The sequence below is a fragment of the Klebsiella sp. V115_8 genome (genome assembly GCF_029967715.1).
Taxonomy (GTDB): Bacteria; Pseudomonadota; Gammaproteobacteria; order Enterobacterales; family Enterobacteriaceae; genus Klebsiella; species Klebsiella quasipneumoniae.
In genome coordinates, this window is the sequence record NZ_JASCAR010000032.1 from 56,395 (window position 1) to 169,045 (window position 112,651).

Annotated in this window: 108 protein-coding genes, 1 tRNA gene, 1 other RNA gene, 2 pseudogenes and 1 riboswitch (2 of these 113 running past the window's edge); of the genes and pseudogenes, 55 read left to right on the forward strand and 57 right to left on the reverse strand. The window is 58.4% G+C overall.

Going from position 1 to position 112,651, the window contains the following annotated elements:
• Both folB and bacA read left to right on the forward strand, forming a co-directional pair.
• Positions 1-16, forward strand: partial view of a bifunctional dihydroneopterin aldolase/7,8-dihydroneopterin epimerase gene (gene folB, locus QLG03_RS14530; protein WP_004150923.1) — the final stretch only. It extends 368 nt beyond the left edge of the window; only the last 16 of its 384 coding nucleotides appear in the window; its start codon lies beyond the left edge, outside the window; the stop codon is at positions 14-16.
• Between the two features lie 198 nt (positions 17-214).
• Positions 215-1,036, forward strand: a complete 822-nt coding sequence (bacA, locus tag QLG03_RS14535) for an undecaprenyl-diphosphate phosphatase (protein ID WP_023291038.1) — start codon at positions 215-217, stop codon at positions 1,034-1,036.
• 11 nt (positions 1,037-1,047) lie between these two features.
• Here the strand turns inward: bacA and QLG03_RS14540 are convergent, their stop codons facing one another.
• Both QLG03_RS14540 and QLG03_RS14545 read right to left on the reverse strand, forming a co-directional pair.
• Complete coding sequence (locus tag QLG03_RS14540; protein ID WP_023291037.1) at positions 1,048-2,289, reverse strand: multifunctional CCA addition/repair protein; 1,242 nt, start codon at positions 2,287-2,289, stop codon at positions 1,048-1,050.
• 61 nt (positions 2,290-2,350) lie between these two features.
• Positions 2,351-2,971 carry a TIGR04211 family SH3 domain-containing protein gene (locus tag QLG03_RS14545; protein WP_023291036.1) on the reverse strand — a complete coding sequence of 207 codons (621 nt, stop codon included), beginning with the start codon at positions 2,969-2,971 and terminating at the stop codon, positions 2,351-2,353.
• A 214-nt stretch (positions 2,972-3,185) separates the two neighbouring features.
• On the opposite strand from QLG03_RS14545, the gene QLG03_RS14550 reads away from it, so the two are divergent.
• Genes QLG03_RS14550 through hldE form a run of 3 tightly spaced genes read left to right on the forward strand, consistent with a single transcriptional unit; the run spans position 3,186 to position 8,834 of the window.
• Positions 3,186-4,484: an inorganic triphosphatase gene (locus QLG03_RS14550; RefSeq protein ID WP_255988820.1), complete on the forward strand. Its 1,299-nt coding sequence runs from the start codon at positions 3,186-3,188 to the stop codon at positions 4,482-4,484.
• Between the two features lie 20 nt (positions 4,485-4,504).
• Complete coding sequence (gene glnE / locus QLG03_RS14555; protein ID WP_172969373.1) at positions 4,505-7,342, forward strand: bifunctional [glutamate--ammonia ligase]-adenylyl-L-tyrosine phosphorylase/[glutamate--ammonia-ligase] adenylyltransferase; 2,838 nt, start codon at positions 4,505-4,507, stop codon at positions 7,340-7,342.
• A gap of 58 nt (positions 7,343-7,400) precedes the next feature.
• Positions 7,401-8,834: a bifunctional D-glycero-beta-D-manno-heptose-7-phosphate kinase/D-glycero-beta-D-manno-heptose 1-phosphate adenylyltransferase HldE gene (gene hldE / locus QLG03_RS14560; RefSeq protein WP_023291033.1), complete on the forward strand. Its 1,434-nt coding sequence runs from the start codon at positions 7,401-7,403 to the stop codon at positions 8,832-8,834.
• Positions 8,835-8,914: 80 nt separating this feature from the next.
• On the opposite strand, the pseudogene QLG03_RS14565 reads toward hldE, so the two are convergent.
• A pseudogene (locus QLG03_RS14565) lies at positions 8,915-9,061 on the reverse strand (hypothetical protein); the annotation flags it as partial.
• Here QLG03_RS14565 and glgS point away from each other — a divergent pair.
• Positions 9,053-9,250: a cell surface composition regulator GlgS gene (gene glgS, locus QLG03_RS14570; protein ID WP_004205248.1), complete on the forward strand. Its 198-nt coding sequence runs from the start codon at positions 9,053-9,055 to the stop codon at positions 9,248-9,250. The pseudogene QLG03_RS14565 and the gene glgS sit on opposite strands and share 9 nt — an antisense overlap.
• 34 nt (positions 9,251-9,284) lie before the next feature.
• Here the strand turns inward: glgS and QLG03_RS14575 are convergent, their stop codons facing one another.
• On the reverse strand, positions 9,285-9,557 hold the full coding sequence (locus tag QLG03_RS14575; RefSeq protein ID WP_004174355.1) for an accessory factor UbiK family protein: 273 nt from the start codon (positions 9,555-9,557) through the stop codon (positions 9,285-9,287).
• 120 nt (positions 9,558-9,677) lie between these two features.
• Positions 9,678-9,829: riboswitch (FMN riboswitch) on the forward strand.
• A 105-nt stretch (positions 9,830-9,934) separates the two neighbouring features.
• On the opposite strand from QLG03_RS14575, the gene ribB reads away from it, so the two are divergent.
• The gene (ribB, locus tag QLG03_RS14580) at positions 9,935-10,588 is read left to right on the forward strand and encodes a 3,4-dihydroxy-2-butanone-4-phosphate synthase (RefSeq protein WP_023159075.1); all 654 of its coding nucleotides are present in this window, start codon (positions 9,935-9,937) and stop codon (positions 10,586-10,588) included.
• A gap of 63 nt (positions 10,589-10,651) precedes the next feature.
• Here the strand turns inward: ribB and zupT are convergent, their stop codons facing one another.
• Positions 10,652-11,422, reverse strand: coding sequence for a zinc transporter ZupT (gene zupT, locus QLG03_RS14585; RefSeq protein WP_064155330.1), 771 nt, complete (start codon positions 11,420-11,422; stop codon positions 10,652-10,654).
• Positions 11,423-11,608: 186 nt separating this feature from the next.
• Here zupT and ygiD point away from each other — a divergent pair, with 186 nt between their 5' ends.
• Positions 11,609-12,400 carry a 4,5-DOPA dioxygenase extradiol gene (gene ygiD / locus QLG03_RS14590; RefSeq protein WP_255988817.1) on the forward strand — a complete coding sequence of 264 codons (792 nt, stop codon included), beginning with the start codon at positions 11,609-11,611 and terminating at the stop codon, positions 12,398-12,400.
• Positions 12,401-12,442: 42 nt separating this feature from the next.
• On the opposite strand, the gene QLG03_RS14595 is transcribed toward ygiD, so the two are convergent.
• The 3 genes from QLG03_RS14595 to tolC form a co-directional block, all read right to left on the reverse strand.
• Entirely contained in the window at positions 12,443-13,603 is a 1,161-nt protein-coding gene (locus QLG03_RS14595; RefSeq protein WP_072420622.1) for a glutathionylspermidine synthase family protein, read from the reverse strand.
• Between the two features lie 5 nt (positions 13,604-13,608).
• Positions 13,609-14,280 (reverse strand): DUF1190 family protein, encoded by a 672-nt coding sequence (locus QLG03_RS14600; protein ID WP_002916849.1) that lies wholly within the window; start codon positions 14,278-14,280, stop codon positions 13,609-13,611.
• Between the two features lie 167 nt (positions 14,281-14,447).
• Positions 14,448-15,908 carry an outer membrane channel protein TolC gene (gene tolC, locus QLG03_RS14605; protein ID WP_032454074.1) on the reverse strand — a complete coding sequence of 487 codons (1,461 nt, stop codon included), beginning with the start codon at positions 15,906-15,908 and terminating at the stop codon, positions 14,448-14,450.
• A 196-nt stretch (positions 15,909-16,104) separates the two neighbouring features.
• Here tolC and nudF point away from each other — a divergent pair, with 196 nt between their 5' ends.
• The 5 genes from nudF to parE are packed head-to-tail and all read left to right on the forward strand — an operon-like array spanning position 16,105 to position 20,509.
• Entirely contained in the window at positions 16,105-16,737 is a 633-nt protein-coding gene (gene nudF, locus QLG03_RS14610; protein ID WP_004205241.1) for an ADP-ribose diphosphatase, read from the forward strand.
• Entirely contained in the window at positions 16,734-17,156 is a 423-nt protein-coding gene (locus QLG03_RS14615) for a DUF1249 family protein (RefSeq protein ID WP_004205239.1), read from the forward strand. The genes nudF and QLG03_RS14615 overlap by 4 nt, the downstream gene beginning before the upstream one ends.
• A gap of 24 nt (positions 17,157-17,180) precedes the next feature.
• Positions 17,181-18,008: a 3',5'-cyclic-AMP phosphodiesterase gene (gene cpdA / locus QLG03_RS14620; RefSeq protein WP_004205237.1), complete on the forward strand. Its 828-nt coding sequence runs from the start codon at positions 17,181-17,183 to the stop codon at positions 18,006-18,008.
• Entirely contained in the window at positions 18,008-18,583 is a 576-nt protein-coding gene (gene yqiA / locus QLG03_RS14625) for an esterase YqiA (RefSeq protein ID WP_004205236.1), read from the forward strand. The genes cpdA and yqiA overlap by 1 nt, the downstream gene beginning before the upstream one ends.
• Positions 18,584-18,613: 30 nt before the next feature.
• Entirely contained in the window at positions 18,614-20,509 is a 1,896-nt protein-coding gene (parE, locus tag QLG03_RS14630) for a DNA topoisomerase IV subunit B (protein WP_004205235.1), read from the forward strand.
• 73 nt (positions 20,510-20,582) lie between these two features.
• Here the strand turns inward: parE and QLG03_RS14635 are convergent, their stop codons facing one another.
• The 4 genes from QLG03_RS14635 to qseB form a co-directional block, all read right to left on the reverse strand.
• Positions 20,583-20,897 (reverse strand): putative quinol monooxygenase, encoded by a 315-nt coding sequence (locus QLG03_RS14635; RefSeq protein ID WP_023291029.1) that lies wholly within the window; start codon positions 20,895-20,897, stop codon positions 20,583-20,585.
• Positions 20,898-20,978: 81 nt separating this feature from the next.
• Entirely contained in the window at positions 20,979-21,560 is a 582-nt protein-coding gene (locus QLG03_RS14640; RefSeq protein ID WP_023291028.1) for an NAD(P)H-dependent oxidoreductase, read from the reverse strand.
• 106 nt (positions 21,561-21,666) lie between these two features.
• Positions 21,667-23,016 carry a quorum sensing histidine kinase QseC gene (gene qseC, locus QLG03_RS14645; RefSeq protein ID WP_110237915.1) on the reverse strand — a complete coding sequence of 450 codons (1,350 nt, stop codon included), beginning with the start codon at positions 23,014-23,016 and terminating at the stop codon, positions 21,667-21,669.
• Entirely contained in the window at positions 23,013-23,672 is a 660-nt protein-coding gene (qseB, locus tag QLG03_RS14650) for a quorum sensing response regulator transcription factor QseB (protein WP_032454072.1), read from the reverse strand. Before qseB ends, qseC begins: the two co-directional genes overlap by 4 nt.
• A 149-nt stretch (positions 23,673-23,821) precedes the next feature.
• Between qseB and QLG03_RS14655 the strand changes: the two genes are divergently transcribed.
• The 6 genes and pseudogenes from QLG03_RS14655 to QLG03_RS14680 form a co-directional block, all read left to right on the forward strand.
• On the forward strand, positions 23,822-24,229 hold the full coding sequence (locus tag QLG03_RS14655; RefSeq protein WP_023291025.1) for a YgiW/YdeI family stress tolerance OB fold protein: 408 nt from the start codon (positions 23,822-23,824) through the stop codon (positions 24,227-24,229).
• A gap of 77 nt (positions 24,230-24,306) precedes the next feature.
• Positions 24,307-25,176 carry an AraC family transcriptional regulator gene (locus QLG03_RS14660; RefSeq protein WP_050533736.1) on the forward strand — a complete coding sequence of 290 codons (870 nt, stop codon included), beginning with the start codon at positions 24,307-24,309 and terminating at the stop codon, positions 25,174-25,176.
• Between the two features lie 120 nt (positions 25,177-25,296).
• Positions 25,297-27,555: a DNA topoisomerase IV subunit A gene (gene parC / locus QLG03_RS14665; RefSeq protein ID WP_004205224.1), complete on the forward strand. Its 2,259-nt coding sequence runs from the start codon at positions 25,297-25,299 to the stop codon at positions 27,553-27,555.
• A 191-nt stretch (positions 27,556-27,746) separates the two neighbouring features.
• Complete coding sequence (plsC, locus tag QLG03_RS14670) at positions 27,747-28,484, forward strand: 1-acylglycerol-3-phosphate O-acyltransferase (RefSeq protein WP_065805145.1); 738 nt, start codon at positions 27,747-27,749, stop codon at positions 28,482-28,484.
• 83 nt (positions 28,485-28,567) lie between these two features.
• Complete coding sequence (gene ftsP, locus QLG03_RS14675) at positions 28,568-29,980, forward strand: cell division protein FtsP (protein ID WP_023291023.1); 1,413 nt, start codon at positions 28,568-28,570, stop codon at positions 29,978-29,980.
• Between the two features lie 33 nt (positions 29,981-30,013).
• Positions 30,014-32,226: pseudogene (locus QLG03_RS14680) on the forward strand (YgiQ family radical SAM protein); the annotation flags it as partial.
• A 146-nt stretch (positions 32,227-32,372) separates the two neighbouring features.
• Here the strand turns inward: QLG03_RS14680 and dkgA are convergent.
• Positions 32,373-33,200, reverse strand: coding sequence for a 2,5-didehydrogluconate reductase DkgA (gene dkgA / locus QLG03_RS14685; protein WP_023291021.1), 828 nt, complete (start codon positions 33,198-33,200; stop codon positions 32,373-32,375).
• 144 nt (positions 33,201-33,344) lie between these two features.
• The gene (gene yqhD, locus QLG03_RS14690; protein WP_255988812.1) at positions 33,345-34,508 is read right to left on the reverse strand and encodes an alcohol dehydrogenase; all 1,164 of its coding nucleotides are present in this window, start codon (positions 34,506-34,508) and stop codon (positions 33,345-33,347) included.
• A 196-nt stretch (positions 34,509-34,704) separates the two neighbouring features.
• Here yqhD and QLG03_RS14695 point away from each other — a divergent pair, with 196 nt between their 5' ends.
• Positions 34,705-35,604 (forward strand): AraC family transcriptional regulator, encoded by a 900-nt coding sequence (locus tag QLG03_RS14695; protein ID WP_032454066.1) that lies wholly within the window; start codon positions 34,705-34,707, stop codon positions 35,602-35,604.
• Between the two features lie 49 nt (positions 35,605-35,653).
• On the opposite strand, the gene yghB is transcribed toward QLG03_RS14695, so the two are convergent.
• Both yghB and metC read right to left on the reverse strand, forming a co-directional pair.
• A complete protein-coding gene (gene yghB, locus QLG03_RS14700; RefSeq protein ID WP_004205217.1) occupies positions 35,654-36,313 on the reverse strand; it encodes a DedA family general envelope maintenance protein YghB in 660 nt (219 codons plus the stop codon).
• 131 nt (positions 36,314-36,444) lie between these two features.
• Positions 36,445-37,632, reverse strand: a complete 1,188-nt coding sequence (gene metC, locus QLG03_RS14705; RefSeq protein ID WP_032454065.1) for a cystathionine beta-lyase — start codon at positions 37,630-37,632, stop codon at positions 36,445-36,447.
• A 250-nt stretch (positions 37,633-37,882) separates the two neighbouring features.
• Between metC and exbB the strand changes: the two genes are divergently transcribed.
• From exbB to yghX, 4 genes are all read left to right on the forward strand, one after another.
• Positions 37,883-38,614 carry a tol-pal system-associated acyl-CoA thioesterase gene (gene exbB, locus QLG03_RS14710; protein WP_004174395.1) on the forward strand — a complete coding sequence of 244 codons (732 nt, stop codon included), beginning with the start codon at positions 37,883-37,885 and terminating at the stop codon, positions 38,612-38,614.
• A 6-nt stretch (positions 38,615-38,620) separates the two neighbouring features.
• The gene (gene exbD / locus QLG03_RS14715; RefSeq protein WP_002916785.1) at positions 38,621-39,046 is read left to right on the forward strand and encodes a TonB system transport protein ExbD; all 426 of its coding nucleotides are present in this window, start codon (positions 38,621-38,623) and stop codon (positions 39,044-39,046) included.
• 140 nt (positions 39,047-39,186) lie between these two features.
• A complete protein-coding gene (locus QLG03_RS14720) occupies positions 39,187-39,681 on the forward strand; it encodes a TIGR00645 family protein (protein ID WP_004105804.1) in 495 nt (164 codons plus the stop codon).
• Positions 39,682-39,802: 121 nt separating this feature from the next.
• Positions 39,803-40,690: a YghX family hydrolase gene (gene yghX / locus QLG03_RS14725; protein WP_255988809.1), complete on the forward strand. Its 888-nt coding sequence runs from the start codon at positions 39,803-39,805 to the stop codon at positions 40,688-40,690.
• 95 nt (positions 40,691-40,785) lie between these two features.
• Here yghX and yghU read toward each other — a convergent pair whose 3' ends face one another.
• Entirely contained in the window at positions 40,786-41,652 is an 867-nt protein-coding gene (yghU, locus tag QLG03_RS14730) for a glutathione-dependent disulfide-bond oxidoreductase (protein WP_032454062.1), read from the reverse strand.
• A 47-nt stretch (positions 41,653-41,699) separates the two neighbouring features.
• Positions 41,700-42,260 carry a thioredoxin domain-containing protein gene (locus QLG03_RS14735; protein WP_004150918.1) on the reverse strand — a complete coding sequence of 187 codons (561 nt, stop codon included), beginning with the start codon at positions 42,258-42,260 and terminating at the stop codon, positions 41,700-41,702.
• A gap of 20 nt (positions 42,261-42,280) precedes the next feature.
• On the opposite strand from QLG03_RS14735, the gene QLG03_RS14740 reads away from it, so the two are divergent.
• The 3 genes from QLG03_RS14740 to QLG03_RS14750 all read left to right on the forward strand — a co-directional run bounded on the left by QLG03_RS14740 (position 42,281) and on the right by QLG03_RS14750 (position 45,677).
• Entirely contained in the window at positions 42,281-42,403 is a 123-nt protein-coding gene (locus tag QLG03_RS14740; RefSeq protein WP_032454061.1) for a hypothetical protein, read from the forward strand.
• Positions 42,404-42,479: 76 nt separating this feature from the next.
• Positions 42,480-44,345, forward strand: coding sequence for a bifunctional glutathionylspermidine amidase/synthase (gss, locus tag QLG03_RS14745; RefSeq protein ID WP_032454060.1), 1,866 nt, complete (start codon positions 42,480-42,482; stop codon positions 44,343-44,345).
• Between the two features lie 150 nt (positions 44,346-44,495).
• Entirely contained in the window at positions 44,496-45,677 is a 1,182-nt protein-coding gene (locus QLG03_RS14750) for a PLP-dependent aminotransferase family protein (RefSeq protein WP_032454059.1), read from the forward strand.
• A gap of 195 nt (positions 45,678-45,872) precedes the next feature.
• On the opposite strand, the gene QLG03_RS14755 is transcribed toward QLG03_RS14750, so the two are convergent.
• The 3 genes from QLG03_RS14755 to QLG03_RS14765 all read right to left on the reverse strand — a co-directional run bounded on the left by QLG03_RS14755 (position 45,873) and on the right by QLG03_RS14765 (position 47,294).
• Positions 45,873-46,061: a hypothetical protein gene (locus tag QLG03_RS14755; RefSeq protein WP_004205204.1), complete on the reverse strand. Its 189-nt coding sequence runs from the start codon at positions 46,059-46,061 to the stop codon at positions 45,873-45,875.
• Positions 46,062-46,266: 205 nt separating this feature from the next.
• Positions 46,267-46,605, reverse strand: a complete 339-nt coding sequence (locus tag QLG03_RS14760; RefSeq protein WP_132133765.1) for a hypothetical protein — start codon at positions 46,603-46,605, stop codon at positions 46,267-46,269.
• Between the two features lie 86 nt (positions 46,606-46,691).
• Positions 46,692-47,294 (reverse strand): short chain dehydrogenase, encoded by a 603-nt coding sequence (locus QLG03_RS14765; RefSeq protein ID WP_048335284.1) that lies wholly within the window; start codon positions 47,292-47,294, stop codon positions 46,692-46,694.
• Between the two features lie 97 nt (positions 47,295-47,391).
• Here QLG03_RS14765 and QLG03_RS14770 point away from each other — a divergent pair, with 97 nt between their 5' ends.
• A complete protein-coding gene (locus QLG03_RS14770) occupies positions 47,392-48,303 on the forward strand; it encodes a LysR family transcriptional regulator (RefSeq protein ID WP_087824488.1) in 912 nt (303 codons plus the stop codon).
• Here QLG03_RS14770 and QLG03_RS14775 read toward each other — a convergent pair whose 3' ends face one another.
• The 4 genes from QLG03_RS14775 to QLG03_RS14790 all read right to left on the reverse strand — a co-directional run bounded on the left by QLG03_RS14775 (position 48,304) and on the right by QLG03_RS14790 (position 52,129).
• The gene (locus tag QLG03_RS14775; protein ID WP_109546941.1) at positions 48,304-49,452 is read right to left on the reverse strand and encodes a PLP-dependent aspartate aminotransferase family protein; all 1,149 of its coding nucleotides are present in this window, start codon (positions 49,450-49,452) and stop codon (positions 48,304-48,306) included.
• Between the two features lie 10 nt (positions 49,453-49,462).
• The gene (locus tag QLG03_RS14780; protein WP_255988802.1) at positions 49,463-50,839 is read right to left on the reverse strand and encodes a cystathionine beta-synthase; all 1,377 of its coding nucleotides are present in this window, start codon (positions 50,837-50,839) and stop codon (positions 49,463-49,465) included.
• 395 nt (positions 50,840-51,234) lie between these two features.
• Positions 51,235-51,310 (reverse strand) — tRNA-Phe (locus QLG03_RS14785).
• 105 nt (positions 51,311-51,415) lie between these two features.
• Positions 51,416-52,129 (reverse strand): DUF554 domain-containing protein, encoded by a 714-nt coding sequence (locus QLG03_RS14790; RefSeq protein ID WP_023291007.1) that lies wholly within the window; start codon positions 52,127-52,129, stop codon positions 51,416-51,418.
• A 419-nt stretch (positions 52,130-52,548) separates the two neighbouring features.
• On the opposite strand from QLG03_RS14790, the gene QLG03_RS14795 reads away from it, so the two are divergent.
• The gene (locus QLG03_RS14795; RefSeq protein WP_023291006.1) at positions 52,549-54,687 is read left to right on the forward strand and encodes an ornithine decarboxylase; all 2,139 of its coding nucleotides are present in this window, start codon (positions 52,549-52,551) and stop codon (positions 54,685-54,687) included.
• Between the two features lie 43 nt (positions 54,688-54,730).
• Here the strand turns inward: QLG03_RS14795 and QLG03_RS14800 are convergent, their stop codons facing one another.
• The 4 genes from QLG03_RS14800 to mutY all read right to left on the reverse strand — a co-directional run bounded on the left by QLG03_RS14800 (position 54,731) and on the right by mutY (position 58,667).
• Entirely contained in the window at positions 54,731-55,984 is a 1,254-nt protein-coding gene (locus QLG03_RS14800) for a nucleoside permease (protein ID WP_023291005.1), read from the reverse strand.
• Positions 55,985-56,174: 190 nt separating this feature from the next.
• Positions 56,175-57,257, reverse strand: coding sequence for a membrane-bound lytic murein transglycosylase MltC (mltC, locus tag QLG03_RS14805; protein ID WP_002916629.1), 1,083 nt, complete (start codon positions 57,255-57,257; stop codon positions 56,175-56,177).
• 48 nt (positions 57,258-57,305) lie between these two features.
• Positions 57,306-57,581, reverse strand: a complete 276-nt coding sequence (locus tag QLG03_RS14810) for an oxidative damage protection protein (RefSeq protein WP_004105744.1) — start codon at positions 57,579-57,581, stop codon at positions 57,306-57,308.
• A 27-nt stretch (positions 57,582-57,608) separates the two neighbouring features.
• The gene (gene mutY / locus QLG03_RS14815; protein ID WP_072420613.1) at positions 57,609-58,667 is read right to left on the reverse strand and encodes an A/G-specific adenine glycosylase; all 1,059 of its coding nucleotides are present in this window, start codon (positions 58,665-58,667) and stop codon (positions 57,609-57,611) included.
• 136 nt (positions 58,668-58,803) lie between these two features.
• Here mutY and trmB point away from each other — a divergent pair, with 136 nt between their 5' ends.
• The 4 genes from trmB (at position 58,804) to QLG03_RS14835 (ending at position 61,737) form a co-directional block, all read left to right on the forward strand.
• Positions 58,804-59,523: a tRNA (guanosine(46)-N7)-methyltransferase TrmB gene (gene trmB / locus QLG03_RS14820; protein WP_004205192.1), complete on the forward strand. Its 720-nt coding sequence runs from the start codon at positions 58,804-58,806 to the stop codon at positions 59,521-59,523.
• Positions 59,523-59,849 carry a YggL family protein gene (locus QLG03_RS14825; protein ID WP_023291003.1) on the forward strand — a complete coding sequence of 109 codons (327 nt, stop codon included), beginning with the start codon at positions 59,523-59,525 and terminating at the stop codon, positions 59,847-59,849. Before trmB ends, QLG03_RS14825 begins: the two co-directional genes overlap by 1 nt.
• Positions 59,850-59,899: 50 nt before the next feature.
• Positions 59,900-60,619, forward strand: coding sequence for a DUF2884 domain-containing protein (locus tag QLG03_RS14830; RefSeq protein WP_032428990.1), 720 nt, complete (start codon positions 59,900-59,902; stop codon positions 60,617-60,619).
• Between the two features lie 110 nt (positions 60,620-60,729).
• Positions 60,730-61,737, forward strand: coding sequence for a DUF1202 family protein (locus tag QLG03_RS14835; protein WP_255988797.1), 1,008 nt, complete (start codon positions 60,730-60,732; stop codon positions 61,735-61,737).
• A gap of 188 nt (positions 61,738-61,925) precedes the next feature.
• Here QLG03_RS14835 and QLG03_RS14840 read toward each other — a convergent pair whose 3' ends face one another.
• From QLG03_RS14840 to QLG03_RS14875, 8 genes are all read right to left on the reverse strand, one after another.
• Positions 61,926-63,227 (reverse strand): TRAP transporter large permease subunit, encoded by a 1,302-nt coding sequence (locus QLG03_RS14840; RefSeq protein WP_050533744.1) that lies wholly within the window; start codon positions 63,225-63,227, stop codon positions 61,926-61,928.
• A gap of 10 nt (positions 63,228-63,237) precedes the next feature.
• The gene (locus tag QLG03_RS14845; RefSeq protein ID WP_255988795.1) at positions 63,238-63,729 is read right to left on the reverse strand and encodes a TRAP transporter small permease; all 492 of its coding nucleotides are present in this window, start codon (positions 63,727-63,729) and stop codon (positions 63,238-63,240) included.
• A gap of 46 nt (positions 63,730-63,775) precedes the next feature.
• Positions 63,776-64,762, reverse strand: a complete 987-nt coding sequence (locus QLG03_RS14850) for a TRAP transporter substrate-binding protein (protein ID WP_048298270.1) — start codon at positions 64,760-64,762, stop codon at positions 63,776-63,778.
• A gap of 304 nt (positions 64,763-65,066) precedes the next feature.
• On the reverse strand, positions 65,067-66,203 hold the full coding sequence (gene hemW / locus QLG03_RS14855; protein WP_023319135.1) for a radical SAM family heme chaperone HemW: 1,137 nt from the start codon (positions 66,201-66,203) through the stop codon (positions 65,067-65,069).
• A complete protein-coding gene (locus tag QLG03_RS14860; protein WP_023290995.1) occupies positions 66,196-66,789 on the reverse strand; it encodes an XTP/dITP diphosphatase in 594 nt (197 codons plus the stop codon). Before QLG03_RS14860 ends, hemW begins: the two co-directional genes overlap by 8 nt.
• 12 nt (positions 66,790-66,801) lie before the next feature.
• Positions 66,802-67,092, reverse strand: coding sequence for a DUF167 family protein YggU (yggU, locus tag QLG03_RS14865; protein WP_004205183.1), 291 nt, complete (start codon positions 67,090-67,092; stop codon positions 66,802-66,804).
• On the reverse strand, positions 67,089-67,655 hold the full coding sequence (locus tag QLG03_RS14870; protein ID WP_002916613.1) for a YggT family protein: 567 nt from the start codon (positions 67,653-67,655) through the stop codon (positions 67,089-67,091). Before QLG03_RS14870 ends, yggU begins: the two co-directional genes overlap by 4 nt.
• 20 nt (positions 67,656-67,675) lie before the next feature.
• On the reverse strand, positions 67,676-68,377 hold the full coding sequence (locus QLG03_RS14875; RefSeq protein ID WP_004205181.1) for a YggS family pyridoxal phosphate-dependent enzyme: 702 nt from the start codon (positions 68,375-68,377) through the stop codon (positions 67,676-67,678).
• Between the two features lie 16 nt (positions 68,378-68,393).
• On the opposite strand from QLG03_RS14875, the gene QLG03_RS14880 reads away from it, so the two are divergent.
• Together QLG03_RS14880 and QLG03_RS14885 are read left to right on the forward strand one after the other, a co-directional pair.
• Positions 68,394-69,374 (forward strand): type IV pilus twitching motility protein PilT, encoded by a 981-nt coding sequence (locus QLG03_RS14880; protein WP_032454049.1) that lies wholly within the window; start codon positions 68,394-68,396, stop codon positions 69,372-69,374.
• A 348-nt stretch (positions 69,375-69,722) separates the two neighbouring features.
• Positions 69,723-70,376, forward strand: a complete 654-nt coding sequence (locus QLG03_RS14885; RefSeq protein ID WP_048335272.1) for a LuxR C-terminal-related transcriptional regulator — start codon at positions 69,723-69,725, stop codon at positions 70,374-70,376.
• A gap of 51 nt (positions 70,377-70,427) precedes the next feature.
• Here the strand turns inward: QLG03_RS14885 and ruvX are convergent, their stop codons facing one another.
• The 9 genes from ruvX to QLG03_RS14930 form a co-directional block, all read right to left on the reverse strand.
• Positions 70,428-70,844 (reverse strand): Holliday junction resolvase RuvX, encoded by a 417-nt coding sequence (ruvX, locus tag QLG03_RS14890; RefSeq protein ID WP_004205178.1) that lies wholly within the window; start codon positions 70,842-70,844, stop codon positions 70,428-70,430.
• Positions 70,844-71,407: a YqgE/AlgH family protein gene (locus QLG03_RS14895; RefSeq protein WP_002916603.1), complete on the reverse strand. Its 564-nt coding sequence runs from the start codon at positions 71,405-71,407 to the stop codon at positions 70,844-70,846. Before QLG03_RS14895 ends, ruvX begins: the two co-directional genes overlap by 1 nt.
• A 174-nt stretch (positions 71,408-71,581) precedes the next feature.
• Positions 71,582-72,532, reverse strand: coding sequence for a glutathione synthase (gene gshB, locus QLG03_RS14900; protein WP_004205176.1), 951 nt, complete (start codon positions 72,530-72,532; stop codon positions 71,582-71,584).
• Positions 72,533-72,552: 20 nt separating this feature from the next.
• A complete protein-coding gene (gene rsmE, locus QLG03_RS14905; RefSeq protein WP_023290991.1) occupies positions 72,553-73,284 on the reverse strand; it encodes a 16S rRNA (uracil(1498)-N(3))-methyltransferase in 732 nt (243 codons plus the stop codon).
• A gap of 91 nt (positions 73,285-73,375) precedes the next feature.
• Positions 73,376-74,083, reverse strand: coding sequence for a deoxyribonuclease I (endA, locus tag QLG03_RS14910; RefSeq protein WP_032454045.1), 708 nt, complete (start codon positions 74,081-74,083; stop codon positions 73,376-73,378).
• 94 nt (positions 74,084-74,177) lie between these two features.
• The gene (locus QLG03_RS14915; RefSeq protein WP_032428989.1) at positions 74,178-74,678 is read right to left on the reverse strand and encodes a SprT family zinc-dependent metalloprotease; all 501 of its coding nucleotides are present in this window, start codon (positions 74,676-74,678) and stop codon (positions 74,178-74,180) included.
• Positions 74,679-74,755: 77 nt separating this feature from the next.
• Entirely contained in the window at positions 74,756-76,150 is a 1,395-nt protein-coding gene (locus tag QLG03_RS14920) for a sugar porter family MFS transporter (RefSeq protein WP_004205171.1), read from the reverse strand.
• Between the two features lie 382 nt (positions 76,151-76,532).
• On the reverse strand, positions 76,533-77,687 hold the full coding sequence (metK, locus tag QLG03_RS14925; protein WP_004205170.1) for a methionine adenosyltransferase: 1,155 nt from the start codon (positions 77,685-77,687) through the stop codon (positions 76,533-76,535).
• Positions 77,688-77,846: 159 nt separating this feature from the next.
• A complete protein-coding gene (locus QLG03_RS14930) occupies positions 77,847-78,005 on the reverse strand; it encodes a hypothetical protein (protein WP_032428987.1) in 159 nt (52 codons plus the stop codon).
• Positions 78,006-78,387: 382 nt separating this feature from the next.
• Between QLG03_RS14930 and yqgB the strand changes: the two genes are divergently transcribed.
• From yqgB to speB, 3 genes are all read left to right on the forward strand, one after another.
• Positions 78,388-78,519 carry an acid stress response protein YqgB gene (gene yqgB / locus QLG03_RS14935; RefSeq protein ID WP_002916578.1) on the forward strand — a complete coding sequence of 44 codons (132 nt, stop codon included), beginning with the start codon at positions 78,388-78,390 and terminating at the stop codon, positions 78,517-78,519.
• A gap of 8 nt (positions 78,520-78,527) precedes the next feature.
• Positions 78,528-80,504 (forward strand): biosynthetic arginine decarboxylase, encoded by a 1,977-nt coding sequence (gene speA, locus QLG03_RS14940; protein WP_004205167.1) that lies wholly within the window; start codon positions 78,528-78,530, stop codon positions 80,502-80,504.
• 233 nt (positions 80,505-80,737) lie between these two features.
• Positions 80,738-81,658, forward strand: a complete 921-nt coding sequence (gene speB, locus QLG03_RS14945) for an agmatinase (protein WP_004205166.1) — start codon at positions 80,738-80,740, stop codon at positions 81,656-81,658.
• 132 nt (positions 81,659-81,790) lie between these two features.
• On the opposite strand, the gene QLG03_RS14950 is transcribed toward speB, so the two are convergent.
• On the reverse strand, positions 81,791-83,059 hold the full coding sequence (locus tag QLG03_RS14950) for an OprD family outer membrane porin (protein WP_023290988.1): 1,269 nt from the start codon (positions 83,057-83,059) through the stop codon (positions 81,791-81,793).
• Between the two features lie 377 nt (positions 83,060-83,436).
• Positions 83,437-84,195, reverse strand: a complete 759-nt coding sequence (locus tag QLG03_RS14955; protein ID WP_017899781.1) for a M48 family metallopeptidase — start codon at positions 84,193-84,195, stop codon at positions 83,437-83,439.
• A gap of 279 nt (positions 84,196-84,474) precedes the next feature.
• On the opposite strand from QLG03_RS14955, the gene tkt reads away from it, so the two are divergent.
• From tkt to QLG03_RS14990, 7 genes are all read left to right on the forward strand, one after another.
• Positions 84,475-86,466, forward strand: a complete 1,992-nt coding sequence (gene tkt, locus QLG03_RS14960; RefSeq protein ID WP_044524697.1) for a transketolase — start codon at positions 84,475-84,477, stop codon at positions 86,464-86,466.
• 385 nt (positions 86,467-86,851) lie between these two features.
• Positions 86,852-87,880 (forward strand): erythrose-4-phosphate dehydrogenase, encoded by a 1,029-nt coding sequence (epd, locus tag QLG03_RS14965; RefSeq protein ID WP_072413556.1) that lies wholly within the window; start codon positions 86,852-86,854, stop codon positions 87,878-87,880.
• Between the two features lie 39 nt (positions 87,881-87,919).
• Positions 87,920-89,083 (forward strand): phosphoglycerate kinase, encoded by a 1,164-nt coding sequence (pgk, locus tag QLG03_RS14970; protein WP_023290986.1) that lies wholly within the window; start codon positions 87,920-87,922, stop codon positions 89,081-89,083.
• Positions 89,084-89,180: 97 nt separating this feature from the next.
• The gene (gene fbaA, locus QLG03_RS14975; RefSeq protein WP_008806452.1) at positions 89,181-90,260 is read left to right on the forward strand and encodes a class II fructose-bisphosphate aldolase; all 1,080 of its coding nucleotides are present in this window, start codon (positions 89,181-89,183) and stop codon (positions 90,258-90,260) included.
• A gap of 190 nt (positions 90,261-90,450) precedes the next feature.
• Entirely contained in the window at positions 90,451-91,308 is an 858-nt protein-coding gene (locus QLG03_RS14980) for a small-conductance mechanosensitive channel MscS (RefSeq protein WP_023290985.1), read from the forward strand.
• A 151-nt stretch (positions 91,309-91,459) separates the two neighbouring features.
• Complete coding sequence (gene argO / locus QLG03_RS14985; RefSeq protein WP_048298259.1) at positions 91,460-92,095, forward strand: arginine exporter ArgO; 636 nt, start codon at positions 91,460-91,462, stop codon at positions 92,093-92,095.
• An 89-nt stretch (positions 92,096-92,184) separates the two neighbouring features.
• The gene (locus QLG03_RS14990; protein WP_023290983.1) at positions 92,185-92,943 is read left to right on the forward strand and encodes an oxidative stress defense protein; all 759 of its coding nucleotides are present in this window, start codon (positions 92,185-92,187) and stop codon (positions 92,941-92,943) included.
• A 54-nt stretch (positions 92,944-92,997) separates the two neighbouring features.
• Here QLG03_RS14990 and argP read toward each other — a convergent pair whose 3' ends face one another.
• Positions 92,998-93,891 (reverse strand): DNA-binding transcriptional regulator ArgP, encoded by an 894-nt coding sequence (argP, locus tag QLG03_RS14995; RefSeq protein ID WP_002916497.1) that lies wholly within the window; start codon positions 93,889-93,891, stop codon positions 92,998-93,000.
• 167 nt (positions 93,892-94,058) lie between these two features.
• On the opposite strand from argP, the gene rpiA reads away from it, so the two are divergent.
• Both rpiA and serA read left to right on the forward strand, forming a co-directional pair.
• Positions 94,059-94,718 (forward strand): ribose-5-phosphate isomerase RpiA, encoded by a 660-nt coding sequence (gene rpiA, locus QLG03_RS15000; RefSeq protein ID WP_002916495.1) that lies wholly within the window; start codon positions 94,059-94,061, stop codon positions 94,716-94,718.
• 269 nt (positions 94,719-94,987) lie between these two features.
• Entirely contained in the window at positions 94,988-96,220 is a 1,233-nt protein-coding gene (gene serA, locus QLG03_RS15005; protein ID WP_008806446.1) for a phosphoglycerate dehydrogenase, read from the forward strand.
• 83 nt (positions 96,221-96,303) lie between these two features.
• Here serA and QLG03_RS15010 read toward each other — a convergent pair whose 3' ends face one another.
• The 3 genes from QLG03_RS15010 to zapA all read right to left on the reverse strand — a co-directional run bounded on the left by QLG03_RS15010 (position 96,304) and on the right by zapA (position 97,554).
• On the reverse strand, positions 96,304-96,900 hold the full coding sequence (locus QLG03_RS15010) for a 5-formyltetrahydrofolate cyclo-ligase (RefSeq protein WP_255988787.1): 597 nt from the start codon (positions 96,898-96,900) through the stop codon (positions 96,304-96,306).
• A gap of 99 nt (positions 96,901-96,999) precedes the next feature.
• Positions 97,000-97,183: non-coding RNA, 6S RNA (gene ssrS / locus QLG03_RS15015), on the reverse strand.
• A gap of 41 nt (positions 97,184-97,224) precedes the next feature.
• Positions 97,225-97,554, reverse strand: a complete 330-nt coding sequence (zapA, locus tag QLG03_RS15020; RefSeq protein WP_004205298.1) for a cell division protein ZapA — start codon at positions 97,552-97,554, stop codon at positions 97,225-97,227.
• 166 nt (positions 97,555-97,720) lie between these two features.
• Here zapA and QLG03_RS15025 point away from each other — a divergent pair, with 166 nt between their 5' ends.
• From QLG03_RS15025 to QLG03_RS15060, 8 genes are all read left to right on the forward strand, one after another.
• A complete protein-coding gene (locus QLG03_RS15025) occupies positions 97,721-98,299 on the forward strand; it encodes a YecA family protein (RefSeq protein ID WP_002916486.1) in 579 nt (192 codons plus the stop codon).
• Between the two features lie 23 nt (positions 98,300-98,322).
• Entirely contained in the window at positions 98,323-99,639 is a 1,317-nt protein-coding gene (gene pepP / locus QLG03_RS15030) for a Xaa-Pro aminopeptidase (RefSeq protein ID WP_004205299.1), read from the forward strand.
• Positions 99,636-100,814 (forward strand): 2-octaprenyl-6-methoxyphenyl hydroxylase, encoded by a 1,179-nt coding sequence (gene ubiH / locus QLG03_RS15035; RefSeq protein ID WP_023290982.1) that lies wholly within the window; start codon positions 99,636-99,638, stop codon positions 100,812-100,814. The genes pepP and ubiH overlap by 4 nt, the downstream gene beginning before the upstream one ends.
• A 10-nt stretch (positions 100,815-100,824) precedes the next feature.
• A complete protein-coding gene (gene ubiI / locus QLG03_RS15040) occupies positions 100,825-102,027 on the forward strand; it encodes an FAD-dependent 2-octaprenylphenol hydroxylase (protein ID WP_032454040.1) in 1,203 nt (400 codons plus the stop codon).
• A 422-nt stretch (positions 102,028-102,449) separates the two neighbouring features.
• Positions 102,450-103,544: a glycine cleavage system aminomethyltransferase GcvT gene (gcvT, locus tag QLG03_RS15045; RefSeq protein ID WP_023290980.1), complete on the forward strand. Its 1,095-nt coding sequence runs from the start codon at positions 102,450-102,452 to the stop codon at positions 103,542-103,544.
• 24 nt (positions 103,545-103,568) lie between these two features.
• Positions 103,569-103,958 (forward strand): glycine cleavage system protein GcvH, encoded by a 390-nt coding sequence (gene gcvH, locus QLG03_RS15050; protein WP_023290979.1) that lies wholly within the window; start codon positions 103,569-103,571, stop codon positions 103,956-103,958.
• Positions 103,959-104,103: 145 nt separating this feature from the next.
• Entirely contained in the window at positions 104,104-106,977 is a 2,874-nt protein-coding gene (gene gcvP, locus QLG03_RS15055) for an aminomethyl-transferring glycine dehydrogenase (protein ID WP_050533754.1), read from the forward strand.
• A gap of 61 nt (positions 106,978-107,038) precedes the next feature.
• Positions 107,039-107,782 (forward strand): SDR family oxidoreductase, encoded by a 744-nt coding sequence (locus QLG03_RS15060; protein WP_023290977.1) that lies wholly within the window; start codon positions 107,039-107,041, stop codon positions 107,780-107,782.
• Between the two features lie 116 nt (positions 107,783-107,898).
• Here QLG03_RS15060 and QLG03_RS15065 read toward each other — a convergent pair whose 3' ends face one another.
• From QLG03_RS15065 to bglA, 5 genes are all read right to left on the reverse strand, one after another.
• Complete coding sequence (locus tag QLG03_RS15065; protein WP_255988783.1) at positions 107,899-108,402, reverse strand: protein disulfide oxidoreductase; 504 nt, start codon at positions 108,400-108,402, stop codon at positions 107,899-107,901.
• Entirely contained in the window at positions 108,392-109,003 is a 612-nt protein-coding gene (locus QLG03_RS15070; RefSeq protein ID WP_282473653.1) for a thioredoxin domain-containing protein, read from the reverse strand. Before QLG03_RS15070 ends, QLG03_RS15065 begins: the two co-directional genes overlap by 11 nt.
• Position 109,004: 1 nt before the next feature.
• Complete coding sequence (locus tag QLG03_RS15075) at positions 109,005-111,014, reverse strand: protein-disulfide reductase DsbD domain-containing protein (protein WP_255988781.1); 2,010 nt, start codon at positions 111,012-111,014, stop codon at positions 109,005-109,007.
• 49 nt (positions 111,015-111,063) lie between these two features.
• Entirely contained in the window at positions 111,064-111,423 is a 360-nt protein-coding gene (locus tag QLG03_RS15080; protein WP_048335259.1) for a hypothetical protein, read from the reverse strand.
• 124 nt (positions 111,424-111,547) lie between these two features.
• On the reverse strand, positions 111,548-112,651 hold the 3' portion of the coding sequence (gene bglA / locus QLG03_RS15085) for a 6-phospho-beta-glucosidase BglA (protein WP_023290972.1). It continues 330 nt past the right edge of the window; 1,104 of the gene's 1,434 nt are visible here — the last part of the coding sequence; its start codon lies beyond the right edge, outside the window; it ends in the stop codon at positions 111,548-111,550.

A 112,651-nucleotide genomic window follows, 5' to 3' on the forward strand; every position in this document is an offset into this window, starting at 1 on the left:
AGGTCATACTTGTTAAACAAATTGCGTTTATACCGGTCATAGCATCCGGTCATCAGGCAATTTTACTGGCGATCTCCTACCAGAACGGCAGGTGAATCCTTGTGTACGCCGTGTATGCTGCGGATTGCGCGCCCTCTGGCAGCCGGGTTATGCCTGTTGAACGATACCGTGTTCCTGGTTTTTTTCATTTTACTTTTTTAAAGGGTTTAATTGGATGAGCGATATACACTCGCTGCTGGTGGCGGCAATATTGGGTGTGGTTGAGGGGTTGACAGAATTTTTACCTGTTTCTAGTACCGGTCATATGATTATTGTTGGTCACCTGCTGGGGTTTGAAGGTGATACGGCAAATACCTTTGAAGTGGTTATTCAGCTAGGCTCGATACTCGCCGTGGTGGTGATGTTCTGGCGTCGCCTGTTCGGCCTGATCGGCATCCATTTCGGCAAGCCGCCGGCGCATGAAGGCAAGGGCAGCGGTCGCTTATCGCTTATCCATATCCTTCTCGGTATGATCCCCGCGGTGGTGATGGGGCTTATTTTCCACGACACCATTAAGTCCTTGTTTAACCCGGTAAATGTGATGTACGCCCTGATTGTCGGCGGTGTGCTGTTAATTGCGGCGGAAGTGCTGAAGCCGAAACAGCCGCGCGCGGTCGGGATTGACGATATGACCTATCGTCAGGCATTCGTTATCGGCTGCTTCCAGTGCCTGGCGCTGTGGCCGGGCTTTTCCCGCTCAGGGGCGACCATCTCCGGCGGCATGCTGATGGGCGTCAGCCGCTACGCGGCGTCGGAGTTCTCATTCCTGCTGGCGGTACCGATGATGATGGGCGCCACGGTGCTGGACGTCTACAAGAGCATCGGCTTCCTCAACATGGGCGATGTTCCGATGTTTGCCGTCGGCTTCGTGATGGCGTTTATCGTGGCGCTGATTGCGATTAAAACCTTCCTGCAGCTGATCAAACGGATCTCGTTCATTCCGTTCGCTATCTACCGCTTTATCGTCGCGGCAGCGGTTTACGTGGTCTTTTTCTAAGGCCTGCGCCCTCAGCCTTGCGGCTGGGGGCAACGCTGTTCCTTCCACTGCGCCACCGCCGCAATTCTCCGCCGCGTCAGCTCCTCGCGAATTTCCGCCCCTTTAAAGCCCGCCGCTACCACCTCTTTGGTGGAGACCGACTGCGCCACTTCCCAGGCCTCCAGCAGCAGGCGCCCCTGCGGATAATCGCTGGCCTCAAAGCCGGTGCGCCCGCGGACGTCGGCTTCGCTGGTGAGGGCGATCTGTTGCACGCGCTGCGGTTTACGCCAGGCGTCAATGCTGTCGAAAAGTTTGACGAGGGTTTTTGGCTGCAGGATCGGCAGGGTGTGGATCAGATCATGGTACTCCGCCACCAGTTTCGCGAGATCGCGGATATCGTTCGGCACCCGCAGACGCGCGCAGAGCTGCTCCACCAGCTTGACCCCCGCCGGGCCATGGCCGTGGTGACGCGGCCAGAGCGCTTTCGGCGTCAGCCCTTTGCCGAGGTCATGGCACAGGGTGGCGAAGCGCACCTCGACGTCCGGCGATAGCATCGCGGCCATCGTGACGGTCATCAGGGTGTGCAGGCCGGTATCGATTTCCGGGTGCCATTTGGCCGGGGCCGGCACGCCGTACAGGGCGTCAATCTCCGGGAACAGCACCTTGAGGGCCTGGCAGTCGCGCAGCGTCTGGAAAAAGACCTGCGGGTTGCGGGTGGTCAACGCGCTTTCCGTCTCTTTCCACACCCGCTCCGGCGTTAAATGGGCCAGTTCGCCAGCCTCAACCATGGCGGCCATCAGGGTCTGGGTCTCTTCGGCGATGCGAAAACCGAGATGGGCATAGCGGGCGGCAAAGCGCGCCACGCGCAGCACGCGCAGCGGGTCTTCGCTAAAGGCGGGAGAGACATGGCGCAGCAGGCGCTGGCGGAGATCGTTTTGTCCGCCGTAGGGGTCGATAATCGTGCCGTCGGCATCCTGGGCGAGGGCGTTGACCGTCAGGTCGCGGCGCAGCAGATCCGCCTCAAGAGTGACGTCCGGGGCGGCATAGCAGGTAAAACCGGTATAGCCTGCGCCGGATTTGCGCTCGGTGCGGGCCAGGGCATACTCTTCCCGGCTTTGCGGATGAAGGAACACGGGAAAGTCGCGGCCTACCTGCTGATAGCCCGCGTCAAGCATCTGTTGCGGGGTGGCGCCCACCACCACCCAGTCTCGGTCTTTGACCGGCAGTCCTAACAGCGCGTCGCGCACCGCACCACCGACCAGATAACTCTTCACGCCTGATTCTCCCGTATCTGTTTTTCGCAAGATGATACGTAAGTCTGGCAGAGAAGACGAATTAGTTCATCCACCGGTCTTTACGTTTGCGGCTTGGCACCAGATGCGGCAGCACCAGACCCAGCAGCAAACCGACGCCCAGCACGCCGCCGCCGTACATAAACCACTGCATGATAATGGTGCGCTGTTTATCATCAAGCTGCAGATTCGCCGCATTCACCTTCTTCTGCGCGACAACCAGCTCGTTTTTCAACTTTTGGTTCTCGTCTTTCAACGCGTTGATCACGCTGTCGCTGCCGGCGACTTTCTTCTGCATATCCGCCGTGCGCTGGTTCCAGGTGGCGTCGATATTATTCAGCTTATCGGTCAGCGTTTTGACCTGGTTTTCCAGATCCGGGACGCGGGTGCGCAGGCTGGGCTCGTTGCTCAGCTCTTTCAGCGGGATCCAGGCGGTACGCCCATTCGCGTCGCGGATCTGCGCGTAACTGGTGCTGTCGTTGGTTTGCAGCACCGACACTTCTTCCCCGGCGTTGATGGTGCCGACCAGACGATAATTATCGCCCGGGCCGCTGCGAACCCAGGTGTTCAGCTCATCGGAAACGTAGCGCTTTTCTTCTGCGTGAACCGCCGTGGCGGCGCTAAGCGCGAGCAAAGTAAAAGTAATCAGGCGTAATTTTGGCATCAGGTCATCGTTTGGTCATAAAAAGTGGAACGATAGTAGAGGCATCGCCAGAGCGACGCAAAGTTTTCCACCACAATCGGAATCATCCAGGAGGTGGCCCGGCAAAAAGCGCGTTGCATGGCGATTCGCCGCAAAATACTATCTACTGACAAAAAATATCGTCGTAAGTTCGCCGCAATTTGTCGGCGCAGCACAGAAGCGGAAGAATTCAGTCATGGCTCAAGAAATCGAACTTAAGTTTATCGTCGCTCAGGATGGGGTAGAGACGCTGCGCGAGCAGCTCAATGCGCTCGAGGCGAAACATACGCCCGCGGGCCAGTTGCTGAACATTTACTATGAAACCGCCGATAACTGGCTGCGTCGTCACGACATGGGGCTGCGCATTCGCGGCGACCAGGGGCGTTATGAGATGACGCTGAAAATCGCCGGTCGGGCGGTGGGCGGCCTGCACCAGCGTCCGGAATACAATATTCCACTGGATAAACCGGAACTGGCGCTTGAGCGCCTGCCGGCGGAGGTCTGGCCGCAAGGGGAACTTCCAGCCGCGCTGGCGGAGCATGTGCAACCGCTGTTCAGCACCGACTTTGCCCGTGAGCGCTGGGTGATCCAGGAAGGAAAGAGTGAAATTGAGATTGCCCTCGATCGCGGCGAAGTGAAGGCGGGCGAGCATCAGGAGCCGATCTGCGAGCTGGAGCTGGAGCTGCTCGCCGGGGAGACCGCCGATCTGCTGCGCCTCGCGCAGCGTTTGCTGGAGAGCGGCGTCCTGCGTCAGGGGAGCCTGAGCAAAGCCGCGCGTGGGTATCATCTGGCGCAAGGCAACGACGAGCGCCCGGTAACCCGGCTGGCGGTGCTGCCGGTGGCGGCGAAGGCCAGCGTGGAGCAGGGGCTGGAGGCGGCGCTGGAGAGCGCCCTGGCGCACTGGCTGTATCACGATGAGGTCTGGCTGCGCGGCAACGCGAAAGCCAAAGCGGAAATCCTGCTGGCGATAGCCCGCGTGCGCCATGCGCTGGTGCTGTTCGGCGGCATCGTGCCGCGGAAGGCGACCACCCACCTCCGCGCGTTGCTGAACGATGCCGAAGCGGCGCTGCTGGCCGCGGACACCGCCAATGAGGCGTTATTCCGCACCGAGGTCGTCGCCGCCAAACTGGCGCTGACCGAATGGCTGGTCCAGCGCGGCTGGCGTCCGTTCCTCAACGAGGCGGGAGAGAAAAAAATAGCCGGATCGTTCAAACGGTTTGCCGATATTCACCTTTCCCGGGCGGCGGCTGAGCTGCGCGGCGCCGTGCAGCACCTGGCGGTGGAGGATGCCGCCGACCAGCTGCCGAAGCTGGCGCGCGACATCGACAGCGTCCAGTTGCTGGCGGGCGCCTATGGCGACGCCGTCGCGCCGTGGCTGGAGAACTGGCAGGAACTACAGCGTGCGATAGAGCATGACGACCGCAGCGTCTTTGAATATTTCCGTCGCCAGGCGCTGGCTGCCGAGCCGTTCTGGCTGCATAGTGGAAAACGATAATTACAGGCCAGGGAGCCCCTATGATGCCGCTTTCTTCGCAGTTACAGCAGCACTGGCAGACGGTCGCTGACCGCCTGCCAGCGGATTTCCCCGTCGCCGAACTGAGCCCGCAGGCCAGGTCGGTGATGGCGTTCAGTGATTTTGTCGAACAGAGTGTGATCGCCCAGCCAGGCTGGCTGAACGAGCTTGCCCAGTCTTCACCGGAGGCGGAAGAGTGGCGGCATTATGAGACCTGGCTGCAGGAACGCCTGCAGGCGGTGGCTGACGAAGCGGGGTTGATGCGAGAGCTGCGTCTTTTCCGCCGTCATATGATGGTCCGCATCGCCTGGGCGCAGGCGCTGTCGCTGGTAAGCGAAGAAGAGACGCTGCAGCAGTTGAGCGTCCTGGCGGAGACCCTGATTGTCGCCGCCCGCGACTGGCTGTACGCCGCCTGCTGTAAAGAGTGGGGAACGCCCTGCAATGCCGAGGGCCAGCCGCAGCCGCTGCTGATCCTCGGGATGGGAAAGCTGGGCGGCGGCGAGCTGAACTTCTCTTCCGATATCGATCTGATTTTTGCCTGGCCTGAGCATGGCGCCACCCGCGGCGGCCGCCGCGAGCTGGATAACGCCCAGTTCTTTACCCGCCTGGGGCAGCGGCTTATCAAGGCGCTCGACCAGCCGACGCAGGACGGCTTTGTTTATCGGGTGGACATGCGCCTGCGGCCGTTTGGCGACAGCGGGCCGCTGGTGCTCAGCTTTGCGGCGCTGGAGGATTATTACCAGGAGCAGGGCCGGGACTGGGAACGCTACGCGATGGTGAAAGCGCGGATCATGGGCGATAACGACGACGCCTACGCCAGCGAGCTGCGCGCGATGCTTCGCCCCTTCGTCTTCCGCCGCTATATCGACTTCAGCGTGATCCAGTCGCTGCGTAACATGAAAGGCATGATCGCTCGCGAAGTGCGGCGTCGCGGGCTGAAAGACAACATCAAGCTCGGCGCCGGCGGGATCCGTGAAATTGAGTTTATCGTGCAGGTCTTTCAGCTGATCCGCGGCGGTCGCGAACCTGCGCTGCAGCAGCGGGCGCTGCTGCCGACGCTGGCGGCGATTGATGAGCTGCATCTGCTGCCGGAAGGCGACGCGACGCTGCTGCGCGCGGCCTATCTGTTCCTGCGCCGGCTGGAAAATCTGCTGCAGAGCATCAACGATGAGCAGACTCAGACTCTGCCGCAGGATGAACTGAACCGCGCCAGGCTGGCGTGGGGGATGCATACCGACGACTGGGAGACGCTGAGCGCGCAGCTGGCGAGCCATATGGCCAGCGTGCGGCGGGTGTTTAATGAGCTGATCGGCGATGATGAGGCCCAGTCGCCGGATGAGCAGCTGGCTGAGTACTGGCGCGAACTGTGGCAGGATGCGCTGGAAGAAGATGACGCCAGCCCGGCGCTGGCGCATTTAAACGACGCCGACCGCCGCAGCGTGCTGGCGCTGATTGCTGATTTCCGTAAAGAGCTGGATCGGCGCACCATCGGCCCGCGAGGCCGCCAGGTGCTGGATCAACTGATGCCGCATCTGCTGAGCGAAATCTGCTCGCGCGCCGATGCGCCTCTGCCTCTGGCGCGGATCACGCCGCTGTTGACCGGGATCGTCACTCGCACCACCTATCTTGAGCTACTGAGCGAATTCCCCGGCGCGCTGAAGCACCTGATTACGCTCTGCGCGGCGTCGCCGATGGTCGCCAGCCAGCTGGCGCGCCACCCGCTGCTGCTTGATGAACTGCTGGATCCCAACACCCTCTATCAGCCGACGGCGACCGATGCCTATCGCGACGAGCTGCGCCAGTATCTGCTGCGCGTGCCGGAAGAGGATGAAGAGCAGCAGCTGGAGGCATTGCGCCAGTTCAAGCAGGCGCAGCAGCTGCATATCGCCGCGGCGGATATCGCCGGCACGCTGCCGGTGATGAAGGTCAGCGATCACTTAACCTGGCTTGCCGAAGCGATCCTCGACGCGGTGGTGCAGCAGGCATGGGGACAGATGGTGGCCCGCTACGGCCAGCCGACCCACCTGCACGATCGCCAGGGGCGCGGCTTCGCCGTCGTCGGCTACGGCAAGCTCGGCGGCTGGGAGCTGGGCTACAGTTCCGATCTCGACCTGGTGTTCCTCCATGACTGCCCGGCGGAGGTGATGACCGACGGCGAGCGGGAGATCGACGGCCGTCAGTTCTACCTGCGGCTGGCTCAGCGGATCATGCATCTGTTCAGCACCCGCACCTCGTCCGGTATTCTCTACGAAGTTGACGCCCGGCTGCGCCCTTCCGGCGCGGCGGGGATGCTGGTCACCACCGCCGACGCGTTTGCCGACTATCAGCAGAACGAAGCCTGGACATGGGAGCATCAGGCGCTGGTGCGCGCTCGCGTGGTCTATGGCGACCCGGCGCTGCAGGCGCGATTTGACGCCATTCGTCGCGATATCCTGACCACCGAGCGGGATGGCGCGACCCTGCAGACCGAAGTTCGCGAGATGCGTGAGAAGATGCGCGCCCACCTCGGCAATAAACATGCCGATCGTTTTGATATCAAAGCCGATGCCGGTGGGATCACGGATATTGAATTTATTACCCAGTATCTGGTCCTACGCTATGCCAGCGACAAGCCGAAGTTGACCCGCTGGTCTGATAACGTGCGTATTCTCGAGCTGCTGGCGCAGAACGACATCATGGACGAGGAGGAAGCGCGAGCCTTAACGCACGCGTACACCACCTTGCGTGATGCGCTCCATCACCTGGCCCTGCAGGAGCTGCCGGGACACGTGGCGCCGGAGGCATTCAGCCGGGAGCGTGAGCAGGTCAGCGCCAGCTGGCAGAAGTGGCTGATGGCTTAACTATAAAATCGGGTGTGCTATTATCGCGCGCAAAGTTTGCGTCTCGCAGGAGAGAGTCATGAAAGTAACGCTGCCGGAGTTTGAACGTGCAGGAGTGTTGGTGGTGGGTGATGTGATGCTGGACCGCTACTGGTACGGCCCCACCAGTCGTATTTCCCCGGAAGCCCCGGTGCCGGTGGTGAAGGTGGAAAATATCGAAGAACGTCCCGGCGGCGCGGCAAACGTAGCGATGAACATCGCCTCCCTGGGGGCGACGTCGCGCCTGGTGGGATTGACCGGGATTGATGACGCCGCCCGCGCGCTGAGCCAGGCGCTGGCCAACGTCAATGTGAAGTGCGACTTTGTCTCCGTCCCGACTCACCCGACCATCACCAAGCTGCGGGTGCTGTCGCGCAACCAGCAGCTGATCCGCCTCGACTTTGAAGAGGGCTTTTCCGGCGTTGATCCGCAGCCGATGCACGAGCGCATTCAGCAGGCGCTGGGCTCCATTGGCGCGCTGGTTCTCTCGGACTACGCGAAAGGGGCGCTGACCAGCGTCCAGACGATGATCAAGCTCGCCCGTGAAGCAGGCGTGCCGGTGCTGATCGATCCGAAAGGTACCGATTTCGAACGCTATCGCGGCGCAACGCTGCTCACGCCGAACCTCTCTGAGTTTGAAGCGGTGGTGGGCAAGTGCCAGAATGAAGCGGAGATCGTTGAGCGCGGCATGAAGCTCATCGCCGAATTCGAACTGTCAGCGCTGCTGGTGACGCGCTCTGAGCAGGGGATGACGCTGCTGCAGCCGGGGCGTCCGCCGCTGCATATGCCGACCCAGGCCCAGGAAGTGTACGATGTCACCGGCGCCGGCGACACGGTGATTGGCGTGTTGGCGGCGACCCTGGCCTCCGGCAATACCCTGGAAGAGGCCTGCTATTTCGCCAACGCCGCGGCGGGCGTGGTGGTTGGCAAGCTGGGGACCTCCACCGTTTCTCCTGTCGAGCTGGAAAATGCGGTTCGCGGCCGGGCTGAGACTGGCTTCGGCGTGATGAGCGAAGAGGAACTCAAACAGGCGGTTGCGGCAGCGCGCAAGCGCGGCGAGAAAGTGGTTATGACCAACGGCGTCTTCGACATTCTGCACGCCGGCCATGTCTCCTATCTGGCGAATGCGCGCAAACTGGGCGACCGTCTGATCGTGGCGGTCAACAGCGATGCCTCCACCAAACGTCTGAAAGGCGAAACCCGCCCGGTGAACCCGCTGGAGCAGCGGATGATCGTGCTGGGGGCGCTGGAGGCGGTCGACTGGGTGGTCTCCTTCGAAGAAGATACACCGCAGCGCCTGATTGCCGGGATCCTGCCGGATCTGCTGGTCAAAGGCGGCGACTACAAACCGGAACAGATCGCCGGCAGTGAAGAGGTCTGGGCGAACGGTGGCGAAGTGCTGGTGCTCAACTTTGAAGATGGGTGCTCAACCACCAACATTATTAAGAAAATACAGAAAGATAGCGAAAAATAACCGTTTCGCTATTCACCCACCAGAACGGTGCGGCATCACGGCCTGCGATAGCGATATCGCGGGCCGTTTTTATTTAATGATGTGGAAAATGATTTGGCGCAATAAATAATCACATTAAGCGCATTTTTCGTACAAATGGCGTTAAGGTAAGCGTAAATACTGAAGTGAGTAAAAGGCATATGACTGATCAGAACATCCACCGCTGAAGGAGTATGCGCATGAACCATAACGATATGTATTCAATGAAGAATTTTGATTTTTTGGCGCGGAGTTTCGCCAGAATGCACGCCCAGGGCCAGCCAGTTGATCTTCAGGCCATCGTCGGCAATATGGATGAAGAACATCGTGAATGGTTTTGCCAGCGCTATGAACTGTACTGTCGTCAGGTGAACAGCCCGGCGGAAGCCGCACACTAAGCCAACGCAAACGGGCCCCTGAGGGCCCGTTTTTTTACTGCTGCTCTTCGCTGCCAGGCGTCGTCGCCGGGCGGTTTTCAAGGTCATTCAGGCGCTGTTCCAGCAGCGCCAGTTTTTCGCGGGTCCGCAGCAGAACCTGAGTCTGCACGTCAAACTCTTCGCGGCTAACCAGATCCAGGCGGGTCAGCTGCGACTGCAGCGCCTGGCGGATTTTCTTCTCAACATCCTCACCCAGATCGCGAAGTCCTTTTGGCATCGACTCATGGACCTGGCGGGCGATTTGTTCAATTTTTTTCGGGTCAATCATGGTGGTTTCCTGCTCGGGTCGGATGATTGATCATTGTAGTGCGAACCAGGCCGCCTATAAACCAGAAATGTTTGAAGCTTATGCATTGCCGAGGATAGTCAATAGCGTTATAGTTATCTCGCTTATTCTCAGGGCGGGGCGAAATTCCCCACCGGCGGTAAATCAACCATGGCGTTGAAAGCCCGCGAGCGCTTCCCGTGACTACGGGAAGGTCAGCAGATCCGGTGTAATTCCGGGGCCGACGGTTAAAGTCCGGATGGGAGAGAGTAACGGCACAGTCGGGCCCAGGCCCGCTCGCGTTGACTTTTGCCGCTAAACCGGCGCTCCTAAGACTGCCCTGATTCTGGTAACCATAATTTTAATGAGGTTTTTTTACCATGAATCAGACGCTCCTTTCTTCTTTTGGTACCGCTTTTGAACGTGTGGAACACGCTTTAAACGCCCTGCGCGAAGGCCGCGGCGTGATGGTGCTTGACGATGAAGACCGTGAAAACGAAGGCGATATGATTTTCGCCGCCGAAACCATGACCGTAGAGCAGATGGCGCTGACCATTCGTCACGGCAGCGGCATTGTGTGCCTGTGCCTGACCGAAGATCGCCGTAAACAGCTGGATCTGCCGATGATGGTGGAGAACAACACCAGCGCCTACGGCACCGGCTTTACCGTCACCATCGAAGCGGCCGAAGGCGTGACCACCGGCGTTTCCGCTGCCGACCGCGTGACCACCGTCCGCGCGGCGATTGCCGACGGCGCGAAACCTTCCGATCTCAACCGTCCTGGCCACGTTTTCCCGCTGCGGGCGCAGCCGGGCGGCGTACTGACCCGCGGCGGCCACACCGAAGCCACTATCGACCTTGTGACCCTCGCCGGCTTCAAACCGGCAGGCGTGCTGTGCGAGCTGACCAATGACGATGGCACTATGGCCCGCGCGCCGGAGTGCATCAAGTTCGCTCAGCAGCATAATATGGCAGTGGTCACGATTGAAGATCTGGTGGCCTATCGTCGCGAACATGAGCGTAAAGCCAGCTAATCAGCGGCTGACAACGCCAGTGAAAACAGCCCACTTTTTAGTGGGCTGTATTGTTTCTGCGCCTTAACCGATGCCCATCGTCTGGAGCACCACCAGGCTCAGCCCCATCACCGACATCCCGCACAGGACGCCATAGCTCGGGTTGCTTTGCGGATCGATCTCTTTTGCCAGCGGCATCAGTTCATCGACCGACAGCGCCACCATAATCCCGGCGACGGCGGCCATGATCGCGCCCATGACCAGCGGCGAGACCAGGCTGCCCAGAATCAGCCACGCCAGCACGCCGCCTAAAATCTCCGCCATGCCGGAAAGACCGGCCCAGAGCACCGCCTTGCTGCGCGATCCGGTAGCGGCATATACCGGCCCGGCAACCGCCAGACCTTCAGGAATATTGTGCAGGGCGACGGCAAGCGCCACTCCCATGCCAAGCTCGAGGTTGTTGCTGGCCGTGACATAGGTGGCGATGCCTTCCGGAAAATTATGCAGGCTGATACCCAGCGTCAGCAAAATGGCGGTGCGGCGTAAATTGCGCGGCCGCGGCGCGGCGGGCGGCATCAGATCCTGCGGGTGGGCGTGCGGCAGCAGGCGATCGAGACCAAAGTAGCCCAGCAGGCCGACAACAAACATTCCGTAGCCGAGCAGCGGCGACATGCCCTCGGCGGCCAGCGCGGCAGGCAGCATTTCCATCAACGAAATCAACAGCATGATCCCGGCGGCAAAGCCGAGGGAGAAGCCAAGCAGGCGGTTAGAGGGTTTCTGGCCAATCACGCCGAATATGGCGCCAATAAAGGTTGCGCTACCGGCTAACAGCGTCAATATTAAGGGTGATGACATCGCTTCTCTCCCTGCGAAAATAAGTGCATACGAGTATATTGCCTGAGGATGCGCGTACGGGACAGCTCCCTTTACCGCGAATTACATTCAAATTTTCTGACGATCATCATCATGGTTATCTGAGTTTATCCTGGCGCAAAAGCGCGTAATGTGAGCACATCACATTGACACCCTAAGGATATCATCATGTCCCGTACCCGAATGCCCGCGTTGTTCCTCGGCCATGGCAGCCCAATGAACGTGCTGGAAGACAATCGCTATACCCGCGCCTGGGCTCACCTGGGCGAAACCCTGCCGCGTCCGAAAGCGATCGTGGTGGTCTCTGCGCACTGGTTCACGCGCGGTACGGGCGTGACGGCGATGGAGGCCCCGAAGACCATTCACGACTTCGGCGGCTTCCCGCAGGCGCTGTATGACACCCATTACCCGGCTCCGGGTTCCCCGGCGCTGGTGCAACGACTGGTGGAGTTGCTCTCGCCGGTGCCGGTTACCCTCGATAAAGAAGCCTGGGGATTTGACCATGGTTCATGGGGCGTGCTGATTAAGATGTATCCGCAGGCGGATATCCCGATGGTTCAGCTGAGCATCGACAGCACCAAACCGCCGGCCTGGCATCTCGAAATGGGGCGGAAGCTGGCCTCGCTGCGTGATGAAGGCATTATGCTGGTGGCCAGCGGCAACGTGGTGCATAACCTGCGTACCGCCCGCTGGCATGGCGAGAACACGCCGTATCCGTGGGCGGAGTCCTTCAACAACTACGTGAAGGCGAATCTGCAGTGGCAGGGCCCGGACGATCAGCACCCGCTGGTTAACTACCTGGCACATGAAGGGGGCTCGCTCTCCAACCCAACGGCGGAGCATTTCCTGCCGCTGTTATATGTCCTGGGGGCGTGGGACGGCGTTGAGGCGATTTCGACCCCGGTCGATGGCATCGAGATGGGCTCGTTGAGTATGCTGTCGGTGGTGGTTGGCGCCTGATAGATTGTGCTCCGGCGGCGGTATCGTCGCCGGAGCGCGACATTATTCGACGAAAATGTGCGGATAGAAGCGCGACAGATCCTGGGTAATCAGCGCCCGGTCTTCACGAATGCCGATCCCGGCGGGCTGATCGTTGATGAGCCAGCTGCCAATCAGCGTGTAGCTGTCACCAAACTTCGGCAGCGGATAAAATTCCTGCACGATTGTGCCTTCTTCTCCGTACGGGCCTTCCACGGCTTCCAAAACTTTGCCATTCTCAACGATCGACACGTTGGCGCCTTCGCGGGAGAAAATTGGCTTAATGACGTACTTCTCCATCTCCGGATGGGCATCTTCGCTGAAGTAAGCCGCCAGCAGATTCGGATGATTAGGGAACATTTCCCACAGCATCGGCAGCAGCGCTTTGTTGGAGATGATGCTCTTCCACGCCGGCTCCAGCCAGCGGACGCCGGCGTCTTCCAGCTTGGTGGAAAACATCTCCCGCAGCATAAACTCCCACGGATAGAGCTTGAACAGGTTGCCAATCACCTGATCCTGGAGATCGGTAAACTGGCCTTTTTCACCCAGACCAATATCTTCGATGTAGAGGAATTCCGTCGCCAGCCCCGCCTCGGCGGCGCAGTCCTGCAGATATTGCACGGTGCCGCGATCTTCAACGGTATCGCGGCAGCAGGCCATATGCAGCAGCTGGAAGCCAAACTGCTCGCGCAGCTCACCGAAGCGATCGATTAGCTTTTCCTGCAGGCTGTTGAACTGATCGCTGCCCGCCGGCAGCTTGCCGGCGTTGAGCTGGTCTTCCAGCCAGATCCACTGGAAGAAGGCCGCTTCATACAGCGAGGTCGGCGTGTCGGCATTGTTCTCCAGCAGCTTCGGCTCGCCGACGCCATCCCAGGCCAGGTCGAGACGTGAGTAGAGTGACGGCTGGTTGGTTTTCCACGACTGGCGCACAAAGCCCCAGGTGTGTTTAGGGATGCGGAATTTGGCCATCAGCTCATCGCTGGCGATCACTTTTTCCACCACCTGAAGACACATCTGATGCAGCTCGGCGGTGACCTCCTCCAGCTTTTCCACCTGGGCGAGGCTCAGCTTGTAATAAGCCTCTTCGCTCCAGTAGGGCTCGCCGTACATGGTGTGGAAGTTGAAGCCGTATTCGGTCGCTTTCTCGCGCCAGTCCGGGCGCTCGGTAATGCTGACTCTTTCCATGTTGCTTAGCCGCCCATTGAGCGAGAAGAGGAGGTGGAGCCTGCGGCGCTACGCTGCATGGTCGACTGCTTCGCCACCGACTCGCCGAAGCCCCCGCGGGTGACGGTGGTGGTGGTCGCTGGCTTCGGCGCCATCGCGGTTTTCGGCACGTTCATGGTGCGGCCCGGCTGGGCGGCGCCATAGCTCTTGCCGCTGGCGTCAGTGTACTGACCGTAGGCCGGGCTGGCCGGGTTTTTGGAGCTGAACAGCGGCTGCTGTTGCGCCATGCCGCCGCCCATCAGGCGGCCCATCATGTAGCCGGCCATCAGCGGCATCCAGAAGCTGCCGCTGCTTTGCGCCTGCGCCTGGTTTTCCGGGGCGACGCCCGCCTGGGCAGGCGTTTGCTGGCACTGGCCTTCGCCAAACTCGGCGACGCAGTCTTCGCGGGTGGCATATTTCGGCGCGGTGCGCTCTGCCTCTTTCACCGCGTTGGTGTAGGCCGTGGTACATTCGGCTGCTTTGCCCGGGTTGGCGGCGGAGCAGTCATCGGCGTTCTGGTACAGCGAGACCGTTTCGTCGCTTTTTTCACAACCGGCAAGCATAAAGACCGCGGTGACGGCCAGGGCGACCGGCGTCAGGTGGCGTGCGCTCCAGCTTTTGCGGAACGACGAATGATTAATATTTTTTGTCCGTTTCATATTTGTCTTCCAGGACCCAGTGGTATGGCGTGTGTTAACGCTCAGGATAGAGGATGAGTGGTGGAAAATGAAGCGAAGAGGGGCGCTAAGCGGGGGATCTTTACGTTGCCTTACGTTTAACGCATCGCCTGTCCGGCGGACAGGCGATGCGCGTCACAGTATGAGAATTACTGACGGAACGGATTGCTGCCGCTGCTTTGGGTCGTCGTCCGTGCAGACGCCGGCTTCACGGCCGCGGTCGTGTTGCCGTAACCGTCGGCAGTGGCATCCTGCTGCGGATTTTCCGGCGCGACGCTGTCCGCGGAGGTGGAGATCGGTTTGCCCAGGGTGTTGTTCAGGGCGACCAGATCCTGCTCGTTCAGCGTACCTAACGCCGACTTGATGTTCAGCTCGTTGATCAGGTAGTTGTAGCGCGCATTCGAGAGCTGCTGTTTGGCGTTGTACAGCGTGGTGGTGGCGTCGAGGACGTCAACGATAGTACGGGTACCCACCGAGTAGCCTGCTTCCATCGCATCCAGGGAGCTTTGCGCAGAGACCACCGCCTGTTTGTAGGCGTTGATGCTGCTGATAGAGGCATTCACGTTGTTAAACGAAGAACGCACGGTCTGGACCACGCTGCGGTGAGCGCTTTCCAGCTGCTCGCTGGCGCCGACGAAATTGTACTGCGCCTGTTTAACCTGCGAGTTAACCATCCCGCCCTGATACAGCGGCATGGAGAAGCTCAGGCCGATTTTGTTCTGACCGATATCAGCATCTTGCGCGATGCTGTTTGAGCCGCTGTAGCGGTTGTTGGAAACGCCCGACGAGGCGTTCAAATCCAGGGTCGGCAAATGGCCGTCCTGCGCCTGGCGAATCTGCTCGCGGGCCAGATCCTGGCTCAGACGCGCCTGCAGCAGCGACAGGTTGCGGTTCTCCGCTTCCTTCAGCAGGGCGTTCACCGCCTGCGGTTTGCTGGTTTTGAAGCCGTCTACGTTCAGGGAGGCCAGCTCCGGGTAGTAGTTGCCGGTAACCTGGCGTAGCTCTTCCACGGCGTTGTCGAGATCGTTACGCGCGGTCACTTCGTTCGCCAGCACGGCGTCGTATTGTGAACGGGCGTTCTGCACGTCGGTGATCGCCACCAGACCGACGTTAAAGCGCTGGGTGGTTTGATCCAACTGGCGGTAAATAGCCTGTTTCTGCGCTTCGGTATAAGAGAGCGTGTCGATGGCGGCCAGCACTTTGAAGTAGGCCGTCGCGGTATTCAGAATCAGCGTTTGCTGATCGGTCTGATACGTGACATCCTGAATGCCTGCCGTTTTTTCCTGCAGCGTCAGGGCGCGCCATTTCGACATATCAAACAGAACCTGCGTTAACTGCAGCGAGCCGCTGGTGACGTTAGAATTCTGGTCTTTATAATCACGGAAGCCGCTGGTATAGGTATAATCCGCTCCCAGCCCGAGCTGAGGCAGTAATGGACTGCGCGCTTCGTTGATCTTTTCGAACGCGGCGTCACGATCGGCTGCCGATTTACGCAGATCGGGGTTGCTGATGCGCGCCTGCTGGTAAACCTGAAGCAGGTTTTCCGCCTGGCTCATGGCGCTGAACCCGGTCAGGCTCAGGCCGATAAGAATGGGGAGCAATTTCTTCATTTGCATTCCTTGTTGTGAAGCATTTAGCGCTGGTCTAATTCTAAGAAAAATTCCGCTGATTGTATCGATTCTGCCGCCGTAAAAAGTTGGCGTTACGTGCCATCCGGCGGTAATTTGCACCAATCTAACATACGGACCGTAAAACGGTAGCCAAACGGTCTGGAAATCCCTCATTTCGGATTAGCAGGACATGACAATGAGCAAACCCATTCACCAGGGAATTACCTTCTCCAAAAATGATGTAGAAATTATTGCACGCGAAACGCTGTATCGTGGTTTTTTTTCGCTCGATTTATACCGTTTTCGCCACCGTCTGTTTAACGGCGGCATGAGCGGCGAAGTCACCCGTGAAATTTTTGAGCGCGGGCATGCCGCCGTCTTGCTACCCTTTGACCCGGTGCGGGACGAAGTGGTGCTGGTCGAACAAATCCGTATCGCCGCCTATGATACCAGCGAGAGCCCTTGGCTGCTGGAAATGGTCGCCGGCATGATCGAGGCGGGTGAGACGGTAGAAGATGTCGCCCGTCGGGAAGCGCTGGAGGAGGCCGGCCTTGAAGTTGGGCGGACGAAACCAATATTAAGCTATCTGGCCAGTCCTGGCGGCACCAGCGAACGGTTATCGATCCTGGTGGGCGAAGTTGATGCATCGACGGCAAAAGGCATTCACGGCCTGGCCGAGGAGAATGAGGATATTCGGGTGCATGTGGTGAGCCGGGAGCAGGCTTACCAGTGGGTAGAAGAGGGGAAAATCGACAACGCAGCCTCTGTCATCGCCTTGCAATGGCTGCAATTGCATTATCACAATTTACGAAACGAGTGGACAAAATGAAGCGTTATACACCTGACTTCCCTGAGATGATGCGCCTGTGCGAGACCAATTTCGCCCAGTTGCGCCGCCTGTTGCCGCGAACGGATGCAGCGGGTGAGAAGGTGAGCTATCAGGTGGGAAGCGCGCAATATCGGTTAACGATAACGGAATCAACCCGCTACACTACTCTGGTGGCGATAGAGCAGACTCTGCCAGCGGTGAGCTACTGGAGTCTGCCGTCGATGACCGTTCGCCTCTACCATGACGCCATGGTGGCCGAAGTGTGTTCGAGTCAGCAGATCTTTCGCTTCAAAGCGCGATATGATTATCCTAATAAAAAGTTGCATCAACGCGACGAAAAGCATCAAATTAACCAGTTTCTGGCCGACTGGCTGCGTTACTGTTTAGCACATGGAGCGATGGCGATTCCGGTTTGTTAGCGTCGTTAAACCTAAGGACACCATTTGGAAAGCCTGTTAAACCTACCTCTGGCTGGTGAGGCCAGAGTCAGGATCTTACAAATTACTGATACTCACCTGTTTGCTGAAAAACATGAAACGTTGTTAGGCATCAATACCTGGGAAAGCTATCAGGCCGTACTGTCGGCCATTCATGCCTCACAGCGTCCATGCGATTTGATTGTCGCAACAGGCGATTTGGCGCAGGATCACTCCTCCGCGGCCTACCAGCATTTTGCTGAGGGCATCGCGAGTTTCGCTGCACCCTGCGTCTGGCTACCGGGCAACCATGATTTCCAGCCGGCGATGTACAGCACCCTGCAGGAGTCGGGCATTTCCCCCGCCAAGCGCGTGTTTCTCGGCGACCACTGGCAGATCCTGCTGCTGGACAGCCAGGTGTTTGGCGTTCCCCATGGCGAGCTGAGCGACTTCCAGCTGGAATGGCTCGAACATAAGCTGGCGGAGGCGCCGGAGCGTTATACCTTACTCCTGCTGCATCATCATCCGCTGCCGGCCGGCTGCAGCTGGCTGGATCAACACAGTCTGCGCAACGCCGGCGCGCTGGACAGCGCGCTGAGCGCCTGGCCGCGGGTGAAGCATCTGCTGTGCGGCCATATTCATCAGGAGCTGGATCTCGACTGGAATGGCCGACGTATGATGGCGACGCCGTCGACCTGCGTTCAGTTCAAACCGCACTGCGCCAATTTCACCCTCGATACGGTGTCGCCGGGCTGGCGCTGGCTGGAGCTTCACCCTGACGGAACGCTGACCACCGAAGTGTGCCGCCTGGAAGGCGCGGCGTTTCATCCGGATATTGCTTCAGAAGGCTACTGATGGCGACGCTCCTTTATCTGCACGGCTTTAACAGTTCTCCACGCTCGGCGAAGGCGACGGCGTTAAAGACCTGGCTGGCGCAGCACTATCCTGAGATCGCCATGGTGGTGCCGGAGCTGCCGCCTTACCCGGCGGAAACGGCGGAGCTGCTGGAGTCCATCGTGCTGGAGCACGGCGGCGAGCCGCTGGGGGTCGTAGGGTCGTCGCTGGGCGGCTACTACGCCACCTGGCTGTCGCAGTGCTTTATGCTGCCAGCGGTAGTGGTTAACCCGGCGGTGCGGCCGTTTGAGCTGCTGAACAATTTTCTCGGCCACAATGAGAATCCGTACACCGGGCAGCAATATGTGCTAGAGTCTCGCCATATTTACGATCTCAAAGTCATGCAAATCGACCCGCTCGAAGCGCCGGATTTACTCTGGCTGCTGCAGCAGACCGGGGATGAAGTGCTTGATTACCGCCAGGCCGTTCATTACTACGCCTCCTGCCGGCAGACGGTGGAGGAGGGCGGTAATCACGCATTTGTCGGCTTTGACGATCATTTCACTCAGATTATCGAATTTCTCGGCCTGCGCTAAACGGCCCTGAACGACCTACGAATACACACCATGACGCAATCTTCATATAACGCTGATGCCATTGAGGTACTCACCGGGCTAGAGCCGGTGCGCCGCCGTCCGGGCATGTATACCGACACCACCCGTCCTAACCATCTTGGTCAGGAAGTGATTGATAACAGTGTGGACGAAGCGCTGGCAGGCCATGCCAAACGCGTGGAAGTGATCCTGCACGCCGACCAGTCCCTCGAGGTGATTGACGACGGGCGCGGGATGCCGGTCGACATTCACCCGGAAGAGGGGGTGCCGGCGGTTGAACTGATCCTCTGCCGGCTGCACGCGGGCGGTAAGTTTTCCAACAAAAATTACCAGTTTTCCGGCGGTCTGCACGGGGTGGGGATTTCGGTGGTCAACGCCCTGTCAAAACGCGTGGAGGTCAACGTGCGTCGCGACGGTCAGGTCTACAGCATCGCCTTTGAGAATGGTGAGAAAGTAGAGGACCTGCACGTCACCGGCACCTGCGGTAAACGCAACACCGGGACCAGCGTCCATTTCTGGCCGGACGAAAGCTTCTTCGATAGCCCGCGCTTCTCCGTTTCGCGTTTGACCCACTTGTTAAAAGCGAAAGCGGTGCTGTGCCCGGGCGTGGAAATTGTTTTCCGCGACCAGGTCAACAACAGCGAGCAGAGCTGGTGCTATGCCGATGGCCTTAACGACTACCTGAGCGAAGCGGTGAACGGCCTGCCGCTGCTGCCGGAAAAACCCTTCGTCGGCACCTTCTCCGGTGAGACGGAAGCGGTGGACTGGGCGCTGCTGTGGCTGCCGGAAGGCGGCGAGCTGCTGACCGAGAGCTACGTCAACCTGATCCCGACCATGCAGGGCGGGACGCACGTCAACGGCCTGCGTCAGGGGCTGCTGGACGCGATGCGTGAGTTCTGCGAGTACCGTAATATCCTGCCGCGCGGTGTGAAACTGTCGGCGGAAGATATCTGGGATCGCTGCGCCTACGTGCTGTCGGTGAAGATGCAGGATCCGCAGTTCGCCGGGCAAACCAAAGAGCGCCTGTCGTCGCGCCAGTGCGCGGCGTTCGTCTCCGGCGTGGTGAAAGACGCCTTCAGCCTGTGGCTGAACCAGAACGTGCAGGCCGCGGAGCTGCTGGCGGAGATGGCCATTTCCAGCGCCCAGCGCCGTCTGCGCGCCGCCAAGAAAGTGGTGCGCAAAAAGCTGACCAGCGGTCCGGCGCTGCCGGGTAAGCTGGCCGACTGCACCGCCCAGGATCTGAACCGTACCGAGCTGTTCCTCGTCGAAGGGGATTCGGCGGGCGGTTCAGCCAAGCAGGCGCGCGATCGTGAATATCAGGCGATCATGCCGCTGAAAGGCAAGATCCTGAATACCTGGGAAGTCTCTTCCGATGAAGTGTTAGCTTCGCAAGAAGTACACGACATTTCGGTGGCGATTGGGATTGACCCGGATAGCGATGATTTAAGCCAGCTGCGCTACGGAAAAATTTGTATTCTGGCGGATGCGGACTCCGATGGCCTGCACATCGCCACGCTGCTGTGCGCGCTGTTTGTGAGACATTTCCGTACCCTGGTGAAAGAGGGGCACGTCTACGTGGCGCTGCCGCCGCTGTACCGTATCGACCTCGGCAAAGAGGTCTACTACGCGCTGACGGAAGAAGAAAAAACCGGTGTGCTGGAGCAGCTGAAGCGTAAGAAGGGCAAGCCAAACGTCCAGCGCTTTAAAGGTCTCGGCGAGATGAACCCGATGCAGCTGCGGGAAACCACCCTCGACCCGAATACCCGCCGCCTGGTGCAGCTGGTGATCAGCGATGAGGATGAGCAGCAGACCACGGCGATGATGGATATGCTGCTGGCCAAGAAGCGTTCCGAAGATCGTCGCAACTGGCTGCAGGAGAAGGGCGATATGGCGGACCTGGAAGTGTAAGACCGCGCGCTGCGCCAGACGTAAAAGGGAGCCTCAGGCTCCCTTTTCTTATTTCGTTTCTGCGTCAGCGGGCTTAGACGCCGGCCTGCAGGATACGGATGTTGGTCTCCAGCACATCGCCTTTGACCGCTTCCGACCAGGCTTTCATGTGCGGGGTCTGCAGGTGCGCTTCAAGATGCGCGACGCTTTCCCACTGCTCCACCATGACGATAGAGTCAGGAGCGGTGGTCTGGAAGCTGACGCCAGCGGCATGATCCACCATGGGCGCATAGCCGTGGCAGCCGGCTTCCTGCAAAACGGTCGGAATAATTTTCGCGAACTGATCGAGAACCGCCTGGCGGTGGTGCTGGCCCGGGCGGGTACGGATTTCTGCAATCACTGTTAACATGGTTAACTCAACTCCTTCTGTGTGGATCTTGTCATACTCCAGGTTCGAATAACTCGAAATATGTAGAGCATAGACCCCTAGTTAACCAAAAATTTCCGCCAGATGCTTGCGATATTCTGCGATATACCGTGGGACATCAGGCATTTTAATCACGTCGTTGGCGATAAAGGTTGGCAGCGCCTCCATACCCAGGAACTGGTTGGCTTTATGGAACGGCAGGTAAACGCCGTCAACGCCGACGCCGTGGAAGAACTGTTCTTCGTCGGTGAAGGCTTCCATCGGCGCGTTCCAGGTCAGGGAGAGCATATATTTTTTCCCTTGCACCAGGCCGCCGGAGCCATATTTTTTGCTGGCGTCGGAGCGGGTACGGCCATCGCTGGCGTACAGCGAGCCGTGGCCTTCGGTAAAGACGTCATCCATATATTTTTTCACCGTCCACGGGGCGCCCATCCACCAGCCCGGCATCTGCCAGATCACCACATCGGCCCAGAGGAAATTCTGCACTTCGGCTTTTACGTCATACTCGCTGTCGGCGCGAACGCTTTTAACATCGTGTCCGGCGTCGCGCAGATAACTCTCCGCGACCTCGGTCAGGGTGTCGTTCAGCTGGCCATTCGAGTGCGCGAATTTTTTTGCGCCATTGATAATCAGGATGTTGCTCATCATTTGTCCTCAATCTTGAAAATTTGCCGACGATCTTACCCCGCGAAGCGGGGCAGTAAAATGAGCAAAATGTGCAAAGTCTTTTGCTAAATGAGCAATAATATCCTTACCAGTCAACGCGGGCTTCGAAGCCGCCGTCGCGGGCATTGGCAAACTCGACGCGCATGCCGTGCAGCGAGGCGATGCGCCGGACGATCGACAAGCCCAGGCCGCTGCCCGTAGCGTCCTGACCCGGCGGGCGGTAGAAACGCTCGCCGATGCGCGCCAGCGCCTGCGGGCTGATGCCGGGGCCGTTATCGCGTACCCGAAACTCTCGGGCGTTGAGGGTGATATCGACCTGGCTGCCGCGCGGGCTGTAGCGTACCGCGTTATCCAGCAGATTGCGCACCAGCAGGCTGAGGAGCAGCGGCTGGCCGGTGCGGGAGATGCCAGAGACATTAAGATGCAGGCGCAGCTCAATCCCGGCCTGCTGCGCCGGGTGGTACATCTCCATTACCGCCGACTGCAGCAGATCGTCGATGGCGACCGGCTGCACGTCGTCCAGCTGGGCGAGCGAGTCCAGCCGCGACAGCGTCAGCAGCTGATCCACCAGACGGGTGGCGCGATCGATCCCGTGATGGAGCTGAGCCAGGGCTTTCTCACGCCCTTGTGGATCGTCCAGAGAGAGCTGGGCGACTTCAGTCTGCACCTTCAGCGCCGCCAGCGGGCTGCGCAGCTCGTGGGCGGCATCAGAGGTAAACCGACGCTCGCGCAGCATGACGTCGTGGGTGCGCTGGAACAGCTGATTCAGCGCCTCGACCAGCGGGCGGACTTCAGTGGGGATCTTCTCCACGCTGAGCGATTCCGCCGAGTCCGGCGCGCGCAGGCGCAGCGTGCGCGCCAGATGTTTCAACGGCGCCAGTTCGCGGCTTAACAGCACGATGAGCAGCACGAACATCAGCGGCAGGGCGATCATCCACGGCGTTAGCTGCGAGGTAACAATGTCCATCGCCATTTCGCGGCGATAATCCCACTCCTGGCCGACGGCGATACGGTGGCGGCCATCGGCGGTGGTTAACCACAGGAAGCGCCACTCGTCATCATCGCCGCGCAGGTAGCCATCGCTGAAACCCTCGCGCTGCGAGTGCCATTGAATATCCTCCCCGTTTTCGCCGTCGTTAAGCACCATTTTGCCGTCGCGGGTGAAGATGGCGAATGCCAGCGCATCGTCGTCGATATGCCCGTGGCGCACCTTTTTCTTTTCCCCGAGCGATGCCGGCGGGGCGCGGAGCTCTTCGAAATTCATGACGCTCAGGCGGCGGGCGAACAGCAGCTGCTGGGTATCAAACAGCTTATCCAGCTTTTTACTGGTCTGCTGCCAGGCGATCACGCTGGCCACCCCCCAGGCGGCGGCGGTCAGCACGGCAAACAGCAGCGTCAGACGCAGGCGCAGGCTCAGGCGGGCAAGTCGTTTCATGCGTCACCCAGGGTATAGCCGATGCCGTGGACGGTGCGGATAAATTCACTGCCGAGTTTGCGGCGCAGATGATGGACGTGAACTTCCACGGCGTTGCTGGAGACCTCGTCGTCCCAGGTGTAGAGCTTTTCTTCAATAAGCTTACGCGGCAGTACGCGCCCGGCGTTACGCAGCAGCAGTTCCAGCAGGGCGAACTCCTTCGGCTTCAGCGTCAGGCTTTCGCCGTCGAGGCTGGCGGTTAAGCGGTTCGGGTCAAGGCTCACCTTGCCGTGGCGCAGCTCGCTGCTGCTCTGGCCGTGGGCGCGGCGGATCAATGCTTCGAGGCGGGCCGCTACCTCAATCAGGGCGAAAGGTTTGCACAGATAATCATCGGCGCCCAGGCGCAGTCCCTCCACCCGCTGGCTGAGCGCATCGCGGGCGGTGAGGATCAGCACCGGCTCATGGCGGCCTTTGTCGCGCCACTCGCGCAGAATATCGAGGCCATCGATGCCGGGAAGGGTGAGATCAAGAATTGCCGCGTCGTAGGGGGCGCTGTATAAGGCGTTTTTGCCCTCCAGCCCGGCGGTAAACCAGTCGATGCTGAAGCCCATTTTGCTCAGCCCGGCCTTGACGCCATCGCCGATTAACTTGTCATCTTCCACCAATAATATGCGCATTTTCCCTCCTGCCAACCCGGCTGCTCTGCGCAGTAAACCGCGTTGCGACCGGGGTTGTACAGCATTAAAATTTCTTTTTTCCCCTTAAGAAGTCGTTAAGTTTTGTCGGGCGTAATAGGAGCCATATCAACACGAAGGGAGAACACATCATGAAGAAAATTGCTGCGATGACCGCGATCGTTGCCCTGGTTTCCATGCCGGTGCTGGCTGCCGGACAGGGCGGGTATACCGGTCCTTCTGCGACCACGCCGGCAAGTTCGACCACCCAGGGCGGCGGATTTACCGGCCCGAGCGGCGCGGTCACCACCGTCACCAATGTCAAATCGCTGCGGGACGATACCTGGGTGACCCTGCGGGGCAAAATTACCGAGCGCGTGTCCGACGATCTGTATAAGTTCCAGGATGCTACCGGGGTGATCAATGTCGATATCGACCACAAACGCTGGAACGGCGTCACCGTCGGCCCGCAGGACACGGTAGAAATTCAGGGGGAAGTCGATAAGGACTGGAACTCGGTGGAGATCGACGTTAAACAGATCCGTAAAATCACGCCATAAGTCTCCGGCGGATAAGCGCAAGATCGGTCAGGAATCGCTATCCTCGCTCTGTCAGAGTATGTCGCGAGGAGGAGACGATGAACGATATTAAGGCCAGCCCGGCGTATGCCGGGCGCTTCCAGCGCGTCTGTAGATACATTGCGCGTCATCTTGATGAGCCGCTGTCGCTGGAGGCGCTGAGCGCGATAGCGCACAGTTCGCCTTACCATTTTCACCGGCAATTTAGCGCGTATACCGGCATTCCCTTGTACCGGTATATTCAGTGGTTACGTCTGCGACGCGCCTGTTGGCGCCTGGCGTTCAACCCCCGCGATAAAATCATCGACATTGCCCTTGATGCCGGATTTCAGAATGCGGAGTCGTTCAGCCGTGCCTTCCGTACCGCGTTTGACCAAAGCCCGACCCAGTTCCGTCAGCAACCGGACTGGGCCGAGTGGCATCGACGCGTACCGAAACATACGCTACAGGAGCAAACGTCGATGGACGTCAATATCATTTCGTTCCCCACCACCCGGGTAGCCGTCCTGCAACATCGTGGCAGCCCGGACCTTGTCAACGCCACCGCCGCGCGTTTTATCGCCTGGCGTAAGACGAGCGGATTATCGCCCGTTGCCACCAGCGAAACCTGGGGGATCGCCTGGGACGATCCGCAGACTACCCCGCAGGAGGCATTTCGTTTTGATCTCTGCGGTACGGTCGAACGGCCGGTTGGTGAAAACGCCTTTGGCGTGATTAACGGCGAAATCCCCGGCGGACGCTGCGCCGTCGTGCGCCATCACGGCTCGCTGGACACCCTGGCGAACAGCGTTTGGTATCTCTATCGCGACTGGTTACCCGCTTCAGGCGAGACGTTACGGGATTTTCCGGTCTACTTCCGTTACCACAATTTTGTCCACCAGGTGGCTGAGCATGAGCTGCAAACCGATATTTATCTGCCGCTGGCCTGATTAAGGTGACGGAATCCTCAACCGATCTCACGGCCTGTGACTCAGGGCGTGAGATCGGGTATTATCGCGGGTAGTTTTGCCGTCCGAACGGTCGGTACCCAGATTGAGGATCCACGATTAATGAGCGATATGGCAGAGCGCCTTGCGCTGCATGAATTTACGGAAAATGCTTACCTGAACTACTCCATGTACGTGATCATGGACAGGGCATTACCGTTTATTGGCGATGGCTTAAAACCGGTCCAGCGTCGCATCGTCTATGCGATGTCCGAACTGGGGTTGAACGCCAGCGCCAAATTCAAAAAGTCCGCCCGCACCGTCGGCGACGTGCTGGGTAAATATCACCCACACGGCGACAGCGCCTGCTATGAAGCGATGGTGCTGATGGCGCAACCCTTCTCCTATCGCTATCCGCTGGTGGATGGCCAGGGGAACTGGGGGGCGCCGGACGATCCGAAATCCTTCGCCGCCATGCGTTACACCGAATCCCGCCTGTCGAAGTATGCCGAGCTGCTGCTCAGCGAGCTGGGGCAGGGGACGGTCGACTGGGTGCCAAACTTTGACGGTACGCTGCAGGAGCCGAAAATGCTGCCGGCGCGCCTGCCAAACATCCTGCTCAACGGCACCACCGGCATCGCGGTGGGCATGGCGACCGATATTCCGCCTCACAACCTGCGTGAAGTGGCGAAAGCGGCGATTACGCTGATTGAGCAGCCGAAAACGACCCTCGACGAACTGCTGGATATCGTGCAGGGACCGGATTTCCCGACCGAGGCGGAGATCATCACTTCGCGGGCGGAAATTCGCAAAATCTACCAGAACGGACGCGGCTCGGTGCGCATGCGCGCGGTATGGAGCAAAGAGGACGGCGCGGTAGTGATCAGCGCGCTGCCGCACCAGGTCTCCGGCGCCAAAGTACTGGAGCAGATTGCCGCGCAGATGCGCAATAAAAAGCTGCCGATGGTGGACGACCTGCGCGACGAATCGGACCACGAAAATCCGACCCGCCTGGTGATCGTCCCGCGCTCCAACCGGGTGGATATGGAGCAGGTGATGAACCACCTGTTCGCCACTACCGATCTGGAGAAGAGCTACCGCATCAACCTCAATATGATCGGTCTCGACGGCCGCCCGGCGGTAAAAAACCTGCTGGAGATCCTCAGCGAATGGCTGGTGTTCCGTCGCGATACCGTACGTCGCCGTCTGAACCACCGGTTAGAGAAGGTCCTTAAGCGCCTGCATATCCTTGAAGGTTTGCTGGTGGCGTTCCTCAATATTGATGAAGTCATCGAGATCATCCGCACGGAAGATGAGCCGAAGCCAGCCCTGATGTCGCGCTTTGCCATCAGCGAAACCCAGGCGGAAGCGATTCTGGAACTGAAACTGCGCCATCTCGCCAAACTGGAAGAGATGAAGATCCGCGGCGAGCAGAACGAGCTGGAAAAAGAGCGCGATCAGCTGCAGGCGATTCTGGCCTCTGAACGTAAGATGAACAACCTGCTGAAGAAAGAGCTGCAGGCCGATGCCGATGCTTTCGGCGACGATCGCCGCTCGCCGCTTCACGAGCGTGAAGAAGCGAAAGCGATGAGCGAGCATGATATGCTGCCGTCTGAGCCGGTCACCATCGTTCTGTCGCAGATGGGCTGGGTGCGCAGCGCCAAAGGGCACGACATCGACGCCCAGGGGCTGAGCTATAAAGCGGGCGACAGCTGGAAAGCCTCGGCGAAGGGCAAGAGCAACCAGCCGGTGGTGTTTATCGATACCACCGGGCGCAGCTATGCCATCGATCCGATTACCCTGCCCTCGGCGCGTGGCCAGGGTGAGCCGCTGACTGGCAAGCTGACGCTGCCTCCGGGCGCGACCGTGGAACATATGCTGATGGAAGGCGACGATCAGAAACTGCTGATGGCCTCCGACGCCGGCTACGGTTTTGTCTGCACCTTCAACGATCTGGTGGCGCGCAACCGCGCCGGAAAAGCGTTGATCACCCTGCCTGACAACGCGCATGTGATGCCGCCGCTGGTCATTGAGGACGAGTCCGATATGCTGCTGGCCATCACCGCCGCCGGGCGGATGCTGATGTTCCCGGTCAGCGATCTGCCGCAGCTGTCGAAAGGCAAGGGCAACAAAATCATCAACATTCCTGCGGCGGAAGCCGCCGCCGGCCAGGACGGTCTCGCACATCTGTTTGTCCTGCCGCCGCAGAGTACGCTGACCATTCATGTCGGCAAACGGAAGATCAAACTGCGTCCGGAAGAGCTGCAAAAAGTCACCGGCGAGCGCGGCCGCCGCGGTTCGCTGATGCGCGGTCTGCAGAAGATTGACCGTGTTGAAATTGACTCGCCGCGCCGCGCCGCGGCAGGCGATAGCGAAGAGTAAGCGCTTCTCCTCCCGTCTTTGACGGGAGGAGGCGAAAAAAAGCCGCAAAATCGTTGTTTATTCAGGCGTTGCGATTAACAATGTCCATCATCAGGGGCCCAGGAAGAACGGTCCCGGCCTGCGCAGAACTTGTGAGCCTGCCTTCTGCCAGCAGCGAATAATTCTAAGCGGTTTGGGTTTTAGAGGTAGCTATGCTATTCATTTTTCGAGTAATTTTCGTGGTCATTTATTGCATCGTAGTGTGCGTACTTGGCTGTCTGTACTGCTTGTTCAGCCCACGTAATCCAAAACACGTTGCCACTTTCGGCCATCTGTTTGGCCGTTTATCTCCGGTATTTGGCCTCAAGGTAGAGCTACGCAAACCCGCCGACGCGGAAAGCTATGGCAACGCGATCTACATCGCTAACCACCAAAACAACTATGATATGGTGACGGCATCTAACATCGTGCAGGCCCCGACGGTCACCGTGGGGAAAAAGAGCCTGTTGTGGATCCCGTTCTTTGGCCAGCTGTACTGGCTGACCGGTAATCTGCTGATTGACCGCAATAACCGAACCAAAGCGCACGGCACCATTGCCGAGGTCGTCAACGCCTTTAAAAAGCGTAAAATTTCGTTCTGGATGTTCCCGGAAGGGACCCGCAGCCGCGGTCGCGGTCTGCTGCCGTTTAAAACCGGCGCCTTCCACGCGGCTATTGCCGCCGGCGTGCCGATTATTCCGGTGTGTGTCTCGAATACATCGAATAAAATAAAGCTCAATCGCTGGAACAACGGTCTGGTGATTGTGGAAATGCTGCCGCCGGTGGATACCAGCCAGTTCGGTAAAGACAACGTGCGCGCGCTGGCGACGCATTGCCGCGAGCTGATGGCCGCCAAAATCGCTGAGCTGGACAACGAAGTGGCCGAGCGCGAAGCGGCCGGTAAGCAATAAGACAGGAAACGCCGCCAACGCGCGCGTATTGCTGGCGGGAAACGAATTCCCTTTTTCATTTGTCAGTATGTCATGGAGTTAATATGTCACTCAGTCGGCGTCAGTTTATTAAGGCTTCCGGCGTAGCGCTGTGCGCTGGCGCCGCGCCGCTGAAGGCCCATGCCGCCGGCCAGCAGCCTGCGCTGCCGGTTCCGCCGCTGCTGGAGTCCCGTCGCGGTCAGCCGCTGTTTCTGACGCTGCAGCGTTCACACTGGTCGTTTACGCCAGGCACCCGCGCCCCCGTCTGGGGGATCAATGGCCGCTATATGGGGCCGACGATCCGCGTCTGGAGCGGGGACGACGTCAAGCTTATCTACAGCAACCGTCTGACGGAGAACGTCGCGATGACCATCCGCGGGCTGCAGGTGCCTGGCCCGCTGATCGGCGGCGCGGCGCGCATGATGTCGCCGAACGCCGACTGGGCGCCGGTGCTGCCGATCCGGCAGAGTGCGGCGACGCTGTGGTACCAGGCCAATACGCCGAACCGGATGGCGAAGCAGGTCTATAACGGTCTGGCCGGCATGTGGCTGGTGGAGGATGAGGTGAGCAAGAACCTGCCGATCCCTAACCACTATGGTGTCGATGACTTCCCGGTGATAATTCAGGACAAACGGCTGGATAACTTCGGCACGCCGGAATATAGCGAACCGGGCAGCGGCGGCTTCGTCGGCGATACGCTGCTGGTCAATGGCGTGCAGAGCCCCTATGTCGAAGTGTCCCGCGGCTGGGTGCGTCTGCGCCTGCTGAACGCTTCCAACTCCCGGCGCTATCAGCTACAGATGAGCGATGGCCGACTGCTGCATGTCATTTCCGGCGACCAGGGGTTCCTGCCGGCGCCGGTTTCGCTCAAGCAGCTGTCGCTGGCGCCGGGGGAACGGCGTGAAATTCTGGTCGATATGACCAACGGCGATGAAGTGTCCATTACCTGCGGTGAAGCGGCGAGCATCGTCGACCGTATCCGCGGCTTTTTTGAACCGTCCAGCATTCTGGTCTCCACGCTGGTGCTGACCCTGCGCCCGACCGGGCTGCTGCCGCTGGTCACCGACAGCCTGCCGGCGCGTCTGCTGCCGACTGAGCTACTCTCCGGCACGCCGATCCGCAGCCGGGATATCACGCTCGGCGACGATCCGGGGATTAATGGCCAGCTGTGGGATCCGCAGCGTATCGATATCACGGCGCAGCAGGGGACCTGGGAGCGCTGGACGGTGCGCGCCGACCGCCCGCAGTCGTTCCATATTGAAGGGGTGATGTTCCAGATCCGTAACGTCAACGGCTCGACCCCTTTCCCGGAAGACCGCGGCTGGAAGGACACCGTGTGGGTCGACGGGCAGGTCGAACTGCTGGTCTACTACGCCCAGCCGTCGTGGCCGCACTTCCCGTTCCAGTATCTGAGCCAGACGCTGGAGCTGGCCGACCGCGGTTCGATTGGCCAGATGCTGGTGAATCCCGCACCGTAAACTGTTCGACCCTGGCCGGCATACGGTCAGGGTTTGAGAAAATCCTCCTTCATTTCCACTATCATTCCGGCTTATAATCCACGCCCTTTTGGTTATTTTTTTATCATTTCCCCGGAAGCAATATGAGCGCAATATCCCTGATCCAACCGGATCGTGACCTTTTTTCCTGGCCGCAATACTGGGCTGCCTGTTTTGGCCCTGCGCCATTTTTACCGATGTCGCGTGAAGAGATGGATCAACTTGGCTGGGATAGCTGCGACATTATTCTGGTCACCGGCGACGCCTACGTCGACCACCCGAGCTTCGGGATGGCTATCTGCGGCCGCATGCTGGAAGCGCAGGGGTTCCGCGTGGGGATCATCTCCCAGCCGGACTGGAACACCAAAGACGACTTCATGCGTCTGGGCAAACCGAACCTGTTCTTCGGGGTGACCGCCGGCAACATGGACTCGATGATCAACCGCTACACCGCCGACCGTAAGCTGCGCCATGACGACGCTTACACCGCCGGCAACGTGGCGGGCAAGCGCCCGGACCGCGCCACCCTGGTGTATACCCAGCGCTGTAAAGAGGCGTGGAAAGACGTGCCCGTGATCCTCGGCGGCATCGAGGCCAGCCTGCGCCGTACCGCACATTATGATTATTGGTCCGATACCGTGCGCCGCTCGGTGCTGGTGGACTCCAAGGCCGATATGCTGATGTTCGGCAACGGCGAGCGTCCGCTGGTGGAAGTGGCTCATCGCCTGGCGATGGGCGAAACCATCGACCAGATCCGCGATGTGCGTAATACCGCCATCATGGTGAAAGAGGCTCTCCCGGGCTGGAGCGGTGTAGACTCCACCCGTCTGGATACCCCGGGCAAAATCGACCCCATCCCGCACCCGTATGGTGAAGATCTGCCGTGCGCCGATAACAAACCGGTCGCGCCGAAGAAACAGGAAGCGAAAAGCATCACTGTGCAGCCGCCGCGGCCAAAACCGTGGGAAAAAACCTATGTGCTGCTGCCTTCTTTCGAGAAGGTGAAAGGCGATAAGGTCCTGTACGCTCACGCCTCGCGCATTCTGCACCATGAAACCAACCCCGGCTGCGCCCGGGCGCTGATGCAAAAGCACGGCGAGCGCTACATCTGGATCAACCCGCCGGCAATCCCGCTCTCCACTGAAGAGATGGACAGCGTCTTCGCCCTGCCTTACAAGCGCGTGCCGCATCCTTCCTATGGCGATGCGCGCATCCCGGCGTATGAGATGATCCGTTTCTCGATCAACATCATGCGCGGCTGCTTCGGCGGGTGTTCGTTCTGCTCGATCACCGAGCACGAAGGACGCATTATCCAGAGCCGTTCAGAGGATTCGATCATCAATGAGATCGAAGCCATTCGCGACACGGTGCCGGGCTTTACCGGCGTGATCTCCGATCTCGGCGGACCCACCGCCAACATGTATATGCTGCGCTGCAAATCGCCACGCGCCGAGCAGACCTGCCGCCGACTCTCCTGCGTCTACCCGGATATCTGCCCGCACATGGATACCAACCATGAGCCGACGATCAACCTTTACCGTCGCGCCCGCGAGCTGAAGGGCATCAAGAAGATCCTTATCGCCTCCGGGGTACGCTATGACATCGCGGTCGAAGATCCGCGCTATATCAAAGAGCTGGCGACCCACCACGTCGGCGGCTATCTGAAGATCGCGCCGGAGCATACCGAAGAGGGCCCGCTGTCGAAGATGATGAAGCCGGGAATGGGCAGCTACGACCGCTTTAAAGAGCTGTTCGACACCTATTCGAAGCAGGCGGGTAAAGAGCAGTATCTGATCCCGTACTTTATCTCCGCCCACCCGGGGACCCGTGATGAAGACATGGTGAACCTGGCGCTGTGGCTGAAGAAGCACCGCTTCCGTCTCGACCAGGTGCAGAACTTCTATCCGTCGCCGCTGGCGAACTCGACCACCATGTATTACACCGGCAAAAACCCGCTGGGCAAGATCGGCTATAAGAGTGAAGAGGTGGTGGTGCCGAAGGGCGATAAACAGCGCCGTCTGCACAAAGCGCTGCTGCGCTATCACGATCCGGCCAACTGGCCGCTGATCCGTCAGGCGCTGGAGGCGATGGGCAAGAAACACCTGATTGGCTCACGTCGCGACTGCCTGGTGCCGGCGCCGACTCTCGATGAGATGCGCGAAGCGCGTCGCCAGAACCGTCATACCCGCCCGGCGCTGACCAAGCACACGCCGATTGTGCATCAGCGTTCTAACGGTGGCGCAACGGCGAAAAAGCCCGTTAAACGGGGTAAAGTCGCCGGGCGTTAAGCCTGACTTTGCGCCCGGCAGCGTTTCGCTGGCCGGGCGGTTTCTTAAGCCGGACACGCGTCAGCGCTGCCCGGCTTTTTTACCTGTTATCCGCCGAACTGATCCGGGTCGGGCCCCAGACGCTTGCCCTGATCCAGTTTGGCAATCTCCCCCAATTCTTCTTTATCCAGGCGGAAATCCCAGACGTTAAAGTTTTCGGCGATGCGCGACGGCGTGACGGATTTGGGGATCACTACCAGACCGCTGTCGAGATGCCAGCGGATGACAATCTGCGCCGGCGTTTTGCCATATTTATCAGCCAGCTGATGGATAACTTTCTGATCGAAGACGCCCTTACCGCCCTGGGCCAGCGGGCTCCAGGATTCGGTCTGGATCTTGTGGGTGGCGTTCCAGGCGTGCAGCTGCCGCTGCTGCAGCAGCGGATGCAGCTCTATCTGGTTGATCACCGGCGCGACGCCGGTTTCATCAATCAGCTTCTGCAGATGCGGCACCTGGAAATTACACACGCCGATGCTCTTCGCCAGCCCCTGCTGCTGCAGCTCAATCAGCGCCTGCCAGGCCTCGACGTAATGGCCGATAGTCGGCACCGGCCAGTGGATTAAATAGAGATCCACATAGTCCAGCTTCAGCTTGCTGAGACTCTCTTTCAGCGCCTCGTGCGGCCGTTTTTGATCGTCGTTCCACAGCTTGGTGGTGATGAATAGCTCATCGCGATTGACGCCAGCGCTTTGCAGGGCGTTGCCGACGCCAGCCTCATTTTGGTACGCGGCGGCGGTGTCAAAAGAGCGATAACCGACTTCCAGCGCCTTATGAATGGCGGAGACGACTTCCTCGTTGCCAGCTTTCCACACGCCGAGACCCAGCTGCGGCATCAGGTTGCCGTCGTGTAGTTTTATAACGGTTGGATGTGTCATGCCTTCCTCCTGTTAATGAACTCGGCGAAGCAGGATCCGCCGAGGGGTAGCATTAAGTCTGGACGAAATAGCTAAAAACGGTAGTAAAAACACCTCTCCCCGACGTTTGTTTAACGTAAGGGGAGGTGAATCAGGCGGGGTAACTTAGCGGGCAGCCTCGTAGATACGACGGCTGACGTCCAGGGTGATATCCTGGCGCTCGCCCAGCTTGGTCATGCCGTGCTCTTCCAGTTTCGCCAGCAGCGCCGGGATGGAGCTACCGTCGAGACCGTAATCGGAGAGGCGGGTCGGCACGCCCATCTGCTCGAAGAACTGGCGCGTCGCGGCGATGGCGGCATCGATGCGCTGGTCGTCTGAGCCCTCGGTGATATGCCACACGCGCTCCGCATATTGCAGCAGCTTCTCGCGCTTGGTATCACGCTTCTCATTCCACAGCGCCGGCAGAACGATAGCCAGCGTCTGGGCGTGATCGAGACCATGCATCGCCGTCAGTTCGTGACCAAGCATATGCGTTGCCCAGTCCTGCGGCACGCCTGCGCCGATCAGGCCGTTCAGTGCCTGGGTCGCGGCCCACATAATGTTGGCGCGCGCGTTATAGTTTTCCGGCTCCTGCAGCGCTTTCGGGCCATCCTCGATCAGGGTCAGGAGAATGCCTTCGGCGAAGCGGTCCTGAATTTTGCCGTCAACCGGGTAGGTGACGTACTGTTCGACGGTATGGACGAAGGCGTCAACCACGCCGTTGGCGACCTGGCGCGGCGGCAGGGTATAGGTGTAGACCGGATCGAGGATCGCGAACTGCGGCTGAACGTGGGAAGACATAAACGCGCGTTTGTCGCCGGTGGTTTTCCGCGAAATCACCGCCCCTTTGTTTGATTCAGAACCGGTCGCCGGCAGGGTGAGAACCGAGCCCATTGGAATGGCGCTGGCGATCTTACTGCCATAGGTTTCCAGAATTTCCCACGGATCGATGTTGGCGTCATAGTGGGCTGCTGCCGCGATAAACTTGGTGCCATCCAGCACCGAACCGCCGCCGACCGCCAGCAGGAAGGTGACCTTCTCTTCGCGGGCGAGCTTCACCGCGTTCATCAGGGTTTCGTAAGACGGGTTCGGCTCGATGCCGCCAAATTCAAGGACGTCCAGGCCATTCAGGGCGGTCAGTACCTGATCCAGGACGCCCGTTTTTTTCACGCTGCCGCCGCCGTAGGTGATCAGTACGCGAGCTTCCGCCGGGATCTGTTCACGCAGTTTTTCAATCGCGCCTTTGCCAAACAGAATGCGGGTTGGGGTATGCAGGTCAAAATTATTCATTGCTTGAATCCTCAAAAGAGTAAAACCGCCGACAGGGACGATACCGCTGCCCGATGACGGTTATTGTGGTCCTGGCGCCGTTGCCCCTCAATGCACATTTCTGCCTATGTCTTGCCTATTTCTCCATATGGCTGGAGAATTCGCGGCGGCCTGCGCACAATGTACGGGTGAAGAAACATCGGGAGAGACGGTGGCAATGCAACACGCAGAGATATGTCAGACTCTGACAGAAAAGGTTAACCAGCTGAAAGATAAGCACGAAATGTTAAGTTCGCTACTACCCGACGTCCGCCTGCTGTACGGGACGCAGCCGGGACCGCGGATGCCGGTGATGTACCAGCCGGGGATCGTTTTTCTCTTTTCTGGCCATAAAATTGGTTATATCAATGAGCGGACGTTTCGCTACGATACAAACGAATATCTGCTGCTGACCGTACCGCTGCCTTTCGAATGCGAAACCTTTGCCACCCCGGAGGTGCCCCTGGCCGGCATGCGCCTGAACGTCGATATCCTGCAGCTGCAGGAGCTGCTGATGGATATTGGCGAGGATCCGCTGTTTCAGCCCGCCGTCGCCTCCAGCGGGATAAACTCCGCAGTGCTCTCGGAGGATATCTTGTGCGCTGCTGAACGGCTGCTCGACGTGATGGAGCGGCCGCTGGACGCGCGGATCCTTGGCAAGCAGATCGTCCGCGAAATTCTCTACTATGTGCTGACGGGACCCTGCGGCGGCGCGCTGCTGGCGCTGGTCAGCCGGCAGACCCACTTCAGCCTGATTAGCCGCGTACTCAAGCATATCGAGAGTCAATACACCGAAAACCTCAGCGTCGATCGGCTGGCGGCGGAAGCGAATATGAGCGTATCGGCGTTTCACCATAATTTTAAATCGGTGACTAGCACTTCGCCGCTGCAGTATCTGAAAACCTACCGTCTGCACAAGGCGCGCATGCTGATGATCCATGACGGGATGAAGGCCAGTGCGGCGGCGATACAGGTGGGCTATGAAAGCCCTTCCCAGTTCAGTCGCGAGTTTAAGCGCTACTTCGGGATGACGCCCGGGGAAGACGCCGCGCGTATTCGTACGATGCAGGGAATGTAATACCGGGGAGGGAGCAGGCCGGGCGGGCGCAGCCCCCCGGCAGTCGACGTCAGGCGCTGCAGTATTTCTTTTTGATCACCACGAACAGCGTGCCGAGCAGGCCAGCCAGCAGCAGGGCAATCGGCAGGATCATCAGGCAGGTCATCACCTGATCTTCATGACGCTTCACGAATGGGATCATGCTCAGCGCATAGCCGAGGCCCGTGACCACGCCGACCCACAGCAGGGCGCTCAGCCAGTTGAAGAACTGGAAGCGGCGGTTCGGCAGACCGGAAATCCCCGCCATGGTTGGCAGCAGGGTACGGACAAATGCCAGAAAGCGGCCCGCGAGCAGCGCCAGCAGACCGTGGCGGTCAAACATGCAGGTGGCGCGCTGATGGTACTTATGCGGCAGGTGCGCCAGCCAGCCTTTCACCGTTTGCGTATTGCCCAGCCAGCGCCCCTGTACATAGCTCAACCAGCAGCCGAGGCTGGCGGCGGCGGTCAGAATGGCGATAGTGGGCACAAAGTCCATGACGCCTTTAGCAATCAGCGCGCCGGCGAGCAGCAGCAGGCTGTCTCCAGGTAAAAAGGAGGCAGGCAGCAGCCCGTTTTCCAGAAACAGGGTCGCGAACATAACCAGATATACAACGCCCACAACATGAGGGTTCGCCAGTGCGGCAAAATCATGTTGCCACAGCGCGGCGACAATCTCTTGAATGACAACCATGGACTTTCCTAAGTGGTACCGTATTGTTGACTAGTGTACTCCTGAAGAGACCCGAGCACCTTGATCCCGGGCGCAACAAAAGCGGCCGCTCCGATAAAAAGCGTCCGCTATTGTTGCCACTGACTGTCACTTTACACGATACGCGCGAAGCCCGCTGCTAAATCCGCCTGCAGATCGTCAACATTTTCGAGTCCAATGTGCAAACGGATCAGCGTGCCGCTGAAGTCGACTTCCGCATCCGGTCGGATGTGAGCGATTTGCTCCGGCTGATTGGCCAGAATCAGCGATTCAAAGCCGCCCCACGAGTAGGCCATGCTGAACAGGCTGAAGTTGTCGAGATACGCTGCCAGCTCAGCGTCGTTGAGACGCTTGTTGAGCACAAAAGAGAACAGCCCGCTGCTGCCGGTAAAATCGCGCTTCCAGAACTCATGGCCTTTACTGCCGGGCAGAGCGGGGTGGTTGACCCGCGCCACCTGCGGATGCTGCGCCAGCCACTCGGCGATGCGCAGGCTGCTTTCATGATGCTGACGCAGGCGGACGCCCAGCGTGCGCAGGCCGCGGCTGGTCATATAGGCGGTATCGGCGTCCAGCATTTGCCCCATCAGATAGGCATTCTCACGCAGCTGCGGCCAGCAGCGCGCGTTCGCCACCGCGGTGCCGACCATGGCGTCGGAGTGGCCGATCAGGTATTTGGTGCCTGCCTGAATAGAAATATCAATGCCAAAATCCAGCGCTTTGAACAGGATCCCCGCCGCCCAGGTGTTATCGATCATGATAATCGCTTCCGGGGCGACCTGACGCACGGCGGCGACAATCGCCGGCACATCGTGCACTTCCATGGTGATGGAGCCGGGCGATTCCAGGAACACCACGCGGGTCTCAGGGCGAACCAGACGGGCAATATCGGCGCCGATTAAGGGATCGAACCAGCTGGTGGTCACGCCGAGTTTGGCGAGAATTTTGGTACAAAAATCCTGGCTTGGCTCATAGGCGGTATTGGTCATCAGCACATGGTCGCCCTGCTCGACAAACGCCAGGATAGTGTTGGCCACCGCGGCCGCGCCGCAGGGGAAGAGGGCGCAGCCGGCGCCGCCCTCCAGCTCGCACATCGCTTCCTGCAGCGAGAAGTGGGTCAGGGTGCCGCGACGCCCATAGAACAGCTCGCCGTTGGCCCGATTGCGGGTGGCGTGCTTTTTGGCCTCTACGGTGTCGAACACCAGCGATGACGCGCGCTGGATCACGCTGTTCACTGAGCCCTGGGTATATTTTTTGCTCCGCCCGGCGTTGACCAGCGCGGTATCAAGATGTTTATCAGCCATGTTGATGAACCTGTTTTTATACGTCTGGACGTCTAAACTAGCATGAATCTTCTTTTCTGTACCAGCGCGCTGCCGATACAGGCGAAAATTTTACCAGGCCCGCGGTTAGCCACTTTTTTACTGCGTAAGCGCAAGGAAAATAAACGTGATTTGCTGCACAGTGTAAATACTAATGAGAACCACTATCAATTCGATGTCGTTTTGATATTATTGTGGGCAGATTTTGTGATTATCGTCGTGGAGATAGAGCGTGGGTAATAATTTGATGCAGGCGGATCTCTCCGTTTGGGGTATGTATCATCATGCCGATATTGTCGTTAAGGTGGTGATGATAGGCCTGATTCTGGCGTCGGTCGTCACCTGGGCCATCTTCTTCGGTAAAGGGGCGGAAATCCTCGCCAGCAAGCGTCGCCTCAAACGTGAACAGCAGCAGCTGGCGGAAGCCCGCTCTCTCGATCAGGCCAGCGATATCGCCAGCGCCTTTGAGGCGAAAAGCCTCACCACCCAGCTTATCAATGAAGCGCAGAACGAACTCGAACTCTCCGCCGGTGCCGAAGACAATGAAGGCATCAAGGAACGAACCGGTTTCCGCCTTGAGCGCCGCGTCGCGGCCGTCGGTCGCCATATGGGGCGCGGCAACGGCTACCTGGCCACCATCGGCGCCATTTCGCCGTTCGTGGGCCTGTTCGGCACCGTCTGGGGCATCATGAACAGCTTTATCGGCATCGCCCAGACCCAGACCACCAACCTTGCGGTGGTGGCGCCGGGCATCGCGGAAGCGCTGCTGGCGACAGCTATCGGTCTGTTCGCCGCCATCCCGGCGGTTGTCATCTATAACATCTTCGCCCGCATGATCGGCAGCTATAAGGCCTCGCTCGGCGACGTCGCCGCTCAGGTCCTCCTGCTGCAAAGCCGCGACCTGGACCTCAGCGCCAGCGGCGTGAAGCCGGTGCGCAGCGCGCAGAAATTACGGGTAGGTTGATCGGCTATGGCGATGCGTCTTAATGAAAATCTGGACGATAACGGCGAAATGCATGAGATCAACGTGACGCCGTTTATCGACGTCATGCTGGTTCTGCTGATTATCTTCATGGTAGCCGCGCCGCTGGCGACGGTCGACGTGAAGGTCAATCTGCCGGCCTCCTCCAGCCAGCCGCAACCGCGACCGGAAAAACCTATCTACCTGTCGGTGAAGGCGGATAAGAGCATGTTCCTCGGCAACGACCCGGTGACCGAAGCGAATATGATTAACGCCCTGGATAGCCTGACCGCCGGCAAAAAAGATACCACCGTCTTCTTCCGTGCGGATAAAACCGTCGATTACGAGACGATGATGAAAGTGATGGATACCCTGCATCAGGCGGGCTATCTCAAGATCGGGCTGGTGGGCGAAGAGACCGTCAAAGCCAAATAACCCGATGCTTTTCCTGAAAAGGCTGGTCGCGCGCCGGCCTTTTTTATTGTCCTCTGCCAGCGAAGTGTTGGCCTGGCGTTGCCATCACGTTATCTGTCTGAGATATAATGTCGCTTCTTTTTGTTAACTGACAGGATCTTATGGAACGCTTTCTGGAAAATGCTATGTACGCCTCGCGCTGGCTGCTGGCGCCGGTTTATTTTGGCCTCTCGCTCGGTCTGATTGCGCTGACCATCAAATTTTTTCAGGAGATCTTCCACATACTGCCGCATATTTTTAGCGTCAGTGAGTCGGATATGATTCTGACCCTGCTGTCGCTGGTGGATATGACCCTGGTGGGCGGTTTGCTGGTGATGGTGATGTTCTCCGGGTATGAAAATTTTGTCTCGCAGCTGGATATTAACGAGGGTAAAGAAAAACTCAGCTGGCTGGGCAAAATGGACGCGACGTCGCTGAAAAATAAGGTTGCCGCCTCCATCGTGGCGATCTCCTCTATTCACCTGCTGCGGGTGTTTATGGATGCGAAAAACGTCCCGGACAATAAGCTGATGTGGTACGTCATCATCCACCTGACCTTTGTGCTCTCGGCCTTTGTGATGGGCTACCTCGATCGTCTGACCAAAGTGAAACACTGATCCCTTCTCTCCCGGCGGCGTTAGCCGCTGGGCTTTTTTCTCCCCGTTTCTGCTTTTCTGCGCTGGCGTATGTCCGGGCTTCTGCTTTGCTTAAAGGGCGCTTAACAACGGAGGCAGGGTGATGACGCGATTAACGGCCAAAGATTTCCCGCAGCAGCTGCTCGAGTATTATGACTACTATGCCCACGGCAAAATCAGCAAACGCGAGTTTCTCCAGCTGGCGGGGAAATATACCGTCGGCGGGGTGACCGCGCTGGCGCTGTTTAATCTGCTGAAGCCCGACTATGCCCTGGCAGAGCAGGTACCGTTCACCGACCCGGATATCCGCCCGGAGTATATTCATTATCCCTCTCCTGATGGCCACAGCGAAGTGCGGGCTTACCTGGTGACGCCGACGAAAATAGCCGACAAAGCGCCCGCCGTGGTGGTGGTTCATGAGAACCGCGGCCTGAACCCCTATATTGAAGACGTAGCCCGGCGGGTAGCGAAAGCGGGGTATATCGCGCTGGCGCCGGATGGCCTGAGCTCCGTCGGCGGCTATCCGGGGAATGATGATGAAGGCCGCGCGCTACAGCAGAAAGTCGATCCCGTGAAGCTGATGAATGACTTTTTTGCGGCGGTCGAATTTATGGCGAAGCATCCGCAGGCGACGGGGAAGGTCGGTATCACCGGTTTTTGCTACGGCGGCGGCGTCAGCAACGCGGCGGCGGTGGCGATCCCGGAGCTGGCCTGCGCGGTGCCGTTTTACGGCCGCCAGCCGCCGCTGAAGGAGGTCGATAAAATTAAAGCGCCGCTGCTGCTGCACTATGCCGGCCTCGATAGCGGCATTAATGAAGGCTGGCCCGCCTATGAACAGGCGTTGAAGGAACACCATAAAGTCTATGAGGCCTATCTCTATCAGGGCGTGAATCACGGCTTTCATAATGATTCCACGCCGCGCTACGATCGGGCTGCGGCGGACCTGGCCTGGCAACGCACGCTGGCATGGTTTGAGAAGTATTTACGCTAGCGCAAACGTCATAAATAGCGCTACCGCTCGCTTATGGCAGGCTATCGGCTGGAAAGCTAAAAACCGGAGGCGGGCGCCTCCGGTGGGTCAGCGCGCTACGCCTGGCGCTTATCTTCCGTTTGGGTGTCAAAGTCGCGGGCGTCGTGGCGCTCATGCAGCTGCTCATTGAGCGGGCCGTTGGTGCGGTTAACGATGCGTCCGCGCTTGACGGCGGGGCGGTTGCCGACATCCTGCGCCCAGCGCAGCACGTTGGTGTAGCTCCCGGCGTCGAGGAACTCCGCCGCGTTATAGACATTGCCCAGCACCACGTTGCCATACCATGGCCAGACCGCCATATCGGCGATGGTATACTCCTCGCCGGCCACATAGCGACCGCGGGCGAGCTGTTTGTCCAGCACGTCGAGCTGGCGTTTGGCTTCCATGGTAAAGCGATCGATCGCGTACTCGATCTTCACCGGCGCATAGTTATAGAAGTGGCCGAAGCCGCCGCCGAGGAAGGGTGCGGCGCCCTGCAGCCAGAACAGCCAGTTAAGGGTTTCAGTGCGGCCGGCGGGATCCTTCGGCAGGAAGAAGCCAAATTTTTCCGCCAGATAGAGAAGAATGTTGCCGGATTCGAATACTCGGGTGGGCGGCGTGGTGGAGTGATCGCTCAGCGCCGGGATCTTCGAGTTCGGGTTGATGTCGACAAAGCCGCTGGAAAACTGATCGCCTTCGCCAATGCGTATCAGCCAGGCGTCGTACTCCGCGCCGCTGACGCCCAGCGCCAGCAGCTCCTCCAGCATGATCGTCACCTTCTGGCCGTTGGGCGTGCCAAGTGAGTATAGCTGGAGCGGATGGGTTCCCACCGGCAGGACGCGTTCATGAGTCGCGCCGGAAACGGGACGGTTGATGTTGGCGAACGCGCCGCCGCTGTTTTGCTTCCATTCCCACACTTTTGGTGGCTGGTAGTTTTGCTCTGACATGCTGGTTTGCCTTTTTCGTGGATGTACAAAAAGTGTAGCAGGTGACCTCAGGCCATAATCCGCGCGGCCCACACGCTGACATCATCGCCGCTGCCCAGATCCGGCTGCACCAGACCATTGACCATAAAGGTCGGCGAGACATGGATGCCGTTCTGGCGGGCATATTTGCTGTGCCACTTGATCACGTCCTGCAGCTCCGGGCGGGCAAAGGCGGCTCCCAGCAGGACGTGACTGTAGCGCTCAATGCGTTCAATGATTTGCTGCGGCGTGGCGTTCATGTTCGGCCCGCTGCAGTGATCGGTAAATTCAAACTCTTCCCGATGGTCTGCCACGGCCTGCATCACCTTATGCGCCTGCTCTCTGCCATGCGGCAGGGTGGACGCGGCGAGGATGCAGCGGACAATCACCCCGGAGAACAGATGCCACGGCTGCGACTGCAGCCGTATCTTGATGGTTACGTTATCGGCGCCGACCTCATCGAGCAGATCGTCGAGTTTATTAAACGCGCGGACAGAGTAGGGGCAGGTGGGCTCAAGGAACACCTCAAACGTCCGCGGGCCGTGTCCCCAGACCAGCGGTTGGGCATTCAGATGCGAGGGTGTGCTCATTGTCGACTCCTGATGTTGCGTTGTTTTTTTGTTATATCACCGATAACGATATCACTTCTGCTTTCGGCTGCAGGGTTATTTTCCTTAACGGCACGATTAGCGAAACGAATGAGTGGTATCATCGTTACACCTCTGTCTGGTAAGTGCCTGCGGCAGGATAAGAAGAGGGAGTTTTGTTTCGCCAACTGCCCGGGCTGCATTTATTTGAGGTCAGGCTAAATGAGCAAAGGATCGACAAGCAGTGACGCCCCGTTTGGGACATTGTTAGGCTACGCGCCCGGCGGCGTGGCAATTTATTCATCGAATTACAGTAGCTTAAATCCGCAGGACTATCCGGATGACGCGACGTTTCGCAGCTACATCGGCAATGAGTATATGGGGCATAAATGGCAGTGCGTTGAATTTGCGCGCCGCTTTCTGTTCCTGACCTACGGGTTTGTCTTTACCGATGTGGGGATGGCCTATGAAATCTTCTCCCTGCGCTTTCTGCGCGAAGTGGTCAATGACAATATTCTCCCGCTGCAGGCCTTCGCCAACGGCGCCCGTCGTCCGCCGATCGCCGGTTCGCTGCTGATCTGGCAGAAGGGCGGCGAGTTTAAGCACACCGGCCACGTCGCGGTGATCACCCAGCTTGTCGGCAATAAGGTGCGTATCGCCGAGCAGAACGTCATTCACTCGCCGCTGCCGCAGGGCCAGCAGTGGACCCGCGAGCTGACCCTCGAGGTCAACGCCGGCCGGTACACCATCAAAGATACCTTTGCCGATACCGAAATTTTAGGCTGGATGATCCAGACCGCCGATACCGAACACAGCCTGCCGCAGCCGGTGCTGCCGGGCGAGGCGATGGCGATCAAGGGCGCGCGGCTGCCGAACAACGGCCAGTTCCGCGGCAAATGGCTGAACGAGAAAGATCCGCTGCAGAAAGCCTACGTGGCGGCCAACGGCCATTTTATCAATCAGGATCCCTATCAGTATTTCACCATCAGCGAAAGCGCCGAACAGGAGCTGATTAAAGCCACCAACGAGCTGCACCTGATGTATCTGCACGCCACCGATAAGGTAATGAAGGATGATAACCTGCTGGCGCTGTTTGATATCCCGAAAATCCTCTGGCCGCGTCTGCGTCTCTCGTGGCAGCGCCGGCGTCATCATATGATCACCGGGCGCATGGATTTTTGCATGGACGAGCGCGGGCTGAAGGTGTACGAGTACAATGCCGACTCCGCCTCCTGCCATACCGAAGGCGGGCTGATCCTCGAGCAGTGGCTGAAGCAGGGCTACTACGGCACGGGTCACAATCCGGCCGAAGGTCTGCTCGATGAGCTGGCGGGGGCGTGGAAACACAGCCGGGCGCGGCCTTTCGTGCACATCATGCAGGACAAGGATCTGGAAGAGAATTACCACGCGAAGTTTATCCAGCGTTCGCTGACCCAGGCCGGTTTTGAGAGCAAAATTCTCTTTGGCCTCGATGAACTGCGCTGGGATGCCGCCGGCCAGCTGATCGACGCCGACGGGCGGCTGGTCAACTGCGTCTGGAAAACCTGGGCATGGGAAACCGCCATTGAGCAGGTGCGCGAAGTCAGTGCCGATGAGTACGCGGCGGTGCCGATTCGTACCGGACATCCGCAGAATGAGGTGCGACTGATTGACGTCCTGCTGCGTCCTGAAGTATTGGTATTCGAACCCCTGTGGACGGTGATCCCGGGCAACAAAGCGATCCTGCCGGTGCTATGGTCGCTGTTCCCGCATCATCGCTATCTGCTGGATACCGATTTCGTGGTTAACGACGAGCTGGCGAAAACTGGTTATGCCGTGAAGCCCATTTCCGGACGCTGCGGGAACAATATCGATCTGATCGGGCCTCAGGATGAGGTTCTGGATCAGACCAGCGGCCAGTTTGTCGATCGTAAGAATATCTACCAGCAGCTGTGGTGCCTGCCGAAAGTGGATGGCAAGTATATCCAGGTGTGCACCTTTACCGTCGGCGGTAACTACGGCGGTACCTGCCTGCGCGGCGATTCGTCGCTGGTGGTGAAAAAAGAGAGCGACATAGAGCCGCTGATCGTATTGAAAGACAAAGCGTGATGTGCTGACCCCGGATAGCGGCTCGTGCCCTGTCCGGGGAGAGCGCAGAGACACGAACCAGGATAGCCCGGTCTGGTAAGCGCCGCCGGGGACCACCTGCAACAAAGCCAAGATAATTAACACAACAACAAGACAGAAAAGGAAAATAGTATGCACGATCGGCGTCTCGCCGCCCGCGCGGGTGAACTCAAGCCCTCCGCCGTCCGCGAACTTCTCAAGCACAGTAAACTGCCGGGCGTGATCTCGCTTGGCGGCGGCATTCCGGCCCCGGAACTGTTTGATACCGAAGGCCTGGAGCTGGCGGTGCAGAAGGTGATGAGCGAGCGTTTTCATGACGCATTTCAGTACGGTCTGACCGAGGGCTACCCGCCGCTGCGTCAGGCGGTGAGTGAAATCTGCCACTCCCGTGGCGTGACCTGTTCAGCCGCTCAGGTCTATATCACCTCCGGCTCCCAGCAATCGCTGGATATCGTTGCCCGCACGCTGCTCGATCCAGGCGATACTATCGTCGTTGAGCGACCCACCTATCTGGCGGCGCTGCAGGTGTTTCAGCTGGCGCAGGCCAATATCCTCAGCGTCGATACCGATGATGACGGGATGCTGGTGGAGCAACTGGCCGACCTGCTGGAGACCACCCGCGTCAAAGCCGTCTACCTGGTGCCGACGTTCGGCAACCCCGGCGGTAAAACGCTGAGCGAGGCGCGTCGTCGCCGACTGGTCGAGCTGGCGAAAAAATATGACTTCGTCATTCTGGAAGACGATCCCTACGGTGAAATTAGCTTTACTGACGCCGTGCGACGTCCGCTCTATCAGCACGCCGTTGAGCTGGGCTGTGAAGATCAGGTGGTTTACACCTCGACGTTTTCAAAGATCCTCGCGCCGGGGATGCGTATCGGCTGGATCGTCATGCCGGACTGGCTGGCGCAGCAGACGGTGATCGTTAAGCAGGCGGCGGATCTGCATACCAATATGCTGTCGCAGGTGATCACCGCGGAATACCTCAGCCTGAACCGGCTGCAAAATCAGATTGCGTTGATTCGCGAAGACTATCGCAAGAAGTGCGTGGCGCTGGCCGACGCGCTGGAGAGTCGCCTTGGCGAGCATCTGGAATTCAGCCGCCCACAGGGTGGGATGTTCCTGTGGGCGCGTTTCCGCTATCCGTTCGATACCATGGCATGGATGAAGAAAACGCTGGAAAACGGCGTTGTGTACGTCCCGGGGGAAGCGTTCTATCACGATAATCCGGATACCCGTACCCTGCGCCTTTCCTACTCCACGGTGTCGGAAGCGGGGCTGCTGACCGCCGTTGAGCGGCTGGCGGCCTCCCTGTAACGACCCTGCAGTGCGCCGCTTAGCGGCGGCGCACCCTCTTCGCCTCAGTAGCGAGAGGGGGTGACGCTAGCGTTCAGCGCTGGGGTCACTCCGTATCGGCGATGCGATCATCCAGCCAGACCAACATCAGCGCTGCGAGAAAAGCCACCGCAAAGGTACCAATAAACAACCACATAGATGTCCCTCACGGGTTAATTATTTTGCTGATTTTACCGGAGAGCGATCGTTTCGGTCGGAGATGGAGATTTTTGTCCCAGCCGAATGGCTGGCGAGAGAGAAAAAGTCATCGGCATCAATATCGAAGTTAAGAATAATTTCCCTGTATTCCCCACCGTTAATTAACGCTTTGGCTTCTTTAACACTACTGGCAATAATGACAGGCATCAGTTTTATCTCATTTTGAAAACTGAGAAGCAAAATAAGAGTTAGTTCGTACCAGATCAACTACTTTTTATCGTATGCGACCGCAGAAAAAAACGACATCCCGTGGCCCGGCGATAGAGGAGGATTTTGTGACAGCGATCGGCTCATCAACAGCGGGATCTTATCGGACGCTGGGACGGGCTGCTGTTTCGCCAGCCCGCCGGGATTATTCACCCTGCTGTTTTGCCCGTAATATCTCGCCGCAGCGCTGCCGGTCCTGACGCAGCGTCTGCTGTTCCTGCGGGCTGAGCTGATGCCAGGTGTCCAGCATCCGCTGCCCCAGCGCCGGCAGGTAATGCGCTTTATGCAGCGCGTAGTCTGAATTCCCCCCCTCGACGATGTTTTGCATATCGTCGAGGAACTGGCGGCTGTCGTCATGATCGATCACGCAAAATAGCGCCCGGTAGTAAGCTTCGTCTTCCTCGGTGTAATGCGGGGTGAACCACCAGACCAGCAGCGCGGTAAGCGCCAGCAGCGGGATAATAAAGGGTAATTTTTTCAACATCAGTTTTTCGGCCGGAGACAATCAGCCGTCAGTGTACCTGCAACGACGTCAGGATGTAAGCGCCGGCCCCGGCGGGCCGGCACGGGCTAGTAGCCGACCGGGTAGATGCGGCCGGTCTGCACCCCTTCAATGCTGCGGCGATAGGCCTGCGCCACGGCGGCGGCGGGGACGCTGGCAAAGCCCGGGAAAAAGTCGCCGTAGGCCGCCAGCGACTCGCTGAGCACGGTGGGGCTGATAAGATTAATGCGGATCCCGCGCGGTAGTTCGCAGGCGGCGGCGCGCACAAAGCCTTCCAGACCGGCGTTAACCGTCGTGGCATTGACGCCCTGAGCAATCGGCTCCTGCGCGACAATGCCGCTGACCAGAGTAATCGACCCGCCGTCGCGCAGGAAATGCTGGCCGATCAGCGCCAGGCGAATTTGCCCCAGCAGCTTGTCCTGCAAACCGAGGTTGAACTGGCTATCGGTCATGGTGCTTAACGGCCCAAAGTGCAGATTGCCGGTAGTGGAGACGATGGCGTCTACTTTGCCGGTCTGCGCAAACAGCGCCTCGACGCTCCCCTGGGAGGTAATATCCACTTGATAATCCCCCCGGGTGCGGCCGACGCGGATAACGTCATGTCTCTGGCCCAGTTCTTCGCTGACCGCGCGACCAATGGTGCCGCTGGCACCGATAACGATAATTTTCATGGCTGACTCCTGGTGAGGTGAAAGCCTATTCTTTAATAAAACGGATATCGGATAAACTGGCTAAAAGTTAGAACATTACTAACCAGAGGTTAGCAATATGGATAAGCTGCGAGGGATGGAGACGTTTATTGCCGTGGTGGAGTGCGGCAGCTTTACCGGGGCGGCGTCGCGCCTGGGGCTGTCGGCGGTAATGGTCGGGAAATACATCGCCCATCTGGAAGCCCAGCTGGCGACGCGTCTGCTGGAGCGTAACACCCGACGCCAGAGCCTCACCGACGCAGGGCGGGTCTATTTTGACGAAGCGAAACGGGTGATGGAGCAGGTCTCCATCGCCGAAAGCGCCGTTGAGCGGCTGCGGCTGGCGCCCGCCGGCACCCTGCGGGTGAGCGCGCCCACCTCGTTCGGCGCCAGCGTGATCGCGCCTCTGACCGCCACCTTTCTGCAGGCCTGGCCAGCGGTCCGGGTGGAACTGGATCTGACCAACCGGATGGTCGATCTGGTGGATGAAGGTTTCGATCTGGCGATCCGCATTGGCGAGATCCATCAGGAGGATCTGGTGGCCCGCTATCTGGCGCCCTATCGGATGGTGATCTGCGCCGCGCCGGCTTATCTGGCGCGTTACGGAACGCCAGGGACGCCGGAAGATCTCGCCGATCATCTCTGCCTGTCCCATACGGTCTGGACCGCGCGCAACGAGTGGCGGCTGCCGGGCATGGAGGGGGAAGTGCGCTGGAAGCGCGATGCGGTTTTGCGCTGCAACGATGGCTATGCGCTGCGCCAGGCGGCGATCGCCGGGGCCGGGCTGCTGATGCAACCGGAGGTGCTGCTGGCCGATGCGCTGGCCAGCGGCAGCCTGATGCGGGTGCTGGAGGCGTGGACCCCACAGCCAAGGCCCGTGCATCTGCTCTGGCGCCAGGATCGCCGGCCCCTGCCGAAGCTGACGCAGTTTATCGCCCACCTTCAGCAGGGAATGGCCGACGCGCTGGCGACGACCCGCGCGTCGGAATAATCACTCCTCCCGTAGCGCCTGCTGCCAGTCGGCAATCAGATCGTGAGGATCTTCGATCCCGACCGACAGGCGGATCAGCTGCGGCGTGATGCCGTTCGCCAGGCGCTTCTCCAGCGGGATCGAGGCATGAGTCATGCTGAAGGGCTGGCTCACCAGGCTCTCCACGCCGCCCAGACTCTCCGCAAGGGTGAACCAGCGCAACTTGCTGATGATGCGTTCGGCGTAACCGTCATCGCCCTTCACCACGACGGAAATCATGCCGCCGGGCAGGGCCATTTGCTGGCGCGCCAGCTGATGGTGCGGGTGCGAGGCCAGCCAGGGGAACCAGACTCGCTCCACCTCCGGCTGCTGTTCCAGCCATTCGGCGAGCTGCAGCGCGTTCGCGCTGTGGCGCTCCATCCGCAGCGCCAGGGTACGGATGCCGCGTAGCGTCAGGAAGCTGCTGAACGGGTCGAGTACACCGCCTACCGCATTCTGCAGGTAGCCAAGCTTTTCCGCGAGCTCAGCGTTATCGCCAACCACCGCCAGGCCGGCGACGACATCGGAATGGCCGTTGAGGTACTTGGTCGCGGAGTGGACCACCATATCAAACCCATGCTCCAGCGGGCGATGGATCGCCGGCGAGGCGAAAGTGTTATCGGCGACGCTGATCAGGTTATGGCGGCGCGCGATGGCGGCGATGGCGCTGAGATCCGCCAGCTTCAGCAGCGGGTTGGTGGGCGTCTCCACCCAGATCATGCGCGTATCGGGGCGGATCGCCGCTTCAATCCCCGCCAGGTCGTCGGGTTTCACCCAGCTCACCTGCAGACCAGCGCTACGGCGGCGAACGTTTTCCAGCAGGCGGTAAGTACCGCCATACACATCATCGACCGCCACCAGGTGGCTGTCCTTATCCAGCAGCTCCAGCACGGTGGAGATGGCGGCCAGCCCGGAGGCGAACGCGTAGCCGCGCGTGCCGTTTTCCAGGTCGGCGATCGCCGTCTCCAGCGCGTGGCGGGTAGGATTCCCGCTACGGGAATATTCATAGCCGGTATGCTGCCCCGGCGCCGGCTGAGCAAAAGTGGAGGTGGCATAAATCGGCGGCATCACTGCGCCGTGGCTGTCGGTGAAGGTTCCGCTATGTACGCTCAGGGTGTGGATAGATGACATAAAAAATTCCTTATTGTGCGACTCGGTTGCGCCAGGCGGTCAGTACATCGCTGCGGGTGACCAGGCCAAGAAAACGCGCGTTGTCAGCGATCACCGCCACCAGACCGCGATCGAGAATGGCCTGCAGTTCGCTCTCTGGCGCACGCTTATCGAGAGTTTCAACATGGCGGCTCATCGCTTCACTGACCGGCAGCGAGAAGCGTTGGCGATCGCCCTTTACGTGGCGGATCAAATCCCACTCATCGACGATGCCGACCACGCGGCCATCCTCCAGCACCGGCAGCTGGGAGATGTCATACAGCCGCATGCGGGTAAATACTGCGGCCAGGGTGTCGTCCGGCGCGGCCGTGACGGTGGCGCCTTCGTCATGGCGCAGGGCGATAAAATCACTGAGATCGCCCTGTTCGGGGCGGGCGATCAGTCCCTGCTGGCGCATCCAGTCGTCGTTGAACATTTTTGACAGGTATTTATTGCCGCTGTCGCAGGCGAAGGTCACCACCCGCTTCGGACGGCTTTGCGCCCGGCAGTAGCGCAGCGCGGCGCTGAGCAGGGTGCCGGTGGAGGAGCCGGCCAGCACCCCCTCGACCTGCAGCAGCTGGCGCGCGGTGTGGAACGCTTCGCGGTCGCTGACGCGATAGGCGGTATGCACCCCTTCCAGCCTGGCCAGCGGCGGGATGAAATCTTCTCCAATCCCTTCGACCAGCCAGGATCCCGTTTCGCCGTAGCGTCCGGTATCAACCTGATCGGCAAGGATCGAGCCCGCCGGATCGGCGAGGATAAATTCCGTTTTTGGCGAATGTTCTGCAAACCAGGCCTGAAGCCCGCCCAGCGTGCCGCCGGAGCCAACGCCGACGACGATGGCGTCTATGTCTCCCTCCAGCTGCTGGAAAAGTTCTGGCGCGGTGGAGGTAGCGTGCGCCAGCGGATTCGCGTCGTTGTTAAACTGGTCGATGTAAAAAGCCCCCGGCGTTTCATCGGCAAGGCGGTGGGCATAATCCTGGTAGTAGGCCGGGTGGCCTTTATTGACGTCGGAGCGGGTGAGCAGCACTGTCGCGCCCAGCGCCCGCAGGTGAAAGATTTTCTCGCGGCTCATTTTGTCCGGCACCACCAGGATCAGGCGGTAATTTTTCTGCGCCGCAATCAGCGCCAGGCCGAGGCCGGTATTGCCGGCGGTGGCTTCGATAATTGTCCCGCCGGGGGCCAGTTTTCCCTGGCGCTCGGCTTCGTTAATCATCGACAGCGCAACCCGATCTTTAATTGAGCCGCCCGGATTCTGATTTTCCAGTTTTAAAAACAGACTGCAGGGGCCGGTATCCAGTTTGTGCAACTGGAGCAGGGGAGTATGACCGATCAGGTCGCTCACGGAATGAAACAGTGACATAACCATTTACCCACTCGTTTAAGATATTTTTGCATGGTAGGTCTGTGAAATCGGTTATTTAAAGAATATTTCTCTGTCATTTAGCGCAAAATGGAATATAAGATGCTATTCAGCCATCCGGAGGGAAAGCAGGGTAGCCGCCTGGGCGGATCGATTGCCAGAAAAGGGCGTTTTTAGCCGCTTTTGGCGACAAAAAGGCGATTTTAATCAGCGTGTTATCTGATATCTGGCAATGTATTTGCGAAAAGATTCTATGGGGAACAGGCCTGCGCTTGCCGTTAAGTGGCAGCGGGCTGGCCAGGAGAAAAGCGCAGCAGGGAAATCACGGGTTTACGCAGTTCGATGAAGAGTCCGGATGCAGAAAAGCAAAAACCCAGCCATAGGCTGGGTTCTTTAAATAGTGGTGCCCGGACTCGGAATCGAACCAAGGACACGGGGATTTTCAATCCCCTGCTCTACCGACTGAGCTATCCGGGCAACGGGGCGCATTAAACCGTAATCGCCGCGCCTCGTCAACGAAATTTATCTGTTTTGCAGCAGACTGAACAATCTATCACCACATTGCGCTAAAAGCACGCGTCTTCAGGCAAAAAACAGCGTCCAGGCCGCTGAAATCGGCATCGCCAGCACCAGCGCAGGCAGCATATTCACCACGGCAAACATTTTTATTCCGCAGATGCGCAGCCCGGTGGCCACCAGCAGCATACCGCCGACGGCGCTGAAATCCGCCAGCATCATCGGCGTGGTGAGCGGCATAATGATCGCCGCGCAGGCCGCGAGGGTCAGCTGGATAAGCAGCATCGGCACGCTGATGGCGGCGACGGCAATGCCCAGGGTGCAGGCGAAAATGGTGGCGGTGAAAAAATCAAGAAACGCTTTGGCAATCAGAATGCTGGCGTCGCCGGTCATCCCTTCGCGCATGGCGCCGAAGACGCCGGTGCCGCTGGCGCAGAACAGGACGATAATCGCCACATAGCTCTGAATATAGGAGTCATGCGCCGAGGCCTTTTTCTTACCCTTCGATGACAGCAACTGCTGAAGCTGACTGACCAGCGTATTTATGCCTTTTTCCATATTGCATATTTCGCCGAGCAGCGTTCCCACCAGGGTCGACAGCACCATCACCGGCAGATTGGCGCATTTAATCACCAGTAAAATACCGATGCCTAATGACGCCAGGCCAAAAATTGAGGTCATGGATGTGCGGATCCGTTCCGGCAACCGCTGGCTGAGTAGGGCGCCTAACACGCCGCCGACCAGCACCGCGCTGGCATTAATAAAAGGTCCTGTAACCACGCTGACTCCTGTTAAATATCCCTGATAACCGACTGATTATGACGTTAACCCGCCGTGAAAGCTTGTGTATCCGTGATATAAGTGCATACGGTTTTCATCTTGCGCCTGCCAGGGAAAGGTGCCATGATTGCGCGAATTTTCTCCTCCCTGATATGAGGCCGCCGATGACGACACTGCCATTACCTCGCCAGCGACGCCGCGCACAGATGCGTGGGCTGCCTCATCTTGCTACGCTTACCCCTTCGTTCACCATGCGGTGAAGGACACGTATGCTCACTGTAGGGCAACAGTAAGATCGGACGCGTCTGCTTTTACTGATGTCCGGCGGTCGGAGCTGAATCCGTCAGACCCGGACACATCGTTGGGCAAGGTTTCCCTTGTCTGAGATTTTTACACTCCCGATACGGGCATTTGCGCTTATGAAATCCATGCACATTGCCGCCAGCTGCGAGCTGGTCACCCGCTTGTCCACCCACCGTCGCGTTGTGGCGCTGGACAGTACCGATTTTACCGATGTGGCGGCAGTCGTCATCACCGCGGCGGACAGTCGCAGCGGTATCCTTGCCCTCCTCAGGCGTAGCGGATTTAACCTGCCGGTCTACCTGCTGAGCGAGACGGCGGTCGATAAGCCGGAGGGGGTACAGGCGGTGATCGCCGGTAAAGATCAGGAGTGGCTCGAGCTGGAAGCGGCGGCCTGCGATTATGAAGCGCGTCTGCTGCCGCCGTTTTTCAATACGCTGACCCAGTACGTCGAAATGGATAACAGCACTTTTGCCTGTCCGGGACACCAGCACGGGGCCTTTTTCAAAAAGCATCCCGCAGGCCGTCAGTTCTATGACTTTTTTGGCGAAAACGTCTTTCGCGCCGATATGTGTAACGCCGATGTAAAATTAGGCGATCTGCTGATCCACGAAGGGTCGGCCAAGCATGCGCAGAAGTTCGCCGCGAAGGTCTTTAATGCGGATAAAACCTACTTCGTCCTTAACGGCACCTCGGCGGCCAACAAAGTTGTGACCAACGCGCTGTTGACCCGCGGCGATCTGGTGCTGTTCGATCGCAACAACCACAAGTCAAATCATCACGGGGCGCTGATTCAGGCGGGGGCGACGCCTGTCTATCTTGAAGCCGCGCGCAATCCGTTCGGCTTTATCGGCGGCATTGACGAGCGTTGCTTTGATGAGCGCTACCTGCGGGATCTCATCCGCGAAGCGGCGCCAGAGAAAGCCACGGCCGCTCGCCCGTTTCGCCTGGCGGTGATCCAGCTCGGGACCTATGACGGCACGGTCTATAACGCCCGCCAGGTGGTCGATAAAATCGGCCACCTCTGCGATTACATCCTGTTCGACTCGGCGTGGGTGGGCTATGAGCAGTTTATCCCGATGATGGCCGACTGTTCGCCGCTGCTGCTGGAGCTGACGCCGGACGATCCGGGCATTTTTGTCACCCAGTCCGTACACAAGCAGCAGGCCGGTTTCTCGCAGACGTCGCAGATCCATAAAAAGGATAACCATCTGCGCGGCCAGGCGCGCTTCTGTCCGCACAAGCGGCTGAATAACGCCTTTATGCTGCATGCCTCCACCAGCCCGTTTTATCCGCTGTTCGCCGCGCTGGACGTCAACGCCAAAATTCACGAAGGCGAGAGCGGCCGCCGCCTGTGGGCCGAATGCGTGGCGCTGGGCATCGAGGCGCGCAAAGCGATCATCGCCAACTGTAAGATGATTCAGCCCTTTATTCCGCCGATGGTGGCGGGGCGCCCGTGGCAGGATCACCCGACCGAAGCGATCGCCCGGGAGCGTCGTTTCTTCAGTTTCGAACCGGGCGCGCGCTGGCATGGTTTCGAGGGCTATGCCGACGACCAGTATTTTGTCGACCCGTGCAAGCTGTTGTTGACTACCCCTGGCATCGACGCGGAGAGCGGGGAGTACAGTGAGTTCGGCATCCCGGCGACCATTCTGGCGCATTACCTGCGGGAAAACGGCATCGTGCCGGAGAAGTGCGATCTCAACTCGATTCTGTTCCTGCTGACGCCGGCGGAAAGCGCCGAAAAAATGGCGCAGCTGGTGGCGATGCTGGGGCAGTTTGAACAGCATATTGAAGCGGATACGCCGCTGGCCGATGTGTTGCCGACCATCTACAACAAATATCCGGTGCGCTATCGCGACTATACCCTGCGCGAGTTGTGCCAGGAAATGCACGATCTGTACGTCAGCTTTGACGTGAAGAGCCTGCAAAAAGAGATGTTCCGTAAACGGAGCTTCCCGCGGGTGGTGATGAATCCCCAGGATGCCAACCGCGAATTTATCCGCGGCGACGTGGAGCTGGTGCGTCTGAGCGAGGCGGAGGGCCGCGTCGCGGCGGAAGGGGCGCTGCCGTATCCGCCGGGGGTATTATGCGTGGTGCCCGGTGAGGTCTGGGGGGGCGCTGTGCTGCGCTATTTCCTCGCGCTGGAGGAGGGGGTCAATATGCTACCGGGCTTCTCGCCGGAGCTGCAGGGAGTTTATAGCGAGACGGATCCGGACGGCATTAAGCGGCTGTATGGCTACGTGTTGAAGGGATAAAAAAATGCCCCGCCGAACAGGCGGGGCGTTTTACTTTTGCCGATCACGCGCTCTGCTGCGCGGCGGTCGGCTGTCTGACGTGTTTGTATTTGAACAGCGCCACGAAGGCAAAAGCCAGCGCCAGCGAATAGCCGGCGAAAATCAGCCACACGCTCTGCCAGTTAGTGATCCCTTCGACGGTAAAGTGCTCCACCACTTTGCCGCTCACCATGCCACCGAGAATACAGCCGAAGCCGTTGGTCATCATCAGGAACATCCCCTGGGCGCTGGCGCGGATTTCCGGGCGCACCTCTTTCTCAACGAACACTGAACCGGAGATGTTGAAGAAGTCGAAGGCGCAACCGTAGACGATCATCGACAGTACCAGCAGCACGGTGCCGAACGGCGTCGGGTCGCCAAAGGCGAACAGGCCGAAGCGCAGCATCCACGCCACGATACTCATCAGCATAACGTTCTTAATGCCGTAGCGGCTGAGGAAGAACGGGATGGTCAGGATAAACAGGGTCTCGGAGATCTGCGAGATCGACATCAGCACCGAGGCGTGTTCGACGATAAAGCTGCCGGCAAACAGCGGATCTTTATCGAAGCTGTGCAGGAAGGTATTACCGAACATGTTGGTGATTTGCAGCTCGGCGCCGAGCATCATTGAGAAGATAAAGAAGATGGCCATGCGCTTGTTTTTAAACAGCGCGAAAGCGTTAAGCCCCAGCATCTCCGTCCAGCTTTGATTACGCTGGGCGTTAGCCACCGGGATCGTCGGCAGCGTCAGGGTGAACAGCGCCAGCAATACCGACAGCGTCGCACCGATGTACAACTGCATATGGCTCAGCTCAAAGCCGGAGAAGCTGACGCCCCACATGGCGAAGATAAAGCCGATAGTGCCCCAGATACGGATCGGCGGAAAATCGGTAACGATATCCAGCCCCGCCGACTGCAGGCGATAGTAAGAGATGGTGTTAATCAGCCCCAGCGTCGGCATATAGGCCAGTGAGTTGAGGAGGATCACGAGGAACATTTCGCCCGGCGTGGTGACCTGCGCCGCCAGATACAGCGTCAGCGCACCCACCAGGTGACAAACGGCATACACCCATTTGGCGCTAATCCACTTGTCGGCGACGATGCCGAGCAGCGTCGGCATCAGCACCGCAGCGATACCGAGCGAGCTATAAACCGCGCCGATTGCTGCGCCGTCAAACTTCAGGGTGACAAACATGTATGAGCCAAGCGTGGTAAGCCAGCTCCCCCAAAGACAGAACTGCAGGAACGACAGTATTTTGAGCTGCAGCTTAAGATTCATGTAGTTATCCTCACGAATATGGGCTTGTTATGTTTTTAAAATAACATTAAACCCGTTATTTTGATGCGATTCTATCATTCGCCAACCGAAGGCTTCTGTTAACTGCCGCAGAAAACCGAAAGATATTGCACCGTATGGCGCAGAAAAAACGCGGCCTCAGCGCGGGGCTGAGGCCGGTGTCAGGAGGGGGTTATTTACGGCGGTAGCTTTTCTGCGCCGTGTTAACTTTATACAGATAGCGGCGCGATTCCGCCGAAGGATGGCGGGTAGTCAGGGTCTGGTAGACGTCCCCTGGCGCCATGCTGTTGATGATATTGGCCGCCTGGACTTTATCGCTGGAGAAGACCCGCAGCACGCTGCCGGCGCCGCCGTTATAGGCGGTGATCACCGCGTAGCGACGCGAGGTGGGGTTATCGATGCCGGCGAGGTAGACATTGTTCAGCATCGCCAGGTAGGCGGTACCGGTGTCAATGTTATTCGCCGGGTCGAACAGATAGCTGCGGCTTGGCAGGCCCGATTTACCCTGGGAACGGAAGACGTCTCTGCCGGCGCTGTGCTGGACCACCTGCATCAGCCCCATGGCGTCGGCATGGCTGACCGCATAAGGGTTAAAGGAGGATTCGGTCTGCATAATCGCGAGGATCAGCGACTCATCAACCCCATACTTACGCGAGGCCTGACGCACCATGCCGAGGTATTTATGCGCACGTTTGTCGAGGTGGTTCGGCACCAGGTTGATGGTGATGCTGTAGACCACGCGCAGGCCGTTGTTGCGGCTCTTCAGGCGGGTTTGCAGCAGATAGTCGGCAAAGCGCGCGGCGCGCCACTCCCAGCGAATCGATGCCCCTGTGTTATCCACCACCTGGCCATAGAGGAACGGCTCTTTGGAGATCTGAATGTCATCGACATCGGAATAGAGGTCGATGGAGTTGGGGTCATCGCCCATCAGCAGGGTTTTGACGATCGCCTGGCGCAGTCGTCCGCGCGGATCGGTGCCGGCGATGGTCTCTACGGTGATCGTCCCTTCATCGAAGTTTATGTGGCTGCGGGTTTGATACTGGTCGGTGTATTTGACGTAGTCCTTCGGCCCGGCGAGCAGGACTTCGTTGTACCCCCAAATGTTCTCGATGTTGTGGGCAAACTGGCCCATCAGGATATCAAAACCGTTGGTATCCTTGACCCAGGCCTCGTTGTATTCGGCGCCTTTTTTATTGGAGCTGGAACACGAAACGAGCAACGGCGCAATCAGCGCGAGCGCTAAGTATTTTTTCATCATTCCGGGCGTGCGTGTTGTGTTTGTTTTTAAAAGGCCGCAGGGCCCTTACTGTTTTTCCGGCGGCGTATAGCCTTCGATGTGCACGTCTTTCCCTTCAAACAGGAACTGCACCATCTCCTGCTCCAGCAGCTTGCGGTGCTCCGGGTTCATCATGCTGAGCTTTTTCTCGTTGATCAGCATGGTCTGCTTGTGCTGCCACTGCGCCCAGGCTTCTTTGGAGATTTCGTTGTAAATGCGCTTCCCGAGTTCGCCCGGATACAGCTGAAAATCCTGGCCGTCCGCTTCACGCTGCAGGAAGGTACAAAAAATGGTTCTGCTCATAATCAATCCTCTTTGATAGCCGAAAATTTATACCGGCGTTCCGGCTTTTAACTGTTGCAACAAGCGCTCCACGGGGGCCGCCAGACCGACGGACGGCGGCTGCGCTAAGTTATACCAGAGTGCGTTGCCTTCATCCATGCATGCGCCAGATGAGTGCACTGTAAGCCACATCGGCACAATATCCAGATGGAAATGGCTGAAAGTGTGGCGAAAAGCGGTGAGCTGCGTCAGATTATCGGCCTTAATCTGGCGCTGTGCCAGCCACTCGCGCAGGCCCGCTTCGTCGGCAAACTGCGGAAAACAGAACAATCCGCCCCACAGGCCCACCGGCGGACGCTGGGCGAGAAACACCTCGTCGCCGTGCTGCATCAGCAGGAAATAGCCGGTGCGTTCCGGAATGGTCTGCTTCGGTTTTTTGCCCGGATATTCCGCCCATGAATGATTGGCGTAGGCCACGCAGCCGTTGCTCAGCGGGCACAGTTCGCACTTCGGCTTCGATCGGGTGCAGACCATCGCCCCGAGATCCATCATCGCCTGGTTAAAGCGCTCCACGCCCTTCGCCGGCGTGACCGCTTCGCTGATCTCCCACAGCCGTTTTTCCACCTCTTTTTTCCCCGGCCAGCCGCTGACAGCATAGCAGCGGGCGAGCACGCGCTTCACGTTGCCGTCGAGAATCGGATAATGCTGACCGAGCGAAAGGGATAAAATGGCCCCCGCCGTTGAGCGCCCGACGCCGGGAAGCGCCGCCACTTCGTCAAAGGTCTGCGGGAATTCGCCGCCGTACTGCGTCGTCACCTGCTGCGCCGCTTTGTGTAAGTTGCGCGCCCGCGCGTAGTAACCCAGTCCGGTCCACAGATGCAGCACCTCATCCAGCGGCGCGTTGGCGAGATCGACCACCGTGGGGAAACGCGCCATAAAGCGTTCAAAATACGGGATAACCGTGGTCACCTGGGTTTGTTGCAACATCACTTCGGAGAGCCATACTTTGTAGGGCGTCTTGGCGATTTGCCAGGGCAGGGTTTTACGCCCGTATTTGTCGTACCAGTCCAGGACCTGGGCTGAAAATTGCGTGGCGAGAAAAGTCAAAGCTACGGCTCCGGGATCGCGATTACAGGGTGGCAGATTGCAGCACAAGGCCGAGTGGCTGTAAACCCTTGCATCCGCCGGGTAACTTTGGATAATGCCCGTTTTCCGAACACTTTCACTAGCAGACCTAACTTTTATGAAAAACGACGTCATCTCTCCGGAATTTGATGAAAACGGCCGTCCGCTGCGCCGTATTCGTAGCTTCGTCCGTCGCCAGGGCCGCCTGACGAAAGGGCAGCAGCATGCGCTGGATAACATTTGGCCGGTGATGGGCGTTGAATTCAACGATGCGCCGCTCGATTTCGCCGCCCTGTTTGGCCGCGAAGCGCCGGTCACCCTCGAAATTGGCTTCGGGATGGGCGCCTCGCTGGTGGCGATGGCAAAAGCCAAACCGGAACAGAATTTCCTCGGCATCGAAGTGCACTCCCCGGGCGTCGGCGCCTGTCTGGCCTCGGCCGAAGAAGAAGGTGTGCAAAACCTGCGCGTGATGTGTCACGATGCGGTGGAAGTGCTGCACACTATGATTCCGGATAACTCGCTGAATATGGTGCAGCTGTTTTTCCCTGACCCGTGGCACAAAGCGCGCCATAATAAACGTCGTATCGTGCAGCCGCCTTTCGCCGAGCTGGTGAAAAGTAAACTGAAGCTCGGCGGCGTCTTCCATATGGCGACCGACTGGGAAGCCTATGCCGTCCATATGCTTGAAGTGATGTCCTCGCTGGAAGGGTACCGTAACCAGTCGGCAAGCAACGATTACGTACCGCGCCCGGAATCGCGCCCGGTAACCAAATTTGAACAGCGTGGCCATCGTCTCGGCCACGGCGTATGGGACTTAATGTTCGAGAGGGTGAAATAATGGCCAAGAATCGTAGCCGTCGTCTGCGGAAAAAAATGCATATCGACGAGTTTCAGGAGTTAGGCTTCTCCGTCGCCTGGCGTTTCCCGGAAGGGACCAGCGAAGAACAGATCGACCAGACGGTCAACGATCTGATCGAAGAGGTGATTGAGCCGAACAAGCTGGCCTTTGACGGCAGCGGCTATCTCTCCTGGGAGGGGCTGATCTGCATGCAGGAGATCGGTAAATGTACCGAAGAGCATCAGGCCATCGTGCGCCAATGGCTGGAAGCGCGTAAGTTAGAGGATGTGCGCACCAGCGAACTTTTTGACGTCTGGTGGGACTAAGTTTGACAAGGGTCGGCAACTGCCGGCCCGTTTTGTCTTAAGGGAGTTTTATGATGCGTAAAACGCTGCTGGCGGTGGCGCTCTCCGTCACCGCTTTGTCTGCCCATGCAGACTACCAGTGTAGCGTCACGCCGCGTGACGATGTGATCCTCACCCCGCAGCAGGTCCAGGTGAAAGGGGAAAATGGCAATCTGGTGATCAAACCGGACGGTAACCTGACCTTTAACGGCAAGGCCTATGCCCTCAGCGCCGCCCAGCGCGAGCAGGCCCAGGATTATCAGGCCGGTCTGCGCAGCAGCCTGCCGTGGATTGACGAAGGCGCGCGTTCGCGAGTCGAAAAAGGCCGCAAGGCGCTGGATAAAATCATTACCGAACAGGTCGGCGCCGACAGCAGTATGCACGGTCGTCTGACTAAGCTGGACGCGCAGCTGAAAGAACAGATGAACCGCATTATTGAGCGCCGCAGCGATGGCCTGACCTTCCACTATAAAGCCATCGACCAGGTGCGCGCCGACGGCCAGCAGCTGGTGAATCAGGCGATGGGCGGCATTCTGCAGGACAGCATTAACGAGATGGGGGCGAAAGCGGTGCTCAAAGGCGGCGGCAACCCGCTGCAGGGCATTCTCGGCAGCCTCGGCGGTCTGCAAACCGCGATTCAGGACGAGTGGAAAAACCAGGAGGCCGATTTCCAGCAGTTTGGTAAAGACGTCTGCAGCCGAGTGGTCTCCCTTGAGGACAGCCGCAAAGCGCTGGTGGGCTCGTTAAAGTAAGCGACATCCCGCTACCTGCGTCCGCAGGTAGCAAAATCAGATTTCATTTATCCTGCCTGCGGTGGCGAACGCCTTATGATGCCTGCTGTATTCATAAAAGGAATTTGCTGATGAAAGAGGCATGGAAAACGCTCACCGTCCTGATGATCGCTTCCCCTTGTTACGTGCTGGCGGATGCCAACACGCCAACAGACGACGTGGTGAAAAAGCAGTTTGCTGAACAGACTGGCGGGATTATGCGCTTGCAACGTGTGATGCTAAAGCAGCTCGACGCCCGGGGAAATCAGGCGACCTATATGCTGGAAGGCGATATGGCCGCCGCGGAAGATCTCTATATTTGCGTCGGCGTCGCGGGAGATTACTTTTTTTATGAGCGAGTCTGGACCAGGGGGCGGCCGGTAAAATTCTCCGCCATGATGACCTCGGTAGGGACCAAAGACTCCGGCTGGCAGACCGAATTCTTTTCGCTGCAAATGGCGGCGAAGAGGGGCGGGAGAACCTTGAAGGAAATCGGAGGGGATGAAAGTAAAAACCTGATCGTTAATGACCACAAATTTATGGCGCAATTTGCCAAAATTAACGCCAGCTTTGCCGCCAGCAAAGCCACGATGAAGACGTTGCAAGGGCAACAGGATGCGCTGAAAACCGAGATCGCCGCGTTAGAGGAGCAGATTAACCGTTCATGGGGTACGGATGCGAACGGCAAGACGCTCGATCGCAGCGACGTGCAGCAGGCGATGCTGGAAAAAATGTATGAAGTAGATCGGCAAAACGATCCGCTGAAATTCGAGAATCATTACTACAAAACTATCTATGAACCCGCCCTGACCGCCTGTCAGAAAAAAGCGGTTTGCGATGCCGGGCCGCTGCGCGCCGAGCGCGATGCTGTGCTGAATGAGCAGAAGCGTAACTATTATCGCCAGCATAAAGAGATGAGTGAAAATATCAAAGCGGAGATGGCTGCGCGCGATAAAAAGATAGCGCCGCTGCAGAAGCAAAAAGGCGAACTGAGCGCTCAGCTGATGGCGCTGGAGATACGCTATCGGGATTTGGCTCGCGACGAAAAATACTGGCTGGAGGGGCTGGAGAAGATGCGCCGCGACGGGGTCCTTAAGTAGCCGAATCAGGTTCGGAATGGCCCGGCTGCGCCTGGCGGGTATAGGCTTGTCGGATGACACAATGTTCTGATATTGAAGATTTTTGCCTGACGGGCAGGGCGCTAAGCGCCGCCCGGGCAGAAGCGTTAGCACGGGGGCTAACGCTCGTTTTTCCTCAGGGAGGAGAGCCCCTTCTCCTGGGCAAAACCCTACATCAGCCCCAGCAGCTGTGGAATAAACAGCGAGATCGGCGGGATATAAACAATCATCATCAGCGCGATCAGCAGGGCGGCGTAGAACGGCAGCAACGGTTTGATGAGCTGCTGAATTTTCACCCCTGAAATGGAGCAGCCGACAAACAGCGCGCTGCCTACCGGCGGGGTCAGCAGGCCGATGCACAGATTAGCGACCATCATGATGCCGAAATGAACCGGGTTCATGCCCAAATCCTCAGCAATGGGCAGAAATATCGGCGTGAAAATCAGCACAGCTGGGGTCATATCCATAAAAATGCCGACGATTAGCAGCACGATATTTATCAACAGCAGGATCACCACCGGGTTTTCCGACACCCCCATTAGCGCATCGCTTATCATGTAGGGAATGTCGGCGTTGGTCATCGCCCACGACATGCCCACCGAAAAGCCAATCAGCAGCAGCACAATAGAGGTCATGACTACCGATTCCAGAATCAGCTTCGGCAGATCGCGCCACTTCACTTCCCGATAGATCAGTACCGACAGGATAAAGGTGTAGACCACGGCGATGGCAGAGGCTTCCGTCGCGGTAAAAATGCCGCCAAGGATCCCGCCCATCACAATGATGACCAGCAGCAGGCTGGGTAGAGCATCGAAAAAGGCCTTTGCCGCCTGGGCGCAGGTCGGCCGTTCGGAAACCGGATAGCCGCGGCGTTTAGCGATGCAGCCGCAGACCAGCATAATAGCCAGGCCCATCAGGATGCCCGGCAAATAGCCGGCCATAAACAGCGAGGCGACCGAGACGCCGCCTGCGGTCAGGGAAAAGACGATCAGGACGTTTGACGGCGGAATAAGCAGACCCGTGATGCAGGATGAGACGTTTACCGCTGTGGAAAAGGTCGGATCGTAGCCTTTCTGCGTCTGAATGGGGTTGAGCGTGCCGCCTACCGCCGCGGCGGCGGCGACGGCTGAACCGGAAATCGAGCCGAACATCATATTGGCCAGCACGTTGACGTGGCCCAGAGAGCCCGGCACGCGTCCGACCATCACCTGCGCCAGATTGATTAAACGTATGGCAATCCCGCCGCTGTTCATCAGGGTTCCGGCAAAGATAAAAAAGGGGATGGCCAGCAGCGCGAAGTTATCAAGCCCGTTCGCCAGGCGTTGAGACACGGTAATCACCGCGATATCCCAGGGAAACATCAGCAGCATCGAACCAACGGTAGCGATACCGATGGCGAAGGAGATGGGAACGCCAATAAAAACCAGAATAAAGAAAGCGCCAAACAGCGTCAGTGCAATATAGCTATCCATGAGTTGCTCCTTATTCTGCATGTTTGATGTTTTTCAGGCCGTTACTGATAAAACACAATGCGTAAAACATCATCATGATGCCGGTGAGCGGCAGGATCAGATACACGTAGCCCATAGGGATCTGCATCGCGGCTGAGACCTGGGCGGTCGACAGCGTTTTTGCAATCAGTTTTACGCCGCCGGTTACAATCACTGCGCCGGCAAACAGCAGGATCAGCAGGTTAATGATGACGCTGAAAAGCGCCTGCCCGCGGGGAGAGAGCGTCATGGTGAGTAAATCAATCGCCAGGTGACGCTGGGCGCCGACCGTATAGGCCGCGCCCAGTAGCCCGACCCAGATCATTAAGAAGCGCGCCAGCTCGTCGGTCAGGGTGCTTGGCTGGTTGAGCACGTAGCGGCTGAATACCTGCCAGACGACGCAGACAACCAGCGCAATCATTACAGCGACAGAGAAGGCGGCGATGGTGCGGTCCACCGCCAGCTTAATGCGGTTAAGTATCATCGTTGATTTCCTGGTGCAAACGGGCCTGCGGCCGGCCCGTTAAAGGTTATTCCGCGGCAGCTTCAAATTTGGCCAGCAGGGCGGCCTGGCTGGGATCTTTTTTAAAGTCATCGTATAGCGGCTGCACGGCGGCGCGGAACGGCGCTTTATCTACTTTGACTATTTCTCCGCCCAGGGCTTTGGCCTGCGCGCGGGTATCGGCATCGATCTTCCGCCACAGCTGTTGCTGATAAATCTCTGAGGCTTTCGCCGCTTTGATCAGAATGTGCTGCTGATCCGGCGTCAGCTTGTCCCAGGTTTTGCTGGAGATAACGAGGAAGTCAGGGATGGAGGCGTGCTCATCTTCAGAGAATACTTTCGCGATTTCGATATGGCGCGTCTGCACCCAGGAGGGAACGTTATTTTCCGCGCCGTCTACCACCCCCTGCTGCATGGCGGTATAAACTTCACCAAAGGAGATGGGGGTCGGGGAACCGCCCATTAATTCGACCATTTTTAACGTTGTCGGGCTGGCCTGGACGCGGATCTTCAGTCCTTTTAAATCTTCTGGTTTAGTAATGGGCTTTTTGGCATAAAAGCTTCGCGTCCCGGCGACAAAAGCGGAAAGGGCAAAGAATCCTTTCTCTTTCGTCGAGTTCATTATTTCCTTGCCCACCTCGCCGAAGACGACTTTATTGAAGTGATTCTGGTCGTTAAACAGGAAGGGTAAATTATAAATGGCGTAAATATTATCGAAAGACTCCAGATCGCTGGCGGAACCTTTGGTCATATCCAGCGCGCCATTTTGTAATAACTCCATGGTCTCGCGCGCGCTGCCCATCTGACTACTGGGGTAAATACGAATCTTCATCTTACCGTCAGAAAGCTGGTTTACCTCTCTGGACATCTCCTCCAGCGCCTGATGCACCACATGGCTACGCTCAAGGTTATGTGCCAGTTTTAACGTGACTTTTTCAGCCGCGACGGCTCCTGCGGAGAGTAGGGCCAGTAAAGCTATACCTACCAGAGAACGAGAAAAAGGGTATTTTTTCATGAGTTGGCTCCATGCACTTGGGATAATTGGTCAATATCTTTAGCATCATGCTTTATTTCTGTATGACATATTATCTTTGTTGTCGTACATCTTTAAACTACCTGACTCACACTTTCTGGCAATGAGGTAAGGAAATAACCGATATTATTGCTGGATTGATATTTGACTTGTATTAATTAATGCAAATTAATTTAAGGGTGGAATATTTAATAAGAATGAATCGGATATAATAAGGTATATATGGCGGAGGAATCGAGTTATTCCCATTCCCGCACTCTGCCTGGCGGGAATGGGATAACGATATTTATTCGCTAAGGAATAGTTCGAGAAGAGAATTTAAAAACAGCTTTCCATGCTCGGTGATCTGCCAGTTCTGCTCGTCTTCCTGCAGATAGCCCTGAGCTATCGCCGCGTCCAGCTGCGGACGGATCGCCGCTTCATCAAGACCGGTATAACGGCGGAATTCCGCGCGGGGCGCGGCCTCCAGCAGGCGAAAACGGTTCATAAAGAACTCAAACGGTTTATCCGCCTCTTCCACATCATGCTGACGTTCGAGGTAGCGGCCTTCCATATAGCCGCGCGGGTGGCGGGTTTTGGCAGTACGCAGAATGCGCCCGTCCGGGAAGGTTATCTTGCCGTGCGCGCCGCAGCCGATGCCAAGGTAGTCGCCAAAGCGCCAGTAATTGAGATTATGCTGACACTGATAGCCCGGTTTGGCGTAAGCGGAAGTCTCGTACTGCTGGTAGCCGGCGGCGCTCAGCAGCTGATGCCCCTGCTCGAAAATATCCCATAGCGCGTCGTCATCCGGCAGCACCGGCGGCCGGGAGCCGAACAAGGTGTTCGGCTCAATGGTCAGCTGGTACCACGAGAGATGCGGCGGGTTGAGAGCAATGGCCTGACGCAGATCGTCCAGCGCCTCCTCCAGAGACTGGTCCGGCAAACCGTGCATCAGGTCGAGATTGAAACTGCGCAGGCCCAGGCCGCTGGCGAGGCGTGCCGCGCGTTTGGCCTCTTCCGGGCCGTGGATCCGCCCCAGCCGCTGCAGCTTCGGTTCGCTAAAGCTTTGTACGCCGATGGAGATGCGATTCACCCCGGCGCGCTGGTAATCAACGAAGCGATCGGCCTCCACGGTGCCCGGGTTGGCTTCCATGGTGATTTCCGCCCCGGCGGCCAGCGGCAGGCAGGCGCGGACGCCATCGAGCAGGGTTTGCATGGCCGGGCCGGACAGCAGGCTCGGCGTACCGCCGCCGATAAAAATGGTGCCTATTTCCCGTCCCTGGGCATACTGCGCATCGGCCCGCAGATCGTTCAGCAGATGCTGGACGTAGTCATCGTGCGGCACTTCGCCTTTCAGCGCATGCGAATTAAAGTCGCAGTACGGGCATTTCTGCACGCACCAGGGAATATGGATATAGAGACTCAGCGGCGGCAAATTAGCCATTACGTAATGCTTCCAGTAACAGTTTCAGCGCTTGCCCGCGATGGGAAATGGCGCTCTTTTCTTCACGGCTCAGTTCGGCCGCGGTTTTTCCTTCTGACGGGACGAAGAAGATCGGGTCGTAGCCGAAACCGCCCTGACCCGCGGCTTTCCGGGCGATCACCCCAGGCCAGCTGCCGTGGCACACCAGCGGCGTGGGATCCTCGGCATGGCGCAGATAGACTAGTACGCAGTGGAATTGCGCCTGGCGCTGGTCGTCCGGCACGTCCTGCAGGGCGTCGAGCAGTTTCTCAAGGTTCTGCTGGTCGCTGGCGTCGACGCCGGCATAGCGGGCGGAGTAGATGCCCGGCGCGCCGCCCAGGGCATCGACGGCCAGACCGGAATCGTCGGCGATAGCCGGCAGGCCGGTGATCTGCGCCGCATGACGCGCCTTCAGAATCGCGTTTTCAATAAAGGTCAGGCCGGTCTCTTCCGCAGACTCGACGCCCAGCTCGGTCTGAGCGACGATATCGAGACCAAAATCTTCCAGCAGCGAGGCCAGTTCGCGCACTTTACCGGCGTTGCCGGTAGCGAGGACGACTTTTTGCATGATGAATCCTGTTTATTCAGTTAGCGCCGCGACCGCAGTCGGGATCTGTTGTGGGGCGATGATTTTAACTTGCTTATGGCGGCCCAGCTCGCCTTTTTCAATCAGTACCTGGCTTTTGGCGACGCGGAACTGTTTGGCGAGAAATTTCACCAGATGGGCATTGGCCTGGCCATCAACGGGCGGGGCGGTAATGGCGACTTTAAGCTCGTCGCCATGCACGCCCACGATGCTGTCGCGGCTGGCCTTCGGCTGAATATACAGCCTCAGCACCAGCCCGTCAGCGCAGCTTTCAACGGCACTCATAGCGCCATCCACAGCCCCGGCAGCAGTACGTTACCGGTGGCCTGCAGCACCTCGGCGATACCCATATTGATCACGTACAGCAGCAGCACCAGCACCATCGGTGAGAAATCGATACCGCCCATCGACGGCAGCAGGTTGCGGATAGGGCGCAGCAGCGGGTCCGCCAGCTGCATCAGCACATACTCCACCGGGCTGCGTCCCTGGCTGACCCAGCTCATGATCGCCATCAGCAGGAGCACCCAGAAGATCAGCGAGCCGATGGTTTTCAGCAGAATAAGCAGGGCGGAGATCCATATGATCGGCTGGAAGGTGATCACCATAAACAGTACGATCGCTTTGATGACGCAGAGGATGAATGCCACCAGCAGCGAGGCGCTGTCAATCGGCCCCATTGCCGGGATAATCCGGCGCAGCGGCCCGACAATCGGCTGCGTGGCCTTTACCACAAACTGCGAAAACGGGTTGTAAAAGTCGCAGCGCGCCCACTGCATCCAGACGCGTAACAACACGACCATCGTGTAAAGCTCAATGACCGTTGAAAGCAGGAAAGTCAACGTCTTCATGGCGTTCCTCAGATTCCTTATTATTTGCTGTAGTCGCGCGCACCAAAAATGGCCGTGCCGATGCGCACCATTGTGCTTCCCGCCGCGATAGCGGCTTCCATATCGTCCGACATTCCCAGAGACAACGTATCGACCGTGGGGTACCGCGTTTTTAACCGCGCAAATGCTACCGCCATTTGCTGGGCGACGGCAAACTGCCTTACATATTCTGACTCAGGCGCGGGGATCGCCATCAGGCCGCGCAGCTCCAGATGAGGTAACTCAGCGATCTCCGCCGCTAAAGCATCGAGCGCTTCCAGCGGGATGCCGGATTTACTCTGCTCATCGCTAATGTTGATTTGAATCAGTACCTTCAGCGGCGGCAAATGCGCCGGGCGCTGCTCGTTCAGGCGGGTGGCGATTTTCAACCGATCGACGGTGTGGCACCAGTCAAAATGTTCGGCCACCAGCCGGCTTTTGTTGGACTGCAGGGGGCCAATAAAGTGCCACTGCAGACCGCTGACGCCTGCCTGCTGGAAATGGTTAATCTTCTCCACGCCCTCCTGGACGTAGTTTTCACCAAATGCCCGCTGGCCTGCCGCGATGGCTTCTTCGATCGCGCTCGCAGGTTTCGTTTTACTCACTGCAAGCAATGTCACTTCTTCTGGCGCACGCCCGCAACGGGCGGCGGCACCGGAGATTTTGTCCCGGACCTGTGCCAGGTTATGCGCAATATCGTTCATATTCCGAGGATGAGTTATGAAGCTGGAAGAAATCGTAGCCCTTAGTGTAAAGCATAATGTCTCCGATCTACACCTGTGCAATTCCGCCGCACCGCGCTGGCGGCGGCAGGGCAAGCTGGAGGCCGCTCCCTTTCCCGCGCCGGATATCGCGGATTTACTCAACGACTGGCTCGATGCCGCACAGTTCCAGCACTGGCAGGAGCACGGCCAGATTGACTTTGCGCTGACTCTGGCCTGCGGTTCGCGGCTACGCGCCAGCGCTTTCGCCCATACGCGCGGAATATCGCTGGTGCTGCGCCTGCTGCCCGTCCAGTGCCCGCGTCTGGAGACGCTGGGCGCGCCGCCTGCGCTAAGCGAACTACTGGCGGAAGAGAGTGGCTTGCTGCTGGTCACCGGGGCGACGGGCAGCGGCAAGTCGACTACCCTGGCGGCGATGGTCGGGCATCTCAACCAGCATCTTGATGGCCATATTCTGACGCTGGAGGATCCGGTGGAGTTTATTCATCACAGCGAGCGCTGCCTGATCCAGCAGCGGGAGATTGGCCGTCACTGTCCTTCGTTCTCCGCGGCGCTTCGGGTGGCGCTGCGCCAGGATCCGGATGTGATCCTGCTTGGGGAGTTACGCGACAGCGAAACCATCCGCCTGGCGTTGACGGCTGCGGAAACCGGGCATCTGGTGATGGCGACATTACACACCCGCGGCGCGGCGCCGGCGGTGGAGAGATTGATCGATGTCTTTCCGGCAGAGGAGAAAGATCAGGTTCGGAGTCAGCTGGCCGGAAGCCTGTGCGCGGTGCTGGCGCAAAAATTATTACCCGCACGTCAGGGCGGCAGAGTTGCGCTATACGAGCTTCTGGTCAATACGCCGGCGGTGGCGAATTTGATCCGCGAAGGAAAAGTGCACCAGCTGCCCGGTGTAATGCAGACCGGGATGCAGGCCGGAATGCTGACATTTACCCAGAGTTTTCAGCAACGTGTGGCCACAGGCCAGCTGTAGGGGGGGCGTGAAGCGGGTTGGGTGGTTAAAATGATGTGTTAACTGAATGTTTAAATGCTGTTTCTGGATATTATTTGATAATACAAATAATCTTTCTGAATAAATTCAAATAAGACATTCAGCTGAGATATTTCGACAGTGAATACGCATTTCCAGGAAAAAAGTTTGATTACCTTTTGACAGCTTTGCGGTATTCGATTTATGCTGTTTACGGGAATAGGATGATTCTCATGGAATAACGTTTCAATTTGTAAATTGCTAAGGCTATTTATAAATTCATGACTGATTGTATATTTTTTTATTCATTTAACCACCATGACGGTGGATAGCAGCTAAGGAGAGTTTTAAGTGATTAATTTAAATGGAAATTCATCATCTTCTCGTCAGGTTACATTTATTACCCACCCGTCAATCCAGAGTAAAGCCTTTGCCAGCTATCTCAGCGAAACCCTGATGGCACCGGTAGTTTTACAAAATATTAATAAACCGCTGGCGCAGCGACTGGTGAAAGACTCTGTAATATTATTTGATATCGCCGTTTCAAATAAGAAATTAAACGGGGTGTGGCGAGATATTATTCGGCTGCAGTCAGATAATCCCCGCTTGCTGATTATCAACAGCGCGCAAAAGTATGAGTTATACGAAATGGCGCAGTGGCCGGCTTTATATGGCGTGTTCCGCCATGACGATGATGAATCGCGCTTAATTGAGGGCGTCAAGGCCGTGCTGAACGGCGAACAGACGGCTGAATTGAGCGTGATGCACCCGGCGATGTACGCTGCGGACCATACATCGGCGCCGGTTGAAAACTCGCCGCTGACCGAACGAGAATGCGAGATCCTCAACGAACTGCGCTGCGGCGCGACCAACCTGGATATTGCCCGCGCGCTGTTTATCAGCGAGAACACGGTGCGGACGCACCTGTATAACGTGTTCCGTAAGCTGAGCGTTAAGAATCGCACCCAGGCGGTGAGCTGGGCTAACGAACATCTGCGCCACTAGGCGGGAGGATGTGCGCCGTTAGCGGTTCGCCGGCGGCGCAGAAGACAGAGCTTAAAAGCTCTGCTCGAAGTAGCTTTCCAGAATGACCACCGCAGAGGCCGAATCGACGCTGCCTTTATTTAGCGCCCGATAGCCGCCGTGTTCGAACAGGCCCGCCCGGGCCTCAACCGTACTCAGACGTTCATCGTGGAGAAGGATCGCGACGCCAAAGCGGCCATGAATTTTATTGGCGAAATTACGTGCGCGCGCCGTCAGCGGTTGCTCGGTGCCGTCCATATTCAGCGGCAGGCCGACGATCACCGCCTCAGGCTGCCACTCCTTAAGCAGTTTTTCGATGATATTCCAGTCCGGTTTGCCGTCCTGCGCCTTCAGCGCCGGCAGTGGCCGGGCGGTGGCGGTGATGCGTTGCCCCACCGCCACACCGATGCTTTTCGTCCCGAAATCAAAGCCGAGAAAGGTTCCGCTCATCATGCATGCCCCGCGACGCCTGGCATCGTCACGATGTCGATGCCAATCAGTTTAGCCGCCTCGCGCCAGCGATCGGCGATGGGCGTACGGAAAAGAATATTCTGGTCCGCCGGGGCGGTGAGCCAGGCATTATCTAAAATCTCCTGCTCCAGCTGCCCTTTCTCCCACGAGGAGTAGCCCAGCGCAACCAGCACGTTGCCCGGCTGCCGGTCGGTGCCTAAGGTTTCGAGGACATCCCGCGAGGTGGTGATCACCGTGTTATCCGAGATACGGATGCTTGAGGAAAAGTCAGAGGGCGGGGTATGTAAAATAAAGCCGCGGTCTTCCGCCAGCGGGCCGCCCAGCATCACCGGTTTATCCAGGCGGATCTCCGGATTACGCGGCTCCGGGACAATTTTGAGCTTCTCAAGGATCCCTTCCACCTGCAGATTTTCCAGCGGCTTATTGATAATAATGCCCATGGCACCCTCGTCGTTATACTCGCAGATATAGACCACGGAGCGGCGGAAAATGGGGTCCTGAAGCGCAGGCATGGCAATCAGAAAGTGATGCTGTAAATTCATTGTCAGAGGTTCTGTTCCTGGTTCAAAAAGCAACACCCAGTATGCGGGCAAAGTAGAATGGTGTCGATGCACTTTATCTGGCAGGCGCCTGAGCGGCGCCTGGCTGGAAGGGTTTCACCAGCGCGGCGATCCGCGCTCGCTGTGCCCTGAGCGGACGTTCGTCCGCCGTAGTGCTTATCGGGCGAGACGTCTTTCAATAGCGTCCATCAGCATGCCGGTGATCGAAATATCCGGGAAGGCGGCTTCGATCTCACGTACGCAGGTGGGGCTGGTGACGTTAATCTCCGTCAGACGGTCGCCGATGATATCCAGGCCGACGAAGATAAGACCTTTGGCCTTCAGCGTCGGGCCGACGCGGCGGGCGATGTCCCAGTCGCTTTCGGTTAGCGGGCGAGCTTCGCCGCGTCCGCCGGCGGCCAGATTGCCGCGGGTCTCGCCGCCCTGCGGAATGCGCGCCAGGCAGTAAGGCACCGGCTCGCCATCCACCACCAGCACGCGCTTGTCGCCATCTTTAATGGCTGGCAGATAGTTCTGCGCCATGCAGTAGCGGCTGCCCAGCTCGGTCAGCGTCTCGGCGATCACCCCAAGGTTCGGATCGCCGGCTTTGACGCGAAAAATAGAGGCGCCGCCCATGCCGTCGAGCGGCTTCATGATGATATCGCCGTGCTTTTCCCAGAAGGCTTTCAGCTGGGCTTTATTGCGGGTGACCAGCGTTTCCGGGGTCAGCTCGGAGAACCAGGCGGTGAACAGCTTCTCGTTACAGTCGCGCAGGCTCTGCGGCTTGTTGACGATAAGCGTGCCTTTCTCTTCCGCTCGCTCCAGAATATAGGTCGCATAAATAAATTCGGTATCAAACGGCGGATCCTTACGCATCAGAATGACGTCAAGATCCGCCAGCGGCAGGTCCTGTTCGCCGGTGAAGTCATACCATTTGTCGTAGTTCTGTTCGACGCTCAGCGTGCGCGTCCGGGCGCGGGCTTCGCCGTTGATCAAATAGAGGTCGTTCATCTCCATATAATGGAGTTCATAGCCGCGACGCTGCGCCTCCAGCAACATAGCGAAGCTGGTGTCTTTCTTGATGTTGATGGTTGCGATGGGATCCATCACGATGCCGAGCTTGATCATGGTTCTTCTCCGTTAACGCCTCAACCTAAGTCGCCAAAACGCACCTGCAGGGCGGTGATGGCGGTGAGCGCAGTAGTCTCTGTACGCAGAACGCGCGGTCCCAACAGGATATCAGTAAACTGGTATTTCGCGGTCATCGCTATCTCTTCAGCCGAGAGCCCGCCTTCCGGGCCAATCAGCAGACGGACGCGTTCAACCGGCAGCGGCAGCGTGTTAATGCTGGCGCTGGCGCGCGGGTGCAGGTTGAGCTTCAGCCCGCTGTCCTGCTCGGCGCACCACTCCTCCAGCTGCATCGCCGGACGAATTTCCGGTACCACGTTACGACCGCTCTGTTCGCAGGCGGCAATAGCGATTTTCTGCCACTGCTGGATCTTTTTCTGCAAACGTTCAGCGTCCAGTTTAACGCCGCAGCGCTCGGAAAACAGTGGCGTTATGAGGCTTACCCCGAGTTCAATCGATTTCTGGATGGTGAATTCCATTTTTTCGCCGCGGGACATCACCTGGCCTAAATGGATATGCAGCGGCGATTCCCGATCGTCGGGTTCGCCACTGAGGACTTCAACCGCGACGTTTTTCTTACCGGCCTCGGTGATGACGGCGTCAAACACCTGGTTACTGCCGTCGAAGAGCTGAAGGTGCTGACCAGCGGTCATGCGCAGGACGCGGCCGACGTGGTTGGCCGCGTCATCGCTCAACGCGATCAGGCTGCCGACAATGAGGCGTTCTGGATGATGGATGCGAGGAATGCGCATGCTTGATATTCCGTTCTTTGCGCAGATGCCAGCTTCCCGCCATTGGGCGGGAAGCACAGGGCTGCAAATTAACAATTGCCGCTAGTGTAGGTTAGCTCTTTTGCGCCTGGCAAGCCTGCAGGACATACGGATTATGGTTGCCCTGTACTTTCGCGATGCGTTCATCGCGTTCACACTCCCAGGCGGTGACCGGGTACTGTTTATTCCAGGCGGTAAACAGCTGAGTTTGCTGGCGGGAAAGATTCAGCTGGTAGCGGTCGCGCATATAGAAGTAGGTGCGGGCGATGGCGCCGCGTGCGCGGGCAGGGGGCTCGGCGATTTTATCTTTAAAATCGACCTTCATGGTGCACTGGCCGTACTGGCCTTCACCGCCGTTCCACTGGCTGTACATAAAGTTGCCGCGATCGCCATTCACTTCTCCCACCGCCGGCTGCAGATTGTGCATGTCGCTTTCCATCTTGCGGTACTCCGGATCTTTGGCGCAGTTTTTACGTCCGCCCTCCTGCCAGCACTGGCGCTGATGGCCGAACTGCCACGCCGGCACCACGTGTTCCCACTCAACCCGGCTGGCGCGGTTCTCATTTTTACGCACTTTATAGCCGCAAGATTCCAGATCGATAACGCCTTTTTTACCCTGCCAGTCAATTTTACAGCCGCAGTAAAAGTCGCCGGGAACGTCGGCGTTTACTTTGACGCCAGCGGCCTTGGCCTGGGAAAAGCTGGTAATTTCGGCGGCCGCAAGCGGGCCACTCACTGCCGTGCACAATACTGCAACGGCTAAAACATGCATACGGGACATCGTTCACTCCGTGTCAAAACGAGCCCGCAACGTAGCGAATGAGGGTGCCGGATGCAATCAGTCAGATCAGAAAGTTTCTAATTAATTCCAATGCTTATTTTTCAGCCACCAGCAGATCGCCGCAGCGCACGCAGCGGTAAGTGGCTTCGCCGCGCACCACCCGGTTATGGCGACGAACGGTGAGCTGATGCTGCTGGCAGCGGCAGCGGTAGGGGAAGGTATTCTGGCGGACCGAATCAAGTTCAAAACGGTGGGTGCGACGCGCGGGAACGCCCAGGACGCTCTCCATCATCCATTTCCACTCTTTGCCGTGCGGGGCTACCCGGCCAAAGTGTTGCCACACCAGCAGGTGCGCCAGCTCATGGGGCACCACTTCATCGATAAACTCCTGCTGATTCTCCAGCAGCAGCACCGGGTTTAAACGAATTTCGTTTTTCTCCAGCCAGGCGGTGCCGGCGGAGGTACCGCGCTGCTGGTAGACCAGCGTCGGCTCCGCGTAGCGGCGTTCCAGCTTGAGGTTCGCTTTGGCGAGATGCTCCCGCAGGCTGCGCATCACGGCCTGCTGAATAGCGATGGGAATACGGGGTGTTTTCATAGCGCCAGAGGATAGTGCGGCGGAGGGGGGAGAGCAAGAGGAAGCTTCCTCCCGTGAGGGGAGGAAGCTCAGGCGGGTTAATCGCGGGCGCCGATCTCGCGCAGCGGACGACCCTGCATCAGGTTGCGTTCGATATGTTCCAGCGAGACGTTTTTGGTTTCCGGGATCAGCCACAGCGTCAGCAGGATAAACAGCACGTTCAGACCGCCGTACACCCAGAAGGTGTTGGCGCTGCCCAGCGAATTAAGCATGGTCAGGAAGGTGGCCCCGACAATCATGTTGGCAATCCAGTTGGTCGCCGTGGAGCAGGTGATACCGAAGTCGCGGCCTTTCAGCGGCTGGATTTCGGAACACAGTACCCAAATCAGCGGGCCGGCGCTCATGGCGAAACCGACGATAAACATCAGCAGCATCAGGACGGCGATGTACTGGGCGGTTGAGGAGTGAATGCCGATGTGCATCATGCTGCCCAGCACGCCCATCCCCGCGGCCATGACGATAAAGCCAAGGATCAGCGTCGGTTTACGGCCCCAGCGGTCGACCAGACCGATGGCGATAAAGGTAGCCAGCACGTTAGTCAGGCCGACGATCACCGTCCCCCACATCTGCTCGGTGGTGTTGGCATAGCCCGCCAGCTCAAAGATCTTCGGCGCGTAGTACATGATGACGTTCATCCCGGTGAACTGCTGCATCACCTGCAGCAGAATGCCGAGGAACACCGCGCGGCGGAAGTTGCTGTTGTCTTTAAACAGCGACCAGCCGGACTGTTTTACCTTCAGGCTTTCGCGGATCTCGTCGAGTTCGCGTTTCGCTTCGGCGCTGGTATCGCGCAGGCGCAGCAGCACGCGCTCGGCATCGACAAAGCGACGTTTAGCGGCGAACCAGCGCGGGCTGTCCGGCAGGAAGATAACGCCGATCAGCAGCAATACCGCCGGAATAATGATTACGCCGAGCATCCAGCGCCATGCGCCGCTGTAGCTGAAAGCGGTGTCGGAGAGGTAGGCGCCAAGAATACCGATGGTGATCATCAGCTGGTACATGGAAATCATACTGCCGCGAATTTTCTCCGGAGCGATTTCCGACAGATACAGCGGCGCGGTGTAGGAGGCGACGCCCACCGCCAGGCCCAGCAGCACGCGGGAAACCAGCAGGATCTCGACGTTTGGCGCGGCGGCGGAGAACAGAGAGCCGGCGACGAAGAGGATGGCGCCGATCATCAGGCTCTTTTTACGGCCCAGTTTGAAGGAGAGCCAGCCGCTGCCGACCGCACCGACGGCGGCGCCGAACATCATGGAGCTGACCACCCACTCCTGAGTGTGAGCGGAAATCTGGAACTCATTGGCAATAAAGGGTAAGGCACCCGCAATAACACCGATATCAAGGCCGAACAGCAGGCCAGCCAGCGCGGCGAGGAAACAGACGAAGAACGTCATGGTCTTGTTTGAACGCCCTTGTTTTTTGTTGTCAGGCATAACGCCCTCCAGTTGAGTTATTGATTCTGTCGATGGTTAGCGTAGGACACTCGTCGGTAAAAAAACGTGATTATAGTCACGGCTGTGTAATCGTTTCCACAAAGGTAAAGAAACGTAATTCATTAAATGTTTTTTAAATCAGCAATATAAACAAGGATAGACGACAATTTTAAAAACGGTAATCAGAGTTAACCGAAACAATATGTAACATTGTGAAAAATGCACGCATGAGAAGGCGCTTGCAGGCAGCAATCGACCATTTTCATGATGTAATCGCTTTCATTGCATCGCCGCGGTTCGCTGAAGCAGGGCATGGGAGGGTGGGTAACGGACATAAAAAGGCCAGCGCGAGGCTGGCCTTGAAGAGTGGAAGCGGGGGAGATTATTTCAGACCAGCCGCTTCGCGCAGCAAGGCCGCTTTGTCGGTTTTTTCCCATGGGAAATGTTCGCGACCAAAGTGACCGTAGGCAGCGGTTTCTTTGTAGATCGGGTGCAGCAGATCCAGCATCTGAATCAGGCCGTACGGACGCAGGTCGAAGAACTCGCGCACCAGCAGGGTCAGCTGTTCAGAAGGCACTTTTTCTGTACCAAAGGTTTCCACCATGATGGAAGTCGGCTCTGCAACGCCGATGGCGTAGGAAACCTGAATTTCGCAACGGTCAGCCAGGCCTGCGGCAACGATGTTTTTCGCCACATAGCGCGCCGCATAGGCTGCGGAACGGTCAACTTTAGATGGATCCTTACCGGAGAAGGCGCCGCCGCCGTGACGAGCCATGCCGCCGTAGGTATCGACGATGATCTTACGACCGGTCAGACCGCAGTCGCCCATCGGGCCGCCGATAACGAAACGGCCGGTTGGGTTGATGAAGAATTTAGTGGACGCGCTCAGCCATTCGGTTGGCAGAATCGGTTTGATGATCTCTTCCATCACCGCTTCCTGCAGCGATTTCTGGTCGATATCTTCCGCGTGCTGCGTGGACAGCACCACCGCGTCGATGCCGACGATTTTGCCGTCGTCATACTGGAAGGTCACCTGGCTTTTCGCATCCGGACGCAGCCACGGCAGGGTGCCGTTTTTACGTACTTCAGCCTGGCGCTGCACCAGACGGTGAGCGTAGGTCACCGGCGCCGGCATCAGCACGTCGGTTTCGTTGGTGGCGTAGCCAAACATCAGCCCCTGGTCGCCTGCGCCCTGTTCCAGCGGATCGGCACGGTCAACGCCCTGGTTGATGTCCGGAGACTGTTTACCAATGGCGCTCAGTACGGCACACGAGTTGGCGTCAAAGCCCATATCGGAATGCACGTAGCCAATTTCGCGGACGGTGTTGCGGGTGATCTCTTCAATGTCAACCCATGCGCTGGTGGTGATTTCGCCGCCTACCAGCACCATGCCAGTTTTGACATAGGTTTCACATGCGACACGCGCTTTCGGATCCTGCTCGAGGATCGCATCCAGCACGGCATCGGAGATTTGGTCAGCAATTTTGTCAGGATGCCCTTCTGATACGGACTCAGACGTAAAAAGGTGTTTTGCCATATTTTATTTCACCTGTGGACGATTCGGATAGCTCATACTGTTGTGTAATGTGGCTTTGGTGGATAATCAGCGCAAAGCCGCGCAGGTAGCGACACGAGCAGTCTGAGTGTTAATCAGTATAGACGGATTAACTTCTGGACGGCTATTTTAGGTCAAATCTTAAGCCCATTTCCAGCCTTTTTTGATGGCGGTCGCATTTATCGGAAAACTCGCCTGGCAAATTTTCCTGACAACCGCGCAAACCTGCACATTTTTATTTTGCTTTTTACCCCGCTTCTCGGTATAAAACGCCGCGCGCGGCTCATTAAAAAAGCGCACGGGGATCTCCCCGTGGTGCCACTTCCAGCCGGGTTAAGCAGTCTGTATTTACAGAATCTCGCAACGGCATAGCGCCTGTTGCCCGGTATGTATAGCTTTGGCTTGTCGCCGACCCTGACCCAGGGCGGTGTGGAGGTGATACCAGATAATGAACCAACGTTTTTCGCTTGATTCGTCGCGTCGTTCTGTCGCGCGTCAGCACTCCGCAACCTGCATCTCTCTCATGCAAACCAGCCGATGTTCACCCCATCTCGGCGCTTCTCAGGATTCCAGGGCCGGTCGGTCGTCAGAAAACTGAACAAGGGCGCTCTTGCCTGGCAAGAGTTTTCTCGTGGTTTCTCCGGACTGTCATACTCTGTTCGGCTACGTGTTTTACGATGATATGAATAAGAAACCGGTCGCGCAGTCGCAAAACCAGCAGATAGTGCTGGGCTTTAGGACTGTTCATGGGTTGTTATCGCATCTTTGGACTGCGATAGTAGTTAACTGTCTTACACTTATTATTAAAAATTGAGGTTCGCTATGTCTGACGACATGTCTATGGTTTCGCCTTCGTCAGCAGGCGAACACGGTGTACTACGTTCCATGCAGGAGGTAGCGATGAGCTCCCAGGAAGCCAGCAAGATGCTGCGTACTTATAATATTGCCTGGTGGGGCAATAACTATTATGACGTCAACGAACTGGGCCACATCAGCGTTTGCCCGGATCCGGACGTCCCGGAAGCGCGCGTTGACCTCGCTGAATTAGTCAAAGCGCGCGAAGCGCAAGGGCAACGCTTGCCGGCGCTGTTCTGCTTCCCGCAGATCCTGCAGCACCGCCTGCGCTCAATCAACGCCGCATTCAAGCGCGCGCGCGAATCCTACGGCTATAACGGCGATTACTTCCTGGTCTACCCGATCAAGGTGAACCAGCATCGTCGCGTCATCGAATCGCTGATCCATTCCGGCGAGCCGCTGGGTCTGGAAGCCGGTTCGAAAGCGGAACTGATGGCCGTGCTGGCGCACGCCGGGATGACCCGCAGCGTCATCGTCTGTAACGGCTATAAAGACCGCGAATACATCCGCCTGGCGCTGGTGGGCGAGAAGATGGGCCACAAGGTCTATCTGGTCATCGAGAAGATGTCGGAGATCGCCATCGTGCTGGAAGAGGCCGAGCGCCTGAACGTGGTGCCGCGCCTTGGCGTGCGCGCGCGTCTGGCCTCGCAGGGGTCCGGTAAATGGCAGTCTTCCGGCGGCGAGAAGTCCAAGTTCGGCCTCGCGGCGACCCAGGTTCTGCAGCTGGTGGAGATCCTGCGTGCCGCAGGACACCTCGACAGCCTGCAGCTGTTGCACTTCCACCTCGGCTCGCAAATGGCTAACATTCGCGATATCGCCACCGGCGTGCGTGAATCGGCGCGTTTCTACGTCGAGTTGCATAAGCTGGGCGTCAATATCCAGTGCTTCGACGTCGGCGGCGGCCTGGGCGTGGATTACGAAGGCACCCGCTCGCAGTCTGACTGCTCGGTGAACTACGGCCTGAACGAATACGCTAACAATATCATCTGGGCCATCGGCGACGCCTGTGAAGAGAACGGCCTGCCGCACCCGACGGTGATCACCGAGTCCGGCCGCGCGGTGACCGCGCACCACACCGTGCTGGTTTCCAACATCATCGGCGTGGAGCGCAACGAATACACCGAGGCGACCCCGCCGGCGGAAGACGCCGCGCGCCCGCTGCAGAGCATGTGGGAAACCTGGCTGGAGATGCACGAAACCGGCAATCGCCGCTCGCTGCGCGAATGGCTGCACGACAGCCAGATGGACCTGCACGATATCCATATCGGCTACTCCTCCGGCACTTTCAACCTGCAGGAGCGCGCCTGGGCAGAACAGCTGTATCTGAACATGTGTCATGAAGTGCAGAAGCAACTCGACCCGAGCAACCGCGCCCATCGCCCGATTATTGATGAGCTGCAGGAGCGCATGGCGGATAAAATCTACGTCAACTTCTCGCTGTTCCAGTCGATGCCGGATGCGTGGGGGATCGATCAGCTGTTCCCGGTGATGCCGCTGGAAGGGCTGAACAAGTCGCCTGAGCGCCGCGCGGTGCTGCTGGACATCACCTGCGACTCGGATGGCGCCATCGATCACTACGTGGACGGCGACGGGATCGCCACCACCATGCCGATGCCGGAATATGACCCGGAGAACCCGCCGATGCTGGGCTTCTTTATGGTCGGCGCCTATCAGGAAATCCTTGGCAACATGCACAACCTGTTCGGCGATACCGAGGCGGTAGACGTGTTCGTCTTCCCTGACGGCAGCGTTGAGGTTGAGCTGTCCGACGAGGGCGATACCGTGGCGGATATGCTGCAGTACGTGCAGCTGGATCCCAACACGCTGCTGACCCAGTTCCGCGATCAGGTGAAAAACACCGGCCTCGACGACGCGCTGCAGCAGCAGTTCCTCGAAGAGTTCGAGGCGGGTCTGTACGGGTACACTTATCTGGAAGACGAGTAACCGCTGATGCCCGGTGGCGCTGCGCTTACCGGGCCTGCGTATGGCGGCCGCCTAAGGCGAAGCCGTCATCCGGCAGAAGGCGATACTCACTTGAACCCGTATGCATTACCGGCGATAATTCACGCCAATAAGCGATTTATCTATCAAACCCTTCCTCGTCGGGCCTAACGACGCGGAGGGGTTTTTTTATACTTATTTTTTACGTTCCACGACTGTGAAAAGAGGTCATATCCATGAGCACTTTAGGTCATCAATACGATAACTCCCTGGTATCCAATGCCTTTGGCTTCCTGCGTCTGCCGATGAATTTCATGCCCTACGACAGCGATGCTGACTGGGTTATCACCGGCGTCCCGTTCGATATGGCGACCTCCGGGCGCGCGGGCGGCCGTCATGGCCCGGCGGCGATCCGTCAGGTTTCCACCAATCTCGCCTGGGAGCACAACCGTTTTCCGTGGAACTTCGACATGCGCGAACGCCTGAACGTGGTTGACTGCGGGGATCTGGTGTACGCCTTCGGCGACGCGCGCGAAATGAGCGAGAAGCTGCAGGCCCACGCCGAGAAGCTGCTGGCGGCCGGCAAGCGCATGCTCTCCTTTGGCGGCGACCACTTCGTTACGCTGCCGCTGCTGCGCGCCCACGCCAAGCACTTCGGTAAAATGGCGCTGGTGCACTTCGATGCCCACACCGACACTTACGCCAACGGCTGCGAGTTCGACCACGGCACCATGTTCTACACCGCGCCGAACGAAGGGCTCATCGATCCGAACCACTCCGTACAGATCGGTATTCGCACCGAATTCGATAAAGATAACGGTTTCACCGTGCTTGATGCGGGCCAGGTTAACGACCGCAGCGTCGATGACGTGATTGCCCAGGTGAAGCAGATCGTTGGCGATATGCCGGTGTACCTGACCTTTGATATCGACTGCCTGGATCCGGCGTTTGCGCCAGGAACCGGTACCCCGGTTATCGGTGGGCTCACCTCTGACCGCGCGATCAAGCTGGTGCGCGGTCTGAAGGATCTGAACATCGTCGGGATGGACGTGGTGGAGGTCGCTCCGGCCTACGATCAGTCCGAAATCACCGCCCTGGCGGCGGCGACCCTCGCGCTGGAGATGCTGTACATCCAGGCGGCGAAGAAGGGCGAATAACCCGAGGTCACCCCAACCCTCTCCCTTCCGGGGAGAGGGTACCGCACGGCACAGGGGGTTAATCAAGGCGCCGGACGGTTGCTCCTGCTGGCCGGGAGAGGGCCGACCCGCAGGAGAGGGTTCATCAGGTGCTTAAAACACGTTAAATGGATATTCGACGTAGAACCGCACTTCATTACCGCTGACGTTATAGTCGCTGGCGTTGCTGGAAACCCGCAGTACCGAATAGCGAAGCCTGAATTTCAAATCTTTCGCCGCCCCGTTTTGCACCTGGTATTGAACCTGGTTGAACCATTCATGTTCTTTGCCGTTGCTGGTCTCTGACGTTTTAATGTTATCCCCTCGCACGTAGGCGGTGGTCCAGGTCAGCCCCGGTAGCCCCAGCCCGGCAAAATCCAGTCCATACGATGCCTGCCAGGAGCGTTCATCTTCCCCGTTAAAATCAGACCAGTAGGAGTTGGCCAGCCAGATGGTGTTCCCGCCATCGCCGACGCCGCCCTGGTTCTGGTAGCCGCCGTAGTGGTAGCCGGTGCTGCCGCTGCTTTGCTGGTAAGCGACCTTAAAGGTATGGATATCCCAGATGTAGCTGGCGGCCAGGCTCCAGATACTGTTGCTGCGTCCGGTGTCATTGGCATCGGCATATTGCTGATCCAGGCGTGAGTGATAGCCGTTGAAGTCGAGAACCAGCTGTTGGTTGGCGGCGAACGGCTGCTGATAGTTCAGGCCGAGATACTGTTTGTTCAGCACATCTTCGACATGCGACGCGTACAGCGCGCCGCTGAGCTGGTCGTTGAACCGGTAGCTGGCGCCGCCGAAGGACAGGCTTTTCAGACCGCTGTTATGGCTGTCGTCGCTTTTACGCTGCTGATCGGTCAGGTAGCCGGCATTAATTTCCAGACCGTCGATTTCGCGTGAGGTCAGCATGGTGCCGGTATAGCTCTCGTACAGCAGACGTGAATCATCGGCGTAGACGATGGGCAACATCGGGCGCTGACTGCCGTAGCTGAGCACGGTATTCGAAAAGCGCATTTTGCCGGTGGCGCCGAATTTCGCGAGGTCGGATTTTGCCCGGCCGTCGTCATCCTGGGCGAAAAAGTCGATCCCGCCCGCGCCGCTGCGGCCGCGGCCGCCGTCGAGGCGCACGGCGTACTGGGCGATGCCGTCCACGCCGAAGCCGACCGGTCCCTCGGTAAAGCCGGATTCGAAGGTGGCGATAATTCCCTGGCCCCATTCGGCTTTATCCGGCAGCCCATCGCGATAATCGCGTTTGATATACGCGTTACGTAAAAAGAGATCCAGATGGCTGTCTTCAATAAAGCCCTGGCTGGTAGATTGTTGGCTGGCGAAAGCCGGCGCGGCGGCAATAATGCCAAGTGCGATGAATGATAATTCTTTTTTCACTGAGGGCACTTCTCTGTCTGTCGATATATTCAAGGGAATCACTGCAATCGCGATATTCTCCTGAAATAATGTCAAAAGCAATCATTGTGTGAGCAATGGTATCGGCAGGAAACAAGCGGTGTGGCGCATGCTGGCCAGGTTTGGCGAAGAGGGGTGGACTATTTAATATTTGGTCTAACCCGGCTCTGAAAGGCGGATTGTGTACGCCGTTTTTCATTTGCCAAATAATATTTTGCTGAGTGACAGCATATAAAATAATTGGCTGCGACGAGGTGAAATAATAATTAACGGTTTGTGCGCTTAAGTTATCAATTGATGCGGCTAAATATTTTTACTGGCAGATATAAAAGGGAGGCAGTCATGCCTCCCGCTGGCGATTATTTAATCCCGTCGGCCTTCATGCGATCGCGAATATGCTGGGCGCGCGCTTCTGAGGCCGGGTGATCGTCAAACATCGAGCTCTGACGGCCGGCTTCCAGCTTGGCCAGTTTCTCGAAGCTGGTGGCCAGTCCCGACGGATTGATGCCGCGCTTACGCAGCAGGTCGTAAGAGTAGTCGTCCGCTTCCGATTCCTGGCGCTGGGAGAACTGCGAGTTCACCAGTTTTTCACCCAGATCGCCGAGCTGCGACTGGGACAAGCTGCCGACGATGCCGCCGGCGGAGGCCGCCGCCGCGCGCACGGCGTTGGTGCCCAGGGCGACCTGCATGCCTTTCTTCACATGGCCCAGCGCGACGTGGCCCATTTCATGGCCGATCACCGCCTCGACTTCATTATCGTTCATCAGATCCATCAGCCCGCTGTAGACGCGGATGCAGCCGTTAGCCATGGCGAAGGCGTTGACATCCTTGGTCTCATAGACCTTGTAGTTCACGGGCTGACCATTGATGTTATCGCCCAGCGCGGCCGCGATTTTGTTCAGCCTCTGGCTGTATTCACTGCTGGCCGGGGCGATTTTCGCTTTGGCGTCCATCTCTTTACAGGCCTGGTCGCTTAAGGTTTTCACCTGCGCGTCGCTGAGGGAGTATGCCTGGAAGGCTTCGGCCCCTGAGCTGAGCAGACCGTTGGAGTCCATGTTCTGACATCCGGTGAGCGTTGCTGCGATCCCAAGAGCAAGTACGGTTGAGCGAATTTTCATTTTTTATCTTCCACAATCTTATGGTTGTTTATCCGACAATACGGCGACGGCAGGGAACCGTATTCTGCGTAAATTATAAAGAGTATCGCAGGATGCGGGCGAGCGGATTCCGGCGTAGCACAACCTGTTCCAGAGATTTCTTAAAGGGCAAAAGGATGCTCCATGTACATGACTTGTCGCTTGGGTTACATTGTTCACACTTTTTTCCGGCGTAGCCCAAAACGCGCTCTCGTCAAGTCGTTAAGGGCATGGCCTTCAACAGTCCGAACTGGAGTCAAAATGTCCTCACGTAAAGAGCTTGCTAACGCTATTCGTGCGCTGAGCATGGACGCTGTACAGAAAGCCAAATCCGGCCACCCGGGTGCCCCGATGGGTATGGCTGACATTGCCGAAGTGCTGTGGCGTGATTTCCTGAACCATAACCCGAACAATCCGGCCTGGGCTGACCGTGACCGTTTTGTACTGTCCAATGGCCATGGTTCGATGCTGATTTACAGCCTGCTGCACCTCACTGGCTACGATCTGCCGATTGAAGAGCTGAAAAACTTCCGCCAGCTGCACTCCAAAACGCCGGGCCACCCGGAAGTCGGCTACACCGCGGGCGTGGAAACCACCACCGGTCCGCTGGGCCAGGGTATCGCTAACGCGGTCGGGATGGCTATCGCCGAGAAAACCCTGGCGGCGCAGTTCAACCGTCCGGGCCACGACATCGTCGACCACTACACCTACGCCTTCATGGGCGACGGCTGCATGATGGAAGGCATTTCTCACGAAGTGTGCTCCCTGGCCGGTACCCTGAAGCTGGGCAAACTGGTGGCCTTCTATGATGACAACGGCATCTCCATCGACGGCCACGTTGAAGGCTGGTTCACCGACGATACCGCCAAACGCTTTGAAGCCTACGGCTGGCACGTGGTGCGCGGCGTTGACGGTCACGACGCTGACGCCATCAAACGCGCAGTAGAAGAAGCGCGCGCGGTCACCGACAAACCGTCCCTGCTGATGTGCAAAACCATCATCGGCTTCGGTTCGCCGAACAAAGCCGGTACCCACGACTCCCACGGCGCGCCGCTGGGCGACGCCGAAATCGCCCTGACCCGCGAAGCGCTGGGCTGGAAACACGCGCCGTTTGACATCCCGTCTGACATCTATGCGCAGTGGGACGCCAAAGAAGCCGGTCAGGCGAAAGAAGCGGCATGGAATGAGAAGTTCGCTGCTTACGCCAAAGCCTTCCCGCAGGAAGCAGCCGAATTCACCCGTCGTATGAAAGGCGAGATGCCGTCTGACTTCGACGCAAAAGCCAACGAGTTCATCGCGAAGCTGCAGGCCAACCCGGCGAAAATCGCCAGCCGTAAAGCCTCTCAGAACGCCATCGAAGCTTTCGGTCCGCTGCTGCCGGAATTCCTCGGCGGTTCCGCTGACCTGGCGCCGTCCAACCTGACCCTGTGGTCTGGTTCTAAGCCGATCAACGAAGACACCGCGGGTAACTACATTCACTACGGCGTGCGTGAGTTCGGTATGACCGCTATCGCCAACGGTATCGCGCTGCACGGCGGCTTCCTGCCGTACACCTCCACCTTCCTGATGTTCGTGGAATACGCGCGTAATGCGGTACGTATGGCCGCGCTGATGAAACAGCGTCAGGTGATGGTCTACACCCACGACTCCATCGGTCTGGGCGAAGATGGCCCGACTCACCAGCCGGTAGAGCAGGTGGCTTCTCTGCGCGTAACGCCGAACATGTCCACCTGGCGTCCGTGTGACCAGGTTGAATCCGCGATTGCATGGAAATATGGCGTCGAGCGTCAGGACGGCCCGACCGCGCTGATCCTCTCCCGTCAGAACCTGGCGCAGCAGGAGCGTACCGAAGAGCAGCTGGCGAACGTGGCCCGCGGCGGTTACGTGCTGAAAGATTGCGCCGGCCAGCCGGAGCTGATCTTCATCGCCACCGGTTCCGAAGTGGAGCTGGCGGTTGCCGCGTGGGACAAACTGACCGCCGAAGGCGTGAAGGCGCGCGTGGTCTCCATGCCGTCCACCGACGCGTTCGACAAGCAGGATGCGGCCTACCGTGAATCCGTACTGCCGAAAGCCGTGACCGCGCGCGTTGCCGTGGAAGCGGGTATTGCTGATTACTGGTTCAAATACGTTGGCCTGAACGGGGCGATCGTTGGCATGACCACCTTCGGTGAGTCTGCGCCGGCTGAGCAGCTGTTCGAAGAGTTCGGCTTCACCGTCGACAACGTGGTCGCTAAAGCGAAAGCGCTGCTGTAATTGCGGTTACGGTGCGGGCTGATGCCCGCAACCCAACCCTCTCCCACAGGTGAGGGGGCAAACGCCAAAAACGGTAACCCCTGGGTTACCGTTTTGCTTTTACCTCGCCACCCGGCTTTTTTGTATCTGCTATTCCTGAACCATGTAATACGGTTGTAAATTATTCCAGCGAAAATGTGATGTGAGTCATATGGCTGGTTTATTGCGCTGGACAAACATTCCTTTTATTCCTCGTTTGGCTTATTCTAGCTGAAGCGTTTCAGTCGTTTAAATGTTCGACAATTAATCAATCAGTCGCAGTTTGCAGCTGGTAAGGTTTCCCTCAGAGCGTAGCTGGATTACTCTGTCAGCCACCTCATAACAGGGACAGCCTTGCAGGAGATCTATGACCATTCGCATCGCGATTAATGGCTTCGGTCGTATTGGACGCAACGTGGTTCGTGCGCTATATGAATCCGGGCGCCGTGCGGAAATCACCGTGGTGGCTATCAATGAGCTGGCGGATGCTGCGGGCATCGCGCATTTGTTGAAATATGACACCAGCCATGGCCGTTTCGCCTGGGATGTTCGTCAGGAGCGCGAGCAGCTGTTTGTTGGCGATGATGCCATCCGTTTGCTGCACGAGCCGAGCATTGCGGCGCTGCCCTGGCGCGAGCTGGCGGTAGACGTGGTGCTCGACTGTACCGGCGTTTACGGGAGCCGTGAACACGGTGAGGCGCACCTGCAGGCTGGGGCGAAGAAAGTGCTCTTCTCCCATCCCGGCGGCAACGACCTCGACGCGACGGTGGTGTACGGCGTCAATCAGGATGAACTCCGCGCCGAGCATCGCATTGTCTCCAACGCCTCCTGCACCACCAACTGCATTATTCCGATCATTAAACTGTTAGATGATGCCTATGGCATCGAGTCCGGCACCGTCACCACCATTCACTCGGCGATGCATGACCAGCAGGTGATTGACGCCTACCATCCGGATCTCCGGCGTACCCGCGCGGCCAGCCAGTCGATCATTCCGGTGGATACCAAACTGGCGGCAGGGATCACCCGTATTTTCCCGCAGTTTAATGACCGTTTTGAAGCGATTGCCGTGCGGGTGCCGACGATAAACGTGACGGCAATTGACCTGAGCGTGACGGTCAAAAAACCGGTAAAAGCATGTGAAGTCAACCAGTTGCTGCAAAAAGCAGCACAAGGTGCATTTCATGGTATAGTTGACTATACGGAATTACCGTTGGTCTCAACAGATTTTAACCACGATCCGCACAGCGCCATCGTCGATGGCACGCAAACCCGGGTCAGTGGCGCGCATCTGATCAAAACGCTGGTCTGGTGCGATAACGAATGGGGCTTTGCTAACCGAATGCTCGACACGACGTTAGCGATGGCGGCTATTGGTTTCAGGTTCGACGCGTAAACGTCGACAAAACTTTATGAATCAACGAGAGGATTCACCATGTCTGTAATTAAGATGACCGATCTGGATCTGGCTGGTAAACGCGTTTTTATCCGTGCGGATCTGAACGTACCAGTTAAAGACGGGAAAGTAACCAGCGACGCACGTATCCGTGCCTCTCTGCCGACCATTGAACTGGCGCTGAAGCAGGGCGCGAAAGTCATGGTTACTTCTCACCTGGGTCGTCCGACCGAAGGCGAGTACAACGAAGAATTCTCTCTGCTGCCGGTTGTTAATTACCTGAAAGACAAACTGTCCAGCCCGGTACGTCTGGTTAAAGACTACCTGGACGGCGTGGAAGTCGCTGCCGGCGAGCTGGTGGTGCTGGAAAACGTTCGCTTCAACAAAGGCGAGAAAAAAGACGACGAAGCGCTGTCCAAAAAATACGCCGCGCTGTGCGACGTGTTCGTGATGGACGCTTTCGGTACCGCGCACCGCGCGCAGGCTTCCACCCACGGTATCGGCAAATTTGCTGACGTGGCGTGCGCAGGCCCGCTGCTGGCCGCTGAACTGGACGCGCTGGGTAAAGCGCTGAAAGAGCCGGCTCGTCCGATGGTCGCTATCGTCGGTGGTTCTAAAGTATCCACCAAACTGACCGTGCTGGATTCCCTGTCTAAAATCGCTGACCAGCTGATCGTCGGCGGCGGTATCGCCAACACCTTCGTTGCCGCTCAGGGCCACAACGTCGGTAAATCCCTGTACGAAGCGGATCTGGTTGATGAAGCCAAGCGCCTGCTGAGCACCTGCGATATCCCGGTTCCGACTGACGTTCGCGTCGCGACCGAGTTTTCCGAAACCGCAACGGCGACTCTGAAATCTGTTAACGACATTAAAGATGACGAGCAGATTCTGGACCTCGGCGACGTTTCCGCACAGAAACTGGCTGACATCCTGAAAAACGCCAAAACCATCCTGTGGAACGGCCCGGTTGGCGTATTCGAATTCCCGAACTTCCGTAAAGGGACTGAAATCGTGGCTAACGCTATCGCGGACAGCGAAGGTTTCTCCATCGCCGGCGGCGGCGACACCCTGGCAGCGATCGACCTGTTCGGCATCGCTGACAAAATTTCCTACATCTCCACTGGCGGCGGCGCGTTCCTTGAATTCGTCGAAGGCAAAGTCCTGCCGGCAGTAGCGATGCTCGAAGAGCGCGCTAAGCAGTAATTCAGTTCAGGCGGGGAAACCCGCCTGTTTTTCAGCGCGCTTAAGGGCTCGCGAACCTTCTTCAACGGTCGAAGATACAGATACAGGACTAAGTAACATGTCTAAAATTTTTGATTTCGTAAAACCGGGCGTCATCACTGGCGACGACGTTCAGAAAGTGTTCCAGGTAGCGAAAGAAAACAACTTTGCACTGCCGGCGGTAAACTGCGTAGGTACTGACTCCATCAACGCCGTTCTGGAAGCTGCTGCGAAAGTTCGCTCTCCGGTTATCGTTCAGTTCTCTAACGGCGGCGCGGCGTTCATCGCAGGTAAAGGCGTGAAAACTGACGTTCCTCAGGGTGCTGCTATCCTCGGCGCTATCTCTGGCGCGCACCACGTGCACCAGATGGCTGAGCACTACGGCGTGCCGGTTATCCTGCACACTGACCACTGCGCGAAGAAACTGCTGCCGTGGATCGACGGCCTGCTGGACGCGGGTGAAAAACACTTCGCCGCTACCGGCAAACCGCTGTTCTCTTCTCACATGATCGACCTGTCTGAAGAGTCTCTGCACGAAAACATCGAAATCTGCTCTAAATACCTGGCGCGCATGGCCAAAATGGACATGACCCTGGAAATCGAACTGGGTTGCACCGGTGGCGAAGAAGACGGCGTGGACAACAGCCACATGGACGCTTCCGCCCTGTACACCCAGCCGGAAGACGTGGATTACGCGTACACCGAGCTGAGCAAAATCAGCCCGCGCTTCACCATCGCCGCTTCCTTCGGTAACGTACACGGCGTGTACAAACCGGGTAACGTCGTTCTGACCCCGACTATCCTGCGCGACTCTCAGGAATATGTTTCCAAGAAACACAACCTGCCGCACAACAGCCTGAACTTCGTCTTCCACGGCGGTTCCGGTTCTTCCGCTCAGGAAATCAAAGACTCCGTCAGCTACGGCGTAGTGAAAATGAACATCGATACCGACACCCAATGGGCAACCTGGGACGGTATCCTGCAGTACTACAAAACTAACGAAGCTTACCTGCAGGGCCAGCTGGGCAACCCGAAAGGCGAAGACCAGCCGAACAAGAAATACTACGATCCGCGCGTATGGCTGCGTGCTGCACAGACTTCCATGGTGACTCGTCTGGAGCAGGCATTTAAAGAGCTGAACGCGATCGACGTTCTGTAAGAAAAATCTGTTTCTTACCCTGAAGCCCGCAGCAATGCGGGCTTTTTTATTAGCTTAACAACAGGATAGCGCGGCAGAAAACTGTGATCCATTTGGCAAAACGTGCACTTATTGTTTACCCTATAACCTGACTGCCCTGTCGCAGGCTGAGTTATTTACTTCCCCCTGGGGGATTCATAAGGAATGTTAAATGGAAGATTTGAACGTTGTCGATAGCATCAACCACGCCGGGACGTGGCTGGCACGCAACCAGGAGCTGCTGCTGAGCTATGCCGTCAACATCGTCGCGGCTATCGCTATCCTGATCGTCGGGATGATCGTGGCGCGCGTCGTCTCTAACACCGTCAACCGCCTGATGCTGGCGCGTAAAATTGACGCCACCGTTGCCGATTTCCTCTCCGCGCTGGTGCGCTATGCGGTTATCGCCTTTACGCTGATTGCCGCCCTGGGCCGCGTGGGCGTGCAGACCGCCTCGGTCATTGCGGTGCTGGGCGCCGCGGGTTTAGCCGTCGGTCTGGCGCTGCAGGGGTCACTGTCTAACCTCGCGGCTGGCGTACTGCTGGTGATGTTCCGCCCGTTCCGCGCCGGTGAATATGTCGATCTCGGCGGCATTGCGGGTACCGTACAGAATGTGCAGATTTTCTCCACGACCCTGCGCACCGTCGATGGCAAAATCGTGGTGGTGCCGAACGGCAAAATTATCGCCGGCAACATCATTAACTTCTCCCGCGAACCGGCGCGCCGCAATGAGTTTATTATCGGCGTCTCTTACGATGCCGATATCGACAAGGTGAAGCAGCTCCTGACCTCGATTATCGAATCTGACGATCGTATTCTGCGCGATCGGGAAATGACGGTGCGCCTGAACGAACTCGGCGCCTCGTCGGTGAACTTCGTGGTGCGCGTGTGGAGCAAAAGCAGCGATCTGCAAAACGTCTACTGGGATATCCTCGAGCGCATCAAGCGTGAATTTGACGCCAATGGCATCAGCTTCCCGTATCCGCAGATGGATGTTCATGTGGTGCGCCTGCCGGAAAAAGCCGAGTAAACCACCACTCAGTGACTCAGGCCGGCCATGCCGGCCTTTTTTAATGGCTCATTATTAGCTTCGCTTATTAATGATTAATACTTTCAATTTCCGCTAATAATTTATTCGCGTTATAGTCAGCGCCACTCTCGAAGACAGCGGAAAAATCCTCATGTTTACCTATTACTTTCAGGGCCTTGCCCTGGGAGCGGCAATGATTTTGCCGCTTGGCCCACAAAATGCTTTCGTGATGAACCAGGGCATCCGTCGTCAGTATCACCTGATGATTGCCTTGCTGTGCGCCGTCAGCGACTTGCTGCTGATCTGCGCCGGCATTTTTGGCGGCAGCGCGCTGCTGATGCAGTCTCCCTGGCTACTGGCGCTCGTGACCTGGGGCGGCGTGGCCTTTTTACTGTGGTACGGCTTTGGCGCGCTGAAGACGGCGTTCAGTCAGAATCTTGAGCTCGCCAGCGCCGAGGCGATGCAGCAGGGGCGCTGGAAAATCATTATCACTATGCTGGCGGTCACCTGGCTGAATCCGCACGTTTATCTGGATACGTTTGTGGTGCTGGGCAGCCTGGGAGGCCAGCTGGCGATGGAGCCGAAGCGCTGGTTTGCGCTGGGAACCATTAGCGCCTCTTTCCTGTGGTTCTTTGGTCTGGCGCTGTTGGCCGCCTGGCTGGCGCCGCGGCTGCGTACCGCCAGAGCCCAGCGGATCATCAACATTGTGGTCGGCGCCGTCATGTGGTTTATTGCGTTTCAGCTGGCAAAAGAGGGCGTCGTCCATATCCAGGCGTTGCTCAACTAAGCGTTGTCCGATGGACTTTCCTGCTGTACGCGCTAAGCTTGCTGGCATGCGTCCCGTAAGGGCGATTTAAGTAACATGGAGAAACGACAGTGAAGTTAAAAGTCTTAGCCCTGGCGGCAACACTCGGATTTAGCACGATGGCGGCACAGGCAAGCGAATTGCCGGACGGTCCGCACATTGTGACTTCAGGCACAGCAAGCGTTGCTGCGGTTCCAGATATCGCTACCCTGGCGATCGAAGTGAACGTGGCGGCAAAAGATGCCGCATCGGCAAAAAAACAGGCTGACGATCGCGTTGCGCAATACCTTTCTTTCCTCGAAAAGAGCGGCATTGCGAAAAAAGACATCAACTCGGCGAATCTGCGTACCCAACCTGATTACGACTATCAGAACGGGAAAAGCATTCTGAAAGGCTATCGCGCGGTGCGCACCGTCGAAGTGACCTTGCGCCAGCTGGATAAACTCAACGGTCTGCTGGATGGCGCCCTGAAAGCCGGTCTGAACGAAATTCGCTCCGTCTCGCTGGGCGTTGCGCAACCGGACGCTTACAAAGATAAAGCGCGTAAAGCGGCGATCGACGACGCCGTGCACCAGGCGCAGGAGCTGGCCGCAGGTTTCCACAGCAAGCTGGGGCCGGTGTACAGCGTGCGCTACCATGTCTCTAATTATCAGCCGAGCCCGATGGTTCGCATGATGAAGGCCGCTGACGCTGCGCCGGTTTCCGCCCAGGAAACCTACGAGCAGGCGACTATCCAGTTTGACGACCAGGTCGACGTCGTGTTTGAACTGCAGCCGGCGCAGGCCGCGGCTCCGGCGAAACCGGCTGAAGCGCCGAAACCGGCCCAGTAAACGAGAGAAACAAAAAAGCCACTTCAGCGAAGTGGCTTTTTTTATGCCCGCGGTTTAATCCTGACGCAGCACCTTGTGACCGTAGTCGATGAGCGCATCGGTCACCCGCCGCATCATGCGGCTTTCCGGGGCAAAGCGGTGCCAGTAGAGCATACGGCGCTGAAACAGGCCGGGAGTGAGATCGATAAGCTCGCCGCTGTTGAGCTCTTTTTCGATCTGCAGATGCGGGATCATACAGCAGGTAGTGCCCTGGCGCGCCAGCTGGACGAAGGCTTCCGACGAGTTGACGATATGGCAGGGGACGCTGCCCGGTGGCAGGTCGAAGTTTTGCTGCAGAAAGGCCTGATGCATATCGTCCAGATGGTCGAAGGCGACGACCGGGGCTTTCAGCAGCGCCGAACGCGTTACGCCGTTCGGGAAGTAGCGTTGCGCAAACTCTTTTGAGGCAACAAACAGGTAATCGAGCGCGCCGAGCTGATCCACCAGGCAGCTTGGCAGCGCCTGTGGCTGGATACTTACCGCGCCGACCACTTCGCCACGGCGCAGGCGCTCCTGGGTGCGGGTTTCATCTTCCACCTGCAGGTTGAGACGAATAGGGGAGTCCGACAGCACATTAGCCAGCGCCGGCAGCAGCCAGGTCGCCAGACTGTCGGCGTTCACCGCCAGCGACAGCAACAGCGGCGTGGAGCCAGTCTGCTCGTCGCCCAGCCACTCCTCTTCCAGCAGTTCAACCTGGCGCAACAGAGCCAGCAATTTTTGTCCTTGCTCGGTTGGGCGCGGCGGCACGGTACGTACCAGCAGCGGCTGGCCGAACATATTTTCCAGCTGCTTAATTCGCTGTGAGACGGCGGACTGGGTAATACATAGCTTCTGCGCGGCGCGCTCAAATCCTCGTTCTCTAATCACCGCGTCCAGCGCTTGTAGTGTCCTGTAGTCCGGTCGTTTCATTATTCTGGCGTGCCCCCATAACTAATCGTTATCTCGCACTATGACATAAATTTTTATTTGATACAGACGAAATTGGTCTGCTCTGTTGTGTGATCTGCATCGCAGGGACATTTCCACTGTCGATGTTCTATAATGCGCCACAGGCATTCACATCTCGGACCATGATTATGACGCAGGATGAACTGAAAAAAGCGGTAGGTTGGGCAGCGCTGCAATACGTACAGCCAGGGACCATTGTGGGCGTTGGCACCGGCTCGACGGCGGCCCATTTTATTGACGCGCTGGGCACCATGAAAGGGCAGATCGAAGGGGCGGTCTCCAGCTCCGATGCCTCCACCGAGAAGCTGAAAAGCCTCGGGATCACCGTCTTCGATCTCAACAGCGTCGATCGCCTGGGGATCTACGTTGACGGCGCGGATGAGATCAACGGTCACATGCAGATGATCAAAGGCGGCGGCGCGGCGCTGACCCGTGAGAAGATCATCGCTTCGGTGGCCGATAAATTTATCTGCATCGCCGATGCTTCCAAGCAGGTCGATATTCTGGGCAAATTCCCGCTGCCGGTTGAAGTCATTCCGATGGCGCGCAGCGCCGTTGCACGCCAGCTGGTCAAGCTGGGCGGTCGTCCGGAATACCGTCAGGGCGTGGTGACCGATAACGGCAACGTGATCCTTGACGTGCACGGCCTGGAAATTCTCGATGCTATCGCGCTGGAAAACGCGATTAACGGCATTCCTGGCGTCGTGACCGTAGGGCTGTTCGCCAATCGCGGCGCCGACGTGGCGCTGATCGGCACCGCTGACGGTGTGAAAACCATCGTAAAATAGTCTGTCCGCAGGGAGCCAACCGGCTCCCTCGCAAATATTTTTTCACCTGGTGCAATTTAGTGACTTCTGTCACATTTGTGCAACCATTCTGATTAACGCGCTACCGTTCATTATCTTTCTGGTGTTTTGTCCTGCCATTTCCTTCTGAATGACATTTCTTCAGGACGGCGACGCAAACGTTCATATTGCCGCGATAGTTTTTTTTGATATGTTGCTGAGACGAACTTTCGTTCAGCACGACATCAGTTAAGACAAAACAGGACGGGGAAATGGCTAAGGTATCACTGGAAAAAGACAAGATTAAATTTCTGCTGGTTGAAGGTGTGCATCAAAAGGCAATCGATAGCCTTCGCGCGGCAGGTTACACCAACATTGAATTTCATAAAGGCGCGCTGGATTCCGAACAGCTGAAAGCGTCGATCCGTGATGCCCATTTCATCGGCCTGCGTTCCCGTACCCATCTGACTGAAGAGATTTTCGCCGCGGCGGAAAAACTGGTTGCCGTCGGCTGCTTCTGCATCGGTACCAACCAGGTCGATCTGAACGCCGCCGCGAAGCGCGGTATTCCGGTGTTTAACGCGCCATTCTCTAATACCCGTTCGGTGGCCGAGCTGGTGATCGGTGAGCTGCTGCTGCTGCTGCGCGGCGTGCCGGAAGCCAACGCCAAGGCGCATCGCGGCGTATGGAATAAGCTGGCGGTGGGGAGCTTTGAAGCGCGCGGCAAGAAACTGGGGATTATCGGTTACGGCCACATCGGCACCCAGCTCGGCATTCTGGCGGAATCGCTGGGGATGCATGTCTTCTTCTATGATATTGAAAACAAACTGCCGCTCGGCAACGCCACTCAGGTACAGCATCTCTCCGACCTGCTGAACATGAGCGACGTGGTCAGCCTGCACGTGCCGGAAAACGCCTCCACCAAAAATATGATGGGCGCGGAAGAGCTGGCGCTGATGAAGCCGGGCGCGCTGCTGATCAACGCCTCCCGCGGTACCGTGGTGGATATTCCGGCGCTATGCGATGCGCTGGCGAGTAAGCATCTGGCCGGGGCGGCAATCGACGTCTTCCCGACCGAACCCGCGACCAACAGCGACCCCTTCACTTCGCCGCTGTGCGAATTTGATAACGTGATCCTGACTCCGCATATCGGTGGCTCCACTCAGGAAGCGCAGGAGAACATCGGTCTGGAAGTGGCCGGCAAGCTGGCCAAGTACTCTGACAACGGGTCAACCCTGTCGGCGGTTAACTTCCCGGAAGTTTCTCTGCCGCTGCACGGCGGACGCCGTCTGCTGCACATCCATGAGAACCGGCCGGGCGTCCTGACCGCCATCAACCAGATCTTCGCCGCGCAGAGCATCAACATTGCCGCCCAGTATCTGCAAACGTCGCCGCAGATGGGTTACGTGGTTATTGATATCGAAGCGGAAGAAGACGTTGCCCAGCAGGCGCTGCAGGCAATGAAAGCGATCCCGGGGACTATCCGCGCCCGTCTGCTGTTCTAATCATTTTTGCCTCTCGGGCAGGTCGCGTACCTGCCCGTTTTTTTGTTAATACTTTCCAGGCTGAATTTCTCGTCCCCGCGTACCTACCAACACCAGGTTTTGCCCGGGGTGATCACCGCCTGCAGCGGGATATCCCACTCTTCGCTCGGCAGGGTGTCCACCTGCTGGCAGTCGTGCGCGTAGCCCACCGGCTGCAGGCGATACTGCTGCCAGTTTTGCAGCGTCCGGTCGTAAAAACCGCCACCCATCCCCAGCCGTTGGCCGCCGGCATCGAAGGCCACCAGCGGGGTGACCAGCACATCAAGTTCAGCGAGCGGCAGCACGTCGCGCACGTCGAGCTTCGGTTCGCGGATCTTCAGGCGATTCACTATCAGTTCGCTCTGCGGATGGTAATGTAAAAACAGCAGGTTACCGGGGCTAAACGGATGCAGCACCGGGAGATAGACTCGCTTACCGGCCCGCCAGAGCTGGTCGATCAGCGGTTGGGTGTCCAGCTCGCCGTCAAAGGAGAGAAACAGCGCCACGGTGTGGGCGAGAACCACCGGCGGCCAGGCCATCATCCGCTCTGCGGCCTGCAGGGCAAACTGCCGCTGTTGCTCAGGGCTGAGCGCGCGTCGACGCTCGCGGATCTGCTGGCGAATGCGCTGGCGGGAGAGCAGGGTATCGGGCTGTAGAGTCATGCAGGTCTCATGGCGAGCAGGCGTAACAATAGAAAACAGTGTAATACAGTGCGGCATCAGCCGAAAACAGGCGTGGGGAAATAATGCGAGGTAAGGAAGGGAATCTCCGAGATGCCGCCGCAGGCTGTAACCCTTGAACCCTTGGTTCAAGGTGAATGTGTCGTCACAGTTTTAAGGCTTCTCGGACGGACCGAGCATGCTCACCAACCGTGGAGCGCCACATTCTTGTGGTATGAAATATCGGCTCAGGGGACTGGCCCGCTTGCAAACATCTCAGAGAAATTTTGTTCCTGGAGTTACTCTAACACAGTTAACTGCAAAGTGTTATTCAAACTTCGACCCTGGTCTTTCGCTTATGCGACCTTGCTCAAGCAATGCTTGCTCGATGGTCTGCTGAAGCATGCGAATGCGCTGCTCCATACTGGAAGCGTAGTCGCGGGTCTTCGCTTTTTCCTGAGTCAACTCATAGCTGATGTTCAACGCGGCGATGAAGACCAGCTGCTCAGTATTTGTGACTCTAGTGCGTTCTTTTAAATCTTGCAACCGCTGATTAAGGTCTTCAGCTGCCTGATTCAGGGCATCCCTTTGTTCAGGCGGGCAATTCACTCGCAGTGAACGGCCGAAAATTTGGAGATCTACGGGTTGTGCAGACATGCCACCTTCCTGCTGATTGACTGCGCTGCCTTCACACCCTGACCCGGGTCTGCGAAGGGGCGACACTATAGCTACCCTGGTGCGAAGATACAAGCCCTATTCTGGTTCACCAGGGTCCAAAGTGGTAGCATACCATGAATATTCCTCCCAACGATGACGAATGCGCATGTCTATACAGAACGAAATGCCTGGTTACAACGATGTAGACCAGTTACTGAACCAACAAGGGGTAGGGCTTACCCCGGCCGAGATGCACGGTTTGATCAGCGGATTACTGTGCGGCGGCAACACGGACAGCAGCTGGCAGCCGCTGGTGCACGACCTGACCAACGAAGGTCTCGCCTTCGGCCATGAGCTGGCCCAGGCGCTGCGTAACATGCATTCCGCCATCAGCGACTCACTGGATGACGACGGCTTCCTCTTTCAACTGTATCTGCCGGAAGGCGATGCGGTGAGCGTCTTTGACCGCGCCGACGCCCTCGCCGGCTGGGTCAACCACTTCCTTCTCGGCCTTGGCGTTAGCCAGCCGAAGCTGGATAAAGTGAAAGACGAAACCGGGGAAGCGATTGACGATCTGCGTAATATTGCCCAGCTGGGCTACGATGAAGACGAAGATCAGGAAGAGCTGGAGATGTCTCTGGAGGAGATTATCGAGTATGTCCGCGTTGCCGCACTGCTGTGCCACGACACCTTTGCGCGTCAGCAGCCAACCGCACCGGAAGTCCGCAAACCGACATTACACTAACTAAAATTCGTTCAGGGGGCGTCATGACTCAGCAGGAATTTCTCTCGCGTCGCCAGGCGCTGTTGGCGCAGATGCAGCCAGGCAGCGCGGCGCTGATTTTCGCCGCACCGGAAGCGGTGCGCAGTGCAGATTCGGAATATCCCTACCGGCAGAACAGCGATTTCTGGTACTTCACCGGCTTCAACGAACCGGAAGCGCTGCTGGTGTTGATTAAAAGCGATGAAACCCACAACCATAGCGTGCTGTTCAACCGGGTTCGCGATCTGACCGCTGAGATCTGGTTCGGTCGCCGTCTGGGCCAGGAGGCCGCGCCGGCGAAGCTGGGCGTTGACCGGGCGCTGGCGTTCAGCGAAATCAACCAGCAGCTGTATCAGCTGCTCAACGGTCTGGACGCTATCTATTTTGCCCAGGGCGAATATGCCTATGCCGATGAGATTGTGTTCAACGCCCTCGAAAAACTCCGCAAAGGCTCGCGGCAGAACCTGCAGGCGCCGAACTCGGTGATCGACTGGCGGCCCATTGTGCATGAGATGCGCCTGTTCAAATCCGCGGAAGAGCTGGCCGTGATGCGCCGCGCCGGGGAGATCAGCGCCCTGGCCCATACCCGGGCGATGGAAAAATGCCGCCCTGGCATGTTCGAGTATCAGCTGGAGGGCGAAATTCTCCATGAATTCAATCGCCACGGCGCGCGCTTCCCCTCCTATAACACCATCGTTGGCGGCGGCGAAAACGGCTGCATTCTGCACTACACCGAAAACGAATCTGAACTGCGCGACGGCGACTTAGTGCTGATTGACGCCGGCTGCGAGTATCGCGGCTATGCCGGCGACATTACCCGCACCTTCCCGGTGAACGGCAAATTCAGCCAGCCGCAGCGCGAAATCTACGATATCGTGCTGGAATCGCTGGAGACCGCGCTGGAACTCTACCGCCCGGGCACCTCAATCTGCCAGGTGAACCAGGAAGTGGTGCGCATTATGATCACCGGCCTGGTGCGGCTGGGGATCCTCAAAGGCGAGGTTGACGAGCTGATCGCCAACAATGCCCACCGCCCGTACTTTATGCACGGTCTGAGCCACTGGCTGGGGCTGGATGTACACGATGTCGGTCACTACGACACCGACCGTTCTCGCGTCCTGGAGCCGGGGATGGTGCTGACCGTCGAACCGGGGCTGTATATCGCCGCCGACGCCGACGTGCCGGCGCAGTACCGCGGCATCGGCATCCGTATTGAAGATGACATCGTCATTACCGAAGACGGCAACGAAAATCTCACCGCCGGCGTGGTGAAGAAGGCGGATGAGATCGAAGCGCTGATGGCGGCGGCGCGCCAGTCATGAGCGTGCTGATCGTCGGCGGCGGGATGACCGGGGCGACGCTCGCCCTGGCCATCTCCCGTTTGACCGGCGGCGCGCTGCCGGTCCATCTGATTGAGGCGCAGGATCCCCAGTCGGCTCGCCATCCCGGCTTCGACGACCGGGCGATCGCCCTGGCCGCCGGCACCTGCCAGCAGCTGGCGCGCATCGGTGTCTGGCAACGTCTCGCCGAGCGGGCGACGGCTATCCAGCGGGTACACGTCAGCGACCGCGGCCATGCCGGTTTTGTGAATCTGGCGGCGGCGGATTATCGCCTGCCGGCGCTGGGTCAGGTGGTTGAACTCCACGATGTCGGCCAGCGCCTGTTTAGCCTGCTGCGCGAGGCGCCGGGCGTGACGCTGCATTGCCCGGCGAAGGTGGCAGCGGTCAGCCGCAGCCAGGAGAGCGTCAGCCTTACCCTTGAGGGGGGCGAAACGATCAGCGGCAAGCTGCTGGTGGCGGCGGACGGTTCGCGTTCGTCGCTGGGCGCCCGCTGCGGCATCAGCTGGCAACAACAGCCCTATGAGCAACTGGCGATTATCGCCAACGTAAGCACCGCGCTGCCCCACGAAGGCCGCGCTTTCGAACGTTTTACCGAGCATGGCCCGCTGGCGATGCTGCCGATGTCGCAAGGGCGCTGCTCGCTGGTGTGGTGTCATCCGCAGTCGCGCCGCGACGAGGTGCTGAGCTGGTCTGACGAACGCTTTTGTCAGGAGCTTCAGCAGGCTTTCGGCTGGCGTTTGGGGCGGATTACCCACGCCGGGAAGCGCAGCGTCTATCCGCTGGCCCTCACCACCGCCAGCCGCGCGGTGTCGCACCGCCTGGCGCTGGTCGGTAACGCGGCGCAGACGCTGCACCCGATTGCCGGGCAGGGCTTTAATCTCGGCCTGCGCGATGTGATGAGTCTGGCGGAGCTGCTCGCTGACGCCCATCTCAGCGGCGAAGATGTCGGCCATTATCCGCTGCTGTGTCGCTATCAGGCGCGCAGAACAGGGGATAAAGCCGCCACCATCGGCGTGACCGATGGGCTGGTGCATCTGTTTGCCAACCGTTGGGCGCCGCTGGTGGCGGGGCGCAATGTCGGTCTGATGGCCATGGAATTATTTACCCCGGCGCGCGATGCGCTGGCGCAGCGTACCCTCGGTTGGGTTCCCCGTTAAGGAGTAGAACGTGCAAAGTGTTGATGTTGCCATTGTTGGCGGTGGAATGGTGGGGCTGGCGGTAGCCTGCGGTTTACAGGGCAGCGGCCTGCGCGTCGCGGTGCTGGAGAAAGCGGAGCCGCAGCCGCTGGCTGCCGATGCGCCGCCGGCGCTGCGCGTGTCGGCAATAAACGCCGCCAGCGAAAAGCTGCTGACGAAGCTGGACGTCTGGCGCGAGATCGTTGCCCGACGCGCCAGCTGCTATCACGGAATGGAAGTGTGGGACAAAGACAGCTTCGGCCGCATTAGCTTTGATGACCAGAGCATGGGCTTCAGCCATCTGGGCCATATTATTGAAAACGCCGTGGTGCATTATGCGCTGTGGCAGAAGGCGCAGCGCTGCGCCGACGTCACCCTGCTGGCGCCTGCGCAACTGCAGCAGGTGGCGTGGGGCGAAAATGAGGCCTTTCTCAGCCTGCAGGACGGCAGCATGCTCACCGCGCGTCTGGTGATCGGCGCCGATGGGGCGAATTCATGGCTGCGCAATAAAGCCGATATTCCGCTGACCTTCTGGGATTACCATCATCACGCGCTGGTGGCGACTATCCGTACCGCTGAGCCGCATCAGGCGGTGGCGCGCCAGGTATTTCATGGCGACGGGATCCTCGCCTTCCTGCCGCTCTGCGATCCGCACCTGTGCTCGATCGTCTGGTCGCTGTCGCCGGCGGAGGCGCAGCGGATGCAGGAGGCTGATGAAGCCACCTTTAACCAGGCGTTGAATATCGCCTTCGATAATGGCCTTGGCCTCTGCCAGCTGGAAAGCGCACGTGAAGTCTTCCCGCTGACCGGCCGCTATGCCCGCCAGTTCGCCGCCCACCGCCTGGCACTGGTCGGCGATGCCGCGCATACCATCCACCCGCTGGCCGGGCAGGGCGTCAACCTCGGCTTTATGGATGCGGCCGAGCTTATCGACGAACTGAAGCGTCTGCACGCCCAGGGCAAAGATATCGGCCAGCATCTTTATCTGCGCCGCTACGAGCGCAGCCGCAAGCACAGCGCCGCGCTGATGCTGGCGGGTATGCAGGGCTTCCGCGACATGTTTTCCGGTAGCCATCCGGCGAAGAAGTTCCTCCGCGACATGGGGCTGAAACTGGCCGATACGCTGCCGGGCGTGAAACCGCAGCTGATTCGCCAGGCGATGGGCCTTAACGATCTGCCTGCCTGGTTACGTTAACCGCGTCACACTTCTTTCACCCGGCCTGCGCGCCGGGTTTTCCCCCTCATTTGAAATATTCTAATTTCACCTCTTTTTTCGCATTAGTTTTATTAATGCGTCCTTTTTTTTGTTAAAGAAATTAGGGCTATAAAATCGCATAAAACACCATCATTACCTAATTCGAGCCGCGGTATTGTTAATTTTATGTGGCGTAAATCGCTTTTTTCCAGTCAATAACTCTGTAGGCTTTTCGGCGGATTTTAGTCATAAGCTAATGTGATGCCCTGAATGAGCTTATGGTTTAGCGCCGGGTTCGGTGGTAAGTTCAGGCAAAAGAGAACGTTTGCGTCGGTGTCCGTCAGCGATGCCGACGCCCCATTTCGTGGCGAAAAATCGCCGACAATCTCGTGGCTGGTTCCGTTTTATTCGATGAGGAAAAGATGGCTCAACAGACTCCGTTGTATGAACAACACACGCTGTGCGGCGCGCGCATGGTGGATTTCCATGGCTGGATGATGCCGCTGCATTACGGATCCCAGATTGATGAGCACCATGCGGTGCGCGGCGACGCAGGCATGTTCGATGTGTCGCATATGACCATCGTTGATTTCCACGGCAGCCGGACCAGAGAGTTCTTGCGCTATTTGCTGGCCAACGACGTGGCGAAGCTCACCACCCCGGGCAAAGCGCTCTACACCGGCATGCTGACCGCCTCTGCCGGCGTCATCGACGACCTGATTGTCTATTTCCTCTCTGAAGATTATTTCCGCCTCGTTGTTAACTCCGCCACCCGCGAAAAAGACCTCGCCTGGATTTCCGAACAAGCTGAACCTTACGGCCTTGAAATCATCGTTCGCGACGATCTCTCGCTGATCGCGGTCCAGGGGCCGCAGGCGAAAGCGAAGGCGGCGACGCTGTTCACCGACGCGCAGCGTCAGGCCGTGGAAGGTATGAAGCCGTTCTTCGGCGTGCAGGCCGGCGAGCTGTTTATCGCCACCACCGGCTATACCGGCGAAGCGGGTTATGAAATCGCCATGCCGAACGAGCAGGCGGCGGATTTCTGGCGCGGTCTGCTGGACGCTGGCGTTAAGCCGTGCGGTCTCGGCGCGCGCGATACCCTGCGCCTGGAGGCCGGGATGAACCTGTATGGCCAGGAGATGGACGAAGGCGTCTCTCCGCTGGCGGCGAATATGGGCTGGACTATTGCCTGGGAACCGGCGGATCGTAATTTTATCGGTCGCGAAGCGCTGGAGATGCAGCGTGAAAAGGGCACCGAACAGCTGGTTGGCCTGGTGATGACCGAGAAAGGCGTCCTGCGCGGCGGCCTGCCGGTACGTTTTACCGATAGCGACGGTACTCAAAAAGAAGGCATTATCACCAGCGGCACCTTCTCGCCGACCCTGGGCTACAGTATCGCGCTGGCTCGCGTGCCGGCCGGAATTGGCGACACCGCGGTGGTGCAAATTCGTAACCGTGAAATGCCGGTAAAAGTGACTAAACCTGGTTTTGTACGCAATGGCAAAGCCATTGTGTGATTTCCCTTTTTTGGAGATGAATTGATGAGCAACGTACCAGCAGAACTGAAATACAGCAAAGAACACGAGTGGCTGCGTAAAGAAGCGGACGGCACCTATACCGTCGGGATCACCGAGCATGCGCAGGAGCTGCTGGGCGATATGGTATTCGTTGATCTGCCGGAAGTGGGCGCCACCGTTGAAGCGGGCGCCGATTGCGCGGTTGCCGAATCCGTGAAGGCGGCTTCCGATATTTATGCCCCGATCAGCGGTGAAATCGTTGCCGTTAACGAAGAGCTGAACGACTCGCCGGAACTGGTCAACAGCGACCCGTACACCGACGGCTGGATCTTCAAAATCAAAGCCAGCGATGAAGCGCAGGTTGCCGCGCTGCTGGATGCGACCGCCTATGAAGCTCTGTTAGAAGACGAATAAATACGTTTCATCCTTCACGCTGCAGGGGCGTTGGCTTCCTGCCGCGCGGACGATTTTGCGTATTCCGGCCCGGTAAGCATCAGCGTTTGCCGGGCAAACCAGTCAGACAATCACGATTCACCGCACGTTTCAGGAACCATCGCTCATGACTCAGACTTTAAGTCAGCTTGAAAACCGCGACGCCTTTATCGAACGTCACATTGGCCCGGACGCTCAGCAGCAGCAAGAGATGCTGAAGACCGTCGGCGCGGATTCGCTTAACGCCCTGATCGGCCAGATTGTGCCGCAGGATATCCAGCTGGCGACCCCACCGCAGGTGGGCGACGCGACAACCGAATTCGCCGCGCTGGCAGAGCTGAAGGCGATCGCCGGTCGCAACAAGCGCTTCAAGTCTTACATCGGCATGGGCTACACCGCCGTGCAGCTGCCGCCGGTTATTCAGCGCAACATGCTGGAAAATCCGGGCTGGTATACCGCCTATACCCCTTACCAGCCGGAAGTCTCCCAGGGCCGTCTGGAATCGCTGCTCAACTTCCAGCAGGTTACGCTGGATCTCACCGGGCTGGATATCGCTTCCGCTTCGCTGCTCGATGAAGCGACCGCCGCCGCCGAAGCGATGGCGATGGCCAAACGCGTCAGCAAACTGAAAAACGCCAACCGTTTCTTCGTCGCCGCCGATGTCCATCCGCAAACCCTGGACGTGGTGCGCACTCGTGCGGAAACCTTCGGTTTCGACGTGATCGTCGATGACGCCGACAAAGTGCTCGATCACCAGGATGTCTTCGGCGTGCTGCTGCAGCAGGTGGGCACCACCGGCGAAATCCACGATTACAGCAAACTGATCGCCGAGCTGAAAGCGCGCAAAGTGATTGTCAGCGTCGCTGCCGACTTTATGGCGCTGGTGCTGCTGACGGCGCCGGGCAAGCAGGGCGCGGATATCGTCTTCGGCTCCGCCCAACGCTTCGGCGTGCCGATGGGCTATGGCGGCCCGCACGCGGCCTTCTTCGCGGCGAAAGATGAATTCAAACGCTCCATGCCGGGCCGGATTATCGGCGTATCGAAAGATGCGGCGGGGAATACCGCGCTGCGCATGGCGATGCAGACTCGCGAACAGCATATCCGCCGCGAGAAAGCGAACTCCAACATTTGTACCTCGCAGGTGCTGCTGGCCAACATCGCCAGCCTGTACGCGGTATTCCACGGCCCGGCGGGTCTGAAACGTATCGCAGGCCGCATTCATCGCCTGACCGACATTCTGGCCGATGGCCTGCAGAAGAAAGGGCTGAAGCTGCGTCATGCCCACTACTTCGACACCCTGTGCGTGGAAGTGGCGGATAAAGCCGCGGTGCTGGCGCGTGCCGAAGCCCTGCAGATTAACCTGCGCAGCGATATTCACGGCGCGGTGGGCATTACGCTCGATGAAGCGACCACCCGTGAAGACGTGCTCAACCTGTTCCGCGCCATCGTCAGCGACGATCATGGTCTGGACATCGATACCCTGGATAAAGACGTGGCGCTGGACAGCCGCTCCATCCCGGCGGCGATGCTGCGCGACGATGCGATCCTCACCCATCCGGTGTTCAACCGCTACCATAGCGAGACCGAGATGATGCGCTACATGCACGCCCTGGAGCGTAAAGATCTGGCGCTGAACCAGGCGATGATCCCGCTGGGTTCCTGCACCATGAAGCTGAACGCCGCGGCGGAGATGATCCCCATCACCTGGCCGGAGTTCGCTGAGCTGCACCCGTTCTGCCCGGTAGAGCAGGCGGAAGGGTATCATCAGATGATCGCTCAGCTCTCCGACTGGCTGGTGAAACTGACCGGCTATGACGCCGTCTGCATGCAGCCGAACTCCGGCGCGCAGGGCGAATATGCTGGCCTGCTGGCGATTCGCCACTACCACGAGAGCCGCAACGAAGGCCATCGCGATATCTGCCTGATCCCAAGCTCCGCGCACGGCACCAACCCGGCTTCCGCGCAGATGGCGGGTATGCAGGTGGTGGTGGTCGCGTGCGACAAAAACGGCAACATCGATCTCGCCGACCTGCGTGAAAAAGCAGAGCAGGCGGGAGCGAATCTCTCCTGCATCATGGTCACCTATCCGTCGACCCACGGCGTATATGAAGAGACCATTCGCGAAGTGTGCGAGATCGTGCACCAGTTCGGCGGCCAGGTTTACCTTGACGGCGCCAACATGAACGCCCAGGTCGGGATCACCTCTCCGGGCTTTATCGGCGCTGACGTTTCGCACCTCAACCTGCATAAAACGTTCTGCATTCCGCACGGCGGCGGCGGCCCGGGTATGGGCCCAATCGGCGTGAAAGCGCACCTGGCGCCGTTCGTGCCGGGTCACAGCGTGGTGCAGATTGAAGGGATGCTGACCCGTCAGGGCGCGGTTTCCGCTGCGCCGTTCGGCAGCGCGTCCATCCTGCCGATCAGCTGGATGTATATCCGTATGATGGGCGCGGAAGGGCTGAAGCAGGCGAGCCAGAACGCGATCCTTAACGCCAACTACATCGCTACCCGTCTGAAAGACGCCTACCCGGTGCTCTACACCGGTCGCGATGGTCGCGTGGCGCACGAATGTATTCTCGATATTCGTCCGCTGAAAGAAGAGACCGGCATTAGCGAGCTGGATATCGCCAAGCGCCTGATCGACTTTGGCTTCCATGCGCCGACCATGTCCTTCCCGGTAGCGGGTACGCTGATGGTTGAGCCGACGGAATCGGAAAGCAAGGTGGAGCTGGACCGCTTTATCGACGCGATGCTGGCGATCCGCGCGGAAATCGACCGCGTCAAAGCCGGTGAATGGCCGCTGGAAGACAACCCGCTGGTGAACGCGCCGCATACCCAGGGTGAGATCGTTGGGGAATGGAACCATCCGTACAGCCGCGAGCTGGCGGTATTCCCGGCGGGTCTGCACAACAAATACTGGCCGACGGTGAAACGCCTGGACGACGTGTACGGCGACCGTAATCTGTTCTGCTCCTGCGTGCCGATGAGCGAATATCAGTAACGTGCGGAATTAGCTATACTTTTAAAGGCGCTGCGGCGCCTTTATTTTTTGGGAGAAAAGCATGGGGATAGCACTGATTAGCGGCGCGAGCCGCGGAATAGGCCGGGCGACGGCGCTGCTGCTGGCGCAGGAAGGGTATACTGTCGCGGTCAATTATCATCACAATATTAACGCTGCCACCGAGGTGGTGAATACCATTGTTGCCGCCGGCGGCAAAGCCACGGCGCTGCGGGCGGATATCAGTGATGAAGCGCAGGTGATGGCGATGTTTGAGGCGATTGACCGCATGGGCGAGCCGCTGACGGCGCTGGTCAACAACGCCGGGATCCTCTTTACCCAGTGTACGGTGGAGAGCCTGAGCGCCGAGCGCATTAACCGCGTGCTGGCGACCAACGTGACCGGCTATTTCCTCTGCTGCCGCGAGGCGGTCAAGCGCATGGCGCATCAGCATGGCGGCAAGGGCGGGGCGATAGTTAACGTGTCGTCGGCGGCGTCGCGCCTTGGTTCGCCGGGAGAATATGTAGATTACGCCGCGTCGAAAGGGGCGGTGGATACCCTGACCACCGGGCTGGCGCTGGAGGTGGCGGCGCAGGGGATCCGGGTAAATGGCGTGCGCCCTGGGCTGATTTATACCGAGATGCACGCCTCCGGTGGCGAACCGGGGCGCGTGGATCGGGTGAAGCATTCGCTGCCGATGCGGCGCGGCGGTCAGCCGGAAGAGGTCGCTCAGGCCATTGCCTGGCTGCTGAGCGACAAAGCGTCCTATGTGACGGGCAGTTTCCTCGAACTGGCGGGCGGTAAATAACCCGCTGATGTCAATTGCCCGGCGGCGCTGCGTTTGCCGGGCATGGGGGTAAGGCGAACGGTAGGCCGGGTAAGGCGTAGCCATCACCCGGCATAAAGTCCGGTAAAGTGGCTGACCTACCAGGAGGCCAGCCACAGCCGTAGACGCATTCCCCAGCCGCTGGTCCAGCCGGTGGTGACCGACTTCACCTCGCCTCGATAAATCACCACCAGCGTTGGCGTCACCCGAATGTCCCACTGCCGCGCCAGCTGGCCGCTCGGGTCATTTACCGTCGGCAGCGCCAGTTTCTTTCTGGCAAGCCACGTCTCCAGCGCGGCGTTATCGCCGGATCGCAGGGCCACGGTCAGCACATTGCCGCCATCGGCGGCAAGCGATGCCACCGACGGCGTAGTGTAGCGACAGACCCCGCACCAGGTGGCCCAGACGTACAGCAGCAGCGGCTTTTGCTGGCTCATGGCGTTCAGATCCACCGTCCTGCCGTCGAGGGTGTGCAGCGATGTGGCGCTGACGTTTTGCGGCAGCGCGGGCTGGCGAAAATAATCCACCGCCAGGCCCACCGCCGCGCCAATCAGCAGCCACACCGCCAGCTCACACAGCCAGCGCCGGAGCTTACTGGCCACGGGCTTTCGCCAGCTGCTCTTTCACCAGCCCCTCCAGTTCGTCAGCAGGGATCGCCCCGGCCACCATCTGATCGCCGATGATGGTCGCCGGCGTGCCCTGAATATTCAGCACCTGCGACAAAATCAGGTTCATCTTCAGCGAATCCATGGTCTTGTCATCGAGACTGACGCTGTCGGTGGCGGTTTTCTTCTGCGCCGCGGCGATGCTGGCGTCATCGTGATAGCCTTTTTTCGCCATCAGCCGCTGATGCAGCGCCCAGAACTTATCGGGCTGCTGGCGCCAGGTAGAGAGCGCCGCTTTGGCGGCATTGACCGAACTTTGCCCCTTGAACGGCAGCAGCTTCACGATCAGCCGGATGTCCGGGTTATCGTGGACGATTTTTTCCAGCATCGGATCAAACTGTTTACAGTAAGGACAGTTGTAATCGGTAAACGAGACGATCGTCAGCTTCGGCGCTTTGGCGCCGGTGCGCGGGCTGTTCGGATCGTTAAACAGCAGCTGCGCCAGCTGGTCATTACCGTTTGCTGGTGGTTCTTCCGCCGGGGCGGCGAAACTGAAGGCGGATACGCACAGCAGCAATAAGGCGGTGATAGCTCTCATGTTAGTTTCCTTTGGCGGCGGACAGGGTGGCGAGGAGGTGGTCGCGATCTAACAGCGCAGGCAGGATCTCTCCCTGCGGCAATCCCGGTCCGTAAATCTGGTTAAACGGCACCGCGGCGCTGCCGCGGTCGGTTAAAAACTGACTAATCGTGGCGGAGGGGCGGCTCCAGTCGCCGCGCAGGGCGACCACGTCCGGCGCTAACAGCGCCTGCTGGACGTCATCGCGCAGCAGCACGTTGTATTTATTGGCTTTACAGGTCACGCACCAGTCGGCGGTGACATCAATAAACACCCGCTTATGTTCCGCCAGGGCGCTGGCGATAGCCTGCTCGCTGAGCGGCTGCCAGTTAACCCGGTCGCGGCGCGGGCCCTCGCCGTCAGGCCGGGAGACAAAGGCGACGGCGCCGGCCACCACGATGGCCAGAGCCCCTGCGCGCAGCGCTGTCCGCCAGCGGTAGTGCCAGGCGGTGGCCAGCAGCAGGGCTACGGTCAGTATCACCAGCAGGGTAAGCACCGGGGTACGGCCGATGTGGATCGTCAGCAGGCTGACCAGCCATAGCGCCGAGCCCAGCATCATCACCCCCAGCGCCACCCGCAGATGATTCATCCAGCGGCCTGGGCGCGGAAGGCGTTGCGCCAGCCCCGGCCAGGCGACGATCAGCAGCCACGGCAGGCTCATGCCGATCCCCATGGCGAAGAAAATCCCCCACAGCAGCGGCAGCGGCGCCACCAGCGCCACCGACACGGCGGTGCCGAGGAACGGCGCGGTGCAGGGCGTCGCCAGCAGGGTGGCGAAGGCGCCCTGCCAGAAATGGCCCATTAAGCCGTTGCCGCCTCGGGTGGCGAGGAAGGTGCTGGCGGTGGAGGAGAGGCGGATTTCGAACAGCCCCAGCAGACTGGCGCTGAACAGGACCATCACCAGCGCCATGGCGCCGATAAACCACGGGTTCTGGAACTGGATCCCCCAGCCGAGCGCCTGATTACCCAGGCGTAGCGCGGTCATCATCAGCGCCAGCGCCAGGAACAAGACGACGATCCCGCACGCCGAGGCGAGGAACTGTCGGCGCACCGCGCCGCGTTCGCGATGTTCGGTTTGCATCAGCGAGCCGAGCTTCATCGCCAGCACCGGCAGGACGCAGGGCATTACATTGAGGATAAGCCCCCCGGCCAGCGCCATCAGCAGCACCCAGCCTAACGCCGCTCCCGGCGCGGCGCTGCCTGCGCTGATAGCGAGCTGGCTTTCCTGCGCCTGGCCGCTATCCGCCAGCACCAGCGACAACGTTTTACCGCGTAGATCCGGCGCCGCTTCGCCCCAGCTATCGGTGACCGGCACGCTGGCGGTCAGCGTATCGCCGCGGGTGGTAAAGCTCGGCTTGCCGAAATCGACATCCTCCATGCTGTCGATAAACAGCGCTGGCTGCTGCCAGCCGGCATCACGGCGGGCGGTCACCGTCAGTTTGCCGCTGACGTAGCTGGCGTTCAGCTGCGAAGTCAGGCCATCGCGCAGCGGCAGCGTGCCCATCGCACGGGTGTAATCGTAGGCAAAACCCTCCCCTGGCGGGGCCGTCATATCCAGCGAAAACGGATATTCAGTGAGAATGCAGACATTGCTGCAGGTGGATAATGTCAGTACGCCGCTGAGCGTCGGCGGTATCTTCCCGCGCAGGGTCATCGGGAAGCTGATGTCGCCGTGATACCCCTGAGTGGAAATGCCCGCAACGTCGAAACGCTGCGGCGTCGGCCAGCGCCAGTCAACCGCCAGCGGCGTGCCCCAGGCGATAGCCGGCGCGATGCCGCCTTCCCCTGGCGAGCGCCAGTAGGTTTTCCAGCCCTTTTCCAGCGCCACGTCTAAAAGCAGGCGGGTATCGCCATTGCTCTCGGTTTGCGCCCGCAGGCGCACGCTGGCGTGTTGATTATCGGCGGCGCGTAGCCAGCCGCTGTCGGCGGCCTGGCTGACGGGCAGCCATAGCCAAAGCAGGCAGACCAGTAGTCGCCTGAATAACATAGACATAAATTTGCTCCGTAAATGATGAATTAACCTGAACTGTCAGGAAAATCACTCACTCACGGAAGACGCATAATCGCAGATGCACCCGCAATCGGGGCGGGGAGATAACGCGGGGAGGCCACTGGCGTTCGATACGCGGCGGGATCGCCGCCAGCACCGCCAGCAGCAGGGTGATAGCCAACAGCGCCCCTTCGAACAGCATCGGCGGGACGGCCATCAGCGATTTGGCGCTGAGCTCGCACGGCGTGACCGGCGCGTCGGCCTTTTCCTGGGTTTGCTGTAGCGACGGGCTGTCGGCAGCGAGGTTCATGACCAGCGCGTGCATCCCGGCCATTCGCTGGGCGGTGCAGACCAGCACCACCAGACAGGCCAGGAGGACAAAAAGAATGGCTTTGCGTTGTCGCTTAATCATGAGCGCCTCAAATATTCACGAGGCCTATCTTATCGGGCGAACGCGTTTTGGCAATGGTAAAGCTGTAAAGAAGTGTCTGGCGGATAAGCGATTTGCCCTCCCCCGGCCGGGAGAGGGCAGTCAATTACAGATTCTCACCGTTGCTGGCGATGACCTCTTTGTACCAGTTGAAGCTCTTCTTGCGCGAGCGGGACATATCGCCGGTGCCGTCGTCGTGTTTGTTGACGTAGATGAAGCCGTAGCGTTTGCTGTACTGGCCGGTGGTGAAGGAGACGCAGTCGATGCAGCCCCACGGGGTATAGCCCATCAGATCGACGCCGTCGTAGGTGACGGCTTTCATCATCTCTTCGACGTGGGCGCGCAGGTAGTCAATGCGGTAGTCATCGTTGATGCTGCCGTCGGCTTCGACTTTGTCGTAGGCGCCAAAGCCGTTCTCGACGATAAACAGCGGCTTCTGGTAGCGCTCATACAATTCACACAGGGAATAGCGCAGACCGACCGGGTCAATCTGCCAGCCCCAGTCGGAGGCTTTGACGTGCGGATTCGGCACGCTGCCTTCGAAGCCGGAAATGGCGTCGCCGGTGCCGCCTTCGGCTTTTACCGCGTTGGTCATGTAGTAGCTGAAGCCAAGATAAGCGCAGGTGCCTTCGCGCAGGATCTGCGCGTCGCCATCTTCCATCTTGATGTTGAAGCCGCGGCGCTCCCACTCATTCAGCACATAGCTCGGATAGTAACCGCGCAGCTGAACGTCGGTAAAGACGTAGCGCTCGCGCATCGACTCCTGAGCAAACATCACATCTTCCGGTTTGCAGGAGTAAGGGTAGAGGGCGACCATCGCCAGCATGCAGCCGACCTGCATGTCCGGGTTAATACCACGCGCCGCTTTCACCGCCAGCGCGCTGGCGACGAACTGATGGTGCAGCACCTGGTACATGGTCTCTTCCGGGTTGTCATGCTCGGTATAAACCACCCCGGAGCAGCAGTAGCCGAACAGCGGCGCGCGCCAGTTACGCTGGTTATTGATCTCGTTGAAGGTCATCCAGTATTTCACTTTGTGCTTATAGCGCTCGAAGACCACTTCGGCGAAGCGCACAAAGAAATCGACCACTTTACGGTTGGTCCAGCCGCCGTACTGCTGCACCAGGTGCAGGGGCATCTCGAAGTGGGAGAGGGTGATCACCGGCTCGATGTTGTACTTCAGCAGCTCGTCGAACATGTCGTCGTAGAA

What these genes read in the sequence shown, in the direction of transcription:
- bacA (WP_023291038.1), top strand. Translation starts at nt 215, where the DNA reads ATGAGCGATATACACTCGCTGCTGGTGGCGGCAATATTGGGTGTGGTT.
- QLG03_RS14545 (WP_023291036.1), bottom strand. Translation starts at nt 2,971, where the DNA reads ATGCCAAAATTACGCCTGATTACTTTTACTTTGCTCGCGCTTAGCGCC.
- QLG03_RS14550 (WP_255988820.1), top strand. Translation starts at nt 3,186, where the DNA reads ATGGCTCAAGAAATCGAACTTAAGTTTATCGTCGCTCAGGATGGGGTA.
- glnE (WP_172969373.1), top strand. Translation starts at nt 4,505, where the DNA reads ATGATGCCGCTTTCTTCGCAGTTACAGCAGCACTGGCAGACGGTCGCT.
- hldE (WP_023291033.1), top strand. Translation starts at nt 7,401, where the DNA reads ATGAAAGTAACGCTGCCGGAGTTTGAACGTGCAGGAGTGTTGGTGGTG.
- glgS (WP_004205248.1), top strand. Translation starts at nt 9,053, where the DNA reads ATGAACCATAACGATATGTATTCAATGAAGAATTTTGATTTTTTGGCG.
- QLG03_RS14575 (WP_004174355.1), bottom strand. Translation starts at nt 9,557, where the DNA reads ATGATTGACCCGAAAAAAATTGAACAAATCGCCCGCCAGGTCCATGAG.
- ribB (WP_023159075.1), top strand. Translation starts at nt 9,935, where the DNA reads ATGAATCAGACGCTCCTTTCTTCTTTTGGTACCGCTTTTGAACGTGTG.
- zupT (WP_064155330.1), bottom strand. Translation starts at nt 11,422, where the DNA reads ATGTCATCACCCTTAATATTGACGCTGTTAGCCGGTAGCGCAACCTTT.
- ygiD (WP_255988817.1), top strand. Translation starts at nt 11,609, where the DNA reads ATGTCCCGTACCCGAATGCCCGCGTTGTTCCTCGGCCATGGCAGCCCA.
- QLG03_RS14595 (WP_072420622.1), bottom strand. Translation starts at nt 13,603, where the DNA reads ATGGAAAGAGTCAGCATTACCGAGCGCCCGGACTGGCGCGAGAAAGCG.
- QLG03_RS14600 (WP_002916849.1), bottom strand. Translation starts at nt 14,280, where the DNA reads ATGAAACGGACAAAAAATATTAATCATTCGTCGTTCCGCAAAAGCTGG.
- tolC (WP_032454074.1), bottom strand. Translation starts at nt 15,908, where the DNA reads ATGAAGAAATTGCTCCCCATTCTTATCGGCCTGAGCCTGACCGGGTTC.
- nudF (WP_004205241.1), top strand. Translation starts at nt 16,105, where the DNA reads ATGAGCAAACCCATTCACCAGGGAATTACCTTCTCCAAAAATGATGTA.
- QLG03_RS14615 (WP_004205239.1), top strand. Translation starts at nt 16,734, where the DNA reads ATGAAGCGTTATACACCTGACTTCCCTGAGATGATGCGCCTGTGCGAG.
- yqiA (WP_004205236.1), top strand. Translation starts at nt 18,008, where the DNA reads ATGGCGACGCTCCTTTATCTGCACGGCTTTAACAGTTCTCCACGCTCG.
- parE (WP_004205235.1), top strand. Translation starts at nt 18,614, where the DNA reads ATGACGCAATCTTCATATAACGCTGATGCCATTGAGGTACTCACCGGG.
- QLG03_RS14635 (WP_023291029.1), bottom strand. Translation starts at nt 20,897, where the DNA reads ATGTTAACAGTGATTGCAGAAATCCGTACCCGCCCGGGCCAGCACCAC.
- QLG03_RS14640 (WP_023291028.1), bottom strand. Translation starts at nt 21,560, where the DNA reads ATGAGCAACATCCTGATTATCAATGGCGCAAAAAAATTCGCGCACTCG.
- qseC (WP_110237915.1), bottom strand. Translation starts at nt 23,016, where the DNA reads ATGAAACGACTTGCCCGCCTGAGCCTGCGCCTGCGTCTGACGCTGCTG.
- qseB (WP_032454072.1), bottom strand. Translation starts at nt 23,672, where the DNA reads ATGCGCATATTATTGGTGGAAGATGACAAGTTAATCGGCGATGGCGTC.
- QLG03_RS14655 (WP_023291025.1), top strand. Translation starts at nt 23,822, where the DNA reads ATGAAGAAAATTGCTGCGATGACCGCGATCGTTGCCCTGGTTTCCATG.
- QLG03_RS14660 (WP_050533736.1), top strand. Translation starts at nt 24,307, where the DNA reads ATGAACGATATTAAGGCCAGCCCGGCGTATGCCGGGCGCTTCCAGCGC.
- parC (WP_004205224.1), top strand. Translation starts at nt 25,297, where the DNA reads ATGAGCGATATGGCAGAGCGCCTTGCGCTGCATGAATTTACGGAAAAT.
- plsC (WP_065805145.1), top strand. Translation starts at nt 27,747, where the DNA reads ATGCTATTCATTTTTCGAGTAATTTTCGTGGTCATTTATTGCATCGTA.
- ftsP (WP_023291023.1), top strand. Translation starts at nt 28,568, where the DNA reads ATGTCACTCAGTCGGCGTCAGTTTATTAAGGCTTCCGGCGTAGCGCTG.
- dkgA (WP_023291021.1), bottom strand. Translation starts at nt 33,200, where the DNA reads ATGACACATCCAACCGTTATAAAACTACACGACGGCAACCTGATGCCG.
- yqhD (WP_255988812.1), bottom strand. Translation starts at nt 34,508, where the DNA reads ATGAATAATTTTGACCTGCATACCCCAACCCGCATTCTGTTTGGCAAA.
- QLG03_RS14695 (WP_032454066.1), top strand. Translation starts at nt 34,705, where the DNA reads ATGCAACACGCAGAGATATGTCAGACTCTGACAGAAAAGGTTAACCAG.
- yghB (WP_004205217.1), bottom strand. Translation starts at nt 36,313, where the DNA reads ATGGTTGTCATTCAAGAGATTGTCGCCGCGCTGTGGCAACATGATTTT.
- metC (WP_032454065.1), bottom strand. Translation starts at nt 37,632, where the DNA reads ATGGCTGATAAACATCTTGATACCGCGCTGGTCAACGCCGGGCGGAGC.
- exbD (WP_002916785.1), top strand. Translation starts at nt 38,621, where the DNA reads ATGGCGATGCGTCTTAATGAAAATCTGGACGATAACGGCGAAATGCAT.
- QLG03_RS14720 (WP_004105804.1), top strand. Translation starts at nt 39,187, where the DNA reads ATGGAACGCTTTCTGGAAAATGCTATGTACGCCTCGCGCTGGCTGCTG.
- yghX (WP_255988809.1), top strand. Translation starts at nt 39,803, where the DNA reads ATGACGCGATTAACGGCCAAAGATTTCCCGCAGCAGCTGCTCGAGTAT.
- yghU (WP_032454062.1), bottom strand. Translation starts at nt 41,652, where the DNA reads ATGTCAGAGCAAAACTACCAGCCACCAAAAGTGTGGGAATGGAAGCAA.
- QLG03_RS14735 (WP_004150918.1), bottom strand. Translation starts at nt 42,260, where the DNA reads ATGAGCACACCCTCGCATCTGAATGCCCAACCGCTGGTCTGGGGACAC.
- gss (WP_032454060.1), top strand. Translation starts at nt 42,480, where the DNA reads ATGAGCAAAGGATCGACAAGCAGTGACGCCCCGTTTGGGACATTGTTA.
- QLG03_RS14750 (WP_032454059.1), top strand. Translation starts at nt 44,496, where the DNA reads ATGCACGATCGGCGTCTCGCCGCCCGCGCGGGTGAACTCAAGCCCTCC.
- QLG03_RS14755 (WP_004205204.1), bottom strand. Translation starts at nt 46,061, where the DNA reads ATGCCTGTCATTATTGCCAGTAGTGTTAAAGAAGCCAAAGCGTTAATT.
- QLG03_RS14760 (WP_132133765.1), bottom strand. Translation starts at nt 46,605, where the DNA reads ATGTTGAAAAAATTACCCTTTATTATCCCGCTGCTGGCGCTTACCGCG.
- QLG03_RS14765 (WP_048335284.1), bottom strand. Translation starts at nt 47,294, where the DNA reads ATGAAAATTATCGTTATCGGTGCCAGCGGCACCATTGGTCGCGCGGTC.
- QLG03_RS14770 (WP_087824488.1), top strand. Translation starts at nt 47,392, where the DNA reads ATGGATAAGCTGCGAGGGATGGAGACGTTTATTGCCGTGGTGGAGTGC.
- QLG03_RS14775 (WP_109546941.1), bottom strand. Translation starts at nt 49,452, where the DNA reads ATGTCATCTATCCACACCCTGAGCGTACATAGCGGAACCTTCACCGAC.
- QLG03_RS14780 (WP_255988802.1), bottom strand. Translation starts at nt 50,839, where the DNA reads ATGGTTATGTCACTGTTTCATTCCGTGAGCGACCTGATCGGTCATACT.
- QLG03_RS14795 (WP_023291006.1), top strand. Translation starts at nt 52,549, where the DNA reads ATGAAATCCATGCACATTGCCGCCAGCTGCGAGCTGGTCACCCGCTTG.
- QLG03_RS14800 (WP_023291005.1), bottom strand. Translation starts at nt 55,984, where the DNA reads ATGAATCTTAAGCTGCAGCTCAAAATACTGTCGTTCCTGCAGTTCTGT.
- mltC (WP_002916629.1), bottom strand. Translation starts at nt 57,257, where the DNA reads ATGAAAAAATACTTAGCGCTCGCGCTGATTGCGCCGTTGCTCGTTTCG.
- QLG03_RS14810 (WP_004105744.1), bottom strand. Translation starts at nt 57,581, where the DNA reads ATGAGCAGAACCATTTTTTGTACCTTCCTGCAGCGTGAAGCGGACGGC.
- trmB (WP_004205192.1), top strand. Translation starts at nt 58,804, where the DNA reads ATGAAAAACGACGTCATCTCTCCGGAATTTGATGAAAACGGCCGTCCG.
- QLG03_RS14825 (WP_023291003.1), top strand. Translation starts at nt 59,523, where the DNA reads ATGGCCAAGAATCGTAGCCGTCGTCTGCGGAAAAAAATGCATATCGAC.
- QLG03_RS14830 (WP_032428990.1), top strand. Translation starts at nt 59,900, where the DNA reads ATGATGCGTAAAACGCTGCTGGCGGTGGCGCTCTCCGTCACCGCTTTG.
- QLG03_RS14835 (WP_255988797.1), top strand. Translation starts at nt 60,730, where the DNA reads ATGAAAGAGGCATGGAAAACGCTCACCGTCCTGATGATCGCTTCCCCT.
- QLG03_RS14840 (WP_050533744.1), bottom strand. Translation starts at nt 63,227, where the DNA reads ATGGATAGCTATATTGCACTGACGCTGTTTGGCGCTTTCTTTATTCTG.
- QLG03_RS14845 (WP_255988795.1), bottom strand. Translation starts at nt 63,729, where the DNA reads ATGATACTTAACCGCATTAAGCTGGCGGTGGACCGCACCATCGCCGCC.
- QLG03_RS14850 (WP_048298270.1), bottom strand. Translation starts at nt 64,762, where the DNA reads ATGAAAAAATACCCTTTTTCTCGTTCTCTGGTAGGTATAGCTTTACTG.
- hemW (WP_023319135.1), bottom strand. Translation starts at nt 66,203, where the DNA reads ATGGCTAATTTGCCGCCGCTGAGTCTCTATATCCATATTCCCTGGTGC.
- QLG03_RS14860 (WP_023290995.1), bottom strand. Translation starts at nt 66,789, where the DNA reads ATGCAAAAAGTCGTCCTCGCTACCGGCAACGCCGGTAAAGTGCGCGAA.
- yggU (WP_004205183.1), bottom strand. Translation starts at nt 67,092, where the DNA reads ATGAGTGCCGTTGAAAGCTGCGCTGACGGGCTGGTGCTGAGGCTGTAT.
- QLG03_RS14870 (WP_002916613.1), bottom strand. Translation starts at nt 67,655, where the DNA reads ATGAAGACGTTGACTTTCCTGCTTTCAACGGTCATTGAGCTTTACACG.
- QLG03_RS14875 (WP_004205181.1), bottom strand. Translation starts at nt 68,377, where the DNA reads ATGAACGATATTGCGCATAACCTGGCACAGGTCCGGGACAAAATCTCC.
- QLG03_RS14880 (WP_032454049.1), top strand. Translation starts at nt 68,394, where the DNA reads ATGAAGCTGGAAGAAATCGTAGCCCTTAGTGTAAAGCATAATGTCTCC.
- ruvX (WP_004205178.1), bottom strand. Translation starts at nt 70,844, where the DNA reads ATGAGCGGAACCTTTCTCGGCTTTGATTTCGGGACGAAAAGCATCGGT.
- QLG03_RS14895 (WP_002916603.1), bottom strand. Translation starts at nt 71,407, where the DNA reads ATGAATTTACAGCATCACTTTCTGATTGCCATGCCTGCGCTTCAGGAC.
- gshB (WP_004205176.1), bottom strand. Translation starts at nt 72,532, where the DNA reads ATGATCAAGCTCGGCATCGTGATGGATCCCATCGCAACCATCAACATC.
- rsmE (WP_023290991.1), bottom strand. Translation starts at nt 73,284, where the DNA reads ATGCGCATTCCTCGCATCCATCATCCAGAACGCCTCATTGTCGGCAGC.
- endA (WP_032454045.1), bottom strand. Translation starts at nt 74,083, where the DNA reads ATGTCCCGTATGCATGTTTTAGCCGTTGCAGTATTGTGCACGGCAGTG.
- QLG03_RS14915 (WP_032428989.1), bottom strand. Translation starts at nt 74,678, where the DNA reads ATGAAAACACCCCGTATTCCCATCGCTATTCAGCAGGCCGTGATGCGC.
- QLG03_RS14920 (WP_004205171.1), bottom strand. Translation starts at nt 76,150, where the DNA reads ATGCCTGACAACAAAAAACAAGGGCGTTCAAACAAGACCATGACGTTC.
- metK (WP_004205170.1), bottom strand. Translation starts at nt 77,687, where the DNA reads ATGGCAAAACACCTTTTTACGTCTGAGTCCGTATCAGAAGGGCATCCT.
- yqgB (WP_002916578.1), top strand. Translation starts at nt 78,388, where the DNA reads ATGAATAAGAAACCGGTCGCGCAGTCGCAAAACCAGCAGATAGTGCTG.
- speA (WP_004205167.1), top strand. Translation starts at nt 78,528, where the DNA reads ATGTCTGACGACATGTCTATGGTTTCGCCTTCGTCAGCAGGCGAACAC.
- speB (WP_004205166.1), top strand. Translation starts at nt 80,738, where the DNA reads ATGAGCACTTTAGGTCATCAATACGATAACTCCCTGGTATCCAATGCC.
- QLG03_RS14955 (WP_017899781.1), bottom strand. Translation starts at nt 84,195, where the DNA reads ATGAAAATTCGCTCAACCGTACTTGCTCTTGGGATCGCAGCAACGCTC.
- tkt (WP_044524697.1), top strand. Translation starts at nt 84,475, where the DNA reads ATGTCCTCACGTAAAGAGCTTGCTAACGCTATTCGTGCGCTGAGCATG.
- epd (WP_072413556.1), top strand. Translation starts at nt 86,852, where the DNA reads ATGACCATTCGCATCGCGATTAATGGCTTCGGTCGTATTGGACGCAAC.
- pgk (WP_023290986.1), top strand. Translation starts at nt 87,920, where the DNA reads ATGTCTGTAATTAAGATGACCGATCTGGATCTGGCTGGTAAACGCGTT.
- fbaA (WP_008806452.1), top strand. Translation starts at nt 89,181, where the DNA reads ATGTCTAAAATTTTTGATTTCGTAAAACCGGGCGTCATCACTGGCGAC.
- QLG03_RS14980 (WP_023290985.1), top strand. Translation starts at nt 90,451, where the DNA reads ATGGAAGATTTGAACGTTGTCGATAGCATCAACCACGCCGGGACGTGG.
- argO (WP_048298259.1), top strand. Translation starts at nt 91,460, where the DNA reads ATGTTTACCTATTACTTTCAGGGCCTTGCCCTGGGAGCGGCAATGATT.
- argP (WP_002916497.1), bottom strand. Translation starts at nt 93,891, where the DNA reads ATGAAACGACCGGACTACAGGACACTACAAGCGCTGGACGCGGTGATT.
- rpiA (WP_002916495.1), top strand. Translation starts at nt 94,059, where the DNA reads ATGACGCAGGATGAACTGAAAAAAGCGGTAGGTTGGGCAGCGCTGCAA.
- serA (WP_008806446.1), top strand. Translation starts at nt 94,988, where the DNA reads ATGGCTAAGGTATCACTGGAAAAAGACAAGATTAAATTTCTGCTGGTT.
- QLG03_RS15010 (WP_255988787.1), bottom strand. Translation starts at nt 96,900, where the DNA reads ATGACTCTACAGCCCGATACCCTGCTCTCCCGCCAGCGCATTCGCCAG.
- zapA (WP_004205298.1), bottom strand. Translation starts at nt 97,554, where the DNA reads ATGTCTGCACAACCCGTAGATCTCCAAATTTTCGGCCGTTCACTGCGA.
- QLG03_RS15025 (WP_002916486.1), top strand. Translation starts at nt 97,721, where the DNA reads ATGTCTATACAGAACGAAATGCCTGGTTACAACGATGTAGACCAGTTA.
- pepP (WP_004205299.1), top strand. Translation starts at nt 98,323, where the DNA reads ATGACTCAGCAGGAATTTCTCTCGCGTCGCCAGGCGCTGTTGGCGCAG.
- ubiH (WP_023290982.1), top strand. Translation starts at nt 99,636, where the DNA reads ATGAGCGTGCTGATCGTCGGCGGCGGGATGACCGGGGCGACGCTCGCC.
- gcvT (WP_023290980.1), top strand. Translation starts at nt 102,450, where the DNA reads ATGGCTCAACAGACTCCGTTGTATGAACAACACACGCTGTGCGGCGCG.
- gcvH (WP_023290979.1), top strand. Translation starts at nt 103,569, where the DNA reads ATGAGCAACGTACCAGCAGAACTGAAATACAGCAAAGAACACGAGTGG.
- gcvP (WP_050533754.1), top strand. Translation starts at nt 104,104, where the DNA reads ATGACTCAGACTTTAAGTCAGCTTGAAAACCGCGACGCCTTTATCGAA.
- QLG03_RS15060 (WP_023290977.1), top strand. Translation starts at nt 107,039, where the DNA reads ATGGGGATAGCACTGATTAGCGGCGCGAGCCGCGGAATAGGCCGGGCG.
- QLG03_RS15070 (WP_282473653.1), bottom strand. Translation starts at nt 109,003, where the DNA reads ATGAGAGCTATCACCGCCTTATTGCTGCTGTGCGTATCCGCCTTCAGT.
- QLG03_RS15075 (WP_255988781.1), bottom strand. Translation starts at nt 111,014, where the DNA reads ATGTCTATGTTATTCAGGCGACTACTGGTCTGCCTGCTTTGGCTATGG.
- QLG03_RS15080 (WP_048335259.1), bottom strand. Translation starts at nt 111,423, where the DNA reads ATGATTAAGCGACAACGCAAAGCCATTCTTTTTGTCCTCCTGGCCTGT.